Genomic DNA, 115343 nt, shown 5'->3' with positions numbered 1-115343 from the left:
CACCGTCTTATCCAATGGACTGGAAGAAGTTAGTCTTGGTAATTATGATGGCAAGGTTAAATTAATTAGTGTTGTACCTTCTATTGATACAGGCGTTTGTTCCGATCAAACTAGAAGATTCAATGAAGAAGCAGATAAATTGGAGAATGTTCATGTGTTAACAATTAGCATGGATTTACCTTTTGCTCAGCAACGCTGGTGTGCTGCTAATGGTATCGAAAAGGTTGATACACTGTCAGATCATCGCGATGCTGACTTTGGTCAAAAGTATGGCGTTTTAATGAAGGAATTGCGTTTACTTTCAAGATCTGTTTTTGTTGTCAATTCAAAAAATGAAGTAACATATGTGGAATACCTTTCAGAGGTGACAAACCACCCGAATTACGAAGCAGCATTAAAAGCAGCTAAAGAAGCAGAATAATGGTACAGAAAATCTCTCCACGTAAAAATGGGGAGATTTTCCAGGTTATAGACTCTATTTGCTAGGTATATTCTGAAAAGTGATTGAATCTCTTTTTTTACATATAGCAATTCAATTGGTACAATAGGAAAGTTGTTTAAAGAGGTTGTTCAAAAAGTCCGGTAAAAATGACGCATCAATGTTTCTAGTTGGCGATAGCGGATCTTCTACTAAGATCGCCCACGTCCTGGGACTGCGAACTTAGCCGACCTCGGTCCTTTTTATCCTCCTTTTTGAACACTAAAAGAACGAATGGAGGGTTGTTCATGGAGAAAACAAATGTGGAAACATTATTCAGCTGGATGGATGAAACGACAGAGTTAATCAGGCAGCATAAAAATGAAACCTATTTGGAAAGTTTAATAACTACAATGGAAATTCTCTTTAATGAGAATACTCCGGTGGACATGGACGATATTTTATCGCATAAAATAAAAAATACTTTAACAGCCATAGATTTTGAAGCCTATCAAAGGGATGTAATACGTAAATCCGTTCAGCTTGCAATCCTCAAAGGAATGAAGGGGTCCACCCAACAGCAACATTTGATGACACCTGAGACGGTAGGACTTATTGTCGGATATCTTTCTGATAAACTGACAAAGGATAAAGAAACCTTAAGGGTATTTGATCCTGTTAGTGGGACTGGAAACTTACTTACAACCGTTCTTGGTCAGCTTAAACAGGAAGTTACGGCATTTGCCAGTGAAGTTGATCAAACCTTAATTCAGTTATCTGTCTTAAGTGCAAACTTGCAGAAGCAACAGATTGAGTTTTTTCATCAGGACAGCTTAAGTCCCTTTTTAATGGATCCGGTCGATTTAATTGTAGCGGATCTTCCTGTCGGCTATTATCCAGATGATATTCGTGCAAATGATTTTGAATTAAAAGCTGATTCAGGACATTCCTATTCCCATCATCTATTAATCGAGCAAAGCATGAAATATACGAAAGAGGCAGGGTATTTAATTTTAGTCATACCTGAATTCCTTTTTGACAGTGACCAATCAGAAAAGCTGTATTCATATTTGCAAAAGTATGCACATATCGTTGGAATCATTCGTTTACCCGAGACTGCTTTTCGATCAGAGAAGAATGCAAAAAGTGTTTTAGTATTGCAGAAAAAAGGGAAAAATACGAGTACACCGAATCAGCCATTGCTTGCCCAAATGCCTTCTTTTAAGAACCCCAATGCAATGGCTGATATACTAGGGAAAATGAACTCGTGGTTTGATACGTATCGCAAATAAGTTTTAGGAGTTGACATCAATGAGTAACGTATTAGCAATAAATGCAGGTAGTTCATCTTTGAAATTTCAGTTTATTAAAATGCCGGAGGAAATCGTTGCGGCCAAAGGATTAGTAGAAAGAATCGGGATGGATAATTCTATATTCGCGGTTGAAGTAGATGGAAAAAAGGATAAAAAAGTTGAAGATATCCCTGAACATGGTGTTGCCGTTAAAATGCTATTGGAATCTCTAACATCGACAGGTGTTATCAAATCCTTTGATGAAATCGATGCAGTTGGACATCGTGTTGTTCACGGTGGTGAGCATTTCAGTGATTCTGTATTGATTTCAGATGATGTGATTACAAAGATTGAAGAGACATCAGAGCTTGCGCCTTTACACAATCCAGCCAATTTAACTGGAATAAATGCATTTATGGAAATCCTGCCAAATGTACCAATGGTTGCTGTGTTTGATACTGCATTCCATCAAACAATGCCGAAATCATCCTACTTATACAGCTTGCCAAAAGAGTATTATGATGATTACGGAATTCGTAAGTATGGATTCCATGGCACTTCACATAAATATGTTTCAGAACGTGCATCAGAATTGATGGGTGTACCATTAAATAATTTGCGATTGATTTCCTGTCATATTGGTAATGGCGCAAGTATTACAGCAATTAAAGATGGAGAATCTATTGATACTTCCATGGGCTTTACACCACTAGCAGGTCTGACAATGGGGACTCGTTCCGGTAATATTGATCCTGCTTTAATTCCGTACATTATGGATAAAACAGGTAAAACTGCTGATGAAGTAATTAATGTTTTAAATAAAGAAAGTGGAATGCTCGCTTTATCTGGCTTTTCAAGTGACCTTCGGGATATTCAGGAACAAACAGATACAAATCCGCGTGCAGAACTTGCTTTAGATGTATTTGCTGGGAAAATTCATAAATATGTTGGTTCCTATGCTGCGAAAATGAATGGCGTAGATGCAATTATTTTCACAGCTGGTGTTGGAGAAAACAGTACAATAATCAGAGAAAAAATCTTAAATGGACTTGAATTTATGGGAGTTTATTGGGATCCTAAGTTAAACGAGGTGCATGGTAAAGAGCAATTTATCAATTATCCACATTCACCAGTTAAAGTAATCGTTATTCCGACAAACGAAGAAGTAATGATTGCAAGAGATACGGTACGTTTAAGCAAATAATAAAAAAGGCTTTGTCATGAACCACATGGCAAAGCCTTTTGGTTATCTAACGACGAGCACGTCACATGCTGCATATCTTGTAATGCTTTCGGATACACTACCAATAAGAAAACGTTCAACTGCATTCATTCCGGTAGCACCACATATAATTAAATCTGAGTTAAAGTTTTTAGCTATATCTTTGGCGATTTTTATTTTAGGGGAACCATACTCAACACATCTAACTAAATCATTCACACCTGCAACCTTTGCTGTTTCAACATAAGAATCAAGCAATTCTTTTGCATACTCTTCAGCTCTGTCTGAAAGTGTGCGATCATATGCTTCTGCTGTTGCGAATGTGCGTGAATCAATAACATGAGCAAGAATAAGACGTGCATTATTTCTTTTTGCGATATTCAATGATTTTTGAAAAGCCTTTTCAGCAGCTTCCGAACCATCTACAGCGACAATGATATCTTTATATTCCATGATACTCTCCCCTTTCATTTTCATTATATACCCTTTTTGGAAGCGCTACAATCAAACGTTGGCAATTTTTACTGAAATAGGTTTCCAAAGAAATGGGCAACCTATATATGTGGAGGTGATGAACCTTGTCTAAAAAAGAAGGAAAGAGACGCAATCTTTATGAGGATGATAAAGGTGTTGACGCGGTACGAAACCAATTGATTGAAAGCTATCAAAGTGGCGTGGTTGACCAGCTGGATAATAATAAAAACATCTATACGTTCAATAATCGAAAAAATTAATCAAAAATACTTGTTAAAATAGCGATTAAGCAAAAGAAGAGCATACGATGCTCTTCTTTTGCTATTGCTGTTTTTTATCACCGCACTTGAGATAAAGTGCGACGTAATTCAACAACTCTTTTCGATAGGATGAGTAACGGTAGTCCTACTATTTAAGAAAATAGCCTTTACTATTCCACAATTTGTAAGTCTTTAGGGTAGGAGGTTAATATTTCGGCTCCTTTATCGGTCATAAAAATCATATCCTCGATTCTTACGCCGCCAGTGTTTGGTACATAAATACCCGGTTCAATTGTATAGCACATGCCGGGTTTAAGTGGTATTTCATTATTGCCGTGCATCGATGGATATTCATGTGTTTCAATTCCTAGACCGTGTCCAACTCGGTGGGTAAAAAATTCACCATAGCCTGCTTTTTCAATAATCTCGCGTGCTGCCTTATCTACCTTTCCTACAGGTGTATTTAGAATAGACACATCAATTGCATTTTTCTCTGCAGCAAGTACTGTGTCATAGATTATTCTTTGCTCATCTGTGATCGATTGGAATGCAACCGTTCTTGTAATGTCGGAACAATAGCCTTCATAAATAACACCAAGATCAAATAGGACGAGATCGCCCGGAGTAATTTTCTTGTTTGTTGGTGTACCATGTGGAGAAGCTGTTTTCGTTCCAGTAAGTGCCATTGTATTAAAAGACATTTCCTGTACACCCTGTTTTTTTAGCTCATATTCTATCTTAGCAATCAATTCTAGCTCGGTAACCCCTTCAGCAATTGCATTTACACCTGTTTCCACACCAAAGTCAGCAAGTTTAGCCGCCTGTTTTAATAAGGTATACTCTTGCTTGCTTTTTACAACACGCAGGTTAGCAAGGATTTCCTTTGCATTGAAAATAGATGTTGTCGGTAATATTCGTTTGATAGCTTCAAACCGCTCCAATGTCATATGATCATGTTCCAATGCTATTGATTGTGGTACTTTCTTATGTTTACTTAAATAGTCGTGGAATAATTGCCATGGATCTTCATGGTCATAATAGCTGATAATGTCGCCGGACCAGCCGCAAGCTTTAGCATCTTCTACTTCCATTTTCGGAACGATTAGTACTGGATCTATTTTATTACTGACATAAACTCCAATCACACGTTCATGTGGATCTGTATAATAATGGCTTAAGTAATAAAAGTTAGACTTGGACGTAATCAGTGCACTATCCAAGTTGTTTTTCGTTAGTTCTTTAGATAAATTCTCTATTCGAGAGTTCATACGTGTTCACCTCTTCAATATATATTATAATAAGTATAACAAAGGTTAGAAAACCTGGCATTTGCCAAACCTTTAACGAAAGTCTTAATTGTACTTATGCTGAAAGAAATATGAGATTATCTTAAAATATTTGCATTGTATCTGAAACCTTTTACGTGATTAATCCGTAATACTAATGAACAGGAAAAAGAAAGCTATTGAGGTGAACATATGGGTCTGTTTTCTAATATTTTTTCTAAAAAGGAAAAAAATAAACCTGAAGTAAAAGAAAGAACGCCACTATCCATCAAGGTTGGTGACATCATTACATACGACCTTAGAGATTTTGAGGTGGTAGGCAAAATCACTTATCGCGATGGAAACTATGAGTGGTTTGGGTATCAGTTGTTAGAAGGAAATGATACAGTATGGTTGTCAGCAGAAATGGATGATGAACTTGAACTTGGTATCTATAAGAAGATTCAATTGCCAGTCTCTACGCCATATCCAAAGCAGTTAACTTATGAAAATAAGACCTATTATCTGGAAGAGGAAGGAACTGCGAGGGTACTAGGGGAAGGCAGAAGTGCGAATGTAAATGGTTCCGAGAGTCACTATGCTGAATATGCGGTTGAAGGCGAAAATAATTCCATTAGTCTTGAATCGTGGGGGACAGAGATTGAAGCAAGTATTGGATATCCAATTGAATCATATGAGATTAAAATTTTAGCAGGTTCTATTTAAGTGAAACAACAAAATTAGGAGGAGATAATATGTTTAAATTTTTTGGTCGAGTAAAAACTGTAGTAAGTTCAGAATTAAATTCCATGCTGGATAAGGCGGAAGATCCGGTAAAAATGCTAGAACAGTATATGCGTGATATGTCTGAAGATATTCGTGAGGTGGAAGCATCTGTTGCAAAACAAATTGCAAACGAGAAAATGCTGAAACGGAAAGCAAACGATGCACTTGCATTGGTTGATAAAAGACAAAAGCAAGCTGAACAGGCTATTGAAGCAGGGAATGACGATTTAGCAAGACGTGCCCTGGAAGACAAAAAAGATCATGATTTAACTGCAACGGCATTAAATGAATCATGGGAACGTGCGAAAAGCGATGCAGATATGCTCCGTACGAAATTGGATGAAATGAAAAAAGAATATCAAGAAATGAATTTGAAAAAGGATTCATTGAAAGCACGTGCAGAATCGGCAAAAACAAGAACAAAAATGAATCGCACTATGTCTTCCATTGGAAATGATGCTTCCAAGCAAGGATTTGAACGTATGGAAGAAAAAGTCATGCAGTTCGAAGCGGAAGCTGAAACGAGTGAAGATCTATCACAAGCAAGTCGCACATTAGATGATGAATTTGAAGATTTATCGAAAAATGATGTAGATGATGAGCTAGCTAAATTAAAAGAGAAGATGGGGAAATAATAGAAAGAAAAGAAACGGAATAAGGAGCAGTAATTACTGCTCCTTATTTTCCTAAATAAAACTCTGATTCTGTATAATCAACATTTAATAGGGTCCTCTATTAAATGAGTTTCACTTTACCTGAGAGGGGGATCCAATTGCAAAAAAAATGGATAGCACTTATTGGCATATTATTTACGATACTAATATTAAGCGCATGTTCTTCTGATAGAGGTATGAGTCAAGAAATTAGAATTACCGCAGACGATGTTCCACCTGAACCAACACAGGATGAACTAACATCTTCCATCCAGGGGAGTCCAAGCAATCAAATTGATGCAATTATTGCAGCAAGCTTTCCATTGATGGATACTGTTTCTGATGATTCAGGTACTACATCTAAAATTTACGCAACAACCGAGTTCAATCTTGAAGAGCTTGCAAAGGTAATTACTTCCACTATCGAACCAGACGAAACAAGTGAAGTGGTAGATGAACAGCAAATTTTTATCTATCCGGATTATTTTGTGACATTGAAACCAAGTGAAGATGATGCAGACGTATTATTAATCGAGGTGGCAAGTGAAGCATTTGTAAAAAGAAATTATGCACCAAGTTTTTTAAGTACATACTTTACCATACGGATGCTGGACAGTTTACTTGGAAATAATTGGAGCAGCAATAGAACACAAGCCTGTCAAACAGGAGGCTGTTATGGAGGATATACTGGTAAACCATCCGGTGCAAGTACTGGAACACGTGGGAGGTCAACCTTCCGTGGTGGTGGCCCTGGAGCAGGTAAATAAGGAGGATGATTTGAATGGAACCATTTATAGCAACCGTTGCTTATTTTATTATATCAATCATAATCGTTTTGATTGGTTTAGTTATTTTTGAAAATTTAACCCGTAAGTATAAGGATATGGAAGAAGTTAAAAACGGAAACATTGCAGTTGCCTTATCGATTGCAGGTAAAATCATCGGTATTTGTATCATTCTTGCATTTGCTATTTATCATAGCTTCTTTATTTATGAAACGTTAATATGGGGTGCATTTGGTGTTGCCCTGCAAATGGTTGCCTATTTATTATTTGATTTGCTCACACGGAAGTTTTCGGTGGAAGAGCAGTTAAAAAATAATAATGTGGCAGTTGGTATTATGTCGATGAGTGTATCGATTGGTTTAGCATTTGTCATTGGTGCATCCATTACATAATGGAAAATGAAGGAGGTCCCTGAGCCTATGTCTCGGCCGCCTTTATTTTTTTTGATGCTTAATAGACGGAGTGGGGAAAATGAATGAAGAAGCGAAAAGAAAGAGTAATATAATATATTGGTCTTCTGGTATTGTATCGATCTGTGGAATTATCTTTGAAGTATTGTTTGGTGCTTTAGGTTCTTACATATTAGGAGATGGAATTACTCAATATACGTTAACGATCTCTTTATTTTTAACAGGGATGGGAATCGGTGCAAGTTTCAGTGAGAAAGTAATGAAACATTTAATCCTGGCTTTCATCTGGATTGAGTTTGGGGTTGCCATTATTGGTGGATTCTCAAGCTTTACGATGTTTGGGATCACAGCCTTTGCACCACCTGGAACAGATGCTATATTCTTGTATACCATCACTATTCTAGTTGGGGCCTTAACAGGTTTTGAACTACCAATCCTTATCCGTAAAGCAAATGAGATTGGCGTAGAGTTAAATAGAAGTACTGCACGTGTATTGTTCTCCGATTATGCCGGTGGGTTAATTGGCGGATTATTATTTGCGTTTTATCTACGTCCACAGTTAGGAATGGTAAAATCTGCATTTTTAGTCGGTTGTATAAATGTTACGGTAGCACTCATCGTCTTATGGTTATTTCGTAAAGAAATCCGCCATTTTGCGGTACATGCTGTCATTGGTCTCGGTATTTTTATCGTATTAATGATTGGTTTCTTTTTTGGGGAGGCGACAGCATTTAGTTTTGAACAAAAATTGTACAAAGACCCGATTATGCACATGGAAACCAGCCGTTATCAAAAACTTATTCTAACGCAGGACAGGGATGATGATGTTCGCCTTTATTTAGATGGCTCCCTACAGTTTAGTTCAATGGACGAACATCGCTATCATGAGGTACTTATTCATCCAACTATTGGCTATGCAGAAAAACACGAAAATGTGCTAATTCTTGGTGGTGGCGATGGAATTGCAGCAAAGGAAGTTCTTAAATATGACGATGTTGAGAAACTAACGCTCGTTGATTTAGACCCGGCAGTTGTAGAACTGGCAAATACGAATAAGGAATTATTAAAATTGAATGAGGGCTCGTTGAAAAATGATAAAGTCGAAGTGAAAAATATGGATGCTTTTGAATTCTTGGAAGAAACTGATGAGTGGTTTGATGTAATTATTGTCGATTTGCCTGATCCGAACAATGAGAGCTTAAACAAGCTTTATACGAAAGAGTTCTATTCCTTGGTCAGGAATCATTTAGTTCCAGGTGGTGCAGCAATGATCCAAGCGACAAGTCCGGTATTTGCTACAGAAGTATATTGGACGATTTCTGAAACCATTGAGGCAACAGGACTGTATACAGAGAACTTTCATGTCGATGTTCCAAGCTTCGGTAATTGGGGCTTTGTAATGGCCAGTCGTGATCCAATTGACTTGAGTAAAGTTGATATTAGCGTGCCAACCCGATTTTTAACAACGGATCTACTTCCCAGTTTAGTTAGTTTTGGCAAAGATGAGGATGGCAAAATAGAGAATTCTGATGGTGGGTTCAGTGAATTGAAACCCAATACATTAATTGACCCACATTTAATTCAGATTTATGAAAAATCATGGGAAAACTATTAACATATTTGCAACTGTGAATGGATGACTTTTAGAAAAGTCTCTAAAAGGGTAAAGGATTAATACAGGATTTGTCGAATAGATAGAATAAACACTTTTTAAAGGGAGAGGTTAAATTGAAAATATCTTATCATGGACATTCGGTTGTAAAGGTTGTAACAGATAGTCATACCATTTTAATTGATCCATTTATTTCGGGTAATAAAGCATGTGATATTGATGCTGCTTCAGTGGAGACGGATGTAATTTTACTGACACATGCACATAATGACCATGTTGGGGACACATTTGATATTGCCAAGAGAAATAACGCACTTGTTGTTGCACCAAATGAATTAGCGAATTACTTAGGGTCGAAAGGTTTACAAGTGCACCCAATGCATATCGGTGGCGCACATGAATTTGATTTCGGAACCGTTAAGTACACACAAGCATTTCACGGTTCTTCCTACACAGAAGAAGACGGGACAATGATTTATGGTGGAATGCCAGGTGGAATACTTCTAACAGTTGAAGGAAAAACCATTTATCATGTTGGAGATACGGCATTATTTACGGATTTGAAAATGTATGGTGAAATGCATGATATCGAAGTGGCTTTCATCCCGATTGGTGATAACTTCACAATGGGACCTAAAGACGCAATTACAGCAGCAGATTGGATTAACGCGAAAATCTCTGTTCCGGTACATTACAATACATTTCCGGTGATTGAGCAGGACCCGAAAGCATGGGCAGAGAAGGTTAAAACAGGTGAGGGTAGAGCTATGGAGATTGGGGAAGCGTTAGATATTTAATGAAAGCGTGGATGTGATTACATCCACGCTTTTTATAATTGTATTTCTTCTTCACAGCTACTTAAAATATCGTTCATATTAGTTACTTTACATGTTTTGCCCGTAATATCTATATTTGCATTATTTTTGATTTTAGTATTCTGTACATATAAATTCCCGTGAACCTTTATAGTTGCGTGATTAGCGACTTCAAGGGTATTTATTACATACAAATCACCGAATACTTCTAATGTATTAAAATTCTTGATATAAAACCCATCTAAAAAGGCAGCGTTTTTATGGAAGATATAGATAGAGTTACACTTTGCGTTATTTGAGTTCCCATTATCTTTAATATCTACTTTTTCTTTAAATTTAGTGTTTTCTTCAAAGGTACAATTATAAATATCAATACCATCTTGAAAATCAACAGGCGGTGTGGATTTTATCTTCATTTGTTTTGGTAACATTAACAACATGTTCGTTGTTCACATTAGATATAGATGTTTTTAATGAGAATATATTATTATTTTCATCTTTTGCTTCTAGTTCAAAAGATAATGGTTTTTCTGTATTCGTATAAGTCAAGCAATTTTCTTCAGCGTTTCCATTTTCTACTTGGCTAAAAGTATAGGTGATATCATCATAAGGAACACAAATTTAAGTTTCGCCATTATTAAACTGCGAACGAATTTCTGCAATTGCAACATTAATTTCCTGATTCAAATGAATATAATTACTTGCATTACATTCCCCAATAACATCTGAATAATAACCGTCGAAGAAAGAGCAATTACCACCGCAAACAAACTAAGAGCAGCCAACAACTCTTCCAATGTCAGTCCTTTTTCGTGCTTAAATTGTCGAAATTTTATTTTTTTACATCCCATTAAATGGTATAATAGTAGCGATTGTTAGAGTATTGTCCTGTAACTTCAGAGGCATTATAAGATTCTCCTGCGCCATTTCCTTTGTTACAAACCCAAGCACATCTTCCTCGATTGGATAGCGGTATAAGGACACATGCGGAATACCCAATTGAAACTCCAGGACTTCGATAAGCTGTTGTTCGGTTATAAAACCATGCTCAACAGCAGATTTTCGTAACTATGCAAAAGAACAGGGGATGGACTTTCTGATTCAAGATGGTTTGAGAAAAGTGAAATCAGGGCTAACAACAATAGATAAAATATGCAAGTATCCATAAATGTATAGGGTGAATTGAGATGAAAAGGAAATTTGAAAAGTGGTTAACAGACGCATTTGAAAAAAATGCATCGGATGTACATTTAGCTGTCGGAAAAGCACCGACTTTTCGTATTAATGGAAACTTAGTCGAAGAGGATTTACCAAAACTCGCTCCGGCTGATACAAGACAGATTGTTCGATTAATTTTATCCGAAGAGCAACGGGACATCCTCCATACAAAACGGGAATTGGATTTTTCCTATGGTATCCATGGTGTGTCAAGATTCCGTATGAATGCCTTCTACCAGCGTGGCGAGCTATCATTTGCAATCCGTATCATACCGGCCGGAATTCCGTCGATCGAGCAGCTGAAATTACCGCAGATTACAAAGGAAATGGTGCATTACCCACAAGGTCTGATCCTTGTTACCGGTCCAACAGGCAGTGGGAAAAGTACGACACAGGCTGCTATGATTGATTACATAAACCAGACAATGCGTAAGCATATCATTACATTGGAGGACCCAATCGAATATATGTATACACATAATCAATCGATTATCGATCAACGCGAAGTTGGTTTTGATACGAATAATTTTGTTAATGGACTTCGGGCAAGTCTTCGTCAAGATCCAGATGTTATTCTAGTTGGAGAAATGCGTGACCTGGAGACAATCTCAACAGCAATTACGGCAGCTGAGAAGGGACACTTAGTATTTGGGACATTACATACGACAGATGCCGTTTCAACAATTGAGCGAATGATTGATGTTTTCCCTTCCGATCAGCAAGGACAAATACGAATCCAACTATCATCTATTCTAAAGGCGGTCATATCCCAACGGTTACTTGTTACAAAGAATCGTATGGAACGACGGGTTGCAACAGAAATATTGATCAATTCGTCTGCCGTTAAAAATTTGATTCGCAATGAAAAGCTCCATCAGATTCAAAATGTGCTCCAAACATCGAAAGACCAAGGGATGCATACACTGGAAATGGATTTGAAGCGACTGATCAGTGAAAATGATATCGACTTTGAAACTGCTGTTCCGTTTATGCAGGGAGGAGTTTCTAGGCGATGAACTTCCAATATAGTGGTCGAAGAATCTCTGGTCAGAAAATCAAAGGAAAAATAGAAGCTAATACGAAAAATATGGCACTTGCGGAGCTTGAACGGGATGGCTTGATCATTTTCAACTCGATGAAACAAAGGGATTCATTAACGAAACCAATGAAAGAACACTGGGCATTCCTGCATTGATTGTACAAATGATCCATAGGTGAAAAAACAGGTATATTAGACCATATGCTTAGGAAAGCAGCCGATTTCTATGAAGATGAGGTCGAACAGCTGTCAAATCGAATTAAAACATTGATAGAACCACTACTGATCATCATTCTGACAGTAATGGTTGGGAGTATTGTCATGGCAATCGTTTTACCGATGTTTAGTATGTTTGAAAGTATCTAGTAATTTTGTTTATCTTTTTAGTAAATAATGGTAGAAATATGGTGAAGAATGTAATATAATAATTGGTATATAGGTAAAAGGTAGGATATATTGATAAAGTACCTCTACATGGGCACTTGGGTAATTTGGAGTAAGTAGTGCAACCGGCCGACTGGAATTAATAGAAATTAAAATTAAGGAAGGCGGAGTTGTTATGTTACAGAGATTCAAGAAGATGTTGAAGAAGAGAAAGGTTTTACATTGGTAGAGCTATTAGCAGTTATTGTTATTTTGGGAATTATTTTGGCGATTGGGTTCCGGCAATTGGGAATGTGATTGGTAAATCTGAAAAAGACGCAAAACAAGCAAATATTGATTTAATAGTCAATGCTGCAAAATTAGCTGATGTAAATGGAGATTTTGGTACAGTTTCTGAGTCTGGTGGTAAAATTACCATTATGGAATCAAAAACCATGACAGTAGACGACCTAATGAAGGCTGGATACTTAGATGAAATACCGGTAATACCTGGGGATGATACCGAGGATTATAGTAGTGGTGAAGTTACTAAAGATACTGATGGAACAATATCGTATACAAGTGATGTTGGAAAACCAACAACTGATTAATAAATTTTTATAATCTTTATCAACGCCTTGCACATGTGTTGCAGGGCGTTTCTTCAGAAAAATGAAAAAATATATTATTAAGGAGCTCAATACAAATGACCATACCCCTAGCAATCCTATTCTTCCTCCTAGGCCTAATCTTCGGCTCATTCTACAATGTTGTCGGATTACGCCTCCCACAAAATATACCCTTCGCAAATGACCGTTCGATCTGTCCACATTGCAAGCATCAATTAACATGGTATGAAAATATCCCCTTATTTTCTTTCCTGATTCAACGTGGAAAATGTAACCATTGCAAAAAAAGCATTTCATACATCTACCCAACCATTGAGCTTCTCACAGGTGTTTTATTTGCATTAAGTTATTACATCATCGGCTTTCAATTAGAGTTAATTACGGCATTACTTTTAGTTTCCATGCTAATGATCATACTAGTATCAGACATCAATTATATGCTGATTCCAAATAAGGTGCTTTTGTTCTTTTTGCCATTTTTTATTCTAATGAGAGTTGTCGTACCACTCGATCCTTGGGGGTCAGCACTTATTGGTGCTATAATTGGTTTTGGTATTATCTTTATCATTATTTTAGTCAGCCGAGGCGGTATGGGGGCAGGCGATATGAAACTTTTCGGTGTACTTGGGATTGTGCTTGGTACCGAAAAAATTTTATTGGCCTTCTTTCTATCATGTGTGATCGGTTCGGTTATTGGTGCGGTTCTAATTTTATTTAAGTTAATCAAAAGAAAGCAGCCGGTGCCATTCGGACCATATATCGTCGTAGCGGCAATCATTACCTATTTTTATGGGGATTCATTAATTAATTGGTACTTTAATCTACTTATATAAGCGGGTGACAACATGGGGATTATGAATAATGGAAGAGTCAACATGGTAATAACAAATAAGATCTTACGATACAGCTATCATAAAAACAATACGGTCGTTGGGATGGTTATCCATGGGGAAGTGGAATTGCCGGATGGGACCATTAAAGATGGAATGATTGAAAATCAAGGTGTTTTTATTGAGGTTGTTAATGAGCTTGTCCATGAACATAAATGGAAACGGAAGAAGTTGTTTTTTGCAATGCCAGATGATACGGTCGTTATTCGCCAATTACAGGTTCCAAAAGCATTAACAAAGGAAGAAGCGGCAGGATATGTAAAAACACAAATTGGTAATAGTTTTTATTTACCCTTCTCCAATCCAGCAATTGCACTCGAATTTCTTGAGATAAAAAATGAGAAACATAATAATTTACTTTTATTTGCATACCCGAAAGATAAGGTCTCAACTTTTGAGGAAGCATTTATTAAAGCAGGATTGAAGCCAATGGCAGCAGATTTGACGTCATTATCAGTGTATCGTTATTACTATTTAACAAAGCAGCAAGAAATAAATCGTGTATTACTGATTCATTGGAATAAGGATGCATTAATTTTAACAGCTTTCCAGAATCATAAGGCCATTTTCTCGAGATATATGAAAGTGAATCCAATTTTAAACGATGGGGAAGAGTCTGTACAACCATTAATTGGTGAATATATTATTGAAATCAATCGTATTATCGATTTTTATCATTATTCAATAACAAAGGGTGAGTCACAGATTAATCAGTTGCTTCTTTCAGGAGATTTTCCATATCTTCATGTTGTTAAGTCCAATCTGTCCGAATCAGTAACATTACCAATCCATAGCTTTGAAAAGGAAGAACTAACAGCGAAGTATGTTGATGTTCTTGGCTTGGCACTAAAGAAGGATTTGTAAGGGGGGAGAAGCATGAACACAGAGATTAATTTTCTTGAAAAAGAACCAAATAAAAACAGTGCTTTTATCGCCCTTGGAACTATTTTCGTATTGCTTCTGCTCCTTGCTGTTAGTGCACTGTTATTCCAAAAAAATAATTATGATAATCAACTAAGTTCTCTTGCAAATGAACGGTTTCAAGTAGAGTCAGTTCTTATAGAGCAACAAAATACACATGGAACTGAAAGGCAGCTTGAACGGTTGCAGGAGGAATTGCTCTTATTGGAAAGTGAAATGCTTCCGGCGATGGAATTGTATCATGACATCGTCGGATTGCTTTCCAGATCAGAGCAGTTGATGACATATGACATGGGGGCAGAGAATCAAATTATCATGGATGCTGCTTTTCCATCGTTGAACGAAGTTGCTGTATATATGTCTTTGCTTACAGAACAAGATTATATTCAGGATATACAACTTACTAGTACGGTGAAAATGGAAGATTTCTATGAAGCGACCTTAACCCTAACCATGGCAGGCGGTTTAGTAGTAGAGGGGTTTGCAGCAAATGATTAAACATTGGAATCAAAACCATACATATATTGCTATTGGTATTGTTGTAGCGATTCTACTAATCTACGGAATTACCTATTTAAATTTGATCAAACCATTACAGGCGGAAACGAAGGCAATCGAGACGGAGATATCAATGTATGAAAAGCAACTGCAAAATATTAAAAATGGTATGGAAGAAGAAGTTAGTGATGATTTGAAAAATACAGTTGCTAAAATACCAGAAAGTAAATCAACGGATACAATTTTAACTGAAATGCAAGAAATTGCTGTGAATGCTAATGTAAGTATTGAGTATATCGGTGTAAGTGGTGAAATAACGGTACAGCAAGAAGGAGAGGAAGAAAGCTCTATCATCAAAGAAAACAGCTATACACTGGATGCAACAGCAGCAGACCTCGACGCCATTCATATATTTTTGGATGGAGTCAAAAAAAGTGAGCGTCTCCTGCGTTTAGACGCCATTAACATGGAGCAATCAGAAAGTGATATATACCTAACAATTACATTTACAGCATTTCATGCAGGATAGCTAACATTGTGGCTGTCCTTTTACTTTGCAAAAAAAGTTCTTATGTTACATTTCCCTTCATAAATTTAAAAGTAGAGGGGGGATATCGATGCGTCATTATGCCATTTTGCGATTATTATTAGCTGGCTTTTTCCTATATATCGCCTGGCCTATCATTCCATATGCAACGACAAACACAGAATTAATTTTCTGGGGAGGTTGGCTTGCGTTTCTGTTGCTTGTTGTCGGTGCCAACTTTGCAACGCTTTTACAAATGACAAGGCCACCAGTAATGGAACAGGAAGAATATAACGGGAGGAGTCGTGATTTTCATTGAGTTTCACCCATTTCAACTGTATAATAATTACTATTAAGTGATATAGTACAGTTGAAAGCTGGTGAAATAAAAATGGCTACCAAGCATGAGCAAATAATACAGCATATTATCTCATTGTCAGTTGGCAGTAAAATATCTGTAAGACAAATTGCAAAGGACTTGAATGTAAGTGACGGGACGGCATATCGCGCGATAAAAGAGGCGGAGAATCAAGGAATCGTAAGCACGATTGAACGTGTTGGTACAATACGTATTGAACGTAAGAAAAAAGAGAACATTGAGCAGCTTACATTTGCTGAAATTGTAAATATTATTGATGGACAAGTATTAGGTGGCAGTGATGGTCTTCATAAAACATTAAGTAAATTTGTCATTGGTGCGATGCAGTTGGATGCCATGATGCGTTATACACAGGCGAATTCCCTGCTTATTGTTGGGAACCGGTATAAAGCACATGAATTAGCATTGAACGCAGGTGCAGCTGTGCTGATCACTGGTGGATTTGACACAGAGGAGCATATTAAGAAACTCGCAGATGAACAAAAACTGCCAATTATTTCGACGAGCTACGATTCATATACGGTTGCAGCCATGATTAATCGGGCAATATATGATCAACTAATCAAGAAAGAAATTGTTTTTGTAGGGGATATCGCAACATCATTTGAAGCGTCGCATTTTTTGAGAGTGAAAGATACGATTGCCAAGTGGTATGAGCTTAATGAGAAATCGTCTCACTCGCGTTTTCCGGTAGTCGATAATAAATTACGTGTTGTCGGAATGGTTTCCTCGAAAGATATTGTTGGTAAAGATCGGGAAATCGCGATTGAACGTGTGATGAGTAAGAATCCACAAGTTGTACAGGCAAGGACATCACTTGCATCTGTTGCACATACAATGGTTTGGGAAGGAATTGAACTGGTTCCTGTTGTTGACCAGGCGCATCACCTACAAGGGGTTGTTTCCAGACAGGATGTATTGAAGGCAATGCAGCAAATTCAAAGGCAACCACAGGTTGGTGAGACAATTGATGATATTATCACAAGCAATCTGGAAGAAAGCAGTGATGATGAATCCGTCTTTGAATCGAAAGTAATCCCACAGATGACCAACCAATTAGGTACATTATCCAATGGTGTGTTTACATCATTGATAACGGAGGCAAGTAATAGATTACTGATGAAGGTGAAAAAAGCAGACATCACAATAGAAAATCTGACCGTTTATTTCACAAAGCCGGTCCAGATCGACAGCATGCTGCTCATTAAACCTAGACTGCTTGATGTCGGAAGGTTATATGCGAAAATTGATGTGGAAGTGTTCAATGAAAATCAACTTGTTGGTAAAGGATTAATTTTGGCACAACTGATCAATCGTTAATAGGTTGTTTAAAAAGTCCGGTAAAAATGACACTTCGAATTTGGTAGGAATTCTTGCTTTTCCGTTGCGATAATCAATTTAAAAAAGAAATCGGCGAGTTATTCGCCGATTTCTTTTTACCTACTCATTCGGGTTTAGCCTGCGCCATTCATTGCGATAATGTCTTGCCTCTTTAAAACCTCTATACATTTGAAGTGCGCCAAAGAGTACGATAATCAGACAGATGAACAATGCGAGCTGTGTTTTGTAAAAGATATATTGATTGATACCGAAAAATAAAAGGAATGTTCCGAGACATAGTCGGGCTTTTCCGTTAAAATACTTTTGAGTAAGTTCATCATTGCTTTTAAGAATGGCAACCTTATAATAAATATATAGCACTGCAGTAATAACAATGACAATCGGGAATATAACCATCTAATCTCTCCTAATTTCGTTCGTTTGTGTTAGTATATCATCTTAGAAATCCATCCTTAATTGTAACTGCTTTTTACATAGATATCCAGAAATAAAAAGAAAATTAATAGAGTAGGGGTAAAATAATGGAAGTAAAGCAAATTTTAGATACGATAAAAGAGTACGATACAATAATCATTCATCGCCATGTAAGACCTGATCCAGATGCAATCGGGTCACAGACAGGTCTGCGAGAAATACTTAAAGTTTCCTTTCCAGATAAACAAATTTATGCTGTTGGTGAAGAAGAGCCATCGTTGACATTTCTAAGTCGAATGGATGTAATAGAGGATTTCGTCTATCAGCATGCACTTGTTATTGTTTGTGACACGGCAAATATTGCCCGAATTGATGATGGGCGATACAGCCTGGGGGATAAACTAATTAAGATTGATCATCATCCAAATGTGGATCCCTACGGAGATATAAGCTGGATAGATACAAATGCAAGTTCGGTTAGTGAAATGATTTTTGAGATGTATGATACTGCTAAAGAAGATGGATTAAAAATGAATGATGAAGCAGCACGATTACTGTATGCAGGCATTGTTGGGGATACGGGAAGATTTATGTATCCTAGTACACGTAAGGAAACTTTTCAATATGCTGCAGAGCTTGTAACTTATCATTTTGACCGTCCAGCTTTATATAAAGAGCTATACAGTGTAGAAGATAAGATTACCAGAATGAGCGGCTATATACTGCAACAATTTAACTTGCATCCATCTGGACTGTGCACTATTAAACTGACGAAAGAAATACTGGAAAAGTTTGCTGTGACTGCAAATGAATCCGCACAGCTTGTCAATGTAATCAGTAATGTGAAGGGTATTAAAGCATGGGTATTTTTCATTGAGGAGGATGATCAAATACGTGTGCGACTGCGTTCCAAAGGTCCGGTTATTAATGGAATAGCGGTCATTCATAATGGTGGTGGACATCCACTTGCCTCTGGTGCAACCGTCTACTCATGGGAAGAAGTGGATAAAATGACAAAAGAGCTTCAACAAGTATGTTTGACATATAAAGATCAATAAATAAAATAGTGATGATTTCTATTCAGAAATCATCACTATTTTATTTATCAACTAGTTTTGCTAGTCGTTTTCGGGATAAACCAGCATCCAGAAGTCGTCTCGTCACACTCAACATGTAAGCCTTCTTTTTCAATTGCCCTTTTCATTAGCCGAATAAGTTCATCTTCTTCGGCGAAAGCATTTTGGCCTTTTTTTAGATGTTCAATCTTATCATCGCGCATTCTTCTTAGATTGATGGGTAACATGGAATGGACTCCCTTCAATAAAGTTTTATTAAAAACTGGACGTTCATAAAGTCTACGTCACACCTATACGGGTAGCAGCATCTTTAATTGGATTATTTATATAATAAACAGACTATTAACTTTATTTCCAATTATATACTACTTTCAACATAAAATCCATATTTTTTCAGAAATGTCAAGAACCTCCTGGGCTAGCTGGACAACTTTGGGATAACGCTTATTTTCAGTTCTGGGGAAATATAAAGTTTATTTATTTCAAAATAATAGGTGACATCTTCAATGGTAAACCCTTTATTTTCAATTGCTGATATGAGCAGTTGGTCACTTTTGTTAATAACTTCTATTTCTTGGCCTACTAGATGGTTCACTTCTTCAATAATCAATTCCTCAAGCTGAATTTCAATTAAACGGTCTATTTTTAGTTGCTCACCTTCATGAATAGTAATCGAAATGGAACTGACTGATAATGGTTCCTGCGATTTTTCATCCAAATCTTCTTTATCTTTTAGTAAAGCCTCATTTTGAATTTTTAATTCCCGTAATTCGGAGGCTAGTTCCATGTTCTCTGTTAAACGTTCTTCATACATGGTCCCATACATATATATCAGGATGAAGTAGGAGATAATGCTACCGAAGAAAGCTCCGACAAAAAACCGCTGCCATGTTGAATTTCTATGATAGGGTGGGATATGCATCAGGATACCTCCCTTTGCAGAAACCAATCAATAAGTATGATACCTACTTTCACCCCGCCCATTGCCGAAAGGATAAGCAGTGCTTGTTTGAAGATATCAATGGTTGAACCATCAAGTAATCCTTTTTCAAAATTGGCAATCGCATCAAATGTGCCACCGATTGCTGCGATAATTGCCCAAATTCGCAGTCTGTCAGCAATGCGTCCCATGGAAGTTAATGGTGCATCACCGGTTGCGAAATCTCCAATACTCCCAATGAAAGATCCACCGATAATAACTCCGAGAGCAATAAAAAAACAATGGATAAATGCTGCAAAAAAACGTTCCTCCATAACATATGCACTCCTTCTAAGGCATGCTACTCCTACATTCTATGAGAAAGAGGGACATGTTATGATAGGAATAGAAGCTAATGCGTATGCATGTTCTGAATTCACTGCTATAATAACTGTTAGAGGATGTTCAAAAAGTCCGGTAAAAATGATGTATCGAATCCTTTTTGAACACGGATTTTTAGAAAGAAAAAGGCGGGATTAGTATGGCATACACACATTTACAAGTGAAAAGCGGATATAGTTTAATGGATAGTACAATAACAATTCCTAAATTGGTGGAGCGGGCGAATGAGCTGGATTTCGATGCGCTTGCCCTTACAGATGTGGAAGTATTGTATGGCGTCATCCCTTTTTATCGTGCATGTGAGAGTTATGGCATCAAACCGATTATCGGTATGACCGTCCATGTTCGCGAACAGGAAGCAGATGAAAGTACCCCATGTGTTCTGTTAGCGAAAAACAATACTGGTTATCGTCAGTTAATGAAAATCAGTACAGCCATTCAACTTCAAGGCAAAGATGGTATAGCTAGGGAAGAATTACGTACGTACAGTGATCAGTTAATTTGTATCTTTCCTACGAATAGTGAGAAACTCCAAACCTATTTCCTTACATATACAAATGAAGATACAGCTGCATATTTAAATGAATGGCAAGCACTTTTCGCAGAGGGTGATTTTTACCTTGGTGTAGGACATCAGAGCACAGAAGAAGACAGACAACTGCTTCAGGCGGTAAAAGCTTTCCATGAAAGGTATAACATCCCTGTTGTAGCAATTAATAATGTGAGCTATCTTCATGAAAAAGATGATATTGCCTATGATTGCTTACAGGCAATGAAAAATGGGAAGAAGTGGGAATTGAAGATGATCGATCCCTTGTTAAAAAATAGACATCTTCGTTCGGAAGCTGAGATGATGGAGAGCTTCCATTCATTTTGGCCGGAAGTACTTGATGAGACGGAAGTCATTAAAAACAAATGTCATGTAACATTTGATTTCGACCAACAGCTTATCCCGTCTTTTCCTGTTCCAGATGGGATGAAGGCAAATGATTACTTAGCTAAACAGTGCTTTGAGAATGTTGAAAAGAAATACAGTGTCCTCACAGAAAAGATTAAAGATCGTTTAGCATATGAGCTTCATATTATTCAATCCATGAATTTCAGTGACTACTTTTTAATTGTGGCTGATTTTATTGCTTATGCTAAAGATAATCAAATTCTTGTTGGACCTGGACGGGGCTCTTCTGCAGGGTCAATTGTTGCCTATGTACTAGGTATCACAGATGTCGACCCCATTGAATACAACTTGTTATTCGAACGTTTCTTAAACCCGGAGCGATTGACAATGCCGGATATTGACGTTGATTTTTCTGATGCAAGACGGGATGAAGTAATTGAATATGTAAGAAACAAATATGGGGAAGACCATGTTGCCCAAATTATTACTTTTGGGACCTTTGCAGCACGATCCTTAATCAGAGAATTAATTAAAACAATGGATATTAATCAACAGGATGCAAATTTTATTTTAAAAGAAATACCGATCCAATCCAAAATGAGTATCCTGGAAATCATGAAAGCTTCTGAAGAACTGAATAATTATGTCAAAAGTTCACCAACATTAAAGGCTTTATTTTCCGTAGCTGTAAAACTCGAAGGATTACCGAGACATATTTCTACCCATGCTGCAGGGGTTGTTATCAGTGAGCAACCTTTAATCGGAAATGTACCATTAACAGTGGGGACAACAAATACACATCTTACCCAGTTTCCAATGAATGATTTGGAAGCAATCGGATTATTGAAAATGGATTTTCTTGGCTTGAGAAATTTAACATTGCTTGAGAAAATTATCCAGACGATCAAATACACAGCAGATAAGCACTTATCCTTGGAAAAGATTCCAGATTATGACGAGAAAACCTACGAATTGTTGCGAAAAGGGCAGACGAATGGTGTCTTCCAGTTGGAATCCCAAGGTATGAAGCAAGTTTTAACAAGACTCGCACCGACATCATTTGAAGATATTGTTGCTGTCAATGCGCTCTTCAGGCCGGGTCCAATGGACTTTATCCCTACTTATATTGCCCGCAAGCATGGGAAGGAAGAAGTTACCTATCCACACCCGGACTTGAAACCAATTCTTGAGAAGACATTTGGTGTTCTTGTTTATCAGGAACAGATCATGCAAATTGCCAATCAAATTGCCGGGTTTACCCTTGGTGAGGCAGATATATTGCGCAGGGCTGTCAGCAAAAAGAAAAAGGATGTCATGGACACCCAACGGGAAGCATTCATCAACGGGTGTAACAATAATGGTTATGATCAGTATATTGCGGAAGAGATTTTCAGCTGGATTGTTAAATTTTCCAACTATGGGTTTCCAAGAAGTCATGCGGTAGCATACAGTAAAATTTCCTATCAGCTTGCCTTTTTAAAAGCAAATTATCCTGCAAGCTTTTTTGCGGAATTATTAAGCAGTACTCGGAACCAACAAGAAAAGCAGCAGGCGTATATTCAGGAACTAAGAGGGATGGGTCAAGACATTCTCCCACCAAATATTAACCAGAGTTTTGGTAAATATACCGTGGAAAGAGCAAGCATCCGAATGGGACTATCTTCCATTAAAGGTGTCGGCAATCAAGCTATTTCGGAAATTATCCGTGTAAGGAAGGACGGTTCTTTTAAAAACCTTTTTGATTTCTGTCTGCGTGTGTCTTCTAAATTGGTTAATCGAACAACATTAGAAAATCTAATTATTGCAGGTACATTTGATGAAACACATTCAAATCGAGCAAGTTTACTAGCTTCCATAGAACAGGCTATGGAGCAGGGAGAGCTCTTCAGTGATTTCTCCAGTCAGTCCAGTTTATTTCAGAACAAGTTAGAACTTGAGGCCGATTATGTTAATATCGAAGACTTTAGTCAAGTTAAGAAGTTATCGGACGAAAAGGAACTTCTTGGAATGTATATATCAAGTCACCCGTTGAAGGAATACAGAACACGTTTAAGAGAGAATGGTTTTATTTCATTGGAGAATGCGGCTAAATTGGTTGGCAAGCGAAATATAAAGGCAACAGTGATTATTCAATCCATAAAAACAATTCGTACTAAACGCGGTGACCGAATGGCTTTTCTTACACTGGGTGATGAACAGACAGAAATGGATGCAGTTATTTTTCCTGACTTGTTCAGGGACACGAGTCGTTTCCTCGATGAGGAAGTAATCATCAGCATTACAGGGAAAGTCGAAGCGAGAAATAATAAGCTTCAATGGGTTATTGATTCATTGAAACCGTTTCAAGGTGAGGAGCTTTCCAATCAGCCTACAAAGCGTCTTTTTATAAGATCAAGCAGCAGTACAAGCAGAGATGCATTAAAAACGATTAAAAAAGTTGCAATGCACTATCCGGGTGCTACGCCAATTATTATTTATGATGAGGAAAAGAAGCAGACCTACCAACTTGCGGATGAATATTATGTTAAACCAGATCATGGGTGCATCACGGAATTGAATCGTTATTTCGGAAAAGAGAATGTAGTGCTCCAGAATAAATCTTGAGCATATCTCCACAACTAGAAGGCTGTTTTCAAAAATGAGATTGCGTTAATCGTCCCTTCCCAAAAGTTAGGTATACCATCGTTTATACGGTGATTAAGAAATAGAGATTACTTTACAGAGAAAAATCATCTGGTATAATAAAGAAGTTATTAATGGTCAGAACACTATAAAAATAAGTCGATTATTCTAATGCAACAGCAATTTTTATATTTACTTTTTCATGAATGCCACCCTAGATTAACTATATGACTAATAGACCTTCTACATAAAAGGGGAGAGAATAAACAAATGGCAAACTTAAGAGATGAAGCACTGCATATGCACAAAGTAAATCAAGGAAAATTAGAAGTCAACACAAAGGTACCAGTTAATAATGCAGAAGATTTAAGTCTGGCATACTCACCTGGAGTAGCGGAGCCGTGTAAGGAGATTTATGATCGAACCGAAACCGTATATGATTATACAATGAAAGGCAATATGGTAGCAGTTGTTAGTGATGGTTCAGCTGTACTTGGGCTTGGGAATATTGGTCCGGAGGCAGCACTTCCAGTTATGGAAGGTAAAGCTGTATTATTCAAAGGATTTGCAGGTGTTGATGCATTCCCAATTTGTTTAGCAACGCATGATGTAGATCAAATTGTGCAGACGGTTAAATTGCTTGAACCGAATTTTGGTGGTGTCAATCTGGAAGATATTGCTGCACCTAACTGTTTCATTATTGAAGAGCGTTTAAAAAGTGAAACGAACATTCCAATTTTCCATGATGATCAGCATGGAACTGCAATTGTGACGGTAGCAGGTTTGATTAATGCATTAAAGCTAGTTGGCAAGGAGTTTTCTGAGATTAAAGTAGTAGCCAATGGAGCCGGTGCAGCAGGCATTGCGATTATTCGTTTATTGCAGAGTTTTGGTGTCCGTGAAATGATTATGTGTGATTCCAAAGGAGCAATCTACGAAGACAGGCCATATGGAATGAATAATATGAAAGACACTGTTGCCAAGTTTACGAATAACAATAAACAAGAAGGTTCACTGGAAGATGTTCTAGTGGATGCAGATGTATTTATTGGAGTGTCTATCGGGGGGGCATTAACAAAAGACATGGTAGCCACCATGAATGATGATGCGATTATATTTGCAATGGCAAACCCTGATCCTGAAATACTACCGGGGGAAGCAAAAGAAGCAGGTGCAAGAGTCATTGGTACAGGTAGATCGGATTTTGCCAATCAAGTAAACAATGTGCTTGCGTTTCCAGGTATTTTCCGAGGAGCATTAGATGTTAGAGCTACAAGAATCAATGAACAAATGAAAGTAGCGGCGGCAGAAGCGATTGCATCACTGATAGATGAAAGTGAGTTGCATGATGATTATGTAATTCCAAGTCCTTTTGACAAGCGTGTTGCACCATTAGTAGCTTCTAGAGTTGCAATGGCGGCGATGGACTCAGGTGTCGCTCGGATAAAGGTTGATCCAGAGGAAATTGCAGAAAAAACAAGAAGATTAACCAATATAGAAAGATAAATAATTGTGTTTGCAAAAATAAAATTAAAAACGAACTGGGTTTTTGGAAATCCTTTACAAGTTTCAAAATTGCGGATTTCCTGTATGCAGTGTCAATGTCAACCAAGCAACATAGATGGTTTTTACATAAAACATAACATTAACTTCAACTATTTATTTAATAAAATGTAAAATCTTATTGAATAAGATTTGGATTTAAATGAAGGAATTCTCCCATACTGTTAGCAACTAATGTTAGATAATTAGTTTATTCAAAACTGACAGAATTAGCATGATGATTCATCCATCTTAAGGGTTGATTTTTAAGTGAAATGATGTTGTCAAACGGTTGAGAGAAAACAATTTCTTTCAACTGTTTTTGACACTCTTTTAGCAAAGCTATCGTTATTGAGAAAGTTCTAGAAAAATTTGTACATGCTTGCATGACAAGGTAGGTATTAAAGGAGGAATAACCTTGCTAAAGGATTTTTTCGGCAAGCGCAAGAAATATGCATCCATACCGAATGAACAGGCTAAGATGGATGTTCCTGAAGGACTTATGCAAAAATGCAGGAGTTGCAATAAAATATATTATCGAAAAGAAATGAAGAAATCAATGAACGTATGTCCAAACTGTGGCTATCATCATCCAATGACAGCATGGGAACGAATAGACAGTTTATTTGATGTGGAATCATTTCAAGAATGGGACAAAGGAATAACTTCCGGAAACCCACTTAATTTTCCTGATTATGAGGAGAAAATTGCAAAAGACCGTCAAAAAACAGAACTGAACGAGGGTGTTGTTACCGGAAAAGGAATGATAGATGGCATTTGGGTTGCATTTGCTGTCATGGATTCTAGTTTCCGCATGGGCAGTATGGGCTCCGCAATGGGTGAGAAAATTGCTCGGGCAATTGAAAATGCAAAAAATGAATCATTGCCTTTTTGTATTTTTACAGCTTCTGGTGGAGCGAGGATGCAGGAAGGTGTTTTAAGCTTAATGCAGATGGCAAAAACCTCTATTGCCATTAAACGCTTTAGTGATAAAGGTGGATTAATGATTTCTGTCATGACGCACCCAACTACTGGCGGTGTTTCAGCGAGCTTTGCTTCCATTGGTGATTATAACTTTGCTGAACCTGGTGCATTAATAGGATTTGCTGGAAGAAGAATCATTGAACAAACCATTCGTGAAAAGTTACCAGAAGATTTTCAGACTGCAGAGTTTCAATTAAAGCATGGTCAATTAGATAAAGTAATTCACCGACATGATATGAAATCAACCCTTTCAAAGCTTCTTGAATTGCATCATAAAGGTGGCGAAAAACAATGAATCAGGCACTTGAATTTGAAAAGCCGATTATTAACTTGAAAGAAAAGATAGCAGAGTTGAAAAGTTTTACGGAGAATAGTGAAATAGATTTAACGGCTGAGATTGAAACGTTGGAAAAACGTCTCTCTGTTCTCGAGGATGAAATTTATGGTAACTTGAAACCGTGGAATCGAGTTCAGATGGCTAGGCATCCAATGCGTCCAACAACATTGGATTATATAGGAAAACTATTCACCGACTTTATCGAATTTCATGGTGATCGAAACTATGGGGATGATGAAGCAATTGTAGCAGGAATAGCATATTATAACGGAAAACCTGTAACCGTAATTGGTCATCAACGTGGAAAAGACACGAAAGAAAATATTCGCAGAAACTTTGGAATGCCACATCCGGAGGGATATCGAAAAGCACTACGGCATATGAAACAGGCGGAGAAATTCAATCGGCCAATTATTTGTTTTATTGATACGAAGGGAGCATACCCAGGAAAAGCTGCCGAAGAAAGAGGGCAAAGTGAAGCAATTGCTAGAAACCTGATGGAAATGGCAGGGCTGACTGTCCCGATTGTTTGCATCGTTATTGGTGAAGGTGGTAGTGGAGGCGCTTTGGCATTGGGTGTCGGAGACCAGATTCATATGCTGGAGAATTCCACTTATTCGGTAATTTCTCCAGAAGGTGCAGCAGCACTTCTTTGGAAGGATTCGGGACAAGCTAAACGGGCGGCCGAATCAATGAAAATTACTGCCAATGATTTGAAAGAATTGAAGGTAATAGATCAGGTCATACCAGAACCTAAAGGTGGAGCACATCGCGATCTTGATAAGCAATCAGTAAATATCGATCAAATTCTAAAGCTTTCGTTAGATTCTTTAAGTAAATTAACGAAAGAAGAATTACTTGAAAATAGATGGGAAAAGTATAAACAGATTGGTACGTATGAGATAATATAGTATCTGTAGTAGTTGAGGCTGATAATTTATAGTATCAGTCTCTTAGTTTGCGAAGATCATTATAAATTTATCTTTACACATAGGATAATCATTGCTATTTCTACTGTTTTTATTTATCTTTAAAGGGTATGGTACAGTAAAAGTCGATTTATAATCTTGCAACAAGAGGTGATATAAGAATGAAGAAAATTGGCGTACTAACAAGTGGAGGAGATTCACCTGGCATGAATGCAGCTATTCGTGCTGTTGTTAGAAAAGCGATTTTTCATGAGTTAGAAGTATATGGAATCAAAAATGGATTCCAAGGACTTATGGAAGGTAATATTCAAAAAATGAATCTTGGATCTGTGGGGGATATCATACAGCGCGGTGGAACAATATTATTTTCAGCACGTAGTGAGGAATTTAAAACGGAGAAAGGCCAGCAACGCGCCATCGAACAATTGAAAAAAGTCGGGATTGATGGGCTAATTGTTATTGGTGGAGATGGGAGTTTCCATGGTGCGAAAAAGCTAACCGAAAAAGGTTTTCCGTGTATCGGTGTACCAGGTACCATAGATAACGATATTTCTGGCACTGATTTTACAATTGGATTTGATACGTCCTTAAATACAATTATTGAAGCTGTGGATAAAGTCCGTGATACTGCAACATCACACGAGCGAACGTATATTATCGAAGTTATGGGAAGAAATGCTGGTGACCTTGCACTCTGGGCAGGTCTTGCTGGTGGGGCAGAAAGTATTCTGATCCCTGAGAAAAAAGAAGACTTCAAAGAAATCGTTGATCGTTTGAAACGTGGACATGATCGTGGCAAGAAGCACAGTATTATACTACTTGCTGAAGGTGTCGGAAGCGGTTTTGACTTTGGGGATCGAATTGAAAAAGAAACCAATCTCGAAACACGTGTAACGGTTCTAGGTTATATTCAGCGTGGTGGATCACCATCTGCAACAGATAGAGTACTTGCGAGCCGTTTAGGTGCGAAAGCGGTAGAACTGCTTATTAATGGACAAGGTGGTAGAATGGTTGGAATACAGCAAAATGTATTGGTTGATCATCCATTTGATGAAGTGTTTACAAAAGATCATTCCATCAATGAAGAAATGTATCAGCTTTCCAAAGAATTATCCATCTAGATTTCCATAATTAAAATGGAATGATTAACAAATGCTTACAACAAGAACTGTAAAACTTTAGGAATGATGAACAAGGAGGAAGAAAGATACATGAGAAATACTAAAATTGTATGTACTATAGGACCAGCTTCAGAGACGGTGGAGACACTTGAGAGGTTAATTGATGCTGGAATGAACGTTGCTAGACTAAACTTTTCACATGGTGATTTTGACGAGCATGGTGCCCGCATAAAGAATATAAGAGAAGCTGCTAAAAATAAAAATAAAACAGTAGCCATTTTATTGGATACGAAAGGTCCAGAAATTAGAACAAGTAACTTTATAGAAGGCTATGCGGATCTTGTACAAGGAAATAATGTCATTATTTCTATGCATGAAGTAGAAGGTACTGCAGAGAAGTTTTCTGTAACATATGAAGGTTTAATCAATGATGTACATGTGGGATCCAAAATTTTGCTTGATGACGGATTGATTGAACTTGAAGTAATTGAAATTGATCAGGCAAGAGGCGAAATTACTACAAAGGCAATGAACTCCGGTGTAATTAAAAATAAAAAAGGTGTCAATGTACCTAATGTATCTGTAAATCTTCCAGGGATTACAGAAAAGGATGCTGCAGACATTAGTTTTGGGATTGAACAGGATGTTGATTTTATTGCAGCATCTTTCGTTCGCCGGGCATCTGATATTCTTGAAATCAAAGAATTACTTGAAAGCAAACAGGGTACACATATCCAAATCATCTCTAAAATTGAAAATCAGGAAGGTGTCGACAATATTGACAGCATCCTGGAAGTAAGTGATGGATTGATGGTAGCGCGTGGAGATCTAGGTGTAGAGATACCTGCTGAGGATGTTCCACTCGTACAAAAGGCAATGATTAAAGAATGTAATAATGTAGGGAAACCAGTTATTACCGCAACACAAATGCTTGACTCAATGCAGAGAAATCCTCGTCCAACTAGAGCGGAAGCATCTGACGTTGCCAATGCAATTTTTGATGGAACAGATGCAATTATGCTTTCTGGTGAAACTGCTGCAGGGATTTACCCGGTTGAAGCAGTACAAACGATGAGCAATATCGCATTGAAAGCAGAATCTGCCTTGGAACATAAATCAATTTTAAACGAACGGTCCAAAAATGTAGATATGACGATTACAGAAGCAATTAGCCAATCTGTAACACATACAGCGCTTAATCTAAGTGTTGATACCATCATTACACCAACGGAAAGTGGTCACACAGCAAGAATGATTTCAAAATACAGACCACAAGCAACGATTCTTGCGGTTACGTTCTCTGACTCGGTTAATCGCCAACTCTCTCTTGTTTGGGGTGTACATGCAGTAAAAGGTGAAGTTGCTAAATCTACAGATGAAATGCTTGATATCGCAATTGATAAAGGATTAGAAACAGGCCTATGTGTACGTGGAAGCAGAGTAATTATTACTGCAGGTGTACCAGTAGCTGAAAGTGGTACAACAAATCTGTTGAAAGTTCATGTTATTGGTGATGTTATTGCTAAAGGGCAAGGTATTGGCAGAAGAAGCGCATATGGCCGTGCTGTTTTCGCTAAAACGAATGATGCGGCATTAGCAAATGTTCAGGAGGGCGATATCCTTGTGACACATGCTACAGATCGTGATATGATGCCTGCAATTGAAAAAGCTTCTGCAATCATCACAGAAGAAGGTGGTTTGACTTCTCATGCAGCTGTTGTAGGTTTAAGCCTTGGAATACCGGTTATCGTTGGTGTCGAGGGTGTTTTCGAACTTCTTAATGATGGCCAGGATATAACAGTTGATAGTACAAAAGGTGATATTTACGAAGGTCATGCAAGCGTACTTTAATTTATAATTTCAGAACAGAAGTGCCTCTTGTCTTAAGGTGTTACTGTTAAAAAATGGAAATCGGTATATTGCCGATTTTCATTTTTTTAATGAGTTAATAAAAAATATGAATTGGCAAGCAATTAAATTCATGGATATAAAGAGCACGTCCAGTTGCACACCGAACTGACCTACATCCTCGGTTTCCTTTATTACGGCAGGCTAAAGAAGTGTCCATACGTCACTAATCTAGCTTTTTAGATTTTGCTGTTTCCTTGCCATTCGTGATAAAATGAAAGGGCGGAAAGGATGTTTTAGGATGCGCTGGTTATTGTTAGCTCTGCTGATTATTCCCGCCATGGAAATTGGTGTTTTTATTTGGATAGGTGGAATGACTGGTCCTTGGTGGATCGTATTTCTAATCGTATTGACTGGTTTAATAGGTGTGGCTCTTGCCAAAAATCAAGGCATGGCTGTATGGAGGAAAGCCCAGTTACAGATGGGTAAGGGAATTCCACCAACAGATGAAATAATTGATGGAATATGTATTTTTATTGGTGCTGTATTTTTATTTTCACCTGGATTTATTACTGATATTGTAGGATTTATTTTTGTGCTGCCTTTTACAAGAGGGCCACTGAAACATATAATACGCAATAGAATGATTAAAATGATGGGAAACGGGACAGTCATTTATCGGAAATGGTAATCTAACCCCGAATGAAATTCCAAATTATTTGCATGATACCTGACTGATAGCAGGCATTTCCCAAAACGATAATTATTGGAGCAATTAAAAGTCCTGCAAATCCCCATAATTGAATCCCAATGAACATACCGGTCAAGACAATCAATGGATGGATACCGATATTAGCTGAAAGTATTTTCGGTTCAAGAATTTGTCTGGATATAATCAAAATCATATATAGAATGCTGAGTCCAATTGTCAACTGGTAATCAGACATCGCATATAGGTAAAGTATCCAAGGAATAAAGAGAATACCTGTCCCAACATATGGAATTAAATCGACAACAGCCGCGAACAAGGTGATTGTTAATGCATGATCTACTTGCAGAACTAAGAGTCCTGATAGAATGATGCAAGCTGAAATAAAGATCAATGTTAGTTGTGCCTTTAGAAAACCGTTGATTGCAAGCTTTAAATGACTAATTAGCATGTGTATGGATTTTCCTGCCCTTTTAGGAATAAACCGTTTAGTAATTTCTTTTAAATTCTCATAATCATTTGAGATCATAAATGTTGCAAGCATTATAAATGCAATTGTTGTCAATGAACCCGGTATGATAGCAAGTATAGCAGGAACTTTCACCAGTGTACTATGGAGAAATTCTGTTCCGGATGATGCAACGAAATCAGTCAATGATCGAACATATTCCGTTATGGTCACTTGTTGTTCAGTACCAAGCGAATGAAAAAGGGAAATAAGTCTTTCATATAAAGGTAATAAGTGATTGTTGAAAATAGACTCAAGAAACAAAACAAATGAATGAAAATGTTTTGGTATTTGATCAGCCAGAAATAATGAACTTTGGTATACCTCTGTTATTATTAATAATAACAGACCGAAAAATATGAGAAGTAAACTAATCATCGTAAATATTATCGAAATAAACCTCGGTAACTTTGCCTTTTTTTCAAGTAAATTGATAAAAGGATACATGATGGTGGAAATAATGACAGCAACTAATAGTGGATAAATAAAGTTGAATGAATATATAAAAATGATTCCAATCGTTATGAATCCACAGATCACAATAAAAAAACGTACCATTTGTAATACCAATGATTTCTGCATATATATGTCCCCCAATGTAAAATAGGCCTGTACTATTTTACATATGATTCATGGAGTTATAATAGACTAACAGAAGAGGTTTTGAGTACACACTTTTAGTAAAAACTAGGAAATTAAACGGTTTCAATTCACTTTCTGATGAAAATCCTTTATAATAACAATTGGGGTGGACAATAATAGATACTATAGATGTAAAGTTAATAGTAGAGTGGCATTTCATCTGCTTTTTAAACATAATACATAGAAAGCCGATGCTGCAGAAATTATTGTCAAGTGATATTGTGCATTTTTAGCAAAATGCAGCGATTAACATATGAAAAAGGAGAGGGTTACTATGACAACATCCACAAAGGGGTTAGAAGGTATTGTCGCAACTCAATCGTCTATCAGCTCGATCATTGATGATCAACTATCCTATGTTGGTTACCGAATTGATGATTTAGCTGTGAATTCAAGTTTTGAAGAGGTAATTTACTTACTTTGGAATTTGAAACTTCCTAATAAAAAAGAATTGGAAGAAATAAAGAAAGAACTCGCAGAACATATGGAAATACCGGATGCGATTATTGATCATTTGCGCTCTTATGATTTATCTGCCGTTCATCCAATGGCAGCATTGCGTACTGCAGTGTCATTACTTGGAGTATATGATACTGAGGCAGATGTAATGGATCCAGAAGCAAATAAACGCAAAGCTGTTGCAATCCAAGCTAAGATTGCAACGATTGTAGCCGCTTTCTCGAGAATTCGCAATGGTCAGGATCCTATTAAACCGAAGAAAGACTTAGGATACGCAGAGAATTTCTTGTACATGCTTAATGGAAAAGTAGCAGAAGAAATTGAAATAGAAGCGATTAATAAAGCATTAGTATTGCATGCTGATCATGAATTAAATGCTTCCACTTTCACAGCAAGAGTTTGTGTTGCAACTTTGTCAGACATTTATTCTGGCATTACTGCTGCAATTGGTGCCTTAAAAGGTCCATTGCACGGGGGAGCAAACGAAAATGTTATGAATATGCTGACTGAAATTGGTGAAGAGGAAAATTGTATACCTTATATTAAGAAGAAATTTGAAAATAAAGAAAAAATAATGGGTATGGGTCATCGTGTATATCGTAATGGAGATCCACGTGCGAAACACTTAAGGAAAATGTCTAAAGAACTAACTAAACTTACTGGTCAGGAAAAATGGTATAAGATGTCTGTTAAGATTGAAGAATACGTTAAGGAACATAAGGGTCTTCCAGCTAATGTAGATTTCTATAGTGCATCTGTTTATCACAGCCTAGGCATTGACCATGATTTATTTACACCAATATTCGCAGTAAGTCGAACATCAGGCTGGTTGGCACATATTCTAGAACAATACGAAAACAACCGTTTAATCAGACCTCGTGCTGAATATACGGGACCAGAACTGCAAGAATATATTGAAATCGCTAAACGCAGCTAATTTAATTTAATTTATTTTAATTGGGAACCAGGGATAGCTGGTAATCTAGCTATCCTCTTTATATAAACTTAGGAGGTTATTATCAAATGGCACAGGGAGAAAAAATTATCGTAGAAAATGGCAACTTAAATGTACCAAACAATCCAATCATTCCTTTTATTGAAGGTGACGGTACTGGTCCAGATATTTGGTCATCAGCAAAAGCAGTAATAGAAGCATCCGTTGAGAAAGCATATAGTGGAGAAAAGAAAATTGATTGGTTGGAAGTATATGCTGGTCAAAAGGCTTTTGATAAAACAGGGGAATGGCTTCCACAGGACACATTAGATAAAATTAATGAATACAAAATTGCGATTAAAGGTCCATTAACAACACCAATTGGCGGTGGAATCCGTTCTCTTAACGTTGCATTGCGTCAAGAGCTTGATTTATTCACATGCCTACGTCCAGTACGTTATTTTGAGGGTGTACCATCACCAGTTAAACGTCCTGAAGATGTGGATATGGCTATTTTCCGTGAGAACACAGAAGATATTTATGCTGGAATTGAGTGGCAAAAAGGAACAGACGAAGTTAAAAAAGTAATTAATTTCCTTAAAAATGACATGGGTGTTAAAAATATTCGCTTCCCTGAAACATCAGGCATCGGGGTTAAACCAGTTTCTGAGGAAGGCACAAAACGTTTAGTTCGTTCTGCAATTGATTATGCATTAACGGAAGGACGTAAAAGTGTTACTCTAGTACATAAAGGTAACATCATGAAATTTACAGAAGGTGCTTTTAAACAATGGGGTTATGAAGTAGCAGAGCAAGAATTTGGTGACAAAGTATTTACTTGGGCTGAATATGACCGTCTTGTAGAATCAGATGGTCAAGATGCTGCAAACAAGGCACAAGACGATGCGCTAGCTTCAGGTAAAATTCTAGTTAAAGATGCGATTGCTGATATCTTCTTGCAACAAATTCTTACTCGTCCAAAAGAGTTTGATGTTGTTGCAACAATGAACTTGAATGGTGATTATATTTCTGATGCTCTTGCAGCACAAGTAGGTGGAATTGGTATTGCTCCGGGAGCTAACATCAATTATGATACTGGACATGCTATTTTCGAAGCAACGCATGGTACTGCACCGAAATATGCAGGCTTAGATAAAGTAAACCCTTCATCAGTTATTCTATCAGCTGTATTGATGCTTGAGCATCTTGGATGGAGAGAAGCTGCTGACTTAATTACTAAATCAATGGACAAAACAATTGCATCCAAAGTAGTAACATATGACTTTGCCCGTCTGATGGATGGTGCAACAGAAGTTAAGTGTTCTGAGTTTGGTCAAGAACTAATTAAAAACATGGGTTAATTATGTATATATACGGTAGCGACCATCTGATTATGGATGGTCGTTTACCGTATAGTTTTATATATTAATAGTTCATAAAAAGGGGGAAATATGATGGGGTTACAAAGAAGAAAGATTTCCGTAATCGGATCTGGATTTACTGGTGCAACTACAGCTTTAATGCTTGCTCAAAAAGAACTTGGTGACGTTGTACTGGTGGATATTCCTCAAATGGAGGATCCTACGAAAGGAAAAGCTCTTGATATGGCTGAAGCAGCTCCAGTTCAGGGATTTGATGCCAAAATAATTGGTACGTCAAATTATGAAGATACAAAAGACTCTGATTTAGTTATCGTTACTGCTGGGATTGCTCGTAAGCCAGGCATGAGCCGAGATGATTTAGTAAATACAAATGCCAACATTATGAAAACGGTTGCGAAGGATATTGTTAATTTTTCTCCAGACACTACTATTATCGTGTTAACTAATCCGGTTGATGCAATGACATATACAGTGTTTAAAGAATCCGGACTACCAAAAGAGCGCGTGATCGGCCAATCTGGCGTCCTTGATACGGCTCGTTTTCGTTCTTTTGTTGCTGAAGAATTAAACCTGTCTGTAAAAGACGTTACAGGTTTTGTTCTTGGTGGACATGGAGACGATATGGTTCCATTAATCCGCTACTCCCATGCAGGAGGGATTCCACTAGAAAAATTGATTTCTAAAGAACGTCTAGAAGAAATTGTTCAACGTACGCGAACAGGTGGAGGAGAAATCGTTAACTTACTTGGCGATGGCAGTGCATATTATGCACCAGCAGCTTCACTGACTGTAATGGCTGAAGCAATACTTAAAGATCAACGCCGTGTTATTCCTTCCATTGCATTTCTTCAGGGTGAATATGGTTATAACGATATCTACCTTGGTGTTCCAACAATTCTTGGTGGGAAAGGTATCGAAGAAATTATTGAATTAGATTTAACCGCTGAAGAAAAAGCAGCATTGGACAAATCTGCTGAATCCGTGAAAAATGTACTTTCTGTATTAAATTAATAGTATCCACATAAAAGTCTTTCACTACAGATAAATGCAGTGAAGGACTTTTTGAATACAATTAGACAAAACTCGGGGAGTGACTGGTACCGGATGTTAAGTTTATTTAATATTTCTATATTTGTTATACCTTTGGTGGTAATAATGATAAGATAATAATAGAATAGAAAAATTAGGTGCTGAATATGGGGGTTTTTACTTGTGAGTCAAAAAATTTTAATTGTAGATGATGAAAAACCAATTATAACTCTATTAAATTATAATATTAAGAAAGCAGGTTACGAGACGGATGTTGCATATGATGGTTTGGAAGCCATTCGAAAATGTGAAACGAATGAGTATGATTTGATTGTGCTCGATTTAATGCTTCCGGAAATGGATGGAATGGAAGTTTGTAAACATTTACGAATGAATAAAATGGATACGCCGATCCTGATGCTGACAGCAAAAGATGAAGAGTTTGATAAGATTCTGGGATTAGAAATGGGTGCAGATGATTATTTAACGAAACCATTCAGCCCAAAGGAAGTGGTGGCCAGAATTAAAGCCATTTTAAGAAGAACTACAATATCTACAGAACCAAATTTTAATTTATTGAAGGTTGGTAATCTTGTTATCTTCCCGGAACGTTATGAAGCAGAGATGAATACCAAAACAATTACATTCACAAGAAAAGAATTTGAGCTGTTATATCATCTTGCCAAAAATAAGGGAAAGGTTATTTCAAGAGACCAGCTACTTAGCAGTGTTTGGGACTACGATTTTGTTGGAGACACTAGAATTGTTGATGTACATATAAGCCACTTGCGAGATAAAATTGAACCGAACTCAAAAAAACCAATCTATATTAAAACAGTAAGAGGACTTGGTTATAAAATAGAGGAGCCCGTTTAATGAAAGATTTATTCTCCAAGACATTATTACCATATGTATCGGTAATAATTTTAAGTTTGCTTGCTGTTGGAGTAATTGTATGGAAGTCAGAAGCCCATCCGTTAATATTAGTTGGTCTATTATTGATTGAAGCATTTATTTTACTTATCATGCTGTCTTTGCTATTTAATAAATATGTAAAACCTCTTCATAAGGCAACTAGCACAATTGACGAAATTACGAAAGGTAATTATAATGTCAGATTTCATAGTTCGGTAAGCGAAGAGATTGAGGAACTTAGTTTGAAAATCAACTCGCTGGCAAGGAATATGAGTGAGATTACCTTGCAAGAACAGAGACAGTCTGAGCAATTAACGACTATTATTGACAACATGCAAAGTGCACTGGTACTAATTGATGAAAAGGGATATATTCATCTAGTTAATCGGAAATTTTTATCGATGTTCGGTAAAACGGAAAGGGACTATAAAGGTTATCTGTACTACGATGTTCTGGAAGAAGAAAAATTTCATCAAACGGTACAAAATACGTTTCTATATGAACGTAATATGAAGGGATCCTTTATCCATGGATCTGGATTGAATAAATTACATCTTGAAATTATTGGTGCGCCTATATTCAATGAACGGAACATGTTAAAAGGTGCAGTATTGGTTCTTTATGATATAACCGAATTAAAGAAATTGGAGAAAACACGCAAAGACTTTGTGGCCAATGTTTCCCACGAGCTAAGAACCCCTGTTACATCCATTAAAGGTTTTTCCGAGACATTATTAGAATCCGGTTTAAATGATGCGGATACGACGAAAGAATTCCTAACTATCATTCATAATGAAAGCCATCGTCTGCAACTTTTAATTGAAGATTTATTATCATTATCAAGGCTTGAGAGAGAAAATTATCATCTCATCTTAAATAAGTTTAAGGCTTTCGAATTAATTAATGAAATAGTACCTGCATTCAAACATCATGCAGAGCAAAAAGGACTTAATTTTTCTATCGATGTAGATGAAGCATTAACAATAAAAGCTGACAAAGAACGGTTGAAACAAGTAATTGTTAATTTATTGGATAATGCAATCCACTATACTTCTGAAAATGGCAGTGTCGAATTCTATCTCGGTCATATAAAGGACTTTATCCATATTAAGATTGCAGATACTGGAATCGGAATGGAAGAAAAGGTAATACCGAGAATTTTTGAGCGTTTTTATCGGGTTGATAAAGCACGCAGCAGGAACACTGGTGGTACTGGTCTTGGGTTGGCAATCGTCAAGCATATAATTGAAGTACATGGTGGGAAAATCGATGTGGAAAGTGAAGTAAATAAAGGTACGACCATTCATGTATATTTGCCAAAATAAACATCCTCTAGTAGTAGGGGATGTTTTTTTGCGGGTAGATATGTTTTATTCAAATCTAACATACCATTATTTTTTCTTTTCCTAGTAGAGAATGCTAAAATGAGTTAAGGAATCATTTATACAGGAGGATAACCGAATGTCAAAAAAACTAGTATTAATTGATGGCAACAGTATTATTTATCGTGCGTTTTTTGCTTTGCCACTTTTGAATAATGATAAAGGTGTTTATACAAATGCAGTTTACGGATTTACGACAATGCTATTACGAATTTTGGAAGAGGAGAAACCTACCCATTTACTTGTAGCATTTGATGCTGGAAAAACGACTTTTCGCCATTCAACGTACAAGGAATATAAAGGTGGTCGTCAGAAGACACCTTCTGAGCTTTCCGAACAGTTTCCTGTTATGAAGGAACTGCTTGATGCGTTTGATATCAAACATTATCAACTGGATCAATATGAGGCAGATGATATTATTGGCACATTGTCAAAGCAAGGAAATCATGAAGACTTTCAAGTAACCATTATTTCCGGTGATAAAGACATGCTTCAGCTTGTATCTGATTACGTCACCGTTCATGTGACGAAAAAGGGAATTAGTGACATCGAGAAATATACTCCTGATTATATGGTTGAGAAAATGGAAATAACTCCTGAACAAATTATTGATTTAAAAGCATTGATGGGGGATAGCTCGGATAATATTCCAGGAGTTCCAGGAGTCGGCCTAAAAACAGCAACCAAACTTATTAAGCAGTATAATACATTGCAAGAAGTATATGAACATCTTGAAGAAGTGAACGGGAAAAAATTAAAGGAAAACCTGACAAACCATAAAAAAGATGCATTTATGAGTAAGGAATTAGTTACAATTAATCGTGATTCCCCGATTGAAATTTCCATTGATGATATCACCTACGATGGTTTTGAACAGCCAAAACTTAGTACAGCATTTAAAGATTTAGGTTTTCTCTCCCTTCTGAACCGTATTTCTGATGGCGTGGAAGTGGAGGAAGAAAGAACGGAAATGAGTGAGATTTCATTTACCATTGTAGAAGAAGTGACAGATAGCATGTTTACCGGCAATGAATCACTTGTCGTTGAAATGATTGGTGAAAATTACCATTTGTCAGACATTGACGGATTTGGAGTCGTCAATGAAGAGGGGGCATATTTCATTTCTACTGAAATTGCACTCCAATCTGATGCTTTTAAGACATGGGCTGAGGACATTACAAAGCCGAAAAATGTTTTCGATGCGAAAAAAACAATGGTTGCCTTATTAAGGAACAATATCCATATCCAGGGAATAGCTTTTGATATGTTCCTTGCATCCTATTTACTTAACCCAGCTGAGAATAATCATGACATTCCAGCCATTGGAAATAGAATGGGCAAAAAAGATGTTTTATTTGATGAAGAGGTTTACGGTAAGGGAGCAAAAATGAAAGTCCCAGAATTAGCCGAACTTGCAGAACATGTCGTCCGTAAAACAACTACATTATTTGTATTAAAAGATGAAATGGAAGATTTACTAAATAAAAATGAACAATATGAATTACTGAAAGAGTTGGAAATGCCGCTAGCCCTAATTCTGGGAGAAATGGAACATCTAGGTGTTCGAGTGGATATAAGCAAATTAGAAGAAATGGGTGTGGGGTTAAAAGGCCGTTTAAGTACACTGGAGGAAGAAATTTATGAACTCGCAGGGGAAACATTTAATATAAACTCACCTAAACAGCTTGGTCCCATATTATTTGAAAAATTAGCTTTGCCAGCAATTAAGAAAACGAAAACGGGCTATTCCACTGCAGCGAATGTTCTGGAACAATTACAAAGTGAACACGAAATTATTCCTAAACTACTTTTATATCGTCAGCTTGGGAAGCTGCAGTCGACGTATATTGAAGGGCTATTAAAAGTGGTTCGAAAAGACACAAATAAAATTCATACCAGATTCAATCAAGCACTTACACAAACAGGCAGATTAAGCTCAACTGATCCTAACCTGCAAAACATTCCGATTCGGATAGAGGAAGGAAGGAAAATCAGAGAAGCATTTGTTCCAGCAGAAGATGACTGGATCATTTTCGCAGCCGATTACTCGCAAATCGAATTACGAGTACTTGCACACATCGCAAATGATGAACAATTAGTTGCTGCTTTCAAAAACGATTTGGATATACATACGAAAACAGCGATGGATGTTTTCCATGTGGATAAGGATCAAGTTACATCCAATATGAGACGACAAGCAAAAGCAGTGAACTTTGGTATTGTGTATGGTATCAGCGATTATGGACTTTCTCAAAGCCTTGATATTACAAGAAAAGAAGCCAAAAACTTTATCGAGCGCTATTTCGCAAGTTACCCAGGGGTAAAACAGTATATGGAAGATATCGTTCAAGAAGCGAAGCATAAAGGCTTTGTAACAACAATTATGAACAGACGCAGGTATTTACCTGAAATAACAAGTCGCAATTTCAATGTGCGAAGTTTTGCAGAGCGCACCGCGATGAACACACCGATTCAGGGAAGTGCCGCGGACATTATTAAAAAAGCAATGATTGATTTACATTGGAAATTGAAAGATGAAAAACTTCAGGCAAGAGTGCTGCTTCAAGTTCATGATGAACTGATTCTTGAAGCACCAAAAGAAGAACTGGACATCTTGAAAAAAATCGTACCGGAAATGATGGAAAACACCATAGAATTAAATGTGCCATTAAAAGTAGATTATGAATATGGTACAAGCTGGTTCGATGCAAAATAAGGAGAAATAGACACCATGCCCGAATTACCAGAAGTAGAAACAATTAAAAATACATTAAAGCAATTTGTCCTGAATAAAAAAATTGAAAAAGTAGAAGTGTATTGGCCGAACATCATTAAAGAACCTGATGACACAGAACATTTTAAGGTACTGCTTAAAGGGCAAAGCATTCAAGAACTATCCAGGAAAGGGAAGTTCCTCCTGTTTTATCTGGATGATTATGTGCTGATTTCCCATCTGCGAATGGAAGGGAAATACAGTGTACATCCATCCTTGGAACCAGTGAAAAAACATACACATGTCATTTTTACATTTACAAATGGGGAAGAGCTTCGTTATAACGATGTTAGGAAATTTGGAACGATGCATGTTTATGAAAAAGGCCAGGAATTTATAAATAAACCATTAAACCAGCTCGGACCAGATCCTTTCGACGATACTTTTACGTTTGATTATTTTTACCAAAAGCTGAAAAAGACAGATCGTTTCATTAAAGCAGCATTATTGGACCAGACAATCGTTACAGGACTTGGAAATATTTACGTCGATGAAACTTTATTCAAAGCTGGTGTTCATCCATTGAAACGGGCAAGTAAACTGACAAAAAAAGAAGTCAAAGTCATTCAGGAACAGGCGATAGCCACCCTGGAAGAGGCTGTAAGGGCTGGGGGAACGACCATTAGATCTTATGTAAACAGTCAAGGTGATATGGGAATGTTTCAGCAGGAATTATATGTTTATGGTCAAGAGAATAAAGCATGCAAAAAATGCGGTACCGAAATAACGAAAATGAAAGTAGCTGGGCGTGGAACACATGTATGCCCAACATGCCAAAAAAGTTAAAAGAGGTGTAAAGGTATGTCCCTAAGTATTGGATTAACCGGTAGTATTGCGAGTGGAAAAAGTACTGTATCACTCATGTTTGATGATTTCAATATTCCAGTAGTGGACGCCGATAAGATTGCAAGGGAAGTTGTTGAACCGGGGAAGCAAGCCTATGAGAAAATTGTGGAAGCTTTTGGTGAATCAATTTTACGAGCTGACAGTACATTGGATAGACCAGCACTTGGTGCTATTATTTTTGCAGATAAACCGAAGAGAGAACTTTTAAACAGTATTGTACATCCAGCCGTTCGTGAAAACATGCTGCTACAGAGGGATGAGCATTTGAAATCAGGTGCAAAGTGTGTAGTGCTGGACATTCCCTTATTATTTGAAAGCAAACTGACCGATTTCGTGGATCGGACCATCGTTGTATTTGTTGACGAATCTGTACAACTTAGCAGACTAATGAAACGGGATAATTATTCAGAGGAAGAAGCAATCCAGCGAATTCAGTCTCAAATGCCACTGAGAGATAAGGTAAAGCTTGCGGATGCAGTCATCGATAATAATGGATCGAAATCAAATTCCTACGAGCAATTGGAAAAACTGTTAATAGAGTGGAATATATTTTAAAATAAAAAGCGTAAGCCCGTAAAGTAAAGGACTGGACAATGGAAATGGATCATTTGTCTGGTCCTTTTCTATGAAAAAACCCATAATTATGTCCATTTCAAAAAGATATATAAATTTATGATAAATATGGAACACATTTCGAACACAATGTGTTATACTAATTAACATAAACAGAAGTAAAAGTATAACCTATATAGGAGGATTAAGTTTCTTATGAACAAAACTCGTGTGGCCATAACTGGATTTGGACGGATTGGACGTATGGTGTTCCGTCAAGCAATTACAGATAATCAATTAGAAGTAGTCGCAATTAATGCAAGCTATCCTCCTGAGACGCTTGCACATCTAATAAAATATGATAGTGTGCATGGTATTTTTGACGGTGAAGTGAAAGCGCTTCAGGATGGAATTGAAGTTAACCAAAAAAAGGTAAAACTAGTCAACTCGAGAGAACCTGAAAATCTTCCATGGAAAGAATTTGATATTGACGTTGTTATTGAAGCAACAGGTAAATTTACGACAAAAGAATCTGCTGGTTTACATCTAGAAGCTGGAGCAAAGAAAGTTGTGATTACGGCGCCGGGTAAACAAGTGGATAAAACAATTGTTATGGGAGTAAATGATGCTGCCTATATCCCTGAGAAGGACAATGTGATTTCGAACGCTTCATGTACCACGAATTGTCTTGCACCAATTGTAAAAGTACTGGATGATAATTTTTCAATTGTTAACGGGCTGATGACTACCGTACATGCATTCACGAATGACCAGAAAAATTTGGATAATCCGCATAAAGATTTACGTCGAGCACGTGGTTGTACCCAATCCATTATACCAACGACGACAGGCGCAGCAAAGGCTTTAAGCGAAGTATTGCCACATTTGCAAGGAAAGCTTCATGGAATGGCATTACGTGTGCCTACACCGAACGTATCACTTGTCGATTTAGTTGTTGATGTAGAAAAGTCAGTTACCATTGAAGATGTAAATCAAGCTTTTAAGGAAGCTTCAGAAAATGAACTTAGAGGAATCATTGATTATTCAGAGGATCCATTAGTTTCAATTGATTACACTACAACCGAATTTTCTGCTATTGTTGATGGTTTATCCACCATTGTAATGGAAGGTAATAAACTGAAAGTCATTGCATGGTATGATAATGAATGGGGCTATTCTAAACGTGTACTTGACCTGACAAAACATGTAGGAAACTATTTATTTCAACCAACAGCAAATATCTCATAATAATCTGTATTCAAAAAGGAGGATAAAAAGGACAGGGAAGTTCAAAGTGGCGAAGAATTTCGATGTGCCATTTTTACCGGAATTTTTAAACATCCTCTAATAATAGATACTAACCCATGCGCCAATTTCGATGAAGCATCGAAATTGGCGCATTTAATTTTTACCAACTAGAGGATTTACGTAAAACGTGTTAGAATATATTAATAGATATGTATGAAATAAGATGCAGGTTGGGGTGCGAAAAATGTCGATAGGCAATATGCTTAAAAAATATTTTAACAAACATGCAGAAACCGGGGAAAAACATTGGGATGAAACTTTAAGAACCCATTATTATAAAACTAGTAAAGATAAAGCAATGGCAATGCTAGAAAATAACTTTAAAAATAGTGCGGAATTCGAAATAAATGCCATTTCCGCTGAACATGGTGAATTGAGTGTCGTGTACAAAAAAGGGAAAAAGGCTTTTATTGTGGCAACGGTTATCATGGTTCGGCCATACAATACAGCGATTGACTTTTCAGTAACGACTGAATCATTACTACCAATTGATTTTGGTTATAGTACGAAACTCATCAATCAGCTTTATTCACAAGTAAATAGGGAATTGCCATTGATAAAGTGAAACTTTATTCAGTGGGGTCCCTTCTTCCCCCACTTACCTTCCACGGACTACTTGAAATCTCGAAGTGGGGGTCTTACTTCCCGTTTAGGCGGGATAAATGATAAAAATAGGTAACGATGAAAGCTAGAAAGAATGGGGATGAACTAACATGCGATGTTCCAATTGCCATAATAAGAATACGAAAGTACTGGATTCCCGTCCGATAGAAGAAGGGAGTTCAATCCGTAGACGCAGAGAATGTGAAAAATGCGGCTTTCGTTTTACAACGTTTGAACGGATGGAAGAAGTCCCATTAATTGTTGTGAAAAAGGATGGTGTAAGACAGGAATTTTCAAGGGAAAAACTGACAAGGGGATTAATTAGAGCGTGTGAAAAAAGGCCAGTAGCGCTTGAAACCATTGAATCACTTGCACTTGATGTGGAAAGAGAATTGCGTAATCAAGGTTCATCCGAAGTTTCTAGTATTGATATTGGTGAACTGGTGATGGAACGATTATCCAAGGTCGATGAAGTATCCTACGTTAGATTTGCTTCCGTTTATCGTCAGTTTAAAGACATCACCGTTTTTTTGGACGAGCTGAAAGATATTATCAACACAGACAAAGATAAAAAATAACATATGTACGTGTTCAAATAGGAGGATAAAAAGGTCCAAAATTCGAGGTATCCTTTATACCGGACTTTTTGAACATCCTCTAATCTCTATCTTCTACAAAAAGGTGTGACAAACATGAACTATATTGGTCAAATTTTGCCGGTGGACGGCTATATTGTGACACAAAAAGAATATTTGCCTGTCGATTACGCCAAATCACTGACACATTTATATCAGCCATTGATAGGGATTTATGCTGTAGCTCTTTATCAGACGCTTTTGCATGATAAGGACTTACAGCAGGATTATTCACCCCAGACCCATCATACATTAATGAACTACCTAAATCTGCCGTTGAATGAAATCTATGAGTCCAGAAGAAAACTGGAGGGCATAGGTTTATTAAAAACTTATAAGCAAAACTGGGAGTCTAGTGATCTGTATACATACGAACTACAGAGTCCATTTGCTCCTGACAATTTCTTTAAGGATGCCATGCTTTCCCAATTATTATACCACCATATTGGGGATCAGAAATACCGCCTATTAAAAAATCACTATCTACAAACGGCTGCTGATGATAATGGAGAGAATATAACAGCTGTTTTTAGTGAGATTTTTCAGACATTTGCACCATCCGCAGAAGCTTTGGATGGAATACCGAAACAGGAATCATCTTCAGAGGAAATTAATATGGATTTCACTTGGATGGAGCAGATGCTGAAACAGCGTATGATTCCGGTAAGGAAAGTATTAACTTCTAATAATCGTAAATTGATTTATCAAATGATGGTACTTTATGAACTAGAAACATACGAAATCGATAAGTCGGTATTATGGGCATTAACGGATGAAAACTTATTGGATACAGAAGAATTTAAAGTAGCCTGCCATGATTTGTTTAAGGCCAAAAATAATAATAAACCAATCAGACTGACAGAGGTCGCCCAGCCTGTCAAAAAGGAAATAAAAGAAACACCAACGACAAAAGAAGAAATGCTAATCCAGGAATTGGAGACAATATCACCAAAGCAGCTTCTAGAGGATTTATCGAGTGGTAACCATGCATCTGAACAAGATATGAAGGCAATACGCGAAGTGATGACAACGCAAGGGTTACCATCACCTGTCATGAATGTTTTGATCCACTATGTACTTTTACAGACGAATATGAAGTTGTCAAAGGCATATCTTGATAAAATTGCTAGCCACTGGTCGCGAGCAAATATAAAAACAGCAAAAGAAGCAATGGTGTTTGCGAAAAAAGAGCAGGAACGTTTTCAAAAAGATATGTCGCGAAAGTCAACCTATAATCGAAAACAAGTTTCCAAGGAAATTGTTCCGGATTGGTTTAAAGAGAAAAAGCATAAGCAGGTGAAACAACCTGCAGTTGCTAATAATACAATTATGACGAAGGAGCAAGAAGAGGTTGCAGCAAGGCTGAGACAATATTCAAATGGAAACTAATCTAGTCATGTGTTAGGATGATGATAAATGAAACCTATACAGTCTGCATTAAAATCATGGATGCAAACAAATAATAATTTTAAAGAAAACTATCTTAAAATAAAACAAGAAGTCTTGAATGATCCGGAAATCAATGAATTTCTATCGCTATATCCGCAACTCCCTCAAGCAGAAATAAATAAGGCGCTTATGAAGTTTTATGAGTACAAAACACAGTCAAAGCAATGTAATCAATGTGAATCCTATCCAGCATGTAAAAACATGGTTCCAGGTTACTCTCCAGTGCTTAATGTGGAAAACAATGAAATAAGTCTGACCTATGAAAAATGCCATAGTAGAATTATGCATGAGAAGGACCAGGAAAAGCAGAAATTAATTCAAAGTCTATACATGCCAAAAGAAATACTTCAGGCAAGTTTCTTGGAATTATCGGTAGAGACACCAAGGCTGGCCGCCAATAACGATCTTATGGCATTTGTAGATCAGGCTAAAATAGAACTTCCAAAAAAGGGTATCTATTTCCACGGGCAATTTGGTGTTGGAAAAACCTATCTTTTAGGTGCTCTAGCAAATGAACTTAAAAAAATCAATATATCATCTACACTGATCTATATGCCTGAGTTTGTTAGGGAAATTAAAGGATCGTTTAAGGACGATTCTTTTAATGAAAAGGTTGACTTTTTTAAAAAAGCTGATGTTCTGATGTTGGATGATATTGGTGCGGAACTGCAATCTGCATGGTTCCGGGACGAAATTCTTGGTTCTGTTCTGCAATATCGGATGATGGAAGGTCTTCCAGTTTTCTTTACTTCGAATTATGATTTGGACCAACTGGAAGACCAGTTTGCTGTAACGAAGAATGGCATTGAAAAGGTAAAAGCAGGAAGAATCATCGAACGGATTAAGCAGGTCAGTAAAATAGTGAAAATTGATGGACATAACAGGCGTTTGTAGGTAAATAGGACGAGTCCCTAAAGAGGTAGTCCGACTTAACTGGACAAAAACCTAGCAACTTTTTCTGTAATTGGCATCCTTCAGAAATCTAAATAAATAATGACACACGTTATTTCACTTCGGAATGGCGTGTGTATTTTTATTGTTGATTGTAATATTTAGTGAATTCTTATAAAGGAATAATACTTGTGGTAAAATAAGTATATAAATTGAAGATAACGGTAAAAGTTCTTGATGAAAATGCTGGAGAGGAAGCTTTTAAAAACTTTGTTGAAGATGAGGTAATAACAGGAATCATTGACTTAATTATAACAACAAAAGACGAAAAACTAATGGCGACAAAGAGAGTAAGCATGCTTATTTTGTTGGTAAGTTAAAAGAAAACGATGAAGGATTCTATGTTGTAGGAATATCTGATAGTGTTGGTATAGGAATAGGTGCAAGTTGGGAGCTAACAACTAACAACTAACAACTAACAACGATAGATAGTACCAACTATACTATTTTTTTCGAAGAGACGATAGAAGAGCTAATTCTATACAGTTGTCTAATGGGGAATACTATATTTCCGATGTTAATGGGCATAGGTTTGGTGAGACCCCATAAGATTCAAAAAGGCGATAGAAGATTTCTTTCAGAAATAATTAATTCATTTAGTTAACTGTACTCTTTAAACTAATCGTGCAGGCATATCCACCATCTATTCGAATAGAAAATTAGATTAAAGGATTGAACATATGAAAAATATTCTATTCTTTACCCTTGGATTTATATCTCTTGGAATAGGTATTGCGGGTATTGTGTTACCTGTGCTGCCAGGCGGCCCGTTTATTTTAATTGCATCTTTTTGCTTTGCGAAAGGTTCCAAGCGGATCGATAATTGGTTCAAAAATACCGTAATATATGAAAAATATGTAGAAGGATTTCGCCAAAATAGAGGCATGACACGTAAAGAGAAAATCCGTATCAACTTAATAGCAGATTTCTTTATCTTGTTTTCAGTTTTTTATGTAGACATTCTTATCGTACAAATTATTTTGATTGTGCTCGGCCTTTATAAACATTATTATTTCATCAATAATATTAAAACGATTAAATTGGGGCAAGAAGAAAATAATAAACACTCTAAATAAGTTATATTTACTTTTTGTTTAAGGAAATGACAATCTTGTTTATTGGTCATTCAGTAGATTAAAAAAATAATAAGAGGGTAGAAATAAAGTGTAAGGCAAAACACTATTATGGATAATGAAACGTTAGAAAAACAAAGAGAAAGGGGTAGATAAAATATGGCGAAAATCGGTATCATAGTCGGAAGTCTAAGAAAAGAAGCTTTTTCTCAAAAGATTGCTGACAATGTAGCAACATTATTCCCTGAAGGATATGAAACAGAGTTTGTTGAAATTGGTAATCTCCCTATATATAATCAGGATTACGATGAAAATAATCCAGCAGAATATGATACATTCCGTAAACGAATGAAAGGAATTGAAGCTGTTTTATTTGTAACGCCTGAACATAACCGTAGTGTACCAGCTGCACTTAAAAATGCACTGGATATCGGTTCTAGACCATATGGTGAAAGTGTATGGGATGGGAAACCGGCAGCTATTATTAGTCATTCCATCAGTAATTTAAGTGGATTTGGTGCCAACCATCATTTACGTCAATCTCTAGCATTTTTAAACATGCCTGTTGTTCAACAACCTGAAGTTTATCTTGCCAATTCTCAAGACTTATTGGATGCAAATGGAAAAATTAATAATGAAGGAACGGTTCAATTTTTACAATCATTCGTCGATACATTTGTTGAACTGATTAAGAGATATCAATAAGGATGAAAATAAGACCACACATATTAGACATTCTAAATGTGTGGTTTTATCTATTATCAATGTTTTACTTAAATCTAAATTAAATTAAATACAATAAAAAATAATCCCAAGTTTTATCTAAAGTGCTTCTTTAATGATTTTCTTATAATACAGCACCGATAAAATACCAAAGATGGAGTATAGCAAAGCATACAATACAATAACAATCATCATAGGGTACACTAACTCGGTACCGAAAAAGAACCAGCCTGATTTAACAGCGAAATAACCATGGCTAATGCCAACAATCAATGGAATCCCGAAGTTAAACACTTGCTTAACCTTTATCCCATTTAATAAATCTTCTCTCGTAAAGCCCAATTTTCGTAAAATCGTATAGCTGGCTTTTTCTTCTTCACCCTCATCCATTTGTTTAAAGTACAGAATACATCCAGAGGTAATTAAAAAGGTCAATCCAAGGAAGCCTGCAATAAACATCATCATCCCCATACTTTGCTTTTGGTTGTTAATAACTTGTAACTGGGATTCATGTGCTGTCCAACTTCCAATACCTGACGCTTGGAAAATGGCTTCAGCCTCTTGTAGGTCATCTAGATTTTCAATATCAATTCCAACATGCTGCCTAAATTCACCTTGAGACTCAGGGTCTAAATTCGCTTTTAATTGTTGATAAACAGTTTCATCGACGACGGCAACTGGGAAACCACCGTTCGCAAATCTAAATGGAAGCACTCGTACATCTTCATGGCCTAGATAATTTAATTCAAACGATGTTGTCTCCCCGGATAATAGGATCTCTCCTGATTCCTTCAGTCTGATAAATTGCATCATTGCTTCATTCGTGTTCACAAAGACAGTATCAGATTCAGCTAGGTCTAGATTTTCTACCCAACCATCAGATGCAATAACCATATTAGTCATCGATACATCAAATTCTAATTCTACTCCCTCCATCTCTTGTATGATATTGGAGAGGTTTGCAGAAACATTCACAATATCCAGCGTTGTTTCCGTATAGTCAATATCAGCGACTTCTAAAGCCTCTGTGAAGAGGGCAGCGTTATTTAAGTTAGGAATTGAATAGTCATAAACGATATTCTCCTCAGCTGTTTTTTCAGCTGAGAAGTAAGAAATATAGGTTAAAGACAACAATCCAATTGCAAGTGCTGATAAGACTGTAATTACCGTTAAAAGCAAAGCATTGGATTTCATCCGAAACATAATCGATGAAAGGGACAGTACGTTATTAATGGACAGATAGCCGTTATTTCTATTGCGAATCAGATTAAACAGGAAGCTAATGGATCCTTTATAAAATAAATATGTCCCAATAATAACTGATGCGAGAATCGTAATCATTGTAAGAAATAATGCACCCATTGTCACAATGTTTCCAGAAAATAATTCCGTTGATAAATAATAGCCAAACGCAATCAATCCAAGACCAAATATTCCAACCACGATTTGCCATTTCGTTACACGAATTTGTTTTTCCTCCGTTGTGGATGACACTTGAAATAGAGATAGAATTCGTTGTCTGCGAATAAAAAGGCCATTCATGATCATAATGATAATATAAATCACTGCAAAAACAACGATTGTCTGTACAAATGCCTCATTAGAAAAACGTAGCTCTGCCACTTCTTCAATACCGATAATTTTGATTAAAATCATCATAATTAATTTTGATGATGCAAAACCAAGGAAAATCCCGACCAACATGGAACTAAAGTATAGAATGATATTTTCAATGCTAAGAATTCCAAAAATTTTATGTTTTGTCATCCCAACTAATTGAAACAAGCCAATTTCCTTGCTTCGACGCTTAATAAATAAATTATTGGCATAAACGAGAAACACCGTAACAATTGCAATTAACAAAACCGATCCAGCACGAATCGCGGCGGCACCCTTAATCGAACCTTCTGCCTCATCCATCGCCGGGTCATATTGTAAGGTCACAAAGGCAAAGTACAAGGCGACACTGAATATTAGCGCAAATACATACAGATAATAATTTTTCAGGTTTTTTTTCAAATTACGAAGGATGAGTTGATTAATGCTCATCATTCACCCCTCCTAATACTCCTTGTGTCTTAATAATGTCATTGAAAAAGGTTTGCCTTGTTTCTTCGCCCTTATGAAGCTGAGTAAAAATTTGCCCATCTTTGATAAAAATAACGCGATTACAGTAACTTGCTGCAAGTGGATCATGGGTAACCATCACAATGGTTGCTTCTCGCCTTTGATTCAAATCACTTAACTTATTCAGCAAATCCGATGCAGCCTTCGAGTCGAGTGCACCCGTTGGTTCATCGGCAAAAATAATACTTGGCTCATGCACAAATGCGCGTGCAGCTGATGTCCGTTGCTTTTGTCCGCCAGAGATCTCATTTGGATACTTGTCTTTTACCTCGTAAATCCCTAAGTCCTTGGCAACACTCTCAAATAACTTTTGTGCATGAATTCTTGGAACCTTCTTAATCGTTAATGGCAGCATAATATTTTCTTTTACCGTTAATGTATCTAGTAAATTATAATCCTGAAAAATAAAACCTAAATGATGCTTTCGAAATTCAGCAAGCTGCTTGTCTTTCATATTGGTAAATTCCTTGCCTTCAATTCTAATCTTGCCTTGACTTACACTGTCGATGGAGGACAGAACATTTAATAACGTCGTTTTTCCTGATCCAGATGCACCCATAATTCCAACTAACTCACCCTTGTCAACTTGAATATCGATTCCTTTCAAAACTTCTTGGCGGTTAAATTTATTACCATAGCTTTTATGAATTTTATGTGCTTCTAATATCGGCATATCATCATCTTCCTTTCTAATCCCTATCATAATTGAAGTTTCCATCTACTTCCTTCGATTCAGCGAACAAAAAACAAAAGCATGTGACAAACTTGTCACATGCTTGTTAGCTTCACGAAATCATTTTTTCTTGCAAAGGTTAATAAAAATGTTGTGCCTTCATTCAGTATCGATTGAACAGTAAGTTGTACTTCCAAACTCTTTGCTGCCTTTTTGGCTAAGTAAAGCCCCATACCTGTTGCACCATGATTTTTATGATTGGTCGTCGATGTAAATCCTTTATCAAAAAGTCGTGGCATATCTCTCGGATCGATTCCACGTCCATAATCCTGAATAGTTAGTCGTACCATTCCTTGATGCTCTGTACTGGAAATGATAATATCCGTATTTTCGCTATATTTTACTGCATTGGTTAATAACTGGCGAATAATAAAACCAAGCCATTTCCCGTCAGAAAGTACTTCCTTCGTTACTAAAGTGACATTAAAACCAGTGCCCTTTTGAAAGCACCAAGATTGTAATGCTTTAATTTCACTGTAAATTATTGACTCCAGGGAGAGCCTTTCAATGTATAAATCATTTTCTATTGACAGGATTCGCCGTTGATGCAGCTGTTGGTCCAGCAGTAAATGAATGCGAAGCCACTCGTATTGCAGCTGAGCCCTCAATGCTTCATTGTCCACACGGTCAATCATTAGTTGCATTGTCGTTAATGGGGTTTTTACTTCATGTATCCACGATAATAATTCATCGCGCTCTTGCTCGACTTGGGTTGTATGCATATTTGTTTCCTGTTTCAGAAATAAGCTCTGCCGCTCGAACGCTTGTCTGATTATCTTTTCATAGGGTGTATTGCTCCCTAACAAACTCTCTAATTCCAAACTTGGATGTAATTCCTCTAAGCTTTTATAGAAAGAAATCTCTTTCTGATAGCGGATGATGAGAAAAAGAATGAAAATAACAACTGATAAAAAAACGATATACAAAAAAGAGGTAAATGGGATAGACGGGTCAACATAACCAATAAAAAGCAATAGTAGATTTAAAAAACAGAACAAGAGAATCCACGGAAGTCGCTCCAATAAGAAATTTTTAATCATTTACTGCCATCCCTTGCCATATAGCCTTGTCCGATTTTTGTCTCGATCTGATTTCCCAGGCCTAGGTCATCCAAACGTTTACGTAGTCTGTTCACGTTCACGGTTAATGTATTATCACTGACAAATCGTTCGTCATCCCATAAATTTTTAATGATTTCCTCTCTGCTTATAATAGTATTTTTATTTTCTACTAAAAGTTTTAATATGTACATTTCATTTTTAGTTAGCTCAATCGTATCTTTTTCATTTTCCACTGTTCCTTTTACGTAATTGATTGTCGCTCCATTCCATATCTTTAAAGTCACAGGTCTCTCCATGCTGTAATTATAGACCCTCCGAAAAACAGCTTGAATCTTGGCAATTAATACCTCGAAATGAAACGGCTTCTGGATAAAATCATCGGCCCCAAGCTGCATCGACATAACCATATCGGTAGGGTGGTCCCGTGACGAGAGAAAAATAATCGGAACCGTGGAATGCGAGCGGATGATCCGGCACCAATGAAACCCATCGAACTGGGGTAATTGAATATCAATAATAACCATATCTGGTTCTACTGCCGCAAAATCATCCATTGCCCTGGCAAAGTCGTTGATACCATAAACCTCATAGGACCATTGCGACAATCTTTCCTTCATTTCCGTAAAAAGTGTTGTATCGTCTTCAATTAATAAAATTTTAAACATCGGTACCACCAATTCTCCGTATATTCTATTTTCATTTTATCAATAGTAAGAGGAATCTGTCACTATTTACAGTGAAAAAGGAGAATCATATGATAATGGGTACATTTCAAGGGTATAAATAATCAAATAATACCTTAAAAAAGATGGTATTTCGGAAAAAAATTGCGTGTGTATTTCTTCTGTTGAATGTAATATTTAATAAATTGGCATAAATGAATATGATAATGTTGCTAAATATAAATATAATTTGTGTTAAATAATGTGCTTATTTTAACGGAGCTTAGTTTACAACAATATCTATAATCCCGTTTCATTATATTGTATAATAATACTAACTTTTAAATGTTTTACAAATTAGTAATATAGGGGGGGATGAAGTTAATGAAAATGGTTTGTGAGTCTGACCAATATGAAGATTATTTACTTGAATTAAATGAAATTAATTATTCTAATTTAATAATTAAAGGAAAAATTGAAGAACTTTTCAACCCAAGTCAAAAGAGGTTGAAAAAGCAAAAGTAGCTTTTGAATTTGTGCGTGATGAAATTTCTCACTCTTGGGATATTCAGGGGAAACGTGTCACTTGAAATGCATCAGATGTATTAAATTATAAAGAAGGAATTTGCTATGCAAAATCAAATCTATTAGCATCTCTATTGCGTCCTCTAGGGATTCCAACAGGTTTCTGTTATCAGCGATTGATGTTGTTTGATACGCCAGAGAAAGGATATTGTATTCACGCTTTGAATGCCGTTTATATTCAATCTCTTAATAAATGGATAAGGTTAGATGCTCGCGGAAATAAAGAGGGAATTGATGCTCAATTTTCAACTGAAGAAGAACAATTAGCTTTCACCATACAAGAGGAATTTGACGAAAAAGATTACCCTATTATTTATACAAGACCACATCCAAAAACTTTAACTGTGTTAGAAAAGCATACTGATGATTTTATTCCAATAAGCTTGAAGGTTGTAAATAAGATGATCGGGACCTTTAGTATATAAAAATTACCGGACCAACTGGTTTTGCTATTTACGTATCAAGTAATTACTTAAAGTAATAGAGAAGAGAAACAATTAGAAATTATATAAGATGGTGAAATTAGAATGAGGATGTTATTAGAATTACTCCGCATCATATTTATTTTTGGAATACTTGGTGCATTAGGCTGGGCGATTATAGAAAATATTTATACAATCAATGAAATAACTGAAACTTATTCGTGGCTTGGTGCAATAGCTGTTTTAGTACTACTTTTTGTTTTGTATAGAAATAAGTTACAATTCTCAAGTTGGTATAAGGGAAAAGACAGAATGAAACTTTCAAAAGCTGTTTCAAATTCATTAATTTTTAGTTCGATGTTGCTATTCATATTACCATTCTTTTTAGGTTCTTGGTTAAGCTAAAGAGAGCTAAGTTCAATAAGCCCAAGGAGGGATTTTCTCGATGGAATTACCTATATGCTGGTCTTGTCAGTATGTATTTATTGGAGAGAATTATTATTTGTAATTAATGGATTAAAGAAATGTCCCCATTGTGCTAAAAGACAATAAATTAAAGCGAAAAGCAACAAAAATCTGGTATTTTTGGTGTACTAATACTTGTTATTCCCTTTATTTTAAACGTTTTTAATGTTAATTGGATGGTCACTGCCTCTGTCACTTTTCTTTATTTAATTATATTGTTAGCTTTTATTCCATTCCAACTAGAGTTTACCAATGATATAGAGCCATTATTTTAGACTTTATACGACCAATAAATTACCCCATGCAAAACTATCACCGAAAAAAAATTGCTAGATTAAGAAGATTAATCATTTTTTACAAAGTTTGTCCATATAATGTATCAGTTTGGTCGTGGATGAGGGTGATAATTATTGGTGGAGGTATATTTTGAATCGAATAAAGAGGTAATCAGTTTTTGTGAGCGTTTATTTCGTGAGCATCAGCAAATTGAGCTGAATTGGAAAACAGATGAGAAACGGGGCAACCATCTGAAATTCCCGGATGGGTTGCCGAAGAATGAATTGGAAGACATAATTGCTGGTACGATGGCGGAAGTCTTTATGACACATCGGTTAGGTGTGATGATCAAACGTATTATTAAAGATTATTATTACTATACCGAGCATGAAGAAATTGAACGGATACATGACTTAACACATTGGATCATTACTGGGGAGGATGAAGAAAGTAAACGACTAAGAAATAATAAAAATCAACATGTATTTCTGAAGTCCCTATTTATTGCTACTTTAAAAGAAAGTTTTGAATTCCACTTTGATTCCATTGTAAATTTCCGTTTAAAACCGTTTAAAGAGCAGCTGATATCTTATGTCGGATTGGCGATTGATGATTTCAGGAGAGAAGAAGATCATCAGGCATTTATTGATATGCTCCGGGCATATATTATAAACAAAGAGCCGGGCGTACCAGTAATCCATATTTTGCAAGGCAATACATTTGCATTTTTTAAAGAAAATGGTAAGCGGTTAACTAACATTGATTTACGGGTAATGATGAAAAAAGAGCCATTATATATCGTCGGTCTGCATGATAACGAGTTTAATCTTGCCCCGCTTATAGCGATGGCCCCTGAAAAGCTGATAATTTATGGTGATGACCCTTCAGAGCCAAAAACGATGACAGTCATCAATGTTTTTCAGGAAAAAGTAGAATTTGAATCAATCAGTAATTTTCCATTTCCTTATTATTTGAATCATGAATAAAAGAACTTGATTTTCTTTTTGAGAGCGTCTATAATACTCATTAAATACTTATTAAAAACGTCAATCGTTCGAATTTAAAATTAAAAGTTACGATAAGGACATGATTATTTGAGAAAACATAGTCAAGAGAAGGAAGTCAGCGGCTGGAAGCTTCCTGTGTGTAAACAAATAATTACCACCTTTGAACTCTGTCAGTGAAATAGCAGTAATTGACAGCGTACCGTCTGCGTTAAAGATTAATGAAGCCGTAAGATTTTTTTACGGGAATTAGGGTGGAACCACGAAATTTCCAACGCTCGTCCCTTTGCAGTAAATGCAGAGGAACGGGCGTTTTTAATTTGTTCGCAGTTAAGAAAGTATAACACTTTCTTACTGCATAAGTGCGGGCTAAGGCATACGCCTAAAGGCTTGGCGTGTGTCTTAGTTTTCAAATAAAAAAGGAGAGATTGAAATGGGACAAGAGATTAAGATTATTTTCCCCGATGGAGCCGAGAAAAGTTTTCCGGTCGGTACAACAGGAGAAGAGATTGCAGCATCGATTTCTCCAGGGTTGAGAAAACAGGCATTGGCTATTAAATTAGATGGTGAGCTTGTTGACTTGAAACGCAAACTAAATGATGGCGGCAAGATGGAAATCATTACGTATAAAAATAAAGAAGGAATAGAAGTAGTGCGTCATTCGACTGCCCATTTACTTGCACAGGCAATCAAACGTCTTTATAAAAATGTTCAATTTGGTGTGGGGCCAGTAATAGAAGAAGGCTTCTATTATGATATCGATATGGAAGAATCATTGACACCTGAAGACTTGCCGAAGATTGAGAAGGAAATGAAACGTATTGTAGATGAAAACCTAGAAATTAAGCGTGTAGAAGTCTCACGGAATGAAGCAAAAGAAAGATTCCAGGAAATTGGTGACAATCTAAAGCTGGAACTAATTGATGCAATTCCAGAGGATGAGCAGGTGACATTCTATGAGCAAGGTGAATTCTTTGACCTTTGTCGCGGCATTCACGTTCCATCTACAAGTAAAATTAAAGCATTTAAACTATTGAGTATCTCTGGTGCATATTGGCGTGGCGATAGCAATAATAAACAGCTGCAGCGGATTTATGGTACAGCTTTTGAAAAACAGGGACAAGTGGATGAGTACTTGCATATACTTGAAGAACGTAAGGAGCGCGACCACCGTAAACTAGGGAAGGAACTCGATCTATTCACTGTCTCCCAAAAAGTAGGACAGGGATTGCCGTTATGGCTGCCAAAAGGTGCAACGATCCGTCGTAACATCGAACGTTATATCGTGGATCTTGAGGAACGATTAGGCTATGACCATGTATATACTCCAGTACTCGGGAGCAAAGAGTTATATGAAACAAGTGGACATTGGGATCACTACCAAGACGACATATTCCCGCCAATGGAAATGGATAATGAAACACTAGTACTTCGTCCAATGAACTGTCCACATCATATGATGGTATATAAGAATAGCTTATGGAGTTACCGACAATTGCCTGTCCGTATTGCTGAACTTGGTACAATGCATCGTCATGAAATGAGTGGGGCGCTTGCGGGGTTACAGCGAGTAAGAGGCATGACATTGAATGATGCACATATCTTTGCTCGTCCGGACCAGTTGAAAGATGAATTTATACGAGTAGTTGAATTAGTTCAACAAGTATATAAAGACTTTGGTATTGATGATTATTATTTCCGCCTTTCATACCGTGATCCAGAGGACAAAGAGAAATACATTGATAATGATGAAATGTGGGAGAAAGCACAAGCTACATTGAAAGAAACGATGGATGATATGAATCTGGAATATGTGGAAGCAATTGGTGAAGCAGCATTCTATGGTCCTAAATTGGATATACAGGTGAAAACAGCACTTGGTAAGGATGAAACATTGTCAACTGTTCAACTTGATTTCCATCTACCAGAACAATTTGATTTGACTTATATTGGTGAAGACGGAAAAGAACATCGCCCAGTTGTAATTCACCGTGGCGTAGTTTCCACAATGGAACGTTTTGTTGCATTCCTAATTGAAGAATATAAAGGAGCATTCCCAACTTGGCTTGCACCGGTACAAGTGAAAGTCATCCCAGTTTCGCCACGGGCACATCTTGATTATGCCAAAAAAGTAGAAGCAGATCTTCGCATGCAAGGTATCCGAGTTGAACTGGATGAACGCGATGAGAAAATTGGTTATAAAATTCGTGAAGCACAAACACAGAAGATACCTTTTGCACTGGTTCTTGGCGACAAGGAAATCGAAGAAAGTGCAGTCAACTTCCGTCGCTATGGCGAGCAGAAATCAGAAACAGTCTCTTTTGCTGATTTTGAGACATTGATTAAAGCAGAAATTGCTGAAAAGAAACTAAGGAATTAATACTGCAGCAGCGTTCGAAAGAGAATTAACATTCGAACGCTGCTGTTTTTTTGACTGAATTCGCATAGTTGTAGTTTATCTGCCTCGTAGTCGGGATAAATTGCGAAGTAAATAAGAAATCTCGGCGACGCTCAGGGAAATATGCTTCGCGAATTCTAAGGCATAGGTGAGCCCCTTCATGCTGACGCATTTCAGGGTCTCACCTATGCCTCTTTTCTCGCAGGAGTCGTCGTATATTTCCCTGAGCTGGTTTGATGGTAACTGACAAGTACTTGTACTACTTGCTAATAAATGAAATAGCATGCGTACACTTCACCAGTCCGGCATCGCTGTAGACGGTGACTTCTGCGGGAAATGCACGTGTCCGAAGACCAGAAGAGTGGTTTTCTCTTCGGGGCTGAGTGCCCTAAGGTGCGTATCCACCCGGAGCAATCCCAGACGGCGGGAAAAGCACTTACTTATAGCAGTAGTTACTTCGCACTTTATAGAAATTGCGAAGGTGGAAGAAGCAACCTTTTTTAAAGGCGTGTAACCACAGACCCAAAGTTTACGAGAAGAGTTTCTATTATTGTTGGCTTTTCATTTTTTAATTATTATGGTACTATTAATCAAGTATCTTCATTAAGAAAAAAAGTGAATTGACAAGTTTGGATCTAAATGATATACTTAAAAAGTAAAAAATTAAATGATCTAAAGACAAGTAGAAGCACCCGCTTCTCACCTGATTGACGCCTTAGGGTAGTTAACTGGTTCCAACTTTTTTAATTATTATTGGAGATGTGTGGGTGCAATATTGTGCCGACACTTTTTTAATTCACAAAAATTGCTTGTCAAATGATAGATCAGTAACAAAAAATATTTGGAGGTGGCTGGCTATTAGCAAGGATATGAATGTCAATGAGAAAATTCGTGCGAGAGAAGTACGACTTATCGATTCAAATGGTGATCAGCTTGGTGTAAAAACACGTCAGGAAGCATTGGAAATTGCTACAAAACGTAATGAGGATTTAGTGATGGTTGCTCCCAACGCAAAACCACCAGTGTGTCGCATCATGGACTTCGGTAAATTCCGATTTGAACAGCAAAAGAAAGAAAAAGATGCTCGTAAAAAACAAAAGATTATTAATATCAAAGAAGTTCGTTTCACACCTGGTATTGGCGATCATGATTTCGAAACGAAATTGAAAAATGCTCGTAAATTCCTCGAAAAAGGCGATAAAGTGAAAGCAGCGGTTCGTTTCCGTGGACGTGCAATCACGCATAAAGAACTTGGACGTGAAGTGTTAGATCGCTTTGCTGAAGAAGTAAAAGATATCGCAACAATTGAAACAAAACCAAAAATGGAGGGCCGTAACATGTTTATGATGGTCGCTCCAGTTAATGAAAAGCAATAAATTACTAAAGATCAATCAGTACAGGAGGAAATTATTATGCCTAAAATGAAAACTCATAGAGGTTCAGCTAAACGTTTTAAAAGAACTGGATCTGGAAAATTAAAAAGATCTCATGCATATACAAGCCATTTATTTGCAAATAAATCACAAAAACAAAAACGTAAACTACGTAAAGGTGCTGTAGTATCTTCTGGAGATTACAAACGCATCAAAGCTATGCTTCCAAGATAAACAAAAATTTAACGATAAATTCGGGATATACAATTGTATGGAATTGTACTAGGAGGGAATTATTATGCCACGTGTAAAAGGTGGAACAGTAACACGAAACAGACGTAAACGCGTCCTTAAATTAGCAAAAGGTTATTATGGTTCAAAAAGTACGTTATTTAAAGTAGCAAAACAACAAGTAATGAAATCAGGTCAGTATGCATATCGTGACCGCAGACAGAAAAAACGTGATTTCCGTAAATTATGGATCGCACGTATCAATGCTGCTGCACGTTTGAATGATATTACTTACAGCAAATTAATGCACGGACTTAAACTTGCAGGTATCGAAATCAACCGTAAAATGTTATCAGAACTTGCAATTAATGACGAACAAGCATTTGCTCAATTAGTTAGTCAAGCTAAAGAATCTTTGAAATAATTTCAGGTATGCCAGTTTAGTAAGTTAAAGCTGGATGGATAATGGAAAAGGACCGAATCCCACTGTAGCGGATTGGGTCTTTTTCTTTATTTTATACATAGTGGTTGTTCAAAAAACGATAAAAATGACACATCGATGTTTCTAGTTGACTTGTTTCTCTGTTCCTGCGTGTAAGGATATTGCAATTTTTCAAAACTACGCGTCTCGAACTACTTAGTCCTTTTTATCCTTCTTTTTGAACATACTTATATAGGGAGAGAGAAAACATGGAAAATTTAAATTCAATTATGATGTACTTAATTGGTGTTAATATAGCAGGGTTTATCTTAATGTATATCGATAAGCAAAAAGCAATCAAACAAAAATACAGAATCCCTGAACGGACATTTTGGATGCTCGCAATCCTCGGCAGTTCCATAGGAAATTATCTTGGCATGAAGACGTTTCGACATAAGACGAAACATCGTTCATTTGTAATCGGTATGCCAATTCTAATTGTAGTCAACATTGTCTCATGTATTTATATATTATTCTTTATGTCATAAAGGCTCGTCTCCTGTCATATATATGAATTATAGTCCTGCCACTGAATCTCCTTTTACTTTATGTAAAAGAAAGGGGGTGGATTATGGAGTTTTTCGGAAACTACTTATTGACTTTTATCGAGATGGGAGGGTTATTTTCACCACTGTTATTCATCTTTTTTCATCTGATGAGACCAATATTATTCTTGCCCGTCGTATTCATCTGTATTTCAGGAGGTATTCTTTTTGGGCCGGTGGCAGGCACGCTTTATTCGTTTATCGGTATCACCTTGTCAAGTTTATTATTTTATACGATGATTGGTTGGATGCCAAAATCACTTCAACGTCTCATCCATGTAAAACAAAAATTGTTGGGAAAACACGCGGAATTAACAACTTCACAAGTTACATTGCTTAGACTTATTCCATTTATACATTTTCATCTTTTGTCACTTTGTTTAATTGAGGGTTCCTCAAGTTTTAAAGAGTACACGAAATCATCCTTATTATCTAATATTCCTTTGGCAATTATTTATACATCCATTGGAGGGTGGATTTCCAATCTAACTCCTTTATATATCTTCGTCTTTTTAAGCGCGTTACTACCATGTATTTATATTTTAAGAAGAAAAGAAATTATTATTAAATGGCAGGATTTCTTTCCGATACAGGAAGCTCAAAAACACTCATCTATAAAAGTATAGATGAGTGTATTATTTCATTATAAAGTTTATCTCCGGCATTTTCCTCCACCTCTTACGCTCCTAAACGGCCGCTTTCGCTTTTGTTTTCATCCAGCTCCAGCGGCCAGGAGCTGAAGAGCTTCGGAAATCCTCTGTGCGATAAGTCAACATCTACTCACTTTGTTCGTAGTGTTTCCTTTAGCTCCGACGGTTTCCTCCATCTCTTACGCTCCTAAACGGCCGCTTTCGCTTTTGTTTTCATCCAGCTCCAGCAGCCAGGAGCTGAAGAGCTTCGGAAATCCTCTGTGCGATAAGTCAACATCTACTCATTTTGTTCGTAGTGTTTCCTTTATCTCCGACGGTTTCCTCCACCTCTTACGCTCCTAAACGGCCGCTTTCGCTTTTGTTTTACTCCATGTCTGTTAGGATTAGTTCGTTTATAGGATGTTTCCAGGTGATCTTAGCGTATGGATATTGTAGAAGTATTTCGTTTTCCAGGAAATAGAGGTCATCTCTAGTAATTCCTCGCAGTTCAAGTGGGGAGTGAACTGTGATATGGATATCTACTACTTCAAATGACTCCTCTGTTGTCCCGAGGTACTTTTCGCCTTCAAAAAAGCAACCTTTATAAACAAATCGTAAATTCTTTTTGCTATTACTCGTATCATTGATAATGAAAAATTCATTTGATTCTTTGGCAATTTGCAGTCGTCTCTCTGGATTTCTTAAATACTGGATCCATGTATAGACGAGGAGAACCAATGCAATTAGTATAAGTATACGAAATAAAATAACTACCATATCCTTCGTCTCCCTTTATATAAGTGTGAGCTTGACATTCGCCCAATTTCTCTAAACCTATTTCATATTCATACGGAATAGAAAGTAAATAGGTTTCACTTTTTTAAAAAAATAACTTCATGATACAATTATAAAGTAGAAATAAATTAAAGGTAGATGAAAAATACGCTTTTTAGAAATGAGGGATTTATATATGGAATGGGAATTAAAGATTAAATTAATAGATGAAGATGCAAAATTACCATATCGAGCAAATGAAGGTGATGCAGGTTTAGATCTATTTTCTGTTGAGGAAAAAGTAATAAAGGCTGGCGGGTCTGCGTTAATAAGAACGGGAATAAAAATGGAACTGCCAAAAGGGACGGAGGCACAGATCAGGCCTAGAAGTGGTTTAGCCTTAAAACACTCCATAACAGTTTTAAATAGCCCTGGAACGATTGATGAAGGATACAGAGGTGAAATTAAGATAATTTTAATTAACCATGGAATAGAAGACTTTCAAATAGAAAAACAGATGCGGATTGCTCAAATGGTTATTGCTCCCGTATTACAAGTTAAGCTTGTACAAACGGAAGTTCTATCAAGCGCCATTAGGGATAGAGGTGGATTCGGTTCATCGGGTGAGTAAACATTCTACAGATGCATATATAAAGAAAACCGGGATAAATTATAAAAGGCAGAATAGTGCTTTAAGATTTTGTTGTTTCTCATAAAAGGACTATACTATTAATAGAGTATCAAAATTGGGAGGTTATTACATATGCATAAGTTAGACGAAACATTAACAATGCTGAAAGATTTGACAGATGCAAAAGGTATACCGGGAAATGAAAAAGAAGTAAGAGAAGTTTTTGAGAAATATATTACACCATACGCCGATGAAATAAAAATGGATAACCTTGGTAGTTCCATTGCTAAAAAGACTGGGAAGAAAGGCGGTCCAAAAATTATGGTTGCCGGTCACCTGGATGAAATCGGCTTCATGGTTACCCGTATTGATAAGAAAGGCTTTATCTATTTCCAGACTGTTGGCGGCTGGTGGAACCAAGTAATGCTGGCACAGCGTGTAACGATTATGGGGAGCAAGGGAGATGTAACTGGTGTAATTGGATCCAAACCACCACATGTCCTTTCAGCTGAAGCCCGCAAGAAGCCTTATGAAATAAAAGATATGTTTATCGATATTGGTGCTTCTAGTAAAAAAGAGGTAGAAGAGTTCGGTGTAAAACCAGGTGATTCAGTTGTACCATATTTTGAATTTACGCCATTGAAAAATGAAAAGTTATTACTTGCAAAAGCATGGGATAATCGAATTGGCCTTGCAATCGCTATTGAGGTACTTAAGCAATTAAAAGGTGAAAATCATCCAAATACTGTTTATGGTGTTGGCACGATTCAGGAAGAAGTAGGCTTACGTGGTGCAAAAACTTCCGCAAATGCCATTCAGCCTGACATCGGATTTGCGGTTGATGTAGGAATTGCGGGGGACACACCTGGAATTTCTGACCAAGATGCAGATAGTAAACTTGGAAAAGGACCACAGATTATTTTGTATGATGCATCAATGGTTTCTCATAAAGGATTACGTGATTTTGTTGTGAAAACAGCAGATGAAAATAAAATTCCATATCAGTTTGCATCCATTGCAGGCGGTGGAACAGATTCAGGATCAATCCATTTGGCTGGTAATGGTGTACCATCATTATCGATTACTATTGCCACACGTTATATCCATTCACATGCAGGAATTCTCCATCGTGATGATTTCGAAAATGCAGTGAAACTCATCGTGGAAGTAATTAAGAAAATGGATGCTGACACAGTAAAGGAACTCATATTAGCATAAGTATGATTAGACCAGCAACGATTGCTGGTCTTTTTTTTCATAATATGGTTGCTTTTTAAGTATAACAGTTGAGATACGAACTAAGAAAGTAACTTCGGCGACCGCTCTTGGAAATACACTTACGGTTCGCGGGGGCTGGTGAGCCAACTTGCGCTAAAGCGCTGCGTTGACTCACCGATGCCTTTGCTCCCGCAGAAATCTACGTGTATTTCCCAGAGCTGGTTAGAATATTGCTGACAATTACTACACTCGCGTTATATAAACTATCTTTAGCTTTACCAGTCCGGGTGAGCGGAGGCCGTGACCGCGGAAAGCAACCGCCCGCAGCGACCCCGGACGGTAGGAAAAGCACAATTTATAAAAATCAACCAGCAGTTACTTCGTAGTTTATAGAAACTGCAAAGTTTAAAAACAGTTAAGTTTACGAAAAGAGCCTAAATAAAAAAGGAAACTCTTAATTTTGCAGAGTTTCCTTTTTGTTAAGCAAGATAATTGTTCATCACTTTAGATACGTAATTTCTCGTTTCTTCAAATGGAGGGATACCTTGATACTTATTCACATTGCCAGGTCCAGCATTGTATGCTGCCAGAGCAAGTTTTGTATTTCCATTATAACGATCTAGCATCTGACTCAAATATTTCGTGCCGCCATCGATATTTTGACGTGCATCATATGAATTGGTCACACCTAAACCTGCAGCCGTTGCAGGCATTAATTGCATCAATCCCTGTGCACCAGCAGAACTTCTTGCCGCCCGATTATAATTGGATTCCTGTTTAATCACTGCATGAATCAAATTCTCATCCACACCATGCTTTTGTGCCGCTTCAGATATGAGCGAATTATAATTTGTATTTGGAATACTCTTGTTGGAAATTGTATCTATAGTAGAGAAAGAGGGCATATTTCCATAAGTATTGATGGCTGGTGGTAGATTCGCTTTTGTTGTTGTATTTATATTTGATAGTCTTTGTGCTTCATTTATTTTTTCTAGTAAGAGTTGCTGAAATGACAAATCCATTTTTTGTGTTGCACTTGAAAAGCCATTAGTATCGGAGTTACCTGTCATGATAGACATTGCTTGATAGTGTATCATTTGCTGTAAATCGCGTATTTCCATCTGACAATTCTCCTTCCATGATACAAGTAATTTTACGACTAATTTCGCGGTTAAGCAATACTAAATTTCTAAAATGTGACAATATGCTTACCTGATGATTCCAGTATGTTTTGATAAAAAGGATCATCACCAATACATAGGATTCGATTGCAGAGGCTGATTATTTCATCCATGTCATGGGATATATAAATAATGATTTTATTTTGCTCCGTTGCCAGCGTCTTTAAGTGATTGGCAATTTCCTTTTTTGACTTTAGATCGATTCCGACAGTTGGTTCATCAAGAAGTATAATTTTAGGATCGTGAATCAGGCTGATTGCCAAGTTCAGTTTACGTTTCATTCCACCTGACAATGTGTGCACAGGTTCTTTCCATTTATCGAGTGACATATCGATGCAAAGTTGTTTTAATTGCTGTTTGCTTTTATTTACCCAAGATAGTTTTTCAAAAAAGGCCATATTCTCTTCCACTGTAAACTCTTCCCAAATGGCAATATCCTGCGGTACAAATCCAATTTGTTTGCGGATATTCTTTTTATGTTCATCGTAGGCTTGGTCATTTAGAAATATTTTACCTTTCGTTGGTTTTGCAAGTGTTGCAAGAATTTGCAGTAAAGTAGACTTGCCTGCACCGTTCTCACCGACGAGACCAACAATTTCACCTTCTTGAATGGAGAAGGAAATACCATCTAATATTTGTTTTTTTCCATATGACTTGGTTATTGATTGTACATTAAGCATTTAACTTCTCTCCTTTTGCAAACCAAATTCCGATAATCACTATAAAGATAATCATCCATAGACCCCAAAATTCCTGATTTAAAAACGGATGAAGGGGATTTAAATAAGTGAGCCATGGGAAACGATCGGTAAGTCTTTCAATTGGAAAGATAGCTCCACTTGTAATTGTTATCCATAGTACAAGCGTAAATGAAACATTGTAAAATAAATAAATATGTTTGAATAACAGAGCCAATAAGAATGCACCTGCACTGCATGTGATTCGAAAGGCAATAATTGCACCAACTAATTTTAAGCTTACCGGTTCGTTAAGAAAATAGTGAAATCCGAGTGCCGCTAAAGAATCGAATATGAATAGGATACTAGAATAAAGGAATACATTTTGTATAAGATAGCTTTTAAAAGAAAAACGGATAAAAGCAAATCGAGGTAGTATCCCTGAATATTTTTCTTTAATTATCCAATCAGACAAAAGTAAAGTGGAAAGAATACTGAAAATGGCCCACAGTCCCCATATATTCCAAACGGTTAATTCTTCTTTATGATCGTTTTCCACCATATTACTAAATGAAAAATTTGTCCGAATCAGGTTTTCTTGTGATTGAACTTCTTGTATTTTATTGATAATTTCATCAAAAGAATAGCGTGTATCCGGATCGATATTTTCCGCTACGTTCATTATAGTATGTGCTGCTTTAGCTTTTCCTGTATCCTGTTGTACATAAGAAATTATCATTTCGCTGACTGGTGTATATGCAAAAGATAAGTCTGATTGATACCCTGTAATAAGTCGGTTACGGTTCCCGTCTTTAATTTGTTGCTGATACCCCGATTCAATAACAAAAGCACTATCCAACTCATGGCTTTCTATCAATTGTTTTGCTTCAGATTCACTTAGATCGTAAACTCTAATTAATGGAGAAGCTTTAATCGACTTGAGAAGATTGTTTGCCATTGGAGTATTTTCTTCCATAACAATGCCAATCGGGATCTTACTATCTTCCTGGACGATACTTGTCATGTTGATAATGAATAAAGTTGCGATGAGTGGCAGGACCAACCAGAAGATTAGAGACGGCCATTGTTTCTTCCAATGGATTAAACGTGTTTGGATAATAGGTTTCATTGCTTCACACGCTCCTTCCAAAGAGAGATGCCAAACAGTACAAATATCCCTGTGCCATTCATTAACAGTAATGGAATATAATCAGCATAAAAGCGATCATTCAATAAAATTTCCTGTAGCCACCTAAGTGCCTCATAAGAGAAAATATATGGCAAAAAAGCTTGAATCGATAAAGGATAATAGATGACCGGAATAATAGCACCACTTAGAATCATGGAAGCAATTGTGAATAGGGACTGTGCCAATAATCTTAGTTTCTGAGATGAAATTATTGCTTCGATGATTGCAAGAGAAAGAAGGAGGAAGCTGCTGAATAAAGTAGTAACAATTCCAATTCTTATATAGTCTTGCATGATGACTTCTGTTTCAAAAATAGTGCTTAGAAAGTAAAAGGAAACACCGGAAAAAAGGAAAGAAACTGCAAGTGTAACAATTATTTTCGCTAAGGACTGCTGCAGTTCTGTAACACCATACAACCGCATTCTATTTCGCATCCGACTGGAATTCTCTTTTGTCAGAAAATGAAAAATAGAAAAGCTCCAAATTGTAATTACGATAAACCATCCTCCAATAATGAAATATTGTATAGGGGAGGATGTAGCCTGATTAGATATTTCTTTTTCACTCAAAATACGATCACGGCCGATCGTATAAAACAAAAATTCTTGAAACTGCTGGAAAACAAAATCATTCCGGGCCGCGTCTTCCATTCCAAGATTCTTGGCATAATAATTAAGACTTAAAATATTTGCCTGTGAGGAGCGAATATGACGAGCGACACTTTCCATCAACTCATTAATCATATAACTCACTGTCGGTTGATTCGGGTTGCCGATGATTGGTAGTTCCGTAGTGTTACCTTGATATAGGTCACTTGTGAAGTTAACCGGAAATACGATGTATGAAGCTATTCTATCCTTGTCGATTGCTTTTAATGCTTCACTTTCTGACATGCTATGTATTGCTAAGTAAGACCCAAGCTGTGATGATTCTTGAATCAGCTGACAAACCAATTGTGTTTCAGTGGAACCATCGAGGTCGACCAATCCAATTTTAACTGGTTCGTCATCACCGCTAGGGGAGAAGTAGGTAATAATAATTACTGCTGTAAGACCTACAATAATTATTGGGAAAATTAAAAGAAGAGGAAGTGATAGCCACTTCCTCCTTAGTTGCATTAAATGATTTTTTATAAATAGTAAAAGATATCTCATGAAATGCATGGATGCACACTCATTTCTATAACATAGTTGCTAATCTAGCACGCTTTTATGAATTTAAAATCACATTCCACCGCTTGACATAAGACCGAATAGCCATTGCTGGAATTTCGGAGTTACATCCATTTCAACGTATTCCTGAATTTCAGCAGCAGTCATGCCACCAATTTCTTTCACATTTTCTTCGCTTAGTGTCTCAATAGAATCTACTATTTTACCATCCGAAACAATCGTTGATGAAAACATATCCTGACCAAAGTCTGGTGTTTCCACAGAGAGGTTATTTTCGGAATTCATTTGGTCACTTTCATATGTTGCTTGACCGGTCCATAATAGACTTCCACCACCACTGGATGGCTCTTCGAGGGCAAACGTACGGTCAAATTGACGTGTACCATCCTCAAGTGTTTCCGATCCGTTATAAGATAATACAATATCTTCCACTGATAGACTAATAGAATCGGTTGCCTGATTATCTTCCCAGTTTAAATCTCCTGAGATATTCATTGAACCATCACTATGAGCGTCCACAAAACCTAAATCATAATTGAAAAATTGATTGGTTTCTGTAAGTAACTGTGACCCATTAACAGATAATGTAACCAATTCCTCTGCATTTGGACCCATTTCAATGATGAAATCACGTTGTACGACTTTTTCATCATGAATCCAGATGGTAGATGTTAATCCATCGGGCATTTGGATGTCGGCCATGCCTTTTCTAGCCTCTGCTAATGCAGTATCAAAATCTGCCATCATTGTTTCGATTTCTTCATCCATATATACACTGCTGCCAAATTGCTGAGCAGTCATTTGTTCTTGAATGATTTCTTTTAATCTATCATCGTTCTCCATCTTATCCAATACAGTCGTGATTAGATCTTTTAATTGTTCCTCGGTAAGTTTAAGCTCAATTTTTTCTGTATTAATAGATTCACCGTTTACATCTACAGTTTCTTCACTCCCTGTAAATGCATCCTCTGGTAACTCATCATAGATGAACTTCAGATATTCTTCGTTCAAATATTCGATATCTTCTTCAGCTAAAGCACCTTCTGCACTCTCGAAAATTGTTTCTAGCCCAAGCGTTTCTTCGCCTGTAAACATTTCAGGATCTGCTTCATGTAGAAGTGGTCCAAGATCTTCATTATTCATTTGGATAGTTTCTTCCAGGAATGGTAAACCAAGCATTAATTTTTCTTCGGTTAAATAAAGTTGTATGTCATTAACTTCAATCCCACCGATATTTGCTTTTAGACCGGTATAAATTTGTCTGTTTTCCATATCTGTTTGTGCATCAAGTATAATGCTTGAGTTATTGATGAACATGGCCGGATCCATGCCATAACCGCCAGTTGTTGCTGCTGGGTCATTGTATTCCGCAGTCAGTTCAACAGTAGAAGCAGATTTTCCTGTTTGTGTTTTTTCATACCAATCAAGTTCTGGTTGATAACGATTTTCAATTTGTTCCACCATGTAATCCATCGAATTTTTTTCTGCAAGGAAATACGATGCCTTTGGTGAAGACTTCATCATCATGAATGCCGCTGCAGTCCCCCCAGCCAACACAAGTACGCCTATGATAAGCGCAATAATTCCTTTTGAAACCCCTTTTTTCTGATTTTCATTCGTTGATTCTCCCACAAATGTACCCCTTTCATTTCCTTAGTCTTAACATGTTTATTATAATGCAATGGAGATTATAATAAAAGACGTTCAATTTCTTATATCATTTATAATCTGACTAGTCAATAAGTGTTGAAAGAATAGCGACAATTATTTAAATCTTTTCAGATGGCTTTTTCTGGAAAATATGGACCGAGGTTACTCGTCACACAAAATTTTGAGTGTATTTTCCAGAGGGTTCACCGAAGTTGCTTATCCTAATTCGGAGTTTATATTAACTGCAAAGCTTATAAAGAAACAACACGTGAAAATAGTCTTTCAAATAGAAAAAGATAGCTGCCAAGGCAACTATCTTGTGTGTGGATTTGAATTAAAGCTGTTTGACTCCTTGTTCCAAGGCATCGACCATTTCTTGTTTCTCTTGTTCATTAGATTGATTCCAAATTAATTCGAACAGTACACCAAGACCAGGTAACATTTTTTCTTCGCCGTTTTGAATAGCATCGACAATCGTTGCTTCCAATTGTTCTTGATCATTGGTAGAGATGTTTGAATAAATAGCTTTTCTTAGATTTAAATTCATTTACGACACTCCTTCTCATAATTAACTAAAGATAGTTTGACCAAGGACAGTAAAAATATGTATGATACAGATAGAAAAAATGTGAAGGATGGAAATAATGATTACTTCTGTAAAAAATGAAAAAGTTAAAAATTGGAAAAAACTGCATAAACGAAAAGAAAGAATGAATACTAGTACATTTATGGTAGAAGGGTTCCACTTATTAGAGGAAGCATCCAATAGTGATTGGGAAATTCTCGAGATTATTATACAGGAGGATGTTGCACTTCCGGAATGGACAGATAAATATCCAATTGAAATAGTGAGTGAAAATGTTTTGTCACATATCTCACAGACTAAAGCACCACAAGGTGTTCTGGCTGTTATAAAGATGGCAGAACCAAAAGATCGTCATGGTGGCAGTCATATTCTCATTATTGATTCCATTCAAGATCCAGGCAATCTTGGTACGATGATTCGAACGGCAGATGCTGCAGGCATGGATGGAATCATACTGGGAGAGGGAACGGTGGATCTGTATAATGATAAAGTCATCCGGGCAACACAAGGATCCATTTTTCATATACCGATTTACCATGCCAATTTGCACCAAGAACTTATGTTATTAAAAGAAAAAGGTTTCTCCATTTGGGCAACAGCCCTAATGCAAGCATCCAACTATAATGAAGTGCTAACAGATGGGAAAGTGGCAATTATCATGGGGAATGAAGGGGCAGGCGTTGATCCGGATTTACTAGAATTGGCTGATCAAATTGTCACGATTCCGATTTATGGAAAGGCGGAATCATTAAATGTCAGTATTGCAGCGGGGATTCTAATGTATCATTTGAAAAGTTAAAGTTGCATCCAGTAATTTTTTTATCTATACTATATATATTATATGTAAGCGAAGAAGGAGCCAGTATGGGTTCAGGAGAACGATTCAGGGAAGGAATGCCTAGACTGAAAGCATTTCTATCGTATCGGATACATACATTTCACTCTGGAGCTGACACTTGGACCTTACTAACAGAAGCGAGAGCAACCGCTACTCGGTTTATAAGTAAAGGTGTTCCGGATAAGAAATCCGTTATCAGATTTGAGTTGGACAGGATACGTATGCATTTATATATATGGACTGTCAACAAGGGTGGTACCGCGAAATAATAGCCTCGTCCCTTTTCAGGGATGAAGGCTATTTTTATTTTCACAGATAGGAAAGATTAGAACTTTCTTATCTATCTTAGTTTTCAAACATATTTAAAGGAGGCAATACATAATGAAAGAACAATTGGAGGCTATACAGGCTGAGGCATTGGAAAGAATCTCCCAAACAGAGGATATGAAAGAGCTTCAGGATATTAAAGTCGCATATCTTGGCAAAAAAGGATCTTTGACAGGTGTTTTACGTGGAATGGGGAAACTTTCCAAGGAAGAACGCCCTGTTGTTGGTGAAATTGCCAACAAGGTTAGAGAGGTCATTACAACAGCATTCGATGGAAAAAGTGAAAAACTGGAGATGGCTAGGTTAGAGCAACAATTAGAGGCTGAAGCGATTGACGTAACATTGCCTGGACGCCCAGTTAAAGTTGGTGGACCCCATCTATTGACAAGCATTGTTGAGGAACTAGAAGATTTATTCATTGGAATGGGCTATGAAGTCAGAGAAGGTCCGGAAGTGGAGACAGATTTCTTTAATTTTGAAGCATTGAACCTGCCAAAGGACCATCCGGCCCGTGATATGCAGGATACTTTCTATATTACAAATGAACTATTACTGCGTACCCATACATCTCCAGTACAAGCGCGTACGATGCGGGAGTATAAAGGTGAAAAGCCAGTGAAAATGATTTGTCCAGGTAAAGTGTATCGCCGTGATACAGACGATGCCACACATTCCCATCAATTCACCCAAATCGAAGGCTTATATGTGGATAAAAATGTTCGTATGAGTGATTTGAAAGGTACTTTGGATACGTTCGCCAAGAAGATGTTTGGTGAAGAACGTGAAATTCGTTTACGTCCAAGCTTCTTCCCGTTTACCGAACCATCCGTTGAAATGGACATTTCCTGTAAGGTGTGTAATGGAGCAGGATGTAATGTATGTAAGGGTACTGGCTGGATTGAAATCCTTGGTGGAGGCATGGTCCATCCAAAAGTACTTGAAATGGGTGGCTATGATCCTGAAGTTTATAGCGGGTTTGCGTTTGGCATGGGACCAGAACGAATTGCAATGTTGAAATACGGAGTGAACGATATTCGTCAATTTTATACGAATGATATTAGGTTCCTGAAACAGTACCATAAGGCATAATAGCTTAAAAATGTTGAGGAAAAAGATGCATTGAAAAATTCTCGGTCACTTTGAACGCGTACGGATAGAATCACATATATTTTAAAGGAGGCATAACAATTGTTAGTATCATATAATTGGTTAAAAAATTACGTTGATTTAGGAAATTTGACACCTGAAGAACTGGCAGAGAAAATTACAAAGTCTGGCATTGAAATTGAAGGTGTGGAATATGTTGCAGAAAAAAGTACAGATGTTGTCGTAGGCTATGTGATGAGCTGTGAACAGCATCCAAATGCAGACAAGCTTAATCTTTGTCAAGTGGACGTAGGGGATCAGCAGTTGCAAATAATCTGTGGTGCACCGAATATTGCAGAAGGCCAAAAAGTCGCTGTAGCAAAACCTGGCGCAGTTCTTCCGGGGAATTTTAAGATTAAAAAAGTAAAGCTTCGTGGGATTGAATCGAATGGAATGATTTGCTCATTAAAAGAATTGGGTATTGAAGAGAAATATATTCCAACAGATATCGCAGACGGTATTTTCGTATTTCCAGAAGACGTTACAGTGGGAGAAAATGTTGATGAATTGCTCAACTTAAATGATGCGGTTCTGGAATTGGATATTTTACCTAACCGTGCAGATGCGTTATCCATGTTAGGTGTTGCATATGAGGTTGGAGCAATCCTGGATCAACAAGTAAATCTTCCTGATGAAGCAGTCACAATAACAAAAGATAATGCAGCAGAAAATTACATATCTGTTGAGGTGGAAGCGGCAGACCTTAATCCATATTATGGTGCTTTCATTATTAGAGATGTTGAAATTAAGGCATCGCCATTATGGATGAGAAATTATTTAATGGCTGCTGGAATCCGTCCAATTAATAATGTGGTGGACATCACCAACTATGTGCTGCTTGAGTACGGACAACCACTACATGCGTTTGATTATGATAAATTCGAATCTGAAAAAGTTCTTGTTAGACGTGCAGCGAATGGTGAGACGATGGTTACACTGGACGATCAGGAAAGAACGTTGTCCGAGAAAAACCTTGTTATTACGAATGGTAAAGAGCCTGTAGCACTTGCAGGTGTTATGGGAGGAGCCAATACGGAAGTAACAGCCGAAACAAAGAATGTACTGCTTGAAGCTGCTTACTTTAATTCAAAATCGGTACGTGGGACTGTAAAGCAAACAGGTCTTCGTAGTGAATCTAGTACACGTTTTGAAAAAGGAATCGATCCAAATCGTGTGAAAAAGGCTGGTACCCGTGCATGTCTTCTCATGCAGCAATTTGCTGGAGGAAAAGTGGCAGCAGGGGCGGCTGAATTCGATGAGCTTGATCGTACGGAAAATGTAGTCGAAGTTAATCTGGAACAAATTAATAAACGACTCGGAACAGAGATGACAGCTGAAGACGTAGCTTCGATTTTGAAAAGACTTAAGTTTGATTTTAATCAGGGTGGTTCTCTATTCTCTGTTCAAGTACCGACCCGTCGCGGCGATATTACTATTTTTGAAGATATGCTAGAAGAAGTTGCAAGAATTTATGGTTATGATAATTTGCCATTCACATTGCCACAAGGTGCAGGACTTGCAGGTGCACTAACGATAAGACAGTCACTGAAACGTAAAGTGAAAAACTACATTGAAGGAACAGGTCTTATGGAGGCAATGACCTATTCGCTTACAGATGAGGTGGATATAAAAAGACTTATCAGTCCAGAAATCAGTGAGCATAAAAGTACGCCAGTTGCACTTTCTTTACCAATGAGTGAGGAACATAAATATCTACGTTTAAGCATTTTACCGGAGATTTTACAAGTGCTTTCATACAACAGCGCAAGAAACCAAACAAATCTTGGATACTACGAGGTTGGAAGCATTTTTGTTTCAGATGAACCAACTGTTACGAAACAACCAGATGAAAAGCTACGTCTATCTGGTGCACTTACAGGGAAATGGTTGGAGCAGCCTTGGCAGCAAGAAAAGAAAGATGTTGATTTCTACATTGTAAAAGGGATTGTAGAAGGACTGTTTGACTATTTGAAGCTTACAGTATCATTCCGTCAAGCAAAAATAGCCGATATGCACCCAGGGCGTTGCGCGGTTCTAGAAATGAGTGGGCAGACAATCGGATTCATCGGTCAATTGCACCCAATCCTCGCAAAAGAATTAGATTTAAAAGAAACTTTCGTATTTGATGTAAACTTGGAAATTGTTTTTGCAGCATACGACTCTATTCCTTCTTATACGCTAATACCGAAATACCCTTCAGTGGCAAGAGATATTGCATTCATCCTGGATGAAGACGTAAATGCAGGGGATGTAAAAGAGCTAATTGAAGAAATTGGAGCACCATTAGTTAATCGTGTCGATATCTTTGATGTGTACCAAGGAGCCAACCTTGAAGAAGGCAAGAAATCAATTGCCTATAGCTTGCTTTATCAGCATCCAGAGAAAACATTAAAAGATGATGAAGTAGAAGAATCCTATCAAAAAATTGTTGCTTCGGTTAATGAGAAATTTAACTCGTATGTAAGATCCTAATATGATAAAGGCTCTCCCAAGTGTTGGGAGGGCCTTTATTGATGTAAGAGGGAGGGCCGGATGCTGAAGTTTACAGATATCGCAGTACTGATCTAGCGCTATTCCTATCAAAATTATCTAGATACAAAAGAAGGGCATACATCAATCATATGCCTTTTCGCGTGCTATTTAATATTATGCACATCAACACAGAACCCTTTTCCATATTCAGAGCATATTTGATGATACGTATTCATTTTTATCAGGCAATTCCCAGTCAATTTCCTCAAGCCCAGATTGCTTAAGAAATTTATTTGTAAGTGAAAAAGGCTTGCTTCCAAAAAATCCTCTATATGCTGATAATGGACTAGGATGTGGTGATTTGATAATTAAGTGCTTCGTTGTATCAATGAGCGAAATCTTTTTTTGTGCTGCACTTCCCCAAAGGATATAAACTATAGGTTCAAATTTCTCGTTTAGCGTCTTAATTATTTGGTCTGTGAAATTTCCCCAACCCTTGTTTGCGTGCGAATGCGCTTCACCAGCTCTTACGGTCAAAACGGTATTCAGCATAAGGACTCCTTGGCTGGCCCAGTTGATAAGGTAGCCATGATCAGGAATCTGGTAACCTAAATCATTTTTAAGCTCTTTAAAGATGTTCCGTAATGATGGTGGCAGTTTCACTTCAGGTTTGACTGAAAAGCTAAGACCGTGGGCCTGATTTGGGCCGTGATACGGGTCCTGTCCCAGAATAACTGCTTTTACATTTTGAAAAGGAGTGTAGTGGAGTGCGTTGAAAATATGATCCATCTCCGGATATACCGTTTTTTCAGCATATTCCTTCTTAAGAAACTCACGTAATTCTAAATAATAGGTTTTGTTAAACTCTTTATCTAATTTTTCGGCCCAATCATTTTGCAGTATGTATTTATTCATATATCCTCATTCCTAGTTTTACAAATATTTCGTCGCCTTTTTTGTATTCGCAAAATGTGTACTATTTTTTTCCCTAACGACTGAAGCGACTGTTACTCCAATGGTCCATTTACCAGACTCTGATTCCGGTAAACTACTTTGCAGAAGAACCTTTCTTGATTTGTAGGAAGTAATTGATACTTCAGGTGTTTTGGCAAGGTATAAAGCTCTAGACTTTATTTGTGTTAGTGCTTGTTGATAATGTTTTTTCATTTTTCAATTGTAGTTAAAGGTAGTACATGTACCTGTAGTCCCATCTATATCTCTTCATTCATTCCTATAGCCACTATAGCAAAATGATAAACATAATGAAATACTTCTTTTTGCGAGAACTTCATGTTAATATTAAATGAGGAATTTTTGACATAGATAGGTATGTTTTATATTTCCCTATCTGCATAAGTAAAACGTAGGCATACTCCAAAGACTTGGTGAATCCCAAGTTTTCGAATCGGTAGGAGGTAGCAAAATTGAGCCAAGATAAAAAACAACGTGTAACAGTGGAAATACATAATAGAACATATACAATCGTCGGAAAAGAATCAGGAAGTCATGTAAGGCTTGTAGCAAGTCTTGTAGATCAGAAAATGAAAGAAATCCAAAGTATGAGTAAACAATTGGATACTACGAGCCTGGCGGTATTGACCGCTGTAAATACAATGAATGATTACCAGAAATTAAAGGAAGATTATGCAACACTTCTAGGATCGTTTAAAAAGAAAGAGGATAAGTAATATATGTTGGATGTAATTATAATAGTACTACTGATTTTTGGATTTTTAATGGGATTAAAAAGGGGTTTAATTTTACAAATCCTACATTTAGGTGGATTCATTATCGCGTTCATTGTTGCAGCTATGTATTATGATGAATTAGGTGCGAGGTTTGCACTATGGATTCCATATCCTGAATTGTCAAATGAAAGTGCATGGGCCGATTTTCTTAAATCGATGCCACTGGAAACTGCATTTTATAATGCGATAGCATTTGCGATTATCTTTTTTGCTGTAAAGCTTGTATTGCAAATGATTGCTTCCATGCTTGATTTTGTTGCTTCCATTCCAATCATAAGTTCGATAAATAAATTACTTGGTGCTGTGTTAGGATTCCTGGAATTGTATTTAATTCTGTTTATCCTGCTATATATTCTTGCATTGACACCAATGGATGGTATTCAAACGGCAATTAACAATTCATCGATTGCCCTGTATATTATTGAGCAAACGCCGTATTTTTCAGAGAAAATTCTCGATTTATGGTTCTCCTATACAGGAGATACAGCAAGTAGGATATAATTTTTAAGGACTGATTCATCGTAGTAGGGGGATACCTTGTATGTCATATACAATAGTATTTATCCAACATGAATCAGTTTTTTAATAGACACCGAAAAGATAAAGCGAGGTAAACAAGATGACCGTTAATAAAAAAGATGTTATTAAATTACTTGAAAAAATAGCAATTTATTTGGAGCTAAAGGGAGAAAACCCCTTTAAAATCTCCGCATACAGGAAAGCTGCACAAGCACTTGAAACGGATGATAGGTCGCTTACAGAAATTGATGATTTTACAAAAATAAAGGGAATTGGTAAAGGTACAAGTACTGTTATTGTTGAATATATTGAAAAAGGTGAGTCAGAAACTTTAAAAGAATTAGCAGAGGAAGTGCCACCAGGGTTAATTCCTTTGCTGAACCTGCCAGGACTTGGTGGAAAAAAACTGTCCAAGTTGTACCAGGAACTCCAGGTCGTTGATGCAGGTACACTGAAGGAGGCTTGTCTTAGTGGGAAGGTGGAAGGCCTTGCAGGATTTGGTAAGAAAACAGCTGAAAAAATAATTGCTGCACTTGATGAAGCAGGAAAACGTCCGGAACGTCTTCCCATTGCCATTATGCTTCCGGTTGCTGAAAAAATAGAAGGCTACCTATCGGAGATGGATGAAATAGAATCATTTTCCCGTGCTGGTAGTTTAAGACGTATGCGGGAAACAATTAAAGATCTTGATTTTATCATCGCAACAGCAAGTCCAGCTTCGGTAAGAGATGACCTGCTTGCTATCCCTGATATTAAAGATGTTATCGCCAAAGGGGAAACAAAGGTATCTGTCACATTGGAGGAAGTTTACGATATTAACGTTGATTTCAGAATCGTGTCTATGGATGAGTATGCAACGACCTTACATCATTTTACAGGCTCTAAGGAACATAACGTTGCATTAAGACAGTTGGCTAAATCCCGTGGTGAGAAAATCAGTGAATATGGTGTTGAGATGGAAGAAACAAACGAAGTCTTGACATTCCAGGATGAGAAGGAATTCTTCGGACACTTTGGCCTGACGTTTATTCCGCCTGAAGTCAGAGAAAACACTGGTGAAATCGAAGCTTTTACAGAAGAGAAACTTTTCATTGAGCTTAAGGATATCAAGGGCGATCTTCATATGCATACGACATGGAGTGATGGTGCACAGTCACTGGATGAGATGGTGAAACGGGTTCGGGAAAAGGGCTATTCCTATATGGCCGTAACAGATCATTCCAAATATCTACGAGTTGCCAATGGGTTGGATGAAACAAGATTACGGAAACAACGCGAGGAAATTGCGAAATTGAATGATAAAATGGACGACTTTCATATATTTGCTGGTGTGGAAATGGATATACTTCCTGATGGTACGCTAGATTTCTCGGATGCATTCTTAAGTGAAATGGACTATGTTATTGGTGCAATTCACTCAAGCTTCAGTCAATCAGAAGAGAAAATTATGAAGCGATTAAACAATGCGTTGGAAAATCCATATGTGTCTCTTATTGCGCATCCTACAGGAAGACTGATTGGAAGACGTCCCGGCTATAAAGTCAATGTGGAGAAACTGATTGAAAAAGCAAAAGAAACAAATACTGCACTGGAAATTAACGCAAATCCCAATCGATTAGATTTATCATCTGATTGGATAAGGAAGGTACAGGAAGCTGGCGTTACAATAGCCATTAATACTGATGCCCATAGTTATCCGATGCTTGATCATATGAAATACGGTGTCGGTGTAGCAAGAAAAGGCTGGGTTCGGAAAGATATGGTCATGAATACATGGACCAAAGAAAAATTGATTGAATACTTTAATCGAAATAAATAAATGCCTTAACTTACAAAGGTAGTTCAACACGATCTTATAGAAACACATTTAAAGGAGTATGGAAGTATGAATGAACGGATTTTCCGTGTACTTGAATTTAAAAAGATTATCGAACAACTGAATAGCAATGCAGCAACATCACTTGGTAAAGAGCTGGCATCTAAGTTAAATCCTTCGACAGAATTGAATGAAGTTGTTCAATTACAGCGGGAGACAGATGAAGCGGCATCTATTGTCCGTCTGAACATGATGATTCCACTTGGTGGAATCACCGACATTCGGGAAAGTCTGAAACGCAGTGCTATCGGAGGCATTCTATCAACGGAAGAATGTCTTGCTGTAGCCAATACAATTTATGGTGGCAGACAGGTGAAGTTATTTATAGACAATCTGGAAGATGAAGAGCTACCTATTTTAGAATCATTAGCTGATCAAATCACACCACTTCGTGAATTGGAGCAACAGATCAAAAGTTGTATTGATGATCAAGGGCGTGTGTTGGACAATGCATCTGCCAAACTACGAAGCATCCGAACACAGGTTAGGACATACGAAAACCGGATACGTGAGAAGCTGGAGAGCTATACGAGGAACAATAGCAATATGCTTTCAGATGCTATTGTAACTATTCGTAATGATCGGTATGTACTTCCAGTAAAGCAAGAGCATCGAGGATCAATTGGTGGAATTGTTCATGATCAATCTTCCTCTGGCCAAACATTATTCATGGAACCGAAAGCTATTGTTGATCTGAATAATCAATTACATGAAGCAATTAGTAAAGAACAAGAGGAAATCGAGCGGATATTAAAAGAGCTTAGCGAGCAAATTGCAATCTTTGCACATGATTTAGCTGAAAATGTTACCGTGCTTGGCAAGATTGATTTTATGTTTGCCCGTGCAAAATTGGGTCAAGAGATGAAAGCAGCAAAGCCAAAAATGAATGACCAAGGCTATATTAAAATGCAGCAGGCAAGACATCCACTAATCCCAATTGATGAGGTAGTACCCAATGATGTGGAAATTGGAAAAGACTACACATCAATCGTAATTACTGGTCCAAATACGGGCGGGAAGACGGTAACATTAAAAATGATTGGTTTATGTACATTGATGGCACAGTCCGGTTTGCAGATTCCAGCATTAGATGGCTGCGAGATGGCGGTATTTAAAGGCGTTTACGCCGATATTGGTGATGAGCAATCGATTGAACAGAATTTAAGTACGTTTTCTTCGCATATGACAAACATTGTAAGCATCCTTAAACAGGTGGATTACCAATCATTGGTTTTATTTGATGAACTTGGTTCAGGAACAGATCCACAGGAAGGTGCAGCACTTGCTATGTCTATTCTTGATGAAGTCATTTACAGGGATACCCGTGTGATCGCAACAACGCACTATCCTGAACTCAAGGCTTATGGATACAATCGAGAAAACGTTGTTAATGCATCTGTTGAATTTAACGTGGAAACATTGCAACCGACATATCGTTTATTGATTGGCGTACCAGGACGAAGTAATGCTTTTGAAATTTCAAAGCGACTTGGGCTTGATTCACACGTGATTGAAAGGGCCAAGGGACTTGTCGGGGTTGACTCTAAAAGTGTGGAAACGATGATCGCTTCCTTAGAAAAATCACAGCTTGATGCTGAACAGGATTATGAACAAGCGCATGAAATTTTGCTTGAAAGTGAGCAATTACGTGATGAAATTGCAAAAGAATGGAAGCAATTGGAGCAGAATCGAGAAGAACTTTATAAAAAAGCAGAAGAAAAAGCAGAGAAGGCTTTGAAGAATGCACGTGAAGAGGCAGAATTCATTGTAGATGAAATCCGCCAAATGAAATCAAATGTTACGTTGAAAGAACATGAATGGATTGAAGCGAAAAAAATGCTAGAGGAAGCTCAACCGAGCCTCTCTAAAAAGCAGGAAAAACAGGTAGAGAAGAAAACGGCAGATAAGCAAGAACTAAAACCTGGAGATGAGATTAAACTTTTAACTGTTAATCAGCAGGGTGAGGTACTTAAAAAAGTAAATGCACAAGAATATATGGTGCAAGTAGGAATGATGAAGGTCAAGGTGAAACGAAGTGACCTGCAGCTACTCGGTAAACAAAAACAGAAAGAAGTTAAGCCAGTGGCTACAATTAAAGGCTCTAATTATCATGTTCGTTCAGAATTGGATTTGCGTGGGGAAAGATATGAGGATGCACTTCTAAAACTGGAAAAATATATTGACGATGTACTCCTTGCCGGATATTCGAAAGCATCTATTATTCATGGAAAAGGTACGGGGGCATTACGTAAAGGTGTACAGGAATATGTGAAAAGACACCCACATATCGCATCTGCGAGATCGGGTGAAGGCAATGAAGGCGGAAGTGGCGTTACAGTTATTGAATTCAGGTAAACAACCTTTGCCAACAATATAATCAAACTTTCGCCCTCAAGTGAGGGCGAAATCTGTAATAGAACAGGAGAGAATCGCTGTGATGGAAGGTTTCTGGGAAAACATAATTGTTGTAACCGCTGCTCGGTACAGTGTGTTTGTTCTCTGTACACTTGTCTTTCTTGCAATTTTTGAACTTGTAACATCATATAAAAACTGGGAAGAGATTAAGAAAGGAAATTTCGCTGTTGCAATGGCAACCGGCGGTAAACTCTTTGGAATAGCGACAATTTTTCGTTACTCCATTGAACATAATGACACGCTTCTACAATCTATTGGTTGGGGATTTTTTGGTTTCATTTTATTATTATTTGGTTATTTAATGTTCGAATTCCTTACACCAACAATTAAAGTTGATGAAGAAATTGGAAAAGACAATAAAGCAGTCGGTTTCATATCTATGATAATCTCTATTGGGTTGGCATTTGTAATTGGAGCAAGCATTGAATAAGGGGGAAACGAACTATGGTACTGGATCGGCTGGCAAAAATATTAATTGTAGTTGCAATCATTTTTCTCATCGTAGGTATTTTTTATTTAATATGACAAATAAATTTTAAATAATATTAAATTAAATTTCTAAAAATAGAAATTAATCGGTATAATGGTTATAGTATAATTATAGGGAGGAATGTAAAATGAAGTTTACTCGTAAATGGCATGATCATTATCCGATTGATATACCACCATCTTTAGAGTACGATGAGAAACCTCTTTATGCTTACCTGGCCGAAAGTACTGATCGTTACAAAGAAAAGAAAGCGCTTCACTTTATGGGTAAAGATATTTCCTATGGCGATTTGTATACCGAATCTAAAAAAATGGCGAACTATTTGCAGACCCTTGGTGTGAGAAAAGGTGATAAAGTAGCAATTATGCTGCCAAATTGTCCACAGGCAGTTATAAGTTATTACGGAATTCTTATGGCTGGAGGTATTGTTGTCCAGACGAATCCACTATATACAGAAAGAGAATTAGAGTACCAGCTGAATGATTCTGACACCACGGTTATTGTATGTTTGGATATTCTGCTCCCCAGAGTAACCAATGTTAAAATTAAAACCTCACTTAAGCATACAATCGTTACAGGAATAAAAGATTACTTACCATTCCCTAAAAACATTCTATATCCATATATCCAGAAAAAAGAATACAATATGGTAGTCAAAGTTGAACAAAGTGGAGATACCCATGTATGGAAACAATTAATGGAAAAGTCTTCTGCTGATTACCTAGAGACGTCTTTAAATCCTCGCGTTGATCTTGCATTACTGCAATATACCGGTGGCACAACTGGCCATCCGAAAGGTGTTATGCTCACACACTATAACTTGACATCAAATTTGCAGATGTGTGAAACATGGCTTTATAAAGCAAGTAATAGTAAGGGAGCCGTATTAGGTGTTTTGCCATTCTTTCACGTCTATGGGATGACAACGGTAATGAACTTCGCAATTAAGCGAGGTTTCAAAATGATATTGATGCCGAAGTTTAACCCACTTGATGTATTGAAGATGATTGAAAAGCAAAAGCCTACACTGTTTCCAGGTGCGCCTACTATTTATGTCGGTCTATTAAACCATCCAGACATTAAGAAATATGATCTTTCATCTATTGAAGCATGTCTTAGTGGTTCAGCTCCATTACCACTGGAAGTCCAGCAACAATTTGAAAAAGTCACTGGTGGAAAGCTTGTTGAAGGCTACGGCTTAACAGAAACCTCTCCTGTAACCCATGCGAACCTAATCTGGTCAGATCGGGTAAATGGAAGTATTGGTTTACCATGGCCAGACACCGACTGTAAAATCTTTAAAATGGAATCCGATAGAGAGGAAGCTGAGATTGGTGAAGTTGGAGAAATTGCTGTGAAAGGTCCTCAAGTTATGCAAGGTTACTGGAATAATAAGGAAGAAACAGATAATGTTTTAAAAGATGGCTGGCTGTTTACCGGAGATCTGGGCTATATGAATGAGGATGGATATTTCTTTGTCGTTGATCGTAAAAAAGATATGATCATTGCTGGGGGATATAATATTTATCCTCGTGAAGTTGAAGAAGTACTTTATGAGCATGAAGGTATACAGGAAGCAGTAGTTGCAGGTATACCAGATCAATACCGCGGCGAAACAGTAAAGGCCTATGTTGTTCTGAAGGAAGGTTATTCGCTTGCTGAAGAAGAATTAAATGAATTTTGTCGTAAGCATCTAGCTGTATACAAAGTTCCAAAATTATATGAATTCCGTGATGAACTTCCAAAAACAGCTGTTGGGAAGATTTTGAGAAGAAGGCTGGTTGATGAAGAAACAGAAAAACAGAAAGAAGCTACCAAAACCGTTTGAGCCTCGGCTCTTTTTTCTTTAAATATAGGACAAGCTAATTATTGACAGAATTATCTGTTGAGTGATAAAATTAAAATAATGAACGACTACTCACTCATTTTTTAGAAGTTTGAACGCATCCAAGGAGAAGACATGAAGAATAATAAACCGAAGTATAATCAAATTATAGAAGCAGCGGTCAAGGTCATTGCTGAAAATGGATATCATGGGTCACAGATTTACAAGATTGCAAATGCAGCTGGAGTAGCAGACGGAACCATTTATCTTTATTTTAAGAATAAGGAAGATATTCTTATTTCTGTTTTTGAAGAAAAGATGGGTCAATTTATTGAGAAGATCGCTGTATCTACAAGTCAAAAGAATAATGCGGAGGAAAAACTGAAGACGTTGATTGAGATGCATTTTGGACAGCTTTCCGCCGATTATAATTTGGCAATCGTTACACAGTTGGAACTAAGACAGTCAAACTATTCCCTTCGTCTTCAAATTAATAACGTGTTAAAACCATATCTTATGGTTATTGACAATATCGTAAAAGAAGGAATCGAGCAGGAACTTTTCCGCAACGATTTAAGTATTCCTTTAGTAAGACAAATGATATTTGGAACTTTAGATGAAGTTGTGACAAATTGGGTTATGAAGGAACAGAAATACGATTTGCTGAATCAAGTTTCAGATGTTCATACATTACTAACCGGAGCATTGTCACGTACGAATACGAATTAATGGTAGAGCTTGCTTTATAAGGAAAGGGGAAACATAGGATGGGAAAGATTGCTTATGAACTAGAGGGCAAAATAGCTTATTTGACAATTCAAAGTCCACCTGCAAACGCACTTTCAAGTTACCTTATAAAAGACATCAATGAAAAACTGAATAAGATTGAAAGCGAAAACATTGCAAAGGTAATTGTATTAAAAGGAGAAGGTAAATTCTTTTCAGCAGGTGCAGATATTAAAGAAATTACCGCTTTGCAAAATTCATCTGATTATGAGTCACTTTCGAATCAGGGTCAACAAGTATTTGATCGTATTGAAAGCCTTTCCATTCCGGTGATTGCATCTATACATGGTGCAGCTTTAGGTGGTGGATTAGAACTTGCAATGGCATGTCATATTCGGATTGTAGCGGAGAAAGCTAAACTGGGCTTGCCCGAGATGAGTCTCGGAATTATTCCTGGATTTGCTGGAACCCAACGATTACCAGGATATGTTGGTACAGCAAAGGCCTATGAAATGATACTTAGTGGTGAACCAATCAGCGGTCCCGAGGCAGTGAAATGGGGATTGGCAAACAAGACAGTACCCGAAGTGGATCTAATTGCTGAAACTACGAAACTGGCAGAAAAAATAGCTGCTAAAAGTAAACCGGCAATTAATCATATTATGCGTCTTATTCCGTTTGCAAAGACAGAACTATTTTCTAAGGGTGTTCGCGAAGAGGCGAAAGCCTTTGGCACAATGTTCGGTTCTCAAGATGCAAAAGAAGGAGTACAGGCCTTTCTGGAAAAACGTGAACCGAATTTCCAGGATAAATAGAATTTAATAGTTTAGGAGGATGCAAGATGAATATTTATGTATTGTTAAAAAAGACATTTGATACAGAGGAAAAAATATCTGTGTCAGGTGGGCAAATTGAAGATGATGGTGCTGAATTCATTATTAATCCGTATGATGAATATGCGGTTGAAGAAGCAATCGTTCAACGGGATGCACATGGTGGGGAAGTAACAGTTGTTACGGTTGGTGATGAAGATTCAGAGAAACAACTGCGAACAGCTTTAGCAATGGGAGCAGACAAAGCCGTATTAATTAATATTGAAGAAGACCTTGAAGAAGGGGATCAATATACAACAGCTAAAATTCTGGAAGCATACTTTGAGGATAAGAAAGCAGATTTAATTCTTGCAGGTAACGTTGCTATTGATGAGGCAAGTGGTCAGGTTGGTCCTAGATTAGCAGAGTTATTAGGTTTCCCATATGTAACAACAATTACCAGTTTGAAAGTCGATGGGGACAAAGTATCTATCGAGAAGGATGTTGAAGGTGACGTGGAAACTATAGAGACGACTCTACCGCTATTGGTAACCTGTCAACAAGGATTAAATGAACCACGATATCCATCCCTTCCAGGAATTATGAAGGCAAAAAAGAAACCATTAGATGAGCTCGAATTAGATGACCTAGACCTTGATGAAGAAGATGTAGAAGCAAAAACAAAAACGATTGACATTTATCTGCCACCAGAAAAAGAAGCTGGAAGAGTGCTTGAAGGTGAAATTACTGATCAGGTGAGAGAATTAGTATCTCTACTTAATAATGAAAAGAAAGTAATATAAAGAAAGACTAGGGAAAGGAGTAATTGTATGAGCGACAAAATATTGGTTATTGGTGAAGTGAGAGAAGGGGAATTACGTAACGTTTCTTTCGAGGCTATAGCAGGAGCACAGAAAATCAGTTCAGATGCTGAGATTGTGGGAGTTATTGTTGGAGACGGGGCTCTTGATGGTTTGGCAAAAGAAATGATAGCATATGGTGCTAATCGTGTAACAACTGTTTCACATTCAGATTTGAAAACGTATACATCGGAAGGGTATGGGCAGGCGATTTTAGCAGTTGTGAATGATGAATCTCCAACTGGGATTGTTATGGGACATACGTCTATTGGAAAGGATTTAACACCTAAGCTTGCAAGTAAATTGCAAGCAGGATTAATTTCTGATGCAGTTGAAATTGAATCAGATGGTGATCAGCCTGTCTTTATCCGTCCTATTTATTCTGGAAAAGCATTTGAAAAGAAAATCATAACGAGCGGCATCACACTTGTTACGATTCGCCCAAATAATATTCCTGTCCTTGCAAAAGACGAGTCCCGTACAGGTGAGGTCCAGATAAAAGATGTGGATGTAGCAGACATTCGAACCATTATTAAAGAAGTAATCCAAAAGGCATCCAAGGGTGTAGACCTATCTGAGGCCAATGTTATCGTTGCAGGTGGTCGGGGAGTTAAGAGTGCTGATGGGTTTAAGCCATTGTATGAATTGGCTGAAGTATTAGGTGGAGCAGTTGGAGCCTCACGTGGTGCATGTGATGCGGAATATTGTGATTATGCATTGCAAATCGGACAAACAGGAAAGGTTGTTACACCTGACCTTTATATTGCAGTCGGTATTTCCGGTGCTATCCAGCATTTAGCAGGTATGTCCAACTCCAAAGTAATTGTTGCAATTAATAAGGATGCAGAATCAAATATTTTCAACGTAGCAGACTATGGGATTGTCGGCGATCTATTTGAAGTAATTCCTTTATTAATTGAGGAAATCAAACAACTTAAAGTTAACGTTTAAGGCTATTTTCGTAAAGATTGGTGTTATTTGCCTCCGTAGTAGAGATAAACTGCGAACCAAGATAAGCAACTTCTCTCACCGGTTCTCTGCATTCGTAAAAGTCATAAAACTCATTATACAGCATTACCAGTCCGGAATTGCTCTGGACGGTGGGAAAAGCAAGTTAATGAGAAGAGTCACATATAATAATAATATGCAAAAAGACCTGATTGAAAATCAGGTCTTTTTGCATCCAGATTAGGTGTAAAGGAGCTTCAGTGGTTATATCGCATTCTGAATGGCTTCTTTTTTAATCGAATAAGCAAAGTATTAGGAAGTATTTTCATCAGGTGATATACTCTTACTAAGCTTTAATTAGTAATGAATTTTAAGGAGGTATATAATAATGGCAATTAAACATGTAACAGATCAGAATTTTACAGAAGAAACATCTAAAGGTTTAGTATTGGCCGATTTTTGGGCACCATGGTGTGGTCCATGTAAAATGATTGCGCCTGTATTAGAAGAAATTGATGGTGAAATGGAAGAAAAAGTTCAAATCGTTAAATTGGATGTTGACGAAAACCAAGAAACTGCTGGTAAATTCGGTGTGATGAGTATTCCTACGTTATTACTCTTTAAAGATGGTAATGTCGTTGACCAAGTCATTGGCTTCCAACCGAAAGAGGCACTTACAGACCTGATTAACAAACACGCTTAATTAAAGTCCTTTTGAACATTTATATAAAATGTGTATAATAAGCAAAGAAATTACCTGAATCCCTTGTTGCTGATGTGACAAGGGATTTTGTAAGTAAATAAAGGATTTGAATTCTATGAATGAAAAAATTGAGGGGAAGCTGGCAATATTGCCTGCTCAGCCGGGCTGTTATTTAATGAAAGACAGACATGGTACAATAATATACGTTGGGAAATCCAAGATGCTGAAGAATCGTGTCCGTTCCTATTTCAGGGGATCAAATGATCGGAAGACACAACGTCTTGTTCAAGAAATAGATGATTTTGAATATGTGGTTACGTCATCAGAAATGGAAGCACTCATTCTTGAAATGAATTTAATCAAGAAATACGACCCTAAATATAATGTCATGCTTAAAGATGACAAATCTTATCCATTTCTTAAAATCACTTCGGAACGACATCCCCGGTTGATGATCACTCGTAAGGTCAAAAAGGACAAAGGAAAATACTTTGGCCCATATCCAAACGTTATTGCTGCCAGGGAAACAAAAAAATTACTTGATCGACTGTATCCACTGAGGAAGTGCAATAATCCGCCCGGACGGCCTTGTCTTTATTATCATATGCATCAATGTATGGCCTGCAGTGAAAATTCTCTTTCTGTACAAGAATATCAAGCGATTGTACAGGAAATCTCATCTTTTCTGCATGGTGGATATAGGGAAATTGGAAATAATTTAAAATCCAAAATGCTGGAAGCCAGTGAACAACTTAATTTTGAGCGTGCAATGGAATTGCGTGATCAAATTCAGCATATCAATGCGGTAATGGAACAGCAAAAAGTAATGATGAGCGACCTTGCAGATAGGGATATTTTTGGTTATAGTTATGATAAAGGGTGGATGTGTATCCAAGTCTTTTTCATCCGACAGGGAAAACTGATCGAACGAGATGTTACCATTTTTCCTTTTTTCGATGAACATGACGAAACATTCATAAGTTTTATCGGACGTTTCTATCTGCATGAAAATCATTTAAAACCCAAACAGATTCTCGTGCCAATTGGTACGGATGATGAGCTTTTGGGAAAACTTCTTGAGGTTGATGTACACACGCCACTTCGAGGTCGAAAGAAAGAATTAGTAGAATTGGCAACAAAAAATGCTAATATAGCTTTAAATGAAAAGTTTCAACTCATTGAGCGTAACGAAGAACGCACTATTCAAGCTGTAGAGGATCTTGGGCAAAAATTAAATATTGAAACGCCGCATCGGATTGAAGCATTTGATAACTCAAATATCCAAGGGACTGATCCAGTATCAGCAATGATTGTATTTGAAGATGGAAAACCGAATAAAAAGGAATATCGTAAATATAAGATTAGAGATGTGGAAGGTCCTGATGATTATGAAACGATGCGGGAAGTTATTCGCAGAAGATATTCTCGGGTATTGAAAGAAGAACTCCCACTACCGGACTTAATCATTGTCGATGGGGGCAAAGGTCAAATGTCTTCTGCACTTGATGTATTGGAAAATGAACTTGGGCTTGATATTCCACTTGCTGGTTTAGCTAAAGATGATAAACATAAGACAAGTGAACTGTTGTTTGGAAAGCCTCCAACAATTGTTCCATTAGAAAGGCAATCACAGGAATTCTATCTTGTGCAACGGATTCAAGATGAGGTCCATCGTTTTGCTATTACTTTCCATCGACAGCTGCGGGGGAAAAATCTTTTTCAATCTGAATTAGATAAAATCCCCGGTATTGGCGAGAAGAGAAGAAAACTTTTACTCACTCATTTTAAATCCGTAAATGAGATTGGGAAAGCCGGAGTATCAGATATTACTAAGCTTGGTATCCCGAAAAATACAGCGGAAGCAATTATTAACCATTTAAATAAAGAAAAATAAAAACAGGCAGAAATGTACTTCTGCCTGTTTTATGTATCGCTGCACTTTTGGGACGAGTAAATCGCAGTACCAATCTTTTGGAAAACAACCTATGTATTTTATAATTCAATGCATAAATACGACCGCGAATTCAACTTGTTTAATTCGCTGATTTATTTCTTCGGCACATTCACATTCCATACCTTCAACCATCTGAACAGCCTCTGCTAAAAAACCAGCCTCTAAACGAAAGTCAGCTTCAAATGGAGCTTTAAGTCGCAATACTACAGCATCTGATAACAGTTGAAAAATGTATTCTTTCTTCTTCTGTTTAACAAGTTCTAGAGTCCCCCAACCAAGCTTGCCGAACAGAAAATATATATCTTCTATTGTTTTAATATCAAATTTTCTTGCCAGGCTTCTCCCCATAAAATAAAAAAGAGTATCTTTCTCCTCTCCCAGCAATTCCGGTAAGCTAACATAACGCAGGATGTCATAACCTGCCCCCATGGTCTGTAATTCTTCTAGGTGTAATAAATCAAGTGATTGATGCTTATGTGACATCCTATTTTTCATCCTTTCTATTTAACAAACTTGTATTATACATAAAACATTCAGGAAATAAAGCGTGATTACTAGTATTATTATCTATATAAACCCGGGAATAATCAAGTACTCTTTAATTCTTTCTAAATTAGAAAATTTCTTCATTTAATTTCTATTAATCTATTAAATAATTAAGTTTTCTTGACGCTTTTCAGAGTTAGAAGTACAATAAATATGTTACAAATTTGTGCTATTTTAAAAAGTTGCTCTATTTCGCAATAAAGCGCTTTACTTTTTTTAATAGGCTACATAATTATCCAAGAGATTAGACTAAGGGGGGTAAACATGGCAGAACAGCGCGAGTTTTTCTACAGAAGATTGCATTCTTTTTTAGGAATTGTTCCAATTGGAATCTTTTTGGTACAACACTTAGTGGTGAATCACTTTGCTGTGTATGGAGAGGAAAGTTTTAATCAGGCGGCAGGTTTTATGGCAGGGCTTCCATTTGTATTGTTGCTGGAAATAGTCGTAATTTATCTACCAATCTTGTTTCATGCAGTTTTAGGGGTATATATTGTTTTTACTGCAAAAAACAATGTAAGTAGATATGGATTCTTCCGCAATTGGATGTTTAAAATTCAACGTTATACAGGGATTATTACTCTTATCTTCCTTGTATGGCACGTATTTGAAACACGAGTACAAATCGGGCTTGGAAATGCAGAACTAGATTATAGCTTAATGGAAGGTATTTTGACCAATCCATTCATGTTCTGGTTCTATCTAATCGGTGTCGTTTCAGCTGTATTCCATTTCGCTAATGGTTTATGGAGTTTTCTTGTTACATGGGGAATCACGCAATCTCCAAAATCGCAACAAATTTCAACCTATGCTTGTATTGTAGTATTTCTAGTAGTCAGCTATCTAGGTGTTAGAACGCTACTAACATTTGCGTATGGTATTTAATAGAAAGAGAAGGAGTGAGTCAACAAAATGAATAATCGTAAAGTCGCTGTTGTAGGTGGTGGGTTGGCCGGATTAATGGCAACCATTAAGTCTGCCGAAGCAGGCGTTAAAGTAGATTTGTTTTCTATTGTTCCTGTTAAGCGTTCTCACTCTGTATGTGCTCAAGGTGGTATAAATGGTGCCGTGAATACAAAGGGCGAAGGGGATTCTCCGTGGTTGCACTTTGATGATACAGTGTATGGTGGAGATTTTCTCGCCAATCAGCCACAAGTTAAGGGTATGTGTGATGCAGCTCCAGGTATTATACATATGTTTGATCGTATGGGGGTTATGTTTAATCGTACACCTGAGGGATTACTTGATTTTCGCCGTTTTGGTGGAACCCAAATGCATCGGACAGCATATGCAGGAGCGACAACAGGTCAACAATTATTATATGCGTTAGATGAACAAGTGCGTCGCTTTGAAGTAGAAGGCCTTGTTACGAAATATGAAGGTTGGGAATTTCTTCAAGCAGTTATTGATGAAGATGGAATTGCCAGAGGAATTGTAGCACAGGACATTAAGACACATGAAGTGAAAGCGTTTCGTTCGGATGCAACGATCTTTGCTACAGGTGGTCCTGGAATTATTTTTGGTAAATCAACGAACTCCATGATTAATACTGGATCAGCTGCAAGCATTCTTTATCAGCAGGGAGTAAAATATGCGAACGGTGAGTTCATTCAGATACATCCAACTGCAATTCCTGGTGATGATAAATTACGTCTGATGAGTGAATCGGCTCGTGGTGAGGGTGGACGTATCTGGACTTACAAAGATGGGGAACCATGGTACTTCCTTGAGGAGAAATATCCAGCATATGGTAATCTTGTTCCACGTGATATTGCCACTCGTGAAATTTTTGATGTTTGTGTAAATCAAAAACTAGGTATAAATGGGGAAAACATGGTTTACCTTGACCTTTCCCATAAAGACTCGAAAGAATTGGATATTAAATTAGGCGGAATCATTGAAATCTATGAAAAATTCGTAGGGGAAGATCCACGTAAAGTACCAATGAAAATATTCCCGGCTGTTCATTATTCTATGGGTGGTCTATGGGTTGATGCAGATCAAATGACAAATATCCCTGGAATCTTTGCCGCTGGAGAATGTGATTACTCCCAGCATGGCGGTAACCGTTTGGGTGCCAATTCCTTGTTGTCCGCAATCTATGGTGGGATGGTAGCAGGACCTAAGGCAATCGATTATATTGATGGTCTGGATGTCCATGCGGAAGATCTCTCGGAAGAGTTATTCAAAACCCTGGAAGATGATGAGAAGAATAACTTTGAAAACCTTATGAAAATGGAAGGAACAGAAAATGCCTACCAGATTCATAGAGAACTCGGGGAATGGATGACAGATAATGTTACAGTAGTTCGTGATAATGCGAAGCTTCTGAAAACAGATGAAAAAATCAAAGAGCTTCTTGAACGATGGGACAATATTAATATTAATGATACATCCCGCTGGAGCAACCAAGGTGTTATGTTTACACGTCAACTGAAACATATGCTTCATCTAGCTCGCGTCATTACGATTGGAGCCTATAATCGTAATGAAAGTCGTGGTGCCCATTATAAACCGGAATTCCCGGAACGTAATGATGAAGATTTCTTAAAAACTACGATTGCAGAATTTGATAAACAAGCAGCTTCACCTATGTTTAGTTACGAAGAAGTGGATGTATCGTTAATTAAACCACGTAAACGTGACTATACAACAACACATTAAAAAAGGAGTAAATAAAAATGGCTGAACAAAGTACAGTTACCTTTATCATAACTAGACAAGACGGCCCTGATTCTGCTCCATATGAGGAGACATTTGAAATTCCTTATCGGACAAATATGAATGTGATATCGGGTCTGATGGAAATCAGATCAAATCCTGTTAATGCCAAAGGGGAAAAAACAACCCCGGTAATGTGGGATATGAACTGTCTGGAAGAAGTATGTGGTGCATGTTCCATGGTCATTAATGGAACTGCAAGACAATCCTGTGCGGCATTGGTTGATCAATTGGAACAACCAATCCGTTTGGAACCAATGTCAACATTTCCGGTTGTACGAGATTTAATCATTGATCGTGAACGTATGTTTGATGCGTTGAAACAGATTAAAGCATGGATTCCTATTGATGGTACACATGATTTAGGTCCTGGTCCTCGTATGCCTGAAAAGAAACGCCAATGGGCATATGAATTATCCAAATGTATGACTTGTGGAGTTTGTCTGGAAGCTTGTCCGAATGTGAACGACAAATCAAACTTTATTGGACCTGCAGCCCTATCACAAGCACGTTTATTTAATGCACATCCAACAGGTGAAATGAATGCAAGTGACCGTCTAAGCGGTTTGATGGAAGATGGTGGAATTGATGGATGTGGGAACTCTCAGAACTGTGTACAGGTTTGTCCAAAAGGTATTCCTTTAACAACCTCCATCGCTGCAATGAATCGTGCAACAAACATTCAAGCGTTCAAAAACTTTTTTGGCAGTGACAATGCATATTAAGAACTAAATAATATATAATCATAATGGTCCTTTCCCTAAACAGGTGAGGGCCATTCTTATAGTAGGAGGCATATGACTTGAGGATTAATTATATAGATAATTTAGAAGGTTGGCGTTCGGGATTCAACTTTCATATTCCTATCAAAGTTCGATTTTCAGAAACCGATATGTATGGACATGTGAATAATGTTTCCCCATTCATTTATTTTGAAGAAGCTCGAATCGACTATCTTCAGGATCTGGGTATCGTCACGGATATATCGAATAAAGACTCAGCGATAATTGTTGCAGACCTTCAATGTGATTACTGGAAGCAGATCTATTTTAATGAAGAATTAAAGCTATACGTGAAAGTTGCTTCAGCTGGCAATACTTCATTTGACTTACATTATATGGCATTGAAAGAAGATGATGACATCGTACTGACCGGACGCGGAAGAATCGTTCACATTAATCCTCAGACAGGACAGTCAAAACCCCTTACCGAAGAAATGAAAAGAAAAATGCTATAGAACTGAATGAAACACACACAAAACCGACTTCCTATGAAGAGAAGTCGGTTTTCCCTAACATTAACTGGCTAAAAGCCCCTAACGAGAAGATTTAAATAATTTAAAAGTGAACTTGGGGATTTAGCTGCCAGTAGATGCCTGGTTTACTTCCGCTAACATTCAATGTGGAAGAATCCCACTCGAATGAAAATCCACTTTATTAGAGCTTTAATTCTCCCATGCGTAGAAGCTCGACTACAGCTTGTGACCGCCCCTTGACTCCTAATTTTTGCATAGCATTTGAAATATGGTTCCGGACAGTTTTTTCGGAAATAAACAACTCCTGTGCTATTTCTTTCGTTGTCTTATCCTGCACTAATAGTTCAAACACTTCTTTTTCGCGCTTGGTTAATAATTGCTTCGGTTTATATTCGTTGTCCTTCAAATGTTACCCCTCCTTGCTCTTCAGAGCTGCGGTATGAAGGGAAATTATTTAGTCAATATAGCTTATGAAATGGTGAAGAAATAGTGCGCACAATTAAGGGTGGGTATTCAAAAAAGCAATAAAATGATATTATAAAATATCTTCATTGGCTATTTGGATTCATTACATTATCTCTCATATTTGGGCAAATAATATAGCTACAAATAAATTGTATCTACACTAATGAATAAACCTTCAAATTATATGGACTGTGAACCTTTATGTTAAACTATTCCTTAAGAAAAGCAGTAGGGGGTAACATTTTGGGAAAAGATGCAACATTAGACTCGATCAAGAAAATGGAAAAAAGGCTTCGATACATTTCTGGTCTTATTAAGCAAAATGGCCGGCAAATTTTGAATAATTATCCGATCACTCCACCGCAATTTGTTGCATTACAATGGCTATTGGAAGAAGGAGATTTGACAATCGGGGAATTGTCCAATAAAATCAGCCTGGCATTCAGTACGACAACAGACTTGGTAGATCGTATGGAGAGAAATGAACTTGTAGAAAGACTACGTGATACAAATGATAGAAGGGTTGTTAGAATCCACTTATTAAACAAGGGGAAAGAAATAATTCTTGAAGTCATCCAAAAAAGACAGGAATACCTTGGGGAAGTTCTTGATAAGTTTACAGATAAAGAAAAGGATTCATTAAATAACTTGCTAGACTTTCTTCACGACGAAATGAAAAAGGTAAATGAAAAATAATAGCTTAGAGGTGACCTCAATTTGAATAGAGCAATTGGTGTAATTGATTCGGGAGTTGGTGGCCTAACCGTTGTCCATGAACTGATGAGACAATTGCCGAAAGAACAACTTATTTACTTAGGAGATACTGCAAGATGTCCATATGGCCCGCGAACAGAAGAAGAAGTAAAAAAATACACTTGGGAAATGGTAGAATTTTTGCTGACAAAAGATATAAAAATGCTTGTCATTGCTTGTAACACCGCTACCGCTTTTACATTACAGGATTTAAAAGAAAGATTGGCCATTCCGGTTATCGGTGTCATACAGCCTGGTGCTAGAGCGGCAATTAAATTCACAATGAATAACCAAGTGGGTATCATTGGTACAGAAGGCACGATTAGAAGCAGTGCATATACCCATGCATTGAAGAAAATCAAGCCAGATATTCATGTGACTGCACTTGCATGTCCTCTTTTCGTTCCAATGGTAGAGAAAGGGGTATTATCGGGCATTCAGGCAAAGGCAGTTGTTAATGAATCACTGCAACCATTAAAGAGAGACAGAGAAATGGATACTTTAATATTGGGTTGTACACATTATCCACTGCTAAAAGAGACAATTCAGGAAGTAATTGGGCGTCATGTAACAGTTATATCATCCAGTGAAGAAACAGCCAGAGAAACAAGCACAATATTAGAAGTACATCAATTAATGAATAAAGAAGAATTAACACCTGTACATCAGTTTTATGCAACAGGAGATTTGGAAATTTTTATTGAAATATCCAAGAGTATATTTAAAGAAGCTAATTTCCAAATGCTTACAATCAAACATGCAAAAATCAGTGATAATCAGGTATCCTAGTAAATTAGGTATCTGATTTTTTTGAGGGAAATGAGAGGTGTAGCTTACCTTTAAAAATTTAATACGAAGGCAATCGCGATTATTAATTTCTCTAACTTTGTTGGTCTATTTTTATATAAAGCTCGTATATATAGTAGTACAAACCATCGTAGGGGGGAATCACATGCGTAAGCGAGGAATACTTTTAATTGGCACGGTCAGTTTTGCGGTAATTTTATCAGGTTGTTTTCAGGGAGAACAATCATTGGAAGAAATAGATCCGCCACAAGATGCGGAAGCAGTGGATAATCTGGAAAACATAGCGGAAGAGGATGCCGAAGCAGTAAATGATAAAGATGCTGCTGAAGCAGTAAATGATGAAGATGCTGCCGTAACTGAAACCGTCCCGAGAGAATTATATTTAATTGATTCTAATGGAATGGTGGCTTCACAGACACTTGAATTGCCATCACCTAATTCCAAAGAAGTAGCGACACAAGTAATGGAATATCTGGTGAAAGGTGGCCCTGTAACACCAATTTTACCAAATGGGTTTCAAGCTGTTTTGCCTGAGGGGACAGAGATTCTAGGGTTAAATCTACAGGAAGATGGAACGATGGTTGTGGACTTATCCGAGGACTTTGAAAATTATGAGGCTACCGATGAGCAAAAAATTTTAGAAGCTATGACACATACGCTAACACAGTTTGAGAATGTTAATAAGATCATGCTTAGGATAAATGGACAACAATTAAATGAAATGCCTGTTAATGGAACGCCAATTAGTGATGGATACACTCGTGTCAATGGAATTAATATTGTTGATACAGATACATTGGACTTAATAGACAGTAAAGCGGTCACCATGTATTATCCTGCAGAACATGATGAGAACCGTTATTATGTTCCGGTGACACAATATATCGAATCAAATGAAGAGAGTGAATTCAGTTCCATCATCCAGGGTCTGATAGACGGACCGGGATTCAATACAAATGTGGTCCACGTATTCAATCCTGAAACAACATTAGCAAATAAACCCAAGCTCAACGATGGAGTACTGGAGATTATCTTTAATGAAGGAATATTAAAGGATTCCGATCAATCCATTATATCGGATGAAGTAATGGAAACCATTGTACGAACGTTAACAGAGCAACGGAATGTCGAAGCAGTAAACGTGAAGGTGGAAAACGTTGACCAACTAGTTAACGAAAGTGGGGAAGCATATACTGAACCAGTGACAAAGCAAGCTTTTCTACCTACAGAAAAACTGTAAACGAAGAGGCTGTGAAAACAGCCTCTTTTTAATTGTGCGAATAGAAAAGATTGCTATACTGTAATTTTCAATTAAATGTATCATCGTGTTTCTTTTGTATAAAATATGATAAGCTAATTTGTACGATGAGGAGGAAAGTTTTTATGAGAAATGATCAACGTGAAGTTAATAATTTGAGACCAATAAAAATGACAACAAACTATATCAGTCACCCAGAAGGATCTGTATTAATAGAGGTGGGTGATACGAAAGTGATATGTAATGCAAGTATTGAAGATCGTGTTCCCCCATTTATGCGTGGACAGGGAAAGGGCTGGATAACAGCCGAGTATGCCATGCTACCACGAGCAACTGCACAGCGTAATATTCGTGAATCATCGAAAGGAAAAGTAAGTGGTAGAACAATGGAAATACAACGCTTGATTGGGCGTGCCTTAAGATCTGTTGTTGACTTGGATAAGATCGGTGAACGGACTGTTTGGGTTGATTGTGACGTAATTCAGGCTGATGGCGGTACTAGAACAGCTTCCATTACAGGTGCATTTGTTGCGGTTGTTCTTGCTTTTGGTAAATTATTAGAAAATAAAAAAATTGCTAAAATGCCTGTAACAGACTTTCTAGGAGCTATTTCTGTTGGTGTTTTACCAGATGGTACAGAAATTCTCGACTTAAACTATGAAGAAGATTTTAAAGCACTTGTTGATATGAATATTATAATGACAGGTACTGGTGAATTTGTTGAAGTTCAGGGAACCGGTGAGGAAGCTACTTTCTCTCATAACCAGCTGCAAACTATGTTGAAGTTAGCTGACGAAGGAATCGGACAGATTATTGAAAAGCAAAGAGAAGTGATTGGTGAACTTTCAGGTCGAATTGGTGAAACAAATCTTCAAAAATAGGAGAATAAACAATGAATCAAATCATAATTGCTACAAAGAACGAAGGAAAAGCAAGGGAATTTAAGGATTTTTTTTTAAAACTTAATATCAAAGCTGTTTCATTACTGGATATGGATCAGAAGCTTCCAGATGTGGAAGAAACAGGTTCTACATTTGAGGAGAATGCTGGATTAAAAGCAGAGCAAATTGCCTCCTTGTTGAACACACCAGTACTTGCTGATGATTCCGGATTAATAATAGATGCATTGGATGGTCGTCCCGGTTTATTCTCAGCAAGATATGCAGGAGTTCCTAAAAACGATCAGGCAAACATTGAAAAGGTGTTAGAGGAATTAAAAAACGTCCCTTCGGATAATAGGTCTGCCAGATTTATTAGTGTGCTGGCTATCACGATTCCAGGAGAACAAACCATTTTTCACACGGGGTATTGTGAAGGGAAAATTGCAATAAAAGCAAAAGGTGAAAATGGATTTGGTTATGATCCTATTTTTATCCCTGTGAACCATGATGTAACAATGGCAGAGTTGACGGCTGAAGAAAAAAATGAAATTAGTCACCGGCGAAATGCGATTAGACAGTTGGAAAGATGGATACATAATCTATAAGTGGGCGTTCAAAAATGAAGATAAAATGGACATAGAGCGGCAAAGTCCCAGGAAGTAGACGGTGTTAGTAGAAGGATCCCTAAATGTTTTAGCGTGCGAAACGGAAAAGTGTGCTGTCATGCGAAATTCGATGTGTCATTTTTATTGGACTTTTTGAACAACCTCTATAAGCATTCATTTTAAAAAAGAGATTAAAGAGGTGATAATATGACAAAAGTACTCATTTTAAGTGACAGTCACGGTTTAACAGATGAACTTACTGTCATTAAAGAACGTCATCAACTAGAGTTGATGATTCATTGTGGTGATTCGGAACTGGAAATGGATGCCAAAGAGTTGGTGGGTTTCTATAAAGTGGCGGGGAATTGTGATTATGATGTAAGATATCCCAACGAACAGACGATTGAACTTGATGGAGTCACTTTTTATATTACGCATGGACATCTTCATAATGTGAAACAGAATCTATTAGGAATATCACACCGAGCGGAAGAAGAGAAAGCACAAGTAATATGTTTTGGTCACACACATATTGCAGGTGCTGAACAAGTCGGTATGCAGCTTTTGATCAACCCGGGAAGTATTCGATTGCCGAGAAATAGAGCGGAAAAAACCTATGCGATAATGGAATGGGAAAACCCATCTGCAATTACTGTAGATTTTTATACCGTTACAGGTAAAAAAGTAGAAGGGCTTACAACTCAAGCCTCTTTATAAATATATATGTGTTTATCGGGAAGTGATTCAAGTGTCTCCCGATAAACATTTTATATAAAGCATTTTAAAAAGGTGTTGACAAAAAAACATATCATGCATATAATAGTTCTTGTCCGCTAATTTAGATGCGAAATATTTTACATAATGAATTCATATGAAGTGCTTAATATAGTAATAATTAAATTATTTTTTCTACCATGCGGGTGTAGTTTAGTGGTAAAACCTCAGCCTTCCAAGCTGATGATGAGGGTTCGATTCCCTTCACCCGCTCCAATTATAATTTGTCCCAGTAGCTCAGCAGGATAGAGCAACAGCCTTCTAAGCTGTGGGTCGCAGGTTCGAATCCTGCCTGGGACATTCAAATAGGTTGACTTTTAAGAAAATAAAACTACTCATGATTGTTGTTATACAATTATGAGTAGTTTTTTAAAATTTAGATTAAAAGAATTTCTTCATTGTTTTCTATCCCTCTTTGTCCACATGTTTAACCTGTCTTTGCTTACCTTTAATTACAGCAGCCTTCATTTTACATACTCTAATTGGAGTGTTGTTAATTATGTTACATGGCTTGGTAAAACGACAGAAAAAGGATTAGAACGCAATAAAATAGATAAATGGTCTAACAGTAAGTCCAATCGGGCGAGCTGTTTTTTAAAATATAAAATAAAAGGGTGCAGTAGTGCAGTATATTCCCAGTTGGATCCATTCCAATTTCTATTATTCAGGGACATCACGCAATATCCAGGCAAGAATTTAAAATGTAACACAATATTCAATATTCAAAGGGCGAATTTTTGTTCTTAAATATACTATACGAGGAGGGTTAAAAATGGCTTATCTGATTGAAAAAAGGATAATACCAGGGTAATACAATCACCGTTTTATCCAGAAAAGGGAGCTCCTAACAACGGTATTGACGCTTATTATGGAGATAAAGCAGAAGATGTTGTAAAGCGCTTCCAAAGTTATTATGGACTTGATTGGATGGATTAGCTGGACAACAAGTTTATAACAAGCTAAACAGCAATAAGGCTTCCACCAGTGTTAAAAATAGTAATTCATTGCCAAATGCTGTCTACCGTGCAACTAGACCTTACCCTAATGGTAGTGGCGTAAAAGCGGTGCAAGAAGCGTTGGCATCTCTTTATTATTATACAGAAAAGGATGCAAAAAATAATGGAATTGATGGATATTATGGTCCGAAAACGGCTGATGCTGTTCGCAGATTTCAGAGTATGTACGGATTAACAGCAGACGAATCTATGGAACTGTTACAAATTAAAAATTTTTCTACGTAGTTCTTCTTTTTATATCGCTTTATATGGAGAAAATTTCCAATAGTTGTTTTAATTTAAACTAATATAGTATAGAATAAAATGTACTATAATTGATTCATACCACTTTTACAAGTATAATTATTTTAAACAGGGTTGGTTCCAATCATTGATATATTTAAGTTTCTTCTATTATATATGTCGGATTGGAATATTTAACAAAGAGAAACCTAAAGAGACTTACTAGGGTTCTCTTTTTTCTTAACAAGAAGTCTACTCTGTTGCAACATGCATACTGTTTAATGCAGATACTTTCTGTGTTTAAATTTTAAAAATCAGGGAATTTATATTTTATTATAGGTTCTCGTTCCAAGGAGAGAGGTGAATAAATGGAGTCGAAATCAGAAAATGTTATCCTTTTTCCCGGATTAAAGAAAGCGCTTGAAGAAGAAAGTTTAAAGGCGCTTCAGGAAAAAAAATATGAAGAAGCTTTAAAAAAACTGAACCAGTTAATAAGCTACCATGAGTATACATATGAAATAATTATCGGAAAACTAATTTGTTTAATGGAATTAGGCAGACACGAAGAAGCACAGGATCTTTGTGAAGATTTGATTCAACATAAAGATGAAAATTACTACCATTACGTACATATTTATTTAACTATCCTGTTTCAGACAAGCCAATACAGCCTGTTAATGGAACAGGTGGAATACGAGTTCGAGCAAAATAATGTCCCGGATATATTACATGAACAATTCAAACAGCTCCATGATATGAGTGAACAAATGAAATTGGATTTTACGATAGAAAATTCAAGTAACATCATTGATGAATTATTTGCCGCTGTAAATCAAGACAATCATGTAGAACAGTGGAATATCGTAGCCCAACTTAGAAGTATGAAAGCACAGCCTGTTAGTCAGGTGTTATCATTGTTGACGAATGACTATGTACATCCAGTTATAAAAACAGCTCTCCTTGACTGGATGAAAGATAATAAGATTTCGGATGAGGTAGAAATACATAAATTCAGTATCAGTATGTCCGTCATACCATCCGAGATTCCAGATTTAAAAGCTAATGAAAGTTTTAAAGAGATATTAAAAGTAATGCAGGATGTAGAGCAAAATAATCCAACGCTTTTTCAGTTGCTTGAACAACTACTTTATCGGTATATATATGTTATTTATCCATTTATACCGCCGGACGGAGACGTGGTAGAAATAGGGAAAGCAATTAAAAACATCGGTAGTCAGTATTTACAACTGCATACGAATCAAAATGAAGAAACAAACACAAAAGTGCAACACTACATGAAGGAAATCAGAATGTGCGATTCTTTGTATTTGAGTATCATTGAGGAGTAGTATCGGTGAACAATAATGCTTGAAACGCAAACAGATTATGTTATAATGAGATGGTTGCAATTTTGATTATATATCATATACGCATGAAATGTTAAAAATGAAACGAAACAATAGATTTTGGAGGGAATTTTTTATGACAGCAAAATGGGAAAAACAAGAAGGTAACAAAGGGTTACTAACTTTCGAGGTAACTTCTGAAGAATTTGACAAAGCATTGGATCAAGCATTTAAGAAAGTTTCTAAAGACGTACAAATCCCTGGTTTCCGTAAAGGGAAAATCCCGCGTGGATTATTTGAAAAACGTTTTGGAATTGAATCATTATACCAAGATGCAGTAGACATTGTTCTACCTTCAGCTTACACAAAAGCAATTGACGAATCAGGTATTTTCCCGATTGCTCAACCAGAAGTCGATATTGAACAAATCGAAAAAGGAAAAGATCTTGTTTTTACAGCTGTTGTTGAAGTGAAACCAGAAGTAACTTTAGGTGAATATAAGGGCCTTGAAGTTGAAGAGCAATCTGTAGAAGTGACAGATGAAGATGTAACAAATGAAATCGAACAACTCCGTGAGCGTCATGCAGAACTTGTTGTTAAAGAAGAAGGAAAAGTTGAAAATGGTGATACAGCGGTAATCGACTTTGAAGGCTTCCTTGATGGCGAAGCATTTGATGGTGGAAAAGGTGAGAACCATGCTTTAGAAATCGGTTCAGGCCAGTTCATCCCTGGTTTTGAAGAGGAATTAATCGGAAAAGAAGCAGGAGAAGATACAGAAGTTGAATTAACTTTCCCTGAAGATTATCATGCTGAAGAACTTGCTGGTAAAAAAGCAGTATTTAAAGTGAAAATTCATGAATTGAAATCTAAAGAACTACCTGAACTTGATGATGAATTTGCTAAAGATGTAGACGAAGAAGTTGAAACACTTGAAGATTTGAAGAAAAAGAAAAAAGAAGAACTTGAAGCACAGAAAAAACAAAATGCTGAAAATGAAAAACGCGAAACATTAATCCAAAAAGCTTCTGATAATACGGAAGTTGACGTACCGGATGCAATGGTTGATTCAGAATTGGAACAAATGATTCGTGAATTTGAACAGCAATTACAAATGCAAGGAATGACAATGGAAATGTATTCACAGTTCTCCGGTCAAGATGAGAGTGCATTGAAAGAACAAATGAAAGAAGATGCAGCAAAACGCGTTAAAACAAATCTTACGTTAGAAGCTATTGTTGAAGCGGAAAGCCTCGAAGCTTCTGAGGATGATGTTAATGCAGAACTTGAAAAAATGGCTTCTATGTACGGTGCAGAAGTTGAGCAACTTGTTCAAATGCTTGGTGGAAACACAGATACTATTAAAAATGATTTGAAAATGAGAGCTGCAATTGATTTCCTAGCTGAAAACAGTAAAGCAGTTTAATTTATCCATCTTAATAGCTTAACTTAGCAAGGTGCGATTTATGTCGCACCTTGTTTTGCATATTGATTGAAATAATTTCCTGTATCTTTCATATACTAAATTTAAGATGTTCAAAAGTTTTGTGTTGACTTTTTAATTTAAATATTCATAATGGAAACAACAATTATTTTCAATAACGAAAAGAACATGATTAGACTGGGTTAAGGTATATTGTTTTGTTTTTTAATTTGTATCTGATATGATGACTATAAAGTTGAAGTTGATACTAATCAAGCACGTTTAGGGGTGGGATGTTATGTTTAAGTTTAATGAAGAAAAAGGACAATTGAAATGTTCGTTTTGTGGAAAGAGTCAAGAACAAGTACGTAAATTAGTTGCCGGTCCTGGCGTTTATATATGTGATGAATGTATTGATCTTTGCACAGAAATTGTTGAAGAAGAACTGGGAACAGAAGAAGGCATGGAAATGAATGAAATTCCAAAACCTAAAGAAATCTGTGACATTCTTGACGATTATGTGATTGGCCAGGATAAAGCTAAGAAAAATATGTCTGTAGCTGTTTATAATCATTACAAACGTGTTAATTCACCAAAGAGTTCGGATGACGTTGAAATATCAAAAAGTAACATTGCTATGATTGGTCCAACAGGTAGTGGGAAAACGCTACTGGCTCAAACATTGGCACGTATTATTAATGTACCTTTTGCAATGGCAGATGCAACATCATTAACGGAAGCTGGATATGTTGGGGAAGATGTTGAAAATATTCTTCTGAAGTTGATCCAGTCTGCAGATTATGATGTAGAAAAAGCTGAAAAAGGGATTATTTACATCGATGAAATTGATAAGGTTGCACGTAAATCGGAAAATCCATCCATTACCCGTGATGTTTCTGGTGAAGGTGTACAGCAAGCGTTACTGAAAATTCTAGAAGGTACTGTTGCAAGTGTTCCACCACAGGGTGGCCGTAAGCATCCACACCAGGAATTTATTCAAATTGATACAACAAATATCCTATTTATCGTTGGTGGTGCTTTTGACGGAATTGATCAAGTGATTAAGCGTCGTCTCGGTAAAAAAGTGATCGGTTTTGGTTCAAACGAGAAGCAGGAAGATTTGGATATGGGTCAATTACTTTCTAAAGTATTGCCAGAGGATCTCTTGCGTTATGGTTTAATTCCTGAATTTATTGGACGTATTCCTGTAATTGGAAGTCTAACTCCATTAGATGAAGACGCACTGATACAAATTTTAACGAAACCAAAAAATGCGCTTGTCAAACAATATGAAAAATTATTCGAAATGGATAATGTTGAACTTGAGTTTGAGGACGAGGCATTAGTTGAAATTGCCAAAAAAGCAATTGAACGAAAAACAGGTGCACGAGGATTGCGTTCTATTATTGAAGGCATCATAACAGAAGTCATGTTTGAGTTACCTTCTAGAGAAGACGTGAAAAAATGTGTAGTTACAAAAGAAACAGTTACTGAGGAAGATGGTAGTCCTAAACTGATTTTCCATGATGGAACGGTAAAAAGAGGAAACGACACACTTCCTAAAGAAAGTGCGTAATTAAAGTTTGAGACTGACTAGGACAACTTCTTCTATTATTAAGAATTGTCCTTGGCCAGTCTTTTTTTTTACGTTAGGAAAAGACAAAATTTCAGGTGGGTGTACCTCAATAGAACAAAATTTCACAGTGAAAAACTAACACATTCGTTTAAGGACAAGCGAATGTGAGTTTTTCTAATGTTTATTTAACTAGGGAATGGAAATACTAACGGAGAAAAATAGATGTAATTTGGAAATATATGGTTTTACAAAAATGTGTTTATTTATTAAACTTAAATGATACATATAAGAGGATGTTCATAACCTCCTTTTTGAAACACAATAGAAGATCAAGCAACGATACCATTTATTTAGATTACATACTAATTGGAGGTACAAAATATGAGTAACGAAGCAATACAGATTCCCCTCCTTCCTTTGCGTGGGTTACTAGTTTTTCCTTCAATGGTTCTTCATTTGGATGTTGGCAGAGATAAATCCATTGCAGCACTTGAAAAAGCGATGATGGATGACCAAAAGATATTTTTGGCTGCTCAGAAAAAGGTGAGTCTTGATGATCCAGAACCAAAGGAAATATATACTATTGGAACAGTGGCTTCAGTGAAACAAATGTTAAAATTGCCGAATGGCACAATCAGAGTTCTTGTTGAAGGTTTACACCGTGGAGAGATTCAACGTTTTCTTGATTCAGATAATGAATTCATGGTAGAAATAAAAGAGTTGGATGATATCCATGGTGAACAACATGAAGAAGTAGCTTTAATGCGTTCTTTACTTGGTCAATTTAAACAGTACATAAAATTATCCAGGAAAATTACTGAGGAAACATATGAAACGGTAGAAGATATTGATGAACCAAGTCGGTTGGCCGATATCATTTCTTCTCATTTAACGCTTAAAGTAAAAGATAAGCAAGAGATTTTGGCATTAGTAAATGTTTCAGACAGAATTAAACTTCTGATTAAAACAATCTCCAACGAAAAGAAAGTTTTAGATTTAGAAAAGAAAATTGGCCAGCGTGTAAAAACTTCAATGGAAAAGACACAGAAAGAATATTATCTCAGAGAACAATTAAAAGCGATTCAGAAAGAACTTGGCGAACGGGATGGCAGATCCAGTGAAGTGGAGCAGCTGCGACAGAAAATTGAGGAATCAGATATGCCGGAACATATCAGGGAGGTTGCTCTTAAAGAACTTGGCAGATATGAAAAGGTTCCACAATCATCGGCAGAAAGCTCTGTCATCCGAAATTATCTCGATTGGTTAATTGCGTTACCATGGACGAAAAAGACTCAGGACACGATACAAATTAACCGTGCAGAAAAAATATTGAATGAAGATCATTATGGTCTGGAGAAAGTGAAAGAGCGAATATTGGAATATCTTGCTGTCCAGAAACTGACAAACACAATTAAAGGCCCAATTCTTTGTCTTGTAGGCCCTCCAGGTGTGGGGAAAACATCATTGGCTAAATCAATTTCTCGTTCCATCGATCGCAATTTCGTAAGGATTTCACTTGGTGGTGTGAGGGATGAAGCTGAAATTAGAGGACATCGCAGAACATATATTGGTGCCATGCCAGGAAGGATTATCCAAGGGATGAAAAAAGCCAGTACGGTTAATCCTGTCTTTCTTCTTGATGAAATTGATAAAATGTCCAATGATTTCCGTGGTGATCCATCTTCAGCGATGTTAGAAGTTTTAGACCCAGAACAAAATGGTACATTCAGTGATCATTTTATTGAAGAAAACTATGATTTATCAAATGTGCTTTTCATTGCAACTGCCAACAATGTAAACAATATTCCAGGCCCATTATTGGATCGTATGGAGCTTATTTCGATTCCAGGTTATACAGAGGTAGAGAAACTTCATATTGCTAAGCAACACCTTTTCCCAAAACAATTAAAAGAAAATGGGTTATCAAAAGGTACACTGCAAATACGAGAAAGTGCTTTACAGAAACTGATTCGAACCTATACAAGAGAAGCTGGAGTTCGTAATCTTGAGAGACAATTAGCTAAATTATGCCGAAAAGCTGCTAAAATCATTATTTCCAAAGAAAAGGATAAAGTAATTGTAACAGAAAAAAGTATTGAAGAATTGCTTGGCAAACCTGTATATAGCTATGGTCTAATGGAATTGGAAGACCAAATAGGTGCAGCTACAGGATTGGCATATACTTCTGCGGGCGGGGATATCCTTTCTATTGAAGTTAGTCATTATCCTGGTAAAGGTAAATTGACATTGACCGGTCAACTAGGAGATGTGATGCAAGAATCTGCCCAGGCAGCATTCAGTTATGTCCGTTCTCGAACGAAAGAATTTCGGATTGATTCTGATTTCCATGAAAAATATGATATCCATATACATGTACCGGCTGGAGCGACACCAAAAGATGGTCCATCAGCAGGTATTACGATTGCAACCGCGCTTGTATCTTCATTAACTGGAAGAGCAATTAAAAAAGAAGTTGGTATGACTGGAGAAATTACACTTCGGGGACGAGTCTTGCCAATTGGTGGGTTAAAGGAAAAATCATTAAGTGCACATCGAGCTGGATTGACCACATTAATTATTCCAGAAGAAAATGAAAAAGATATCGAAAATATACCAGAAAGTGTGCGAAATGAACTGACATTTATAACTGTAAAACATCTTGATCAAGTTCTTGAGCATGCATTAGTGGGGGAGAAAAATGAAAGTAACAAAGGCTGAAATCGTAATCAGTGCGGTAAGTCAAAAACAATATCCGGGTGATATGCTGCCCGAAATAGCACTGGCAGGCCGTTCCAATGTAGGGAAATCATCGTTTATTAATAAACTGATTAACCGGAAAAACTTGGCACGTACTTCATCTAAACCAGGTAAGACACAAACATTAAACTTTTATCGAATAAACGATGTGTTTTATTTTGTTGATGTTCCTGGATATGGCTATGCTAAGGTTTCCAAATCGGAAAAAGAAAAATGGGGACCAATGATGGAGGAATACTTCCAGACAAGGGAAAAATTAAAAGCTGTCCTTCTTATTACGGATCTTCGCCATGAACCAACAAAAGATGATTTAGGGATGTATGAATTTCTGAAGTATCATGGACTTCAAGTAATTATCATTGGGACAAAATTAGATAAAATCCCTAAGAGTAAGAGAGCCCAACATATAAAACGAACAAAGCAAACATTTCAAGTGCGGCCTGATGACATTGTGATTCCTTTTTCCACCGAAACTGGAGAGGGTAAAGAGGAATCATGGTCAGTGATTACCAAGTTTTTAAAAGACTAACAATAAAAAGCTCGTTATCCAGAAATATTCCTGGACAACGAGCTTTATCTTTAGAATCTTTAGTTAATATTTATTGCTTTGAAATCCCCGAAGTTATAAATATAATGCGTCCTAAGCCCGTGGAAAACGGAGTGTATTTCCCAGAGCAGTCGCCGTAGTTACTCATCTTAAGTTGTAACTTATAGATTTTATGGATTGAACAAGAAATCTTTGCTGTACGAATTGTTTATTTCTTTTTCAACAGGTAAAAACCAATAATGATAATAACAATCGGCCAGAATCGCTCGAATAAATCAATAACAGTGTAAACCCAGTCAAAATATACTGGTAGATTGATAGAAAAAATCAAGAGAACAGCAACTATAATGAAAAGTAGTCCTGGTAATACACCCTTCTTCGTTTTTGTTGCCCGTACAATGAAAGCAATTCCGATGATCAGTAAAATAACTCCCCAATGATCAATCCAAAACGTATAGTGCTGTACACCGTGCAAATGAATACCTAAACCAAGTACAATGGTACCAGCGAATAAATTCTGATATGATTTGGATGTATAGCTATGTATGAGTAGTGCAAGTCCGATAATAATTAATAATGTCTGCCAGGAATAAAAATTTGTGAGAATGGGTATTTTTAACTCCCTAAGGACAAAATAGATACCAATTCCAATTAGTAAATAGGCAAGTAATGAATTTGTTTTTTTCACCTTATGAAATTCCCTCCTTATTATGAGTTGATTTCTTGATAACTTAGGTAACAGTATGATAAAGTACATTCGAGCTTATTCTTATTATTTATAGAGGTTGTTCAAAAAAACCGGTAAAAATGACACGTCGAATTTCTCGCGAATGCGATAGTTGATCTTCTACTAAGACCGCCCATGTCCTATGGGCAACGTAGAAGTCAGCACTTCCTGTGCAAGCCCGCTACTCATGTATCAATAACATACGTTCCGTTGCCGGGAGCTTCGCTGCCTCGAACTTTGACGCCCAGGACGGGCTAGTGTCGGCGTTTGCGAATTTAGCCGAGCTCGGTCTTTTTTATCCTCCTTTTTGAACATAAACTAATACATTTCATACTAACATATTGATTCAGATTCTGTTCACATTTTATGAAAAAGTGTCACGGAATACGTGTTATACTAGTAACTAGATATTTATTTATATATGAAACATATCCGTAAAATCATTTTGGGGGTAGAAACGTGCATATTTTAAAAGTTGGCTTTAATTATAAAACAGCCCCTGTAGAAGTTAGGGAGAAACTCACATTTACAGAAGACTCGCTTCATGAAGCGATGAAGGAACTTAAAAACCAGAAGAGTATTCTGGAAAATGTGATTGTTTCCACGTGTAATCGTACAGAAGTCTATGCTGTAGTTGATCAGCTACACACAGGACGTCATTATATAAAGCAATTTTTAGCAGATTGGTTTGATATTGATAAAGAGGAATTTTCCTCTTATTTACGAATTACGGAAGACGATGGAGCGATGGAACACCTATTTCGTGTGTCTACAGGTTTGGACTCAATGGTACTGGGTGAAACACAAATACTAGGCCAGGTAAAACAGGCATTTCTGACTTCACAGGAAATGAAAACGACAGGCACGATATTTAATGAATTATTTAAGCAGGCAATAACGTTCGGAAAACGTGCCCATAACGAGACTACCATTGGTGAACATGCAGTTTCTATTAGCTATGCTGCGGTTGAATTGGCAAAGAAAATTTTTGGGGATCTTCAAAATAAACATGTTGCAATCCTAGGCGCAGGGAAAATGGGAGAACTTGCAGCCAAGAACCTTCAAGGGTCTGGTGCCACTAAAATTACAGTTATGAACCGTACAATGAAAAAGGCGGAAGAGCTGGCACAGAAATTTGGCGCAACTGGAGAAAGCATGGACAATTTATTGGATATCATCGGGGAAGCAGACATTCTAATCAGTTCAACCGGTTCGGATTCTGTCGTACTGACAAAAGAGATGCTTGAACCTGTTCAAAAGAAACGTAAAGGGAAGCCACTCTTTCTTGTAGATATTGCTGTTCCAAGGGATATTGATCCGTTGATTAGTAATTTGGATAATGTTTTTCTTTATGATATCGATAATTTGAAGAACGTCGTTGACGAGAATATGGAATCAAGAAAAGCTGCCGCAGGACAAATTGAACTAATGATGGAAAAAGAAATTGTCATGTTCAAGGAATGGATGAAAACTCTCGGAGTTGTTCCAGTTATATCTGCTTTACGTCAAAAAGCATTGTCTATCCAGGCAGAAACAATGAAGAGTATTGAAAGAAAGATGCCAGATATGACATCACGCGAGAAAAAAGTAATCAACAAGCATACCAAAAGTATTATCAATCAATTGCTGAAAGAGCCTGTTACACAAGCAAAAGAACTTGCTGGAACTACAAATGCAGATGAGTCACTACAACTTTTTATTGATATTTTCGGTATTGAAGCAGAAGTAAAAGCTGAATTTGAAAAACAGGCAAAAAAAAATATGACTATGAAAAGTTTAGCAAAAGATAATATTTCTTCCTTTCCAATGATTGAAAAAGTCACGAATATATGATCGAAGAAGGAAAACATGATGATTGAAATGAAGTGGCTTTATGAACTTACTCTTCTTATATATGGTTTTAGTTTGGTCGGATACTTTATAGATTTTATTCATAACAACCGGAGAGCAAATAGGTTTGCTTTCTGGTTGCTTAGTATGGTCTGGGTTATCCAAACAGCTTTTTTCTTTTTTGAGGTGTTTGTAAAAGGGAATTTTCCAATTGCGACGGTAGTAGACAGTTTGCTTTTGTATTCATGGGTGCTCCTTACATTTTCATTAATTATTAATAAACTGTTTGCGGTCCGATTTATTGTATTTTTTATTAATGTTTTTGGCTTTTTTATCTTGTTACTGTATGTAACGGCAAGTGCTGCAAACCGGTTTCCAGATCAAGCAATCCAATTTGTACATGAAATTCTAGTTACACATATTACCCTTGCAATTATATCCTATGGCTTTTTTACGATTGCATTTTTGCTTTCTCTCATGTATTTGATTCAATATCATTTCTTAAAAAAGAAAAAAGGGTTAAAATGGATGTGGCGTCTCGGTGATTTAGAGATGCTGGATAAATATAGTTTAAGAGCGGTGTCCATAGGGGTACCATTATTACTAATAGCGATTATTCTGGGAGTGGTCTGGGCTTATGTTTCTACATCCACGTTTTATTGGGTGGACAGTAAAACAATCGGTTCCATTGTTGTATGGTTGGTGTATACTGTTTATCTCGCTTTACGAATTATGAACGGGTATAGAGGTAAATTATTATCAACTTACAATATCGCTGCATTTTTAATTTTGCTGATTAATTTCTTTTTATTCAGCTCATTATCGAGTTTTCACTTTTAGGAGGTTTCTATATGCGTAAGATTGTAGTAGGTTCAAGAAAAAGTAATCTAGCTTTAACCCAAACTAAATGGGTCATTAACCAGTTGAAAGAGGCTGGTGTTAAGAATAAATTTGAAATAAAGGAAATCATAACAAAAGGGGATCAAATCCTTGATGTAACCTTATCAAAAGTAGGCGGTAAAGGTCTTTTTGTGAAAGAGATTGAGAAGGCTATGTATGATAAAGAGATTGACTTTGCCGTACATAGTATGAAAGATATGCCATCCGAAATGCCAAAAGGGCTAATGATTTCTTCCATCCCGGTAAGGGAGGATCATCGGGATGCATTTATTTCGAATAATAATGTAAAATTTGCTGATTTACCAAACGGATCTATTGTAGGAACAAGCAGTTTACGTCGTGCTGCACAAATTCTCGCAGAACGTCCAGATGTCGAGATAAAATGGATCCGCGGCAATATTGAAACGCGAATTCGTAAATTACAGGAAGAAGACTATGATGCAATTATCCTTGCCGTTTCTGGCCTGAAACGCGTTGGGTTGAGTGAGGAATTAATAACGGAGTATTTAGATCCCGAATTATGTGTTCCAGCGGTTGGGCAAGGAGCATTAGCGATTGAGAGTCGTGAAGATGACAAAGAAATCAGTGATATTTTGAAAAAAATCAACGACGACTTAACAACAAAAACAGTGACAGCAGAACGAACATTTCTGAATTTACTTGAGGGTGGCTGTCAGGTGCCAATTGGCGGATATGCCTATCTTGAAGAGGATGATGTTATCCTGACAGCGCTAGTTGGAACTCCTGATGGGAAAACCATAATTAAAGAAGTAGTGCGCGGAAACGATCCGAAAGCAGTTGGAAAAGAAGCTGCAGACACATTGATCAAGCAAGGTGCCAAGGAAATTGTGGATCAGGTAAAAGAGGAGCTAGACAAGTAATGTTGCAATCATTGCATGGCAGCAAAATTCTTATAACAAGGGAAGCCAATCAGGCAAAGCAGCTTGCTGAAAAGGTGATAGAGCTTGGTGGTGTACCTGTTGAAGTTCCGTTACTTCGAATCTCATGTAAAGATGCCAAAGAAAATGAACAGACTTTTTCTAAACTTGGGACCTATAAATGGATCTTTTTCACGAGTGCTAATGGAGTCAATTGTTTCTTTCAATTGACTAAAAAATATCATGTAAGAAATCTGAAACAGCATAAGTTTGCAACGGTAGGTCATAAAACCGAAATGATGCTAAAAAAATATGGATATCAGGCATCATTTATTCCTTCCACCTATAATGCGGAGATAATGGCAGAGGAATTTTTAGATGGTTTCAGTGAGGAAGGACCAGCCCTTCTGGTTCGTGGCAATCGTTCGAGGGATGTTCTCCCAGTGGAATTTTCCAAACAGCGGCTTGCCTTTGATGCAATGGAAGTTTATGAAACAACTGTAAATGATGATGCAACGGAAAGACTTAATCAGGTTCTATACGAAGATGAAATTGATTTTATTACTTTC

General features: G+C 37.0%; 117 protein-coding genes, 2 tRNA genes, 1 pseudogene, 1 riboswitch and 2 other annotated features (2 of these 123 cut by a window edge). Of the genes and pseudogenes, 94 read left to right on the top strand and 26 right to left on the bottom strand.

Annotated features, from left to right (window positions below; translation table 11 throughout):
- The 3 genes from tpx to BV906_RS02685 form a co-directional block, all read left to right on the top strand.
- On the top strand, positions 1–421 hold the 3' portion of the coding sequence (gene tpx, locus BV906_RS02695; protein ID WP_087971922.1) for a thiol peroxidase. Its footprint begins 80 nt before the window's first position; only the last 421 of its 501 coding nucleotides appear in the window; its start codon lies off the left edge, out of view; the stop codon is at positions 419–421.
- A gap of 305 nt (positions 422–726) precedes the next feature.
- Positions 727–1710 carry a class I SAM-dependent methyltransferase gene (locus BV906_RS02690; protein ID WP_087971921.1) on the top strand — a complete coding sequence of 328 codons (984 nt, stop codon included), beginning with the start codon at positions 727–729 and terminating at the stop codon, positions 1708–1710.
- Between the two features lie 19 nt (positions 1711–1729).
- Entirely contained in the window at positions 1730–2914 is a 1185-nt protein-coding gene (locus tag BV906_RS02685) for an acetate kinase (RefSeq protein WP_087971920.1), read from the top strand.
- Positions 2915–2956: 42 nt separating this feature from the next.
- Here BV906_RS02685 and BV906_RS02680 read toward each other — a convergent pair whose 3' ends face one another.
- The gene (locus BV906_RS02680; protein WP_087971919.1) at positions 2957–3385 is read right to left on the bottom strand and encodes a universal stress protein; all 429 of its coding nucleotides are present in this window, start codon (positions 3383–3385) and stop codon (positions 2957–2959) included.
- A 125-nt stretch (positions 3386–3510) separates the two neighbouring features.
- Between BV906_RS02680 and BV906_RS19320 the strand changes: the two genes are divergently transcribed.
- Positions 3511–3666 carry a hypothetical protein gene (locus BV906_RS19320; protein ID WP_176330246.1) on the top strand — a complete coding sequence of 52 codons (156 nt, stop codon included), beginning with the start codon at positions 3511–3513 and terminating at the stop codon, positions 3664–3666.
- 170 nt (positions 3667–3836) lie between these two features.
- On the opposite strand, the gene BV906_RS02675 is transcribed toward BV906_RS19320, so the two are convergent.
- Positions 3837–4934, bottom strand: coding sequence for a M24 family metallopeptidase (locus tag BV906_RS02675; RefSeq protein WP_087971918.1), 1098 nt, complete (start codon positions 4932–4934; stop codon positions 3837–3839).
- A 210-nt stretch (positions 4935–5144) separates the two neighbouring features.
- Here BV906_RS02675 and BV906_RS02670 point away from each other — a divergent pair, with 210 nt between their 5' ends.
- The 6 genes from BV906_RS02670 to BV906_RS02645 all read left to right on the top strand — a co-directional run bounded on the left by BV906_RS02670 (position 5145) and on the right by BV906_RS02645 (position 9974).
- Entirely contained in the window at positions 5145–5657 is a 513-nt protein-coding gene (locus BV906_RS02670) for a DUF4178 domain-containing protein (RefSeq protein WP_087971917.1), read from the top strand.
- Between the two features lie 29 nt (positions 5658–5686).
- On the top strand, positions 5687–6352 hold the full coding sequence (locus tag BV906_RS02665; protein WP_087971916.1) for a PspA/IM30 family protein: 666 nt from the start codon (positions 5687–5689) through the stop codon (positions 6350–6352).
- A 137-nt stretch (positions 6353–6489) separates the two neighbouring features.
- A complete protein-coding gene (locus tag BV906_RS02660) occupies positions 6490–7137 on the top strand; it encodes a DUF4247 domain-containing protein (protein WP_087971915.1) in 648 nt (215 codons plus the stop codon).
- A 14-nt stretch (positions 7138–7151) separates the two neighbouring features.
- The gene (locus BV906_RS02655) at positions 7152–7547 is read left to right on the top strand and encodes a DUF350 domain-containing protein (RefSeq protein WP_087971914.1); all 396 of its coding nucleotides are present in this window, start codon (positions 7152–7154) and stop codon (positions 7545–7547) included.
- Positions 7548–7626: 79 nt separating this feature from the next.
- Positions 7627–9180, top strand: a complete 1554-nt coding sequence (locus tag BV906_RS02650) for a polyamine aminopropyltransferase (RefSeq protein ID WP_087971913.1) — start codon at positions 7627–7629, stop codon at positions 9178–9180.
- 113 nt (positions 9181–9293) lie between these two features.
- A complete protein-coding gene (locus tag BV906_RS02645) occupies positions 9294–9974 on the top strand; it encodes a metal-dependent hydrolase (protein WP_087971912.1) in 681 nt (226 codons plus the stop codon).
- Between the two features lie 32 nt (positions 9975–10006).
- Here the strand turns inward: BV906_RS02645 and BV906_RS02640 are convergent, their stop codons facing one another.
- The 3 genes from BV906_RS02640 to BV906_RS02635 form a co-directional block, all read right to left on the bottom strand.
- On the bottom strand, positions 10007–10408 hold the full coding sequence (locus BV906_RS02640; RefSeq protein WP_140321944.1) for a hypothetical protein: 402 nt from the start codon (positions 10406–10408) through the stop codon (positions 10007–10009).
- On the bottom strand, positions 10380–10541 hold the full coding sequence (locus tag BV906_RS19315) for a hypothetical protein (RefSeq protein ID WP_176330245.1): 162 nt from the start codon (positions 10539–10541) through the stop codon (positions 10380–10382). Before BV906_RS19315 ends, BV906_RS02640 begins: the two co-directional genes overlap by 29 nt.
- Before the next feature lie 291 nt (positions 10542–10832).
- Positions 10833–10991, bottom strand: a complete 159-nt coding sequence (locus BV906_RS02635; protein ID WP_342744332.1) for a GspE/PulE/PilB domain-containing protein — start codon at positions 10989–10991, stop codon at positions 10833–10835.
- A 188-nt stretch (positions 10992–11179) separates the two neighbouring features.
- Here BV906_RS02635 and BV906_RS02630 point away from each other — a divergent pair, with 188 nt between their 5' ends.
- From BV906_RS02630 to BV906_RS02590, 11 genes are all read left to right on the top strand, one after another.
- The gene (locus tag BV906_RS02630; RefSeq protein WP_087971910.1) at positions 11180–12226 is read left to right on the top strand and encodes a type IV pilus twitching motility protein PilT; all 1047 of its coding nucleotides are present in this window, start codon (positions 11180–11182) and stop codon (positions 12224–12226) included.
- On the top strand, positions 12223–12405 hold the full coding sequence (locus tag BV906_RS19695; protein ID WP_245843799.1) for a hypothetical protein: 183 nt from the start codon (positions 12223–12225) through the stop codon (positions 12403–12405). The genes BV906_RS02630 and BV906_RS19695 overlap by 4 nt, the downstream gene beginning before the upstream one ends.
- 45 nt (positions 12406–12450) lie before the next feature.
- Positions 12451–12615, top strand: coding sequence for a type II secretion system F family protein (locus tag BV906_RS19690; RefSeq protein ID WP_245843798.1), 165 nt, complete (start codon positions 12451–12453; stop codon positions 12613–12615).
- Positions 12616–12689: 74 nt separating this feature from the next.
- Positions 12690–12773: riboswitch (cyclic di-GMP riboswitch) on the top strand.
- Between the two features lie 82 nt (positions 12774–12855).
- Positions 12856–12930: a prepilin-type N-terminal cleavage/methylation domain-containing protein gene (locus BV906_RS19685; RefSeq protein WP_245843849.1), complete on the top strand. Its 75-nt coding sequence runs from the start codon at positions 12856–12858 to the stop codon at positions 12928–12930.
- Positions 12927–13223 carry a hypothetical protein gene (locus tag BV906_RS02620; protein ID WP_245843797.1) on the top strand — a complete coding sequence of 99 codons (297 nt, stop codon included), beginning with the start codon at positions 12927–12929 and terminating at the stop codon, positions 13221–13223. The genes BV906_RS19685 and BV906_RS02620 overlap by 4 nt, the downstream gene beginning before the upstream one ends.
- A gap of 95 nt (positions 13224–13318) precedes the next feature.
- A complete protein-coding gene (locus BV906_RS02615; RefSeq protein WP_087971909.1) occupies positions 13319–14074 on the top strand; it encodes a prepilin peptidase in 756 nt (251 codons plus the stop codon).
- A gap of 12 nt (positions 14075–14086) precedes the next feature.
- Positions 14087–14995 (top strand): type IV pilus biogenesis protein PilM, encoded by a 909-nt coding sequence (gene pilM / locus BV906_RS02610; protein ID WP_087971908.1) that lies wholly within the window; start codon positions 14087–14089, stop codon positions 14993–14995.
- Between the two features lie 12 nt (positions 14996–15007).
- Positions 15008–15550: a hypothetical protein gene (locus tag BV906_RS02605; protein WP_087971907.1), complete on the top strand. Its 543-nt coding sequence runs from the start codon at positions 15008–15010 to the stop codon at positions 15548–15550.
- The gene (locus BV906_RS02600) at positions 15543–16079 is read left to right on the top strand and encodes a hypothetical protein (protein WP_087971906.1); all 537 of its coding nucleotides are present in this window, start codon (positions 15543–15545) and stop codon (positions 16077–16079) included. The genes BV906_RS02605 and BV906_RS02600 overlap by 8 nt, the downstream gene beginning before the upstream one ends.
- Before the next feature lie 88 nt (positions 16080–16167).
- Positions 16168–16395, top strand: a complete 228-nt coding sequence (locus BV906_RS02595; RefSeq protein ID WP_087971905.1) for a hypothetical protein — start codon at positions 16168–16170, stop codon at positions 16393–16395.
- Positions 16396–16467: 72 nt separating this feature from the next.
- A complete protein-coding gene (locus tag BV906_RS02590) occupies positions 16468–17775 on the top strand; it encodes a DRTGG domain-containing protein (protein WP_087971904.1) in 1308 nt (435 codons plus the stop codon).
- 120 nt (positions 17776–17895) lie between these two features.
- Here BV906_RS02590 and BV906_RS02585 read toward each other — a convergent pair whose 3' ends face one another.
- Positions 17896–18192 (bottom strand): YtpI family protein, encoded by a 297-nt coding sequence (locus tag BV906_RS02585; protein ID WP_087971903.1) that lies wholly within the window; start codon positions 18190–18192, stop codon positions 17896–17898.
- Positions 18193–18317: 125 nt separating this feature from the next.
- Between BV906_RS02585 and BV906_RS02580 the strand changes: the two genes are divergently transcribed.
- On the top strand, positions 18318–19268 hold the full coding sequence (locus tag BV906_RS02580; protein WP_087971902.1) for a DHH family phosphoesterase: 951 nt from the start codon (positions 18318–18320) through the stop codon (positions 19266–19268).
- A 47-nt stretch (positions 19269–19315) separates the two neighbouring features.
- On the opposite strand, the gene BV906_RS02575 is transcribed toward BV906_RS02580, so the two are convergent.
- The 3 genes from BV906_RS02575 to ytrH form a co-directional block, all read right to left on the bottom strand.
- Positions 19316–19513, bottom strand: coding sequence for a YtzJ family protein (locus BV906_RS02575; RefSeq protein ID WP_087971901.1), 198 nt, complete (start codon positions 19511–19513; stop codon positions 19316–19318).
- A gap of 191 nt (positions 19514–19704) precedes the next feature.
- Complete coding sequence (ytrI, locus tag BV906_RS02570) at positions 19705–20208, bottom strand: sporulation membrane protein YtrI (RefSeq protein WP_087971900.1); 504 nt, start codon at positions 20206–20208, stop codon at positions 19705–19707.
- On the bottom strand, positions 20208–20540 hold the full coding sequence (ytrH, locus tag BV906_RS02565; protein WP_087971899.1) for a sporulation membrane protein YtrH: 333 nt from the start codon (positions 20538–20540) through the stop codon (positions 20208–20210). Before ytrH ends, ytrI begins: the two co-directional genes overlap by 1 nt.
- A gap of 206 nt (positions 20541–20746) precedes the next feature.
- Here ytrH and dnaE point away from each other — a divergent pair, with 206 nt between their 5' ends.
- The 7 genes from dnaE (at position 20747) to BV906_RS02530 (ending at position 31579) form a co-directional block, all read left to right on the top strand.
- The gene (gene dnaE / locus BV906_RS02560; RefSeq protein ID WP_087971898.1) at positions 20747–24109 is read left to right on the top strand and encodes a DNA polymerase III subunit alpha; all 3363 of its coding nucleotides are present in this window, start codon (positions 20747–20749) and stop codon (positions 24107–24109) included.
- A gap of 288 nt (positions 24110–24397) precedes the next feature.
- Entirely contained in the window at positions 24398–25633 is a 1236-nt protein-coding gene (gene ystJ / locus BV906_RS02555) for an NADP-dependent malic enzyme (RefSeq protein WP_087971897.1), read from the top strand.
- A 454-nt stretch (positions 25634–26087) separates the two neighbouring features.
- A complete protein-coding gene (gene accD / locus BV906_RS02550; RefSeq protein ID WP_087971896.1) occupies positions 26088–26948 on the top strand; it encodes an acetyl-CoA carboxylase, carboxyltransferase subunit beta in 861 nt (286 codons plus the stop codon).
- Positions 26945–27901: an acetyl-CoA carboxylase carboxyl transferase subunit alpha gene (accA, locus tag BV906_RS02545; protein ID WP_087971895.1), complete on the top strand. Its 957-nt coding sequence runs from the start codon at positions 26945–26947 to the stop codon at positions 27899–27901. The genes accD and accA overlap by 4 nt, the downstream gene beginning before the upstream one ends.
- Positions 27902–28080: 179 nt before the next feature.
- Positions 28081–29040: a 6-phosphofructokinase gene (pfkA, locus tag BV906_RS02540; protein ID WP_087971894.1), complete on the top strand. Its 960-nt coding sequence runs from the start codon at positions 28081–28083 to the stop codon at positions 29038–29040.
- A gap of 90 nt (positions 29041–29130) precedes the next feature.
- Entirely contained in the window at positions 29131–30891 is a 1761-nt protein-coding gene (gene pyk, locus BV906_RS02535) for a pyruvate kinase (RefSeq protein ID WP_087971893.1), read from the top strand.
- A 298-nt stretch (positions 30892–31189) separates the two neighbouring features.
- Positions 31190–31579, top strand: a complete 390-nt coding sequence (locus tag BV906_RS02530) for an FxsA family protein (RefSeq protein WP_087971892.1) — start codon at positions 31190–31192, stop codon at positions 31577–31579.
- Position 31580: 1 nt separating this feature from the next.
- Here the strand turns inward: BV906_RS02530 and ytvI are convergent, their stop codons facing one another.
- On the bottom strand, positions 31581–32687 hold the full coding sequence (gene ytvI, locus BV906_RS02525; RefSeq protein WP_087971891.1) for a sporulation integral membrane protein YtvI: 1107 nt from the start codon (positions 32685–32687) through the stop codon (positions 31581–31583).
- A 334-nt stretch (positions 32688–33021) separates the two neighbouring features.
- On the opposite strand from ytvI, the gene citZ reads away from it, so the two are divergent.
- The 16 genes from citZ (at position 33022) to BV906_RS02450 (ending at position 49743) form a co-directional block, all read left to right on the top strand.
- On the top strand, positions 33022–34143 hold the full coding sequence (gene citZ, locus BV906_RS02520) for a citrate synthase (protein ID WP_087971890.1): 1122 nt from the start codon (positions 33022–33024) through the stop codon (positions 34141–34143).
- An 86-nt stretch (positions 34144–34229) separates the two neighbouring features.
- A complete protein-coding gene (icd, locus tag BV906_RS02515) occupies positions 34230–35501 on the top strand; it encodes an NADP-dependent isocitrate dehydrogenase (RefSeq protein WP_087971889.1) in 1272 nt (423 codons plus the stop codon).
- A 93-nt stretch (positions 35502–35594) separates the two neighbouring features.
- Complete coding sequence (mdh, locus tag BV906_RS02510; RefSeq protein WP_087971888.1) at positions 35595–36533, top strand: malate dehydrogenase; 939 nt, start codon at positions 35595–35597, stop codon at positions 36531–36533.
- Between the two features lie 201 nt (positions 36534–36734).
- The gene (locus BV906_RS02505) at positions 36735–37427 is read left to right on the top strand and encodes a response regulator transcription factor (RefSeq protein WP_087971887.1); all 693 of its coding nucleotides are present in this window, start codon (positions 36735–36737) and stop codon (positions 37425–37427) included.
- A complete protein-coding gene (gene pnpS / locus BV906_RS02500) occupies positions 37427–38791 on the top strand; it encodes a two-component system histidine kinase PnpS (RefSeq protein ID WP_087971886.1) in 1365 nt (454 codons plus the stop codon). Before BV906_RS02505 ends, pnpS begins: the two co-directional genes overlap by 1 nt.
- 136 nt (positions 38792–38927) lie before the next feature.
- Positions 38928–41564, top strand: a complete 2637-nt coding sequence (polA, locus tag BV906_RS02495) for a DNA polymerase I (RefSeq protein WP_087971885.1) — start codon at positions 38928–38930, stop codon at positions 41562–41564.
- Positions 41565–41579: 15 nt separating this feature from the next.
- On the top strand, positions 41580–42407 hold the full coding sequence (gene mutM / locus BV906_RS02490) for a DNA-formamidopyrimidine glycosylase (protein WP_087971884.1): 828 nt from the start codon (positions 41580–41582) through the stop codon (positions 42405–42407).
- 15 nt (positions 42408–42422) lie between these two features.
- Positions 42423–43022: a dephospho-CoA kinase gene (gene coaE / locus BV906_RS02485; RefSeq protein ID WP_087971883.1), complete on the top strand. Its 600-nt coding sequence runs from the start codon at positions 42423–42425 to the stop codon at positions 43020–43022.
- A gap of 213 nt (positions 43023–43235) precedes the next feature.
- Positions 43236–44267, top strand: a complete 1032-nt coding sequence (locus BV906_RS02480) for a glyceraldehyde-3-phosphate dehydrogenase (protein ID WP_087971882.1) — start codon at positions 43236–43238, stop codon at positions 44265–44267.
- Positions 44268–44511: 244 nt separating this feature from the next.
- On the top strand, positions 44512–44892 hold the full coding sequence (locus BV906_RS02475) for a cytosolic protein (RefSeq protein WP_087971881.1): 381 nt from the start codon (positions 44512–44514) through the stop codon (positions 44890–44892).
- 148 nt (positions 44893–45040) lie between these two features.
- Positions 45041–45508 carry a transcriptional regulator NrdR gene (gene nrdR / locus BV906_RS02470; RefSeq protein ID WP_087971880.1) on the top strand — a complete coding sequence of 156 codons (468 nt, stop codon included), beginning with the start codon at positions 45041–45043 and terminating at the stop codon, positions 45506–45508.
- Positions 45509–45622: 114 nt separating this feature from the next.
- Positions 45623–46954 (top strand): replication initiation and membrane attachment family protein, encoded by a 1332-nt coding sequence (locus BV906_RS02465; protein WP_087971879.1) that lies wholly within the window; start codon positions 45623–45625, stop codon positions 46952–46954.
- A 27-nt stretch (positions 46955–46981) separates the two neighbouring features.
- Positions 46982–47908, top strand: a complete 927-nt coding sequence (dnaI, locus tag BV906_RS02460; RefSeq protein ID WP_087971878.1) for a primosomal protein DnaI — start codon at positions 46982–46984, stop codon at positions 47906–47908.
- 209 nt (positions 47909–48117) lie between these two features.
- Positions 48118–48285, top strand: coding sequence for a hypothetical protein (locus tag BV906_RS19310; protein ID WP_176330244.1), 168 nt, complete (start codon positions 48118–48120; stop codon positions 48283–48285).
- A gap of 360 nt (positions 48286–48645) precedes the next feature.
- Complete coding sequence (locus BV906_RS02455; protein WP_087971877.1) at positions 48646–49041, top strand: YbaN family protein; 396 nt, start codon at positions 48646–48648, stop codon at positions 49039–49041.
- Positions 49042–49197: 156 nt separating this feature from the next.
- Positions 49198–49743: an NADPH-dependent FMN reductase gene (locus tag BV906_RS02450; protein WP_087971876.1), complete on the top strand. Its 546-nt coding sequence runs from the start codon at positions 49198–49200 to the stop codon at positions 49741–49743.
- A gap of 117 nt (positions 49744–49860) precedes the next feature.
- Here the strand turns inward: BV906_RS02450 and BV906_RS02445 are convergent, their stop codons facing one another.
- The 4 genes from BV906_RS02445 to BV906_RS02430 all read right to left on the bottom strand — a co-directional run bounded on the left by BV906_RS02445 (position 49861) and on the right by BV906_RS02430 (position 54347).
- A complete protein-coding gene (locus tag BV906_RS02445) occupies positions 49861–51810 on the bottom strand; it encodes an FtsX-like permease family protein (protein ID WP_087971875.1) in 1950 nt (649 codons plus the stop codon).
- Positions 51800–52561, bottom strand: coding sequence for an ABC transporter ATP-binding protein (locus tag BV906_RS02440; protein WP_087972157.1), 762 nt, complete (start codon positions 52559–52561; stop codon positions 51800–51802). Before BV906_RS02440 ends, BV906_RS02445 begins: the two co-directional genes overlap by 11 nt.
- 95 nt (positions 52562–52656) lie before the next feature.
- On the bottom strand, positions 52657–53661 hold the full coding sequence (locus tag BV906_RS02435) for a sensor histidine kinase (RefSeq protein ID WP_087971874.1): 1005 nt from the start codon (positions 53659–53661) through the stop codon (positions 52657–52659).
- Positions 53658–54347: a response regulator transcription factor gene (locus tag BV906_RS02430; RefSeq protein ID WP_087971873.1), complete on the bottom strand. Its 690-nt coding sequence runs from the start codon at positions 54345–54347 to the stop codon at positions 53658–53660. Before BV906_RS02430 ends, BV906_RS02435 begins: the two co-directional genes overlap by 4 nt.
- A 381-nt stretch (positions 54348–54728) precedes the next feature.
- Here BV906_RS02430 and BV906_RS02425 point away from each other — a divergent pair.
- From BV906_RS02425 to BV906_RS02385, 9 genes and pseudogenes are all read left to right on the top strand, one after another.
- Positions 54729–55354: pseudogene (locus BV906_RS02425) on the top strand (transglutaminase-like domain-containing protein).
- A 102-nt stretch (positions 55355–55456) separates the two neighbouring features.
- Complete coding sequence (locus BV906_RS02420; RefSeq protein ID WP_087971872.1) at positions 55457–55756, top strand: hypothetical protein; 300 nt, start codon at positions 55457–55459, stop codon at positions 55754–55756.
- A gap of 473 nt (positions 55757–56229) precedes the next feature.
- Positions 56230–57078 carry a putative sporulation protein YtxC gene (gene ytxC, locus BV906_RS02415; RefSeq protein WP_245843847.1) on the top strand — a complete coding sequence of 283 codons (849 nt, stop codon included), beginning with the start codon at positions 56230–56232 and terminating at the stop codon, positions 57076–57078.
- Positions 57079–57158: 80 nt separating this feature from the next.
- Positions 57159–57385: a binding site (T-box leader), on the top strand.
- Between the two features lie 144 nt (positions 57386–57529).
- Positions 57530–59476 (top strand): threonine--tRNA ligase, encoded by a 1947-nt coding sequence (gene thrS / locus BV906_RS02410; RefSeq protein ID WP_087971870.1) that lies wholly within the window; start codon positions 57530–57532, stop codon positions 59474–59476.
- A 692-nt stretch (positions 59477–60168) separates the two neighbouring features.
- Positions 60169–60293, top strand: a sequence feature (ribosomal protein L20 leader region).
- 70 nt (positions 60294–60363) lie between these two features.
- Positions 60364–60870, top strand: a complete 507-nt coding sequence (gene infC, locus BV906_RS02405; protein WP_140321954.1) for a translation initiation factor IF-3 — start codon at positions 60364–60366, stop codon at positions 60868–60870.
- Positions 60871–60906: 36 nt separating this feature from the next.
- Complete coding sequence (gene rpmI, locus BV906_RS02400; protein WP_087971869.1) at positions 60907–61101, top strand: 50S ribosomal protein L35; 195 nt, start codon at positions 60907–60909, stop codon at positions 61099–61101.
- 64 nt (positions 61102–61165) lie between these two features.
- Positions 61166–61522, top strand: a complete 357-nt coding sequence (rplT, locus tag BV906_RS02395; protein ID WP_087971868.1) for a 50S ribosomal protein L20 — start codon at positions 61166–61168, stop codon at positions 61520–61522.
- A 266-nt stretch (positions 61523–61788) separates the two neighbouring features.
- Positions 61789–62067 (top strand): DUF1294 domain-containing protein, encoded by a 279-nt coding sequence (locus BV906_RS02390; RefSeq protein ID WP_087971867.1) that lies wholly within the window; start codon positions 61789–61791, stop codon positions 62065–62067.
- 83 nt (positions 62068–62150) lie between these two features.
- Entirely contained in the window at positions 62151–62750 is a 600-nt protein-coding gene (locus tag BV906_RS02385) for a TVP38/TMEM64 family protein (protein WP_087971866.1), read from the top strand.
- Between the two features lie 387 nt (positions 62751–63137).
- On the opposite strand, the gene BV906_RS02380 is transcribed toward BV906_RS02385, so the two are convergent.
- A complete protein-coding gene (locus BV906_RS02380) occupies positions 63138–63530 on the bottom strand; it encodes a sigma-w pathway protein ysdB (RefSeq protein WP_087971865.1) in 393 nt (130 codons plus the stop codon).
- Positions 63531–63723: 193 nt separating this feature from the next.
- Here BV906_RS02380 and dut point away from each other — a divergent pair, with 193 nt between their 5' ends.
- Both dut and BV906_RS02370 read left to right on the top strand, forming a co-directional pair.
- The gene (gene dut / locus BV906_RS02375) at positions 63724–64158 is read left to right on the top strand and encodes a dUTP diphosphatase (protein ID WP_087971864.1); all 435 of its coding nucleotides are present in this window, start codon (positions 63724–63726) and stop codon (positions 64156–64158) included.
- 132 nt (positions 64159–64290) lie between these two features.
- Positions 64291–65376, top strand: coding sequence for a M42 family metallopeptidase (locus BV906_RS02370; protein WP_087971863.1), 1086 nt, complete (start codon positions 64291–64293; stop codon positions 65374–65376).
- A gap of 479 nt (positions 65377–65855) precedes the next feature.
- Here BV906_RS02370 and BV906_RS02365 read toward each other — a convergent pair whose 3' ends face one another.
- The 6 genes from BV906_RS02365 to sspI all read right to left on the bottom strand — a co-directional run bounded on the left by BV906_RS02365 (position 65856) and on the right by sspI (position 71792).
- Positions 65856–66497 (bottom strand): lytic transglycosylase domain-containing protein, encoded by a 642-nt coding sequence (locus BV906_RS02365; RefSeq protein ID WP_087971862.1) that lies wholly within the window; start codon positions 66495–66497, stop codon positions 65856–65858.
- Between the two features lie 68 nt (positions 66498–66565).
- Positions 66566–67237 (bottom strand): ABC transporter ATP-binding protein, encoded by a 672-nt coding sequence (locus tag BV906_RS02360; RefSeq protein ID WP_087971861.1) that lies wholly within the window; start codon positions 67235–67237, stop codon positions 66566–66568.
- Positions 67230–68363 (bottom strand): ABC transporter permease, encoded by a 1134-nt coding sequence (locus BV906_RS02355; protein ID WP_087971860.1) that lies wholly within the window; start codon positions 68361–68363, stop codon positions 67230–67232. The genes BV906_RS02360 and BV906_RS02355 overlap by 8 nt, the downstream gene beginning before the upstream one ends.
- Positions 68360–69577 (bottom strand): ABC transporter permease, encoded by a 1218-nt coding sequence (locus BV906_RS02350; RefSeq protein ID WP_245843796.1) that lies wholly within the window; start codon positions 69575–69577, stop codon positions 68360–68362. Before BV906_RS02350 ends, BV906_RS02355 begins: the two co-directional genes overlap by 4 nt.
- A gap of 69 nt (positions 69578–69646) precedes the next feature.
- Positions 69647–71227: a flagellar basal body-associated FliL family protein gene (locus BV906_RS02345; RefSeq protein ID WP_245843795.1), complete on the bottom strand. Its 1581-nt coding sequence runs from the start codon at positions 71225–71227 to the stop codon at positions 69647–69649.
- A 352-nt stretch (positions 71228–71579) separates the two neighbouring features.
- Positions 71580–71792, bottom strand: a complete 213-nt coding sequence (gene sspI, locus BV906_RS02340; RefSeq protein ID WP_087971858.1) for a small acid-soluble spore protein SspI — start codon at positions 71790–71792, stop codon at positions 71580–71582.
- 97 nt (positions 71793–71889) lie between these two features.
- Between sspI and BV906_RS02335 the strand changes: the two genes are divergently transcribed.
- The 4 genes from BV906_RS02335 (at position 71890) to pheT (ending at position 76614) form a co-directional block, all read left to right on the top strand.
- Positions 71890–72630: a TrmH family RNA methyltransferase gene (locus BV906_RS02335; protein ID WP_087971857.1), complete on the top strand. Its 741-nt coding sequence runs from the start codon at positions 71890–71892 to the stop codon at positions 72628–72630.
- Positions 72631–72695: 65 nt separating this feature from the next.
- Positions 72696–72938, top strand: a complete 243-nt coding sequence (locus BV906_RS02330) for a hypothetical protein (RefSeq protein WP_087971856.1) — start codon at positions 72696–72698, stop codon at positions 72936–72938.
- 112 nt (positions 72939–73050) lie between these two features.
- Entirely contained in the window at positions 73051–74085 is a 1035-nt protein-coding gene (gene pheS / locus BV906_RS02325; RefSeq protein ID WP_087971855.1) for a phenylalanine--tRNA ligase subunit alpha, read from the top strand.
- Positions 74086–74184: 99 nt separating this feature from the next.
- Positions 74185–76614 (top strand): phenylalanine--tRNA ligase subunit beta, encoded by a 2430-nt coding sequence (gene pheT, locus BV906_RS02320; protein WP_087971854.1) that lies wholly within the window; start codon positions 74185–74187, stop codon positions 76612–76614.
- 207 nt (positions 76615–76821) lie between these two features.
- On the opposite strand, the gene BV906_RS02315 is transcribed toward pheT, so the two are convergent.
- Both BV906_RS02315 and BV906_RS02310 read right to left on the bottom strand, forming a co-directional pair.
- A complete protein-coding gene (locus tag BV906_RS02315; protein WP_087971853.1) occupies positions 76822–77529 on the bottom strand; it encodes a uracil-DNA glycosylase in 708 nt (235 codons plus the stop codon).
- 18 nt (positions 77530–77547) lie between these two features.
- A complete protein-coding gene (locus BV906_RS02310; protein ID WP_087971852.1) occupies positions 77548–77781 on the bottom strand; it encodes a DUF3378 domain-containing protein in 234 nt (77 codons plus the stop codon).
- Between the two features lie 257 nt (positions 77782–78038).
- Between BV906_RS02310 and zapA the strand changes: the two genes are divergently transcribed.
- The 12 genes from zapA (at position 78039) to uvrC (ending at position 91430) form a co-directional block, all read left to right on the top strand.
- Positions 78039–78302 carry a cell division protein ZapA gene (gene zapA, locus BV906_RS02305; protein ID WP_087971851.1) on the top strand — a complete coding sequence of 88 codons (264 nt, stop codon included), beginning with the start codon at positions 78039–78041 and terminating at the stop codon, positions 78300–78302.
- A 3-nt stretch (positions 78303–78305) separates the two neighbouring features.
- Positions 78306–78863, top strand: a complete 558-nt coding sequence (locus tag BV906_RS02300; RefSeq protein ID WP_087971850.1) for a CvpA family protein — start codon at positions 78306–78308, stop codon at positions 78861–78863.
- A gap of 118 nt (positions 78864–78981) precedes the next feature.
- Positions 78982–80700 carry a DNA polymerase/3'-5' exonuclease PolX gene (gene polX, locus BV906_RS02295; RefSeq protein WP_087971849.1) on the top strand — a complete coding sequence of 573 codons (1719 nt, stop codon included), beginning with the start codon at positions 78982–78984 and terminating at the stop codon, positions 80698–80700.
- Positions 80701–80766: 66 nt separating this feature from the next.
- The gene (locus BV906_RS02290) at positions 80767–83112 is read left to right on the top strand and encodes an endonuclease MutS2 (protein WP_087971848.1); all 2346 of its coding nucleotides are present in this window, start codon (positions 80767–80769) and stop codon (positions 83110–83112) included.
- A gap of 82 nt (positions 83113–83194) precedes the next feature.
- Positions 83195–83602: a DUF350 domain-containing protein gene (locus BV906_RS02285; protein WP_087972154.1), complete on the top strand. Its 408-nt coding sequence runs from the start codon at positions 83195–83197 to the stop codon at positions 83600–83602.
- Between the two features lie 187 nt (positions 83603–83789).
- Positions 83790–85490, top strand: coding sequence for a long-chain-fatty-acid--CoA ligase (locus BV906_RS02280; protein WP_087971847.1), 1701 nt, complete (start codon positions 83790–83792; stop codon positions 85488–85490).
- 132 nt (positions 85491–85622) lie between these two features.
- Positions 85623–86216 carry a fatty acid metabolism transcriptional regulator FadR gene (locus BV906_RS02275; protein WP_087971846.1) on the top strand — a complete coding sequence of 198 codons (594 nt, stop codon included), beginning with the start codon at positions 85623–85625 and terminating at the stop codon, positions 86214–86216.
- 38 nt (positions 86217–86254) lie between these two features.
- The gene (locus BV906_RS02270) at positions 86255–87028 is read left to right on the top strand and encodes an enoyl-CoA hydratase (RefSeq protein WP_087971845.1); all 774 of its coding nucleotides are present in this window, start codon (positions 86255–86257) and stop codon (positions 87026–87028) included.
- A 26-nt stretch (positions 87029–87054) separates the two neighbouring features.
- Positions 87055–87828 carry an electron transfer flavoprotein subunit beta/FixA family protein gene (locus tag BV906_RS02265; protein WP_087971844.1) on the top strand — a complete coding sequence of 258 codons (774 nt, stop codon included), beginning with the start codon at positions 87055–87057 and terminating at the stop codon, positions 87826–87828.
- A 27-nt stretch (positions 87829–87855) separates the two neighbouring features.
- On the top strand, positions 87856–88836 hold the full coding sequence (locus BV906_RS02260) for an electron transfer flavoprotein subunit alpha/FixB family protein (protein ID WP_087971843.1): 981 nt from the start codon (positions 87856–87858) through the stop codon (positions 88834–88836).
- Positions 88837–89221: 385 nt separating this feature from the next.
- Entirely contained in the window at positions 89222–89536 is a 315-nt protein-coding gene (gene trxA / locus BV906_RS02255; protein WP_087971842.1) for a thioredoxin, read from the top strand.
- Positions 89537–89651: 115 nt separating this feature from the next.
- A complete protein-coding gene (gene uvrC / locus BV906_RS02250; RefSeq protein ID WP_087971841.1) occupies positions 89652–91430 on the top strand; it encodes an excinuclease ABC subunit UvrC in 1779 nt (592 codons plus the stop codon).
- A 105-nt stretch (positions 91431–91535) separates the two neighbouring features.
- On the opposite strand, the gene BV906_RS02245 is transcribed toward uvrC, so the two are convergent.
- Positions 91536–91973 carry a YslB family protein gene (locus BV906_RS02245; RefSeq protein ID WP_087971840.1) on the bottom strand — a complete coding sequence of 146 codons (438 nt, stop codon included), beginning with the start codon at positions 91971–91973 and terminating at the stop codon, positions 91536–91538.
- Positions 91974–92300: 327 nt separating this feature from the next.
- Between BV906_RS02245 and BV906_RS02240 the strand changes: the two genes are divergently transcribed.
- The 4 genes from BV906_RS02240 to BV906_RS02225 all read left to right on the top strand — a co-directional run bounded on the left by BV906_RS02240 (position 92301) and on the right by BV906_RS02225 (position 95994).
- Positions 92301–92921 carry a succinate dehydrogenase cytochrome b558 subunit gene (locus tag BV906_RS02240; protein ID WP_087971839.1) on the top strand — a complete coding sequence of 207 codons (621 nt, stop codon included), beginning with the start codon at positions 92301–92303 and terminating at the stop codon, positions 92919–92921.
- Positions 92922–92948: 27 nt separating this feature from the next.
- Positions 92949–94700, top strand: a complete 1752-nt coding sequence (sdhA, locus tag BV906_RS02235; protein WP_087971838.1) for a succinate dehydrogenase flavoprotein subunit — start codon at positions 92949–92951, stop codon at positions 94698–94700.
- A 17-nt stretch (positions 94701–94717) separates the two neighbouring features.
- Positions 94718–95482, top strand: coding sequence for a succinate dehydrogenase iron-sulfur subunit (sdhB, locus tag BV906_RS02230; protein ID WP_087971837.1), 765 nt, complete (start codon positions 94718–94720; stop codon positions 95480–95482).
- A 77-nt stretch (positions 95483–95559) separates the two neighbouring features.
- The gene (locus tag BV906_RS02225; RefSeq protein ID WP_087971836.1) at positions 95560–95994 is read left to right on the top strand and encodes an acyl-CoA thioesterase; all 435 of its coding nucleotides are present in this window, start codon (positions 95560–95562) and stop codon (positions 95992–95994) included.
- A gap of 199 nt (positions 95995–96193) precedes the next feature.
- Here BV906_RS02225 and BV906_RS02220 read toward each other — a convergent pair whose 3' ends face one another.
- Positions 96194–96418 carry a helix-turn-helix domain-containing protein gene (locus BV906_RS02220; protein ID WP_010651078.1) on the bottom strand — a complete coding sequence of 75 codons (225 nt, stop codon included), beginning with the start codon at positions 96416–96418 and terminating at the stop codon, positions 96194–96196.
- Between the two features lie 338 nt (positions 96419–96756).
- On the opposite strand from BV906_RS02220, the gene BV906_RS02215 reads away from it, so the two are divergent.
- The 14 genes from BV906_RS02215 to yihA all read left to right on the top strand — a co-directional run bounded on the left by BV906_RS02215 (position 96757) and on the right by yihA (position 110421).
- Complete coding sequence (locus BV906_RS02215; protein WP_245843838.1) at positions 96757–97173, top strand: MarR family winged helix-turn-helix transcriptional regulator; 417 nt, start codon at positions 96757–96759, stop codon at positions 97171–97173.
- A 21-nt stretch (positions 97174–97194) separates the two neighbouring features.
- Entirely contained in the window at positions 97195–98019 is an 825-nt protein-coding gene (gene racE, locus BV906_RS02210; protein WP_087971834.1) for a glutamate racemase, read from the top strand.
- A 163-nt stretch (positions 98020–98182) separates the two neighbouring features.
- Positions 98183–99277, top strand: a complete 1095-nt coding sequence (locus tag BV906_RS02205; protein WP_087971833.1) for a GerMN domain-containing protein — start codon at positions 98183–98185, stop codon at positions 99275–99277.
- A 143-nt stretch (positions 99278–99420) separates the two neighbouring features.
- Positions 99421–100176, top strand: coding sequence for a ribonuclease PH (gene rph / locus BV906_RS02200; protein WP_087971832.1), 756 nt, complete (start codon positions 99421–99423; stop codon positions 100174–100176).
- Between the two features lie 11 nt (positions 100177–100187).
- Complete coding sequence (locus BV906_RS02195) at positions 100188–100781, top strand: XTP/dITP diphosphatase (RefSeq protein ID WP_087971831.1); 594 nt, start codon at positions 100188–100190, stop codon at positions 100779–100781.
- Between the two features lie 207 nt (positions 100782–100988).
- The gene (locus BV906_RS02190) at positions 100989–101498 is read left to right on the top strand and encodes a metallophosphoesterase (protein WP_087971830.1); all 510 of its coding nucleotides are present in this window, start codon (positions 100989–100991) and stop codon (positions 101496–101498) included.
- 199 nt (positions 101499–101697) lie between these two features.
- Positions 101698–101771 (top strand) — tRNA-Gly (locus tag BV906_RS02185).
- 10 nt (positions 101772–101781) lie between these two features.
- Positions 101782–101855 (top strand) — tRNA-Arg (locus BV906_RS02180).
- Between the two features lie 623 nt (positions 101856–102478).
- Complete coding sequence (locus BV906_RS02175; protein WP_087971829.1) at positions 102479–102796, top strand: peptidoglycan-binding protein; 318 nt, start codon at positions 102479–102481, stop codon at positions 102794–102796.
- A gap of 365 nt (positions 102797–103161) precedes the next feature.
- Positions 103162–104142, top strand: a complete 981-nt coding sequence (locus BV906_RS02170; protein WP_087971828.1) for a tetratricopeptide repeat protein — start codon at positions 103162–103164, stop codon at positions 104140–104142.
- A gap of 133 nt (positions 104143–104275) precedes the next feature.
- Positions 104276–105562, top strand: a complete 1287-nt coding sequence (gene tig / locus BV906_RS02165; protein ID WP_087971827.1) for a trigger factor — start codon at positions 104276–104278, stop codon at positions 105560–105562.
- A gap of 295 nt (positions 105563–105857) precedes the next feature.
- The gene (gene clpX, locus BV906_RS02160) at positions 105858–107135 is read left to right on the top strand and encodes an ATP-dependent protease ATP-binding subunit ClpX (RefSeq protein WP_087971826.1); all 1278 of its coding nucleotides are present in this window, start codon (positions 105858–105860) and stop codon (positions 107133–107135) included.
- A gap of 381 nt (positions 107136–107516) precedes the next feature.
- Positions 107517–109853 (top strand): endopeptidase La, encoded by a 2337-nt coding sequence (gene lon, locus BV906_RS02155; RefSeq protein ID WP_087971825.1) that lies wholly within the window; start codon positions 107517–107519, stop codon positions 109851–109853.
- Entirely contained in the window at positions 109834–110421 is a 588-nt protein-coding gene (gene yihA, locus BV906_RS02150; RefSeq protein ID WP_087971824.1) for a ribosome biogenesis GTP-binding protein YihA/YsxC, read from the top strand. Before lon ends, yihA begins: the two co-directional genes overlap by 20 nt.
- A 226-nt stretch (positions 110422–110647) precedes the next feature.
- On the opposite strand, the gene BV906_RS02145 is transcribed toward yihA, so the two are convergent.
- A complete protein-coding gene (locus BV906_RS02145) occupies positions 110648–111127 on the bottom strand; it encodes a LiaI-LiaF-like domain-containing protein (protein WP_087971823.1) in 480 nt (159 codons plus the stop codon).
- A 498-nt stretch (positions 111128–111625) separates the two neighbouring features.
- Here BV906_RS02145 and hemA point away from each other — a divergent pair, with 498 nt between their 5' ends.
- The 4 genes in view from hemA to BV906_RS02125 are tightly spaced (at most 18 nt apart) and all read left to right on the top strand, a layout consistent with a single transcriptional unit that may run on beyond the window.
- Entirely contained in the window at positions 111626–112999 is a 1374-nt protein-coding gene (hemA, locus tag BV906_RS02140; protein ID WP_087971822.1) for a glutamyl-tRNA reductase, read from the top strand.
- Positions 113000–113017: 18 nt separating this feature from the next.
- Positions 113018–113836 carry a cytochrome C assembly family protein gene (locus BV906_RS02135; RefSeq protein WP_087971821.1) on the top strand — a complete coding sequence of 273 codons (819 nt, stop codon included), beginning with the start codon at positions 113018–113020 and terminating at the stop codon, positions 113834–113836.
- 11 nt (positions 113837–113847) lie between these two features.
- Positions 113848–114777 (top strand): hydroxymethylbilane synthase, encoded by a 930-nt coding sequence (gene hemC / locus BV906_RS02130; RefSeq protein ID WP_087971820.1) that lies wholly within the window; start codon positions 113848–113850, stop codon positions 114775–114777.
- Positions 114777–115343 carry the 5' portion of a uroporphyrinogen-III synthase gene (locus tag BV906_RS02125; RefSeq protein ID WP_087971819.1) on the top strand. Its footprint extends 204 nt past the window's final position, so only the first 567 of its 771 coding nucleotides appear in the window; it begins with the start codon at positions 114777–114779; the stop codon falls past the right edge of the window. The genes hemC and BV906_RS02125 overlap by 1 nt, the downstream gene beginning before the upstream one ends.

It is taken from the genome of Oceanobacillus rekensis, from assembly GCF_002153375.1.
Lineage (GTDB): Bacteria > Bacillota > Bacilli > Bacillales > Amphibacillaceae > Oceanobacillus > Oceanobacillus rekensis.
This window is presented reverse-complemented; position numbering and strand designations above follow the sequence as displayed.

Bases quoted from the DNA above. Each gene is read 5' to 3' on its own strand.
- BV906_RS02215 (WP_245843838.1), top strand. From the start codon at position 96,757: ATGGAAAAAAGGCTTCGATACATTTCTGGTCTTATTAAGCAAAATGGC.
- hemC (WP_087971820.1), top strand. From the start codon at position 113,848: ATGCGTAAGATTGTAGTAGGTTCAAGAAAAAGTAATCTAGCTTTAACC.
- BV906_RS02190 (WP_087971830.1), top strand. From the start codon at position 100,989: ATGACAAAAGTACTCATTTTAAGTGACAGTCACGGTTTAACAGATGAA.
- BV906_RS02445 (WP_087971875.1), bottom strand. From the start codon at position 51,810: ATGAGCATTAATCAACTCATCCTTCGTAATTTGAAAAAAAACCTGAAA.
- BV906_RS19690 (WP_245843798.1), top strand. From the start codon at position 12,451: ATGCTTAGGAAAGCAGCCGATTTCTATGAAGATGAGGTCGAACAGCTG.
- lon (WP_087971825.1), top strand. From the start codon at position 107,517: ATGAGTAACGAAGCAATACAGATTCCCCTCCTTCCTTTGCGTGGGTTA.
- BV906_RS02170 (WP_087971828.1), top strand. From the start codon at position 103,162: ATGGAGTCGAAATCAGAAAATGTTATCCTTTTTCCCGGATTAAAGAAA.
- BV906_RS02650 (WP_087971913.1), top strand. From the start codon at position 7,627: ATGAATGAAGAAGCGAAAAGAAAGAGTAATATAATATATTGGTCTTCT.
- BV906_RS02350 (WP_245843796.1), bottom strand. From the start codon at position 69,577: ATGAGATATCTTTTACTATTTATAAAAAATCATTTAATGCAACTAAGG.
- infC (WP_140321954.1), top strand. From the start codon at position 60,364: ATGAATGTCAATGAGAAAATTCGTGCGAGAGAAGTACGACTTATCGAT.
- BV906_RS02440 (WP_087972157.1), bottom strand. From the start codon at position 52,561: ATGCCGATATTAGAAGCACATAAAATTCATAAAAGCTATGGTAATAAA.
- BV906_RS02675 (WP_087971918.1), bottom strand. From the start codon at position 4,934: ATGAACTCTCGAATAGAGAATTTATCTAAAGAACTAACGAAAAACAAC.
- sspI (WP_087971858.1), bottom strand. From the start codon at position 71,792: ATGAATTTAAATCTAAGAAAAGCTATTTATTCAAACATCTCTACCAAT.
- nrdR (WP_087971880.1), top strand. From the start codon at position 45,041: ATGCGATGTTCCAATTGCCATAATAAGAATACGAAAGTACTGGATTCC.
- BV906_RS02310 (WP_087971852.1), bottom strand. From the start codon at position 77,781: ATGAAAAAACATTATCAACAAGCACTAACACAAATAAAGTCTAGAGCT.
- BV906_RS02240 (WP_087971839.1), top strand. From the start codon at position 92,301: ATGGCAGAACAGCGCGAGTTTTTCTACAGAAGATTGCATTCTTTTTTA.
- BV906_RS02135 (WP_087971821.1), top strand. From the start codon at position 113,018: ATGATTGAAATGAAGTGGCTTTATGAACTTACTCTTCTTATATATGGT.
- pnpS (WP_087971886.1), top strand. From the start codon at position 37,427: ATGAAAGATTTATTCTCCAAGACATTATTACCATATGTATCGGTAATA.
- BV906_RS02690 (WP_087971921.1), top strand. From the start codon at position 727: ATGGAGAAAACAAATGTGGAAACATTATTCAGCTGGATGGATGAAACG.
- BV906_RS02665 (WP_087971916.1), top strand. From the start codon at position 5,687: ATGTTTAAATTTTTTGGTCGAGTAAAAACTGTAGTAAGTTCAGAATTA.
- BV906_RS02285 (WP_087972154.1), top strand. From the start codon at position 83,195: ATGGAAGGTTTCTGGGAAAACATAATTGTTGTAACCGCTGCTCGGTAC.
- trxA (WP_087971842.1), top strand. From the start codon at position 89,222: ATGGCAATTAAACATGTAACAGATCAGAATTTTACAGAAGAAACATCT.
- BV906_RS02205 (WP_087971833.1), top strand. From the start codon at position 98,183: ATGCGTAAGCGAGGAATACTTTTAATTGGCACGGTCAGTTTTGCGGTA.
- BV906_RS02420 (WP_087971872.1), top strand. From the start codon at position 55,457: ATGAGGATGTTATTAGAATTACTCCGCATCATATTTATTTTTGGAATA.
- clpX (WP_087971826.1), top strand. From the start codon at position 105,858: ATGTTTAAGTTTAATGAAGAAAAAGGACAATTGAAATGTTCGTTTTGT.
- polX (WP_087971849.1), top strand. From the start codon at position 78,982: ATGACCGTTAATAAAAAAGATGTTATTAAATTACTTGAAAAAATAGCA.
- ytvI (WP_087971891.1), bottom strand. From the start codon at position 32,687: ATGCAGAAATCATTGGTATTACAAATGGTACGTTTTTTTATTGTGATC.
- BV906_RS02435 (WP_087971874.1), bottom strand. From the start codon at position 53,661: ATGATTAAAAATTTCTTATTGGAGCGACTTCCGTGGATTCTCTTGTTC.
- BV906_RS02280 (WP_087971847.1), top strand. From the start codon at position 83,790: ATGAAGTTTACTCGTAAATGGCATGATCATTATCCGATTGATATACCA.
- rplT (WP_087971868.1), top strand. From the start codon at position 61,166: ATGCCACGTGTAAAAGGTGGAACAGTAACACGAAACAGACGTAAACGC.
- BV906_RS02585 (WP_087971903.1), bottom strand. From the start codon at position 18,192: ATGGTTATATTCCCGATTGTCATTGTTATTACTGCAGTGCTATATATT.
- BV906_RS02355 (WP_087971860.1), bottom strand. From the start codon at position 68,363: ATGAAACCTATTATCCAAACACGTTTAATCCATTGGAAGAAACAATGG.
- icd (WP_087971889.1), top strand. From the start codon at position 34,230: ATGGCACAGGGAGAAAAAATTATCGTAGAAAATGGCAACTTAAATGTA.
- BV906_RS02290 (WP_087971848.1), top strand. From the start codon at position 80,767: ATGAATGAACGGATTTTCCGTGTACTTGAATTTAAAAAGATTATCGAA.
- dnaE (WP_087971898.1), top strand. From the start codon at position 20,747: ATGGCATACACACATTTACAAGTGAAAAGCGGATATAGTTTAATGGAT.
- dut (WP_087971864.1), top strand. From the start codon at position 63,724: ATGGAATGGGAATTAAAGATTAAATTAATAGATGAAGATGCAAAATTA.
- BV906_RS02450 (WP_087971876.1), top strand. From the start codon at position 49,198: ATGGCGAAAATCGGTATCATAGTCGGAAGTCTAAGAAAAGAAGCTTTT.
- BV906_RS02195 (WP_087971831.1), top strand. From the start codon at position 100,188: ATGAATCAAATCATAATTGCTACAAAGAACGAAGGAAAAGCAAGGGAA.
- accA (WP_087971895.1), top strand. From the start codon at position 26,945: ATGAATCAGGCACTTGAATTTGAAAAGCCGATTATTAACTTGAAAGAA.
- BV906_RS02655 (WP_087971914.1), top strand. From the start codon at position 7,152: ATGGAACCATTTATAGCAACCGTTGCTTATTTTATTATATCAATCATA.
- BV906_RS02430 (WP_087971873.1), bottom strand. From the start codon at position 54,347: ATGTTTAAAATTTTATTAATTGAAGACGATACAACACTTTTTACGGAA.
- sdhA (WP_087971838.1), top strand. From the start codon at position 92,949: ATGAATAATCGTAAAGTCGCTGTTGTAGGTGGTGGGTTGGCCGGATTA.
- pilM (WP_087971908.1), top strand. From the start codon at position 14,087: ATGGGGATTATGAATAATGGAAGAGTCAACATGGTAATAACAAATAAG.
- BV906_RS02575 (WP_087971901.1), bottom strand. From the start codon at position 19,513: ATGTTACCCATCAATCTAAGAAGAATGCGCGATGATAAGATTGAACAT.
- BV906_RS02315 (WP_087971853.1), bottom strand. From the start codon at position 77,529: ATGAATAAATACATACTGCAAAATGATTGGGCCGAAAAATTAGATAAA.
- BV906_RS02370 (WP_087971863.1), top strand. From the start codon at position 64,291: ATGCATAAGTTAGACGAAACATTAACAATGCTGAAAGATTTGACAGAT.
- ystJ (WP_087971897.1), top strand. From the start codon at position 24,398: ATGGCAAACTTAAGAGATGAAGCACTGCATATGCACAAAGTAAATCAA.
- BV906_RS02605 (WP_087971907.1), top strand. From the start codon at position 15,008: ATGAACACAGAGATTAATTTTCTTGAAAAAGAACCAAATAAAAACAGT.
- BV906_RS02275 (WP_087971846.1), top strand. From the start codon at position 85,623: ATGAAGAATAATAAACCGAAGTATAATCAAATTATAGAAGCAGCGGTC.
- sdhB (WP_087971837.1), top strand. From the start codon at position 94,718: ATGGCTGAACAAAGTACAGTTACCTTTATCATAACTAGACAAGACGGC.
- pfkA (WP_087971894.1), top strand. From the start codon at position 28,081: ATGAAGAAAATTGGCGTACTAACAAGTGGAGGAGATTCACCTGGCATG.
- rph (WP_087971832.1), top strand. From the start codon at position 99,421: ATGAGAAATGATCAACGTGAAGTTAATAATTTGAGACCAATAAAAATG.
- BV906_RS02335 (WP_087971857.1), top strand. From the start codon at position 71,890: ATGATTACTTCTGTAAAAAATGAAAAAGTTAAAAATTGGAAAAAACTG.
- BV906_RS02330 (WP_087971856.1), top strand. From the start codon at position 72,696: ATGGGTTCAGGAGAACGATTCAGGGAAGGAATGCCTAGACTGAAAGCA.
- BV906_RS02580 (WP_087971902.1), top strand. From the start codon at position 18,318: ATGGAAGTAAAGCAAATTTTAGATACGATAAAAGAGTACGATACAATA.
- rpmI (WP_087971869.1), top strand. From the start codon at position 60,907: ATGCCTAAAATGAAAACTCATAGAGGTTCAGCTAAACGTTTTAAAAGA.
- BV906_RS19695 (WP_245843799.1), top strand. From the start codon at position 12,223: ATGAACTTCCAATATAGTGGTCGAAGAATCTCTGGTCAGAAAATCAAA.
- BV906_RS02615 (WP_087971909.1), top strand. From the start codon at position 13,319: ATGACCATACCCCTAGCAATCCTATTCTTCCTCCTAGGCCTAATCTTC.
- BV906_RS02600 (WP_087971906.1), top strand. From the start codon at position 15,543: ATGATTAAACATTGGAATCAAAACCATACATATATTGCTATTGGTATT.
- dnaI (WP_087971878.1), top strand. From the start codon at position 46,982: ATGAAACCTATACAGTCTGCATTAAAATCATGGATGCAAACAAATAAT.
- BV906_RS02380 (WP_087971865.1), bottom strand. From the start codon at position 63,530: ATGGTAGTTATTTTATTTCGTATACTTATACTAATTGCATTGGTTCTC.
- BV906_RS02670 (WP_087971917.1), top strand. From the start codon at position 5,145: ATGGGTCTGTTTTCTAATATTTTTTCTAAAAAGGAAAAAAATAAACCT.
- BV906_RS02390 (WP_087971867.1), top strand. From the start codon at position 61,789: ATGGAAAATTTAAATTCAATTATGATGTACTTAATTGGTGTTAATATA.
- BV906_RS02365 (WP_087971862.1), bottom strand. From the start codon at position 66,497: ATGGAAATACGCGATTTACAGCAAATGATACACTATCAAGCAATGTCT.
- BV906_RS02360 (WP_087971861.1), bottom strand. From the start codon at position 67,237: ATGCTTAATGTACAATCAATAACCAAGTCATATGGAAAAAAACAAATA.
- BV906_RS02685 (WP_087971920.1), top strand. From the start codon at position 1,730: ATGAGTAACGTATTAGCAATAAATGCAGGTAGTTCATCTTTGAAATTT.
- BV906_RS02530 (WP_087971892.1), top strand. From the start codon at position 31,190: ATGCGCTGGTTATTGTTAGCTCTGCTGATTATTCCCGCCATGGAAATT.
- BV906_RS02260 (WP_087971843.1), top strand. From the start codon at position 87,856: ATGAGCGACAAAATATTGGTTATTGGTGAAGTGAGAGAAGGGGAATTA.
- pheS (WP_087971855.1), top strand. From the start codon at position 73,051: ATGAAAGAACAATTGGAGGCTATACAGGCTGAGGCATTGGAAAGAATC.
- tig (WP_087971827.1), top strand. From the start codon at position 104,276: ATGACAGCAAAATGGGAAAAACAAGAAGGTAACAAAGGGTTACTAACT.
- ytrI (WP_087971900.1), bottom strand. From the start codon at position 20,208: ATGCATATCCCACCCTATCATAGAAATTCAACATGGCAGCGGTTTTTT.
- polA (WP_087971885.1), top strand. From the start codon at position 38,928: ATGTCAAAAAAACTAGTATTAATTGATGGCAACAGTATTATTTATCGT.
- BV906_RS02590 (WP_087971904.1), top strand. From the start codon at position 16,468: ATGGCTACCAAGCATGAGCAAATAATACAGCATATTATCTCATTGTCA.
- uvrC (WP_087971841.1), top strand. From the start codon at position 89,652: ATGAATGAAAAAATTGAGGGGAAGCTGGCAATATTGCCTGCTCAGCCG.
- coaE (WP_087971883.1), top strand. From the start codon at position 42,423: ATGTCCCTAAGTATTGGATTAACCGGTAGTATTGCGAGTGGAAAAAGT.
- BV906_RS02630 (WP_087971910.1), top strand. From the start codon at position 11,180: ATGAAAAGGAAATTTGAAAAGTGGTTAACAGACGCATTTGAAAAAAAT.
- mdh (WP_087971888.1), top strand. From the start codon at position 35,595: ATGGGGTTACAAAGAAGAAAGATTTCCGTAATCGGATCTGGATTTACT.
- BV906_RS02300 (WP_087971850.1), top strand. From the start codon at position 78,306: ATGTTGGATGTAATTATAATAGTACTACTGATTTTTGGATTTTTAATG.
- ytrH (WP_087971899.1), bottom strand. From the start codon at position 20,540: ATGGAGGAACGTTTTTTTGCAGCATTTATCCATTGTTTTTTTATTGCT.
- BV906_RS02640 (WP_140321944.1), bottom strand. From the start codon at position 10,408: ATGAAGATAAAATCCACACCGCCTGTTGATTTTCAAGATGGTATTGAT.
- BV906_RS02680 (WP_087971919.1), bottom strand. From the start codon at position 3,385: ATGGAATATAAAGATATCATTGTCGCTGTAGATGGTTCGGAAGCTGCT.
- BV906_RS02385 (WP_087971866.1), top strand. From the start codon at position 62,151: ATGGAGTTTTTCGGAAACTACTTATTGACTTTTATCGAGATGGGAGGG.
- thrS (WP_087971870.1), top strand. From the start codon at position 57,530: ATGGGACAAGAGATTAAGATTATTTTCCCCGATGGAGCCGAGAAAAGT.
- mutM (WP_087971884.1), top strand. From the start codon at position 41,580: ATGCCCGAATTACCAGAAGTAGAAACAATTAAAAATACATTAAAGCAA.
- yihA (WP_087971824.1), top strand. From the start codon at position 109,834: ATGAAAGTAACAAAGGCTGAAATCGTAATCAGTGCGGTAAGTCAAAAA.
- BV906_RS02265 (WP_087971844.1), top strand. From the start codon at position 87,055: ATGAATATTTATGTATTGTTAAAAAAGACATTTGATACAGAGGAAAAA.
- BV906_RS02245 (WP_087971840.1), bottom strand. From the start codon at position 91,973: ATGTCACATAAGCATCAATCACTTGATTTATTACACCTAGAAGAATTA.
- BV906_RS02480 (WP_087971882.1), top strand. From the start codon at position 43,236: ATGAACAAAACTCGTGTGGCCATAACTGGATTTGGACGGATTGGACGT.
- pyk (WP_087971893.1), top strand. From the start codon at position 29,131: ATGAGAAATACTAAAATTGTATGTACTATAGGACCAGCTTCAGAGACG.
- BV906_RS02595 (WP_087971905.1), top strand. From the start codon at position 16,168: ATGCGTCATTATGCCATTTTGCGATTATTATTAGCTGGCTTTTTCCTA.
- BV906_RS02465 (WP_087971879.1), top strand. From the start codon at position 45,623: ATGAACTATATTGGTCAAATTTTGCCGGTGGACGGCTATATTGTGACA.
- BV906_RS02475 (WP_087971881.1), top strand. From the start codon at position 44,512: ATGTCGATAGGCAATATGCTTAAAAAATATTTTAACAAACATGCAGAA.
- BV906_RS02455 (WP_087971877.1), top strand. From the start codon at position 48,646: ATGAAAAATATTCTATTCTTTACCCTTGGATTTATATCTCTTGGAATA.
- citZ (WP_087971890.1), top strand. From the start codon at position 33,022: ATGACAACATCCACAAAGGGGTTAGAAGGTATTGTCGCAACTCAATCG.
- BV906_RS02270 (WP_087971845.1), top strand. From the start codon at position 86,255: ATGGGAAAGATTGCTTATGAACTAGAGGGCAAAATAGCTTATTTGACA.